102 protein-coding genes, 3 tRNA genes and 11 pseudogenes (2 of these 116 running past the window's edge) are annotated in these 113,280 nt (G+C 69.1%); 47 read left to right on the forward strand and 69 right to left on the reverse strand.

Features of this window, described 5'->3' with window-relative positions; genetic code table 11:
• Window positions 1-566, forward strand: partial view of an SGNH/GDSL hydrolase family protein gene (locus tag D5R93_RS00265; protein ID WP_162933731.1) — the 3' portion only. It extends 430 nt beyond the left edge of the window; only the last 566 of its 996 coding nucleotides appear in the window; its start codon lies off the left edge, out of view; it ends in the stop codon at window positions 564-566.
• Between the two features lie 184 nt (window positions 567-750).
• Here D5R93_RS00265 and D5R93_RS00270 read toward each other — a convergent pair whose 3' ends face one another.
• From D5R93_RS00270 to D5R93_RS00345, 16 genes are all read right to left on the reverse strand, one after another.
• A complete protein-coding gene (locus D5R93_RS00270; RefSeq protein ID WP_119835332.1) occupies window positions 751-1,686 on the reverse strand; it encodes an ACP S-malonyltransferase in 936 nt (311 codons plus the stop codon).
• Window positions 1,687-1,724: 38 nt separating this feature from the next.
• Complete coding sequence (locus D5R93_RS00275) at window positions 1,725-2,180, reverse strand: hotdog family protein (protein WP_119835331.1); 456 nt, start codon at window positions 2,178-2,180, stop codon at window positions 1,725-1,727.
• Complete coding sequence (locus D5R93_RS00280; RefSeq protein ID WP_243107101.1) at window positions 2,177-2,611, reverse strand: ApeI family dehydratase; 435 nt, start codon at window positions 2,609-2,611, stop codon at window positions 2,177-2,179. Before D5R93_RS00280 ends, D5R93_RS00275 begins: the two co-directional genes overlap by 4 nt.
• 2 nt (window positions 2,612-2,613) lie before the next feature.
• Window positions 2,614-3,345, reverse strand: a complete 732-nt coding sequence (locus D5R93_RS00285) for an SDR family oxidoreductase (protein WP_119835329.1) — start codon at window positions 3,343-3,345, stop codon at window positions 2,614-2,616.
• Complete coding sequence (locus D5R93_RS00290; protein WP_120203074.1) at window positions 3,342-4,010, reverse strand: HAD-IA family hydrolase; 669 nt, start codon at window positions 4,008-4,010, stop codon at window positions 3,342-3,344. Before D5R93_RS00290 ends, D5R93_RS00285 begins: the two co-directional genes overlap by 4 nt.
• Window positions 4,007-4,936, reverse strand: a complete 930-nt coding sequence (locus D5R93_RS00295) for an AfsA-related hotdog domain-containing protein (RefSeq protein WP_119835327.1) — start codon at window positions 4,934-4,936, stop codon at window positions 4,007-4,009. Before D5R93_RS00295 ends, D5R93_RS00290 begins: the two co-directional genes overlap by 4 nt.
• Before the next feature lie 86 nt (window positions 4,937-5,022).
• A complete protein-coding gene (locus tag D5R93_RS00300) occupies window positions 5,023-6,099 on the reverse strand; it encodes a beta-ketoacyl synthase N-terminal-like domain-containing protein (protein ID WP_120203076.1) in 1,077 nt (358 codons plus the stop codon).
• A 3-nt stretch (window positions 6,100-6,102) separates the two neighbouring features.
• A complete protein-coding gene (locus tag D5R93_RS00305) occupies window positions 6,103-7,344 on the reverse strand; it encodes a beta-ketoacyl-[acyl-carrier-protein] synthase family protein (protein ID WP_120203079.1) in 1,242 nt (413 codons plus the stop codon).
• Window positions 7,341-7,616, reverse strand: a complete 276-nt coding sequence (locus D5R93_RS00310; protein WP_119835324.1) for an acyl carrier protein — start codon at window positions 7,614-7,616, stop codon at window positions 7,341-7,343. Before D5R93_RS00310 ends, D5R93_RS00305 begins: the two co-directional genes overlap by 4 nt.
• A 96-nt stretch (window positions 7,617-7,712) precedes the next feature.
• Window positions 7,713-8,876 (reverse strand): FAD-dependent oxidoreductase, encoded by a 1,164-nt coding sequence (locus D5R93_RS00315; RefSeq protein WP_162933732.1) that lies wholly within the window; start codon window positions 8,874-8,876, stop codon window positions 7,713-7,715.
• Window positions 8,877-9,473: 597 nt separating this feature from the next.
• Window positions 9,474-10,892, reverse strand: a complete 1,419-nt coding sequence (locus tag D5R93_RS00320) for an MFS transporter (protein ID WP_119835322.1) — start codon at window positions 10,890-10,892, stop codon at window positions 9,474-9,476.
• 120 nt (window positions 10,893-11,012) lie between these two features.
• The gene (locus tag D5R93_RS00325) at window positions 11,013-11,444 is read right to left on the reverse strand and encodes an acyl-CoA thioesterase (protein WP_119835321.1); all 432 of its coding nucleotides are present in this window, start codon (window positions 11,442-11,444) and stop codon (window positions 11,013-11,015) included.
• A 655-nt stretch (window positions 11,445-12,099) separates the two neighbouring features.
• Window positions 12,100-12,801, reverse strand: a complete 702-nt coding sequence (locus D5R93_RS00330; RefSeq protein ID WP_119835320.1) for a response regulator transcription factor — start codon at window positions 12,799-12,801, stop codon at window positions 12,100-12,102.
• The gene (locus D5R93_RS00335) at window positions 12,801-13,610 is read right to left on the reverse strand and encodes a sensor histidine kinase (protein ID WP_162933733.1); all 810 of its coding nucleotides are present in this window, start codon (window positions 13,608-13,610) and stop codon (window positions 12,801-12,803) included. The genes D5R93_RS00330 and D5R93_RS00335 overlap by 1 nt, the downstream gene beginning before the upstream one ends.
• A gap of 968 nt (window positions 13,611-14,578) precedes the next feature.
• Window positions 14,579-15,304, reverse strand: a complete 726-nt coding sequence (locus D5R93_RS00340; protein WP_120203087.1) for a response regulator — start codon at window positions 15,302-15,304, stop codon at window positions 14,579-14,581.
• Entirely contained in the window at window positions 15,301-16,494 is a 1,194-nt protein-coding gene (locus tag D5R93_RS00345) for a sensor histidine kinase (protein WP_243106834.1), read from the reverse strand. Before D5R93_RS00345 ends, D5R93_RS00340 begins: the two co-directional genes overlap by 4 nt.
• Before the next feature lie 794 nt (window positions 16,495-17,288).
• Between D5R93_RS00345 and D5R93_RS00350 the strand changes: the two genes are divergently transcribed.
• Both D5R93_RS00350 and D5R93_RS12970 read left to right on the forward strand, forming a co-directional pair.
• Window positions 17,289-17,474 (forward strand): hypothetical protein, encoded by a 186-nt coding sequence (locus tag D5R93_RS00350; RefSeq protein WP_120203090.1) that lies wholly within the window; start codon window positions 17,289-17,291, stop codon window positions 17,472-17,474.
• 266 nt (window positions 17,475-17,740) lie between these two features.
• Complete coding sequence (locus tag D5R93_RS12970) at window positions 17,741-17,938, forward strand: hypothetical protein (protein ID WP_162933734.1); 198 nt, start codon at window positions 17,741-17,743, stop codon at window positions 17,936-17,938.
• Window positions 17,939-18,054: 116 nt separating this feature from the next.
• On the opposite strand, the gene D5R93_RS00355 is transcribed toward D5R93_RS12970, so the two are convergent.
• The 7 genes from D5R93_RS00355 to D5R93_RS13685 form a co-directional block, all read right to left on the reverse strand.
• Window positions 18,055-18,945: an ABC transporter permease gene (locus D5R93_RS00355; RefSeq protein ID WP_120203092.1), complete on the reverse strand. Its 891-nt coding sequence runs from the start codon at window positions 18,943-18,945 to the stop codon at window positions 18,055-18,057.
• Between the two features lie 44 nt (window positions 18,946-18,989).
• Entirely contained in the window at window positions 18,990-19,751 is a 762-nt protein-coding gene (locus tag D5R93_RS00360) for an ABC transporter permease (protein WP_162933735.1), read from the reverse strand.
• A gap of 10 nt (window positions 19,752-19,761) precedes the next feature.
• Entirely contained in the window at window positions 19,762-20,871 is a 1,110-nt protein-coding gene (locus D5R93_RS00365; protein WP_243106835.1) for an ATP-binding cassette domain-containing protein, read from the reverse strand.
• Between the two features lie 526 nt (window positions 20,872-21,397).
• The gene (locus D5R93_RS13670; protein WP_243106836.1) at window positions 21,398-21,580 is read right to left on the reverse strand and encodes a Fic family protein; all 183 of its coding nucleotides are present in this window, start codon (window positions 21,578-21,580) and stop codon (window positions 21,398-21,400) included.
• 251 nt (window positions 21,581-21,831) lie between these two features.
• A complete protein-coding gene (locus tag D5R93_RS13675; protein ID WP_243106837.1) occupies window positions 21,832-22,170 on the reverse strand; it encodes an ATP-binding protein in 339 nt (112 codons plus the stop codon).
• 306 nt (window positions 22,171-22,476) lie between these two features.
• Entirely contained in the window at window positions 22,477-24,072 is a 1,596-nt protein-coding gene (locus D5R93_RS13680) for a lysylphosphatidylglycerol synthase transmembrane domain-containing protein (RefSeq protein WP_243106838.1), read from the reverse strand.
• Window positions 24,036-25,244 (reverse strand): hypothetical protein, encoded by a 1,209-nt coding sequence (locus tag D5R93_RS13685; RefSeq protein ID WP_243106839.1) that lies wholly within the window; start codon window positions 25,242-25,244, stop codon window positions 24,036-24,038. The genes D5R93_RS13680 and D5R93_RS13685 overlap by 37 nt, the downstream gene beginning before the upstream one ends.
• 346 nt (window positions 25,245-25,590) lie before the next feature.
• On the opposite strand from D5R93_RS13685, the gene D5R93_RS00380 reads away from it, so the two are divergent.
• Both D5R93_RS00380 and D5R93_RS00385 read left to right on the forward strand, forming a co-directional pair.
• Window positions 25,591-26,361 (forward strand): hypothetical protein, encoded by a 771-nt coding sequence (locus D5R93_RS00380; protein WP_243106840.1) that lies wholly within the window; start codon window positions 25,591-25,593, stop codon window positions 26,359-26,361.
• Window positions 26,348-26,653, forward strand: coding sequence for a winged helix-turn-helix domain-containing protein (locus tag D5R93_RS00385; RefSeq protein ID WP_120203098.1), 306 nt, complete (start codon window positions 26,348-26,350; stop codon window positions 26,651-26,653). Before D5R93_RS00380 ends, D5R93_RS00385 begins: the two co-directional genes overlap by 14 nt.
• Window positions 26,654-26,701: 48 nt before the next feature.
• Here the strand turns inward: D5R93_RS00385 and D5R93_RS00390 are convergent, their stop codons facing one another.
• From D5R93_RS00390 to D5R93_RS00400, 3 genes are all read right to left on the reverse strand, one after another.
• Complete coding sequence (locus tag D5R93_RS00390; protein ID WP_120203100.1) at window positions 26,702-29,251, reverse strand: heavy metal translocating P-type ATPase; 2,550 nt, start codon at window positions 29,249-29,251, stop codon at window positions 26,702-26,704.
• Entirely contained in the window at window positions 29,248-29,517 is a 270-nt protein-coding gene (locus D5R93_RS00395; protein ID WP_119835299.1) for a heavy-metal-associated domain-containing protein, read from the reverse strand. Before D5R93_RS00395 ends, D5R93_RS00390 begins: the two co-directional genes overlap by 4 nt.
• A 200-nt stretch (window positions 29,518-29,717) precedes the next feature.
• Window positions 29,718-29,999: a metal-sensitive transcriptional regulator gene (locus D5R93_RS00400; RefSeq protein WP_119835298.1), complete on the reverse strand. Its 282-nt coding sequence runs from the start codon at window positions 29,997-29,999 to the stop codon at window positions 29,718-29,720.
• A gap of 263 nt (window positions 30,000-30,262) precedes the next feature.
• Between D5R93_RS00400 and D5R93_RS15100 the strand changes: the two are divergent.
• A pseudogene (locus D5R93_RS15100) lies at window positions 30,263-30,394 on the forward strand (variant leucine-rich repeat-containing protein); the annotation flags it as partial.
• Window positions 30,395-30,547: 153 nt separating this feature from the next.
• On the forward strand, window positions 30,548-30,733 hold the full coding sequence (locus D5R93_RS00405) for a hypothetical protein (protein ID WP_120203103.1): 186 nt from the start codon (window positions 30,548-30,550) through the stop codon (window positions 30,731-30,733).
• A 13-nt stretch (window positions 30,734-30,746) separates the two neighbouring features.
• Here D5R93_RS00405 and D5R93_RS14650 read toward each other — a convergent pair whose 3' ends face one another.
• The 8 genes from D5R93_RS14650 to D5R93_RS00440 all read right to left on the reverse strand — a co-directional run bounded on the left by D5R93_RS14650 (window position 30,747) and on the right by D5R93_RS00440 (window position 38,262).
• Window positions 30,747-31,016: a response regulator transcription factor gene (locus D5R93_RS14650; RefSeq protein ID WP_341466834.1), complete on the reverse strand. Its 270-nt coding sequence runs from the start codon at window positions 31,014-31,016 to the stop codon at window positions 30,747-30,749.
• Window positions 31,000-31,434 carry a response regulator transcription factor gene (locus D5R93_RS14655; protein WP_341466835.1) on the reverse strand — a complete coding sequence of 145 codons (435 nt, stop codon included), beginning with the start codon at window positions 31,432-31,434 and terminating at the stop codon, window positions 31,000-31,002. Before D5R93_RS14655 ends, D5R93_RS14650 begins: the two co-directional genes overlap by 17 nt.
• 330 nt (window positions 31,435-31,764) lie before the next feature.
• Window positions 31,765-32,094: a hypothetical protein gene (locus D5R93_RS00415; RefSeq protein WP_162933736.1), complete on the reverse strand. Its 330-nt coding sequence runs from the start codon at window positions 32,092-32,094 to the stop codon at window positions 31,765-31,767.
• Between the two features lie 307 nt (window positions 32,095-32,401).
• Window positions 32,402-33,916: an adenylosuccinate lyase gene (purB, locus tag D5R93_RS00420; protein WP_120203109.1), complete on the reverse strand. Its 1,515-nt coding sequence runs from the start codon at window positions 33,914-33,916 to the stop codon at window positions 32,402-32,404.
• A 105-nt stretch (window positions 33,917-34,021) separates the two neighbouring features.
• Window positions 34,022-35,767 (reverse strand): ATP-binding protein, encoded by a 1,746-nt coding sequence (locus D5R93_RS00425; protein ID WP_120203112.1) that lies wholly within the window; start codon window positions 35,765-35,767, stop codon window positions 34,022-34,024.
• Between the two features lie 205 nt (window positions 35,768-35,972).
• A complete protein-coding gene (locus tag D5R93_RS00430) occupies window positions 35,973-36,407 on the reverse strand; it encodes a MerR family transcriptional regulator (protein ID WP_243106841.1) in 435 nt (144 codons plus the stop codon).
• A 260-nt stretch (window positions 36,408-36,667) separates the two neighbouring features.
• A complete protein-coding gene (locus D5R93_RS00435; RefSeq protein ID WP_120203114.1) occupies window positions 36,668-37,129 on the reverse strand; it encodes a DUF4411 family protein in 462 nt (153 codons plus the stop codon).
• A complete protein-coding gene (locus D5R93_RS00440; protein WP_120203117.1) occupies window positions 37,126-38,262 on the reverse strand; it encodes a helix-turn-helix domain-containing protein in 1,137 nt (378 codons plus the stop codon). The genes D5R93_RS00435 and D5R93_RS00440 overlap by 4 nt, the downstream gene beginning before the upstream one ends.
• Before the next feature lie 280 nt (window positions 38,263-38,542).
• Here D5R93_RS00440 and D5R93_RS00445 point away from each other — a divergent pair, with 280 nt between their 5' ends.
• The 4 genes from D5R93_RS00445 to D5R93_RS00460 all read left to right on the forward strand — a co-directional run bounded on the left by D5R93_RS00445 (window position 38,543) and on the right by D5R93_RS00460 (window position 42,469).
• Window positions 38,543-39,001, forward strand: coding sequence for a GNAT family N-acetyltransferase (locus D5R93_RS00445; protein ID WP_119835290.1), 459 nt, complete (start codon window positions 38,543-38,545; stop codon window positions 38,999-39,001).
• 9 nt (window positions 39,002-39,010) lie between these two features.
• A complete protein-coding gene (locus D5R93_RS00450) occupies window positions 39,011-39,736 on the forward strand; it encodes a hypothetical protein (RefSeq protein WP_120203119.1) in 726 nt (241 codons plus the stop codon).
• Window positions 39,737-40,343: 607 nt separating this feature from the next.
• Window positions 40,344-40,607 (forward strand): hypothetical protein, encoded by a 264-nt coding sequence (locus D5R93_RS00455; protein WP_119835288.1) that lies wholly within the window; start codon window positions 40,344-40,346, stop codon window positions 40,605-40,607.
• Between the two features lie 86 nt (window positions 40,608-40,693).
• Entirely contained in the window at window positions 40,694-42,469 is a 1,776-nt protein-coding gene (locus tag D5R93_RS00460) for a hypothetical protein (RefSeq protein WP_162933737.1), read from the forward strand.
• A gap of 48 nt (window positions 42,470-42,517) precedes the next feature.
• Here D5R93_RS00460 and D5R93_RS00465 read toward each other — a convergent pair whose 3' ends face one another.
• Window positions 42,518-42,925, reverse strand: coding sequence for a phage holin family protein (locus D5R93_RS00465; RefSeq protein WP_119835286.1), 408 nt, complete (start codon window positions 42,923-42,925; stop codon window positions 42,518-42,520).
• A gap of 46 nt (window positions 42,926-42,971) precedes the next feature.
• Here D5R93_RS00465 and hisC point away from each other — a divergent pair, with 46 nt between their 5' ends.
• From hisC to D5R93_RS00480, 3 genes and pseudogenes are all read left to right on the forward strand, one after another.
• Window positions 42,972-44,054, forward strand: coding sequence for a histidinol-phosphate transaminase (gene hisC / locus D5R93_RS00470; RefSeq protein WP_243106842.1), 1,083 nt, complete (start codon window positions 42,972-42,974; stop codon window positions 44,052-44,054).
• Window positions 44,039-44,224: pseudogene (locus tag D5R93_RS14880) on the forward strand (alpha-amylase family glycosyl hydrolase); the annotation flags it as partial. The gene hisC and the pseudogene D5R93_RS14880, both read left to right, overlap by 16 nt.
• 567 nt (window positions 44,225-44,791) lie before the next feature.
• Entirely contained in the window at window positions 44,792-46,708 is a 1,917-nt protein-coding gene (locus D5R93_RS00480; protein WP_243106843.1) for a proteasome accessory factor PafA2 family protein, read from the forward strand.
• Window positions 46,709-46,924: 216 nt separating this feature from the next.
• On the opposite strand, the gene D5R93_RS00485 is transcribed toward D5R93_RS00480, so the two are convergent.
• The 3 genes and pseudogenes from D5R93_RS00485 to D5R93_RS00495 form a co-directional block, all read right to left on the reverse strand.
• Window positions 46,925-48,838, reverse strand: coding sequence for a carbohydrate-binding domain-containing protein (locus D5R93_RS00485; RefSeq protein WP_243106844.1), 1,914 nt, complete (start codon window positions 48,836-48,838; stop codon window positions 46,925-46,927).
• Window positions 48,839-48,865: 27 nt separating this feature from the next.
• Window positions 48,866-49,909: a polyphosphate polymerase domain-containing protein gene (locus D5R93_RS00490; protein ID WP_423243303.1), complete on the reverse strand. Its 1,044-nt coding sequence runs from the start codon at window positions 49,907-49,909 to the stop codon at window positions 48,866-48,868.
• 241 nt (window positions 49,910-50,150) lie between these two features.
• Window positions 50,151-50,700 (reverse strand): annotated as a pseudogene (locus D5R93_RS00495) (DUF4956 domain-containing protein); the annotation flags it as partial.
• A gap of 233 nt (window positions 50,701-50,933) precedes the next feature.
• Between D5R93_RS00495 and D5R93_RS00500 the strand changes: the two are divergent.
• Window positions 50,934-51,844, forward strand: a pseudogene (locus tag D5R93_RS00500) (DUF5926 family protein).
• Window positions 51,845-51,990: 146 nt separating this feature from the next.
• Here D5R93_RS00500 and D5R93_RS00505 read toward each other — a convergent pair.
• The gene (locus D5R93_RS00505) at window positions 51,991-52,359 is read right to left on the reverse strand and encodes a VOC family protein (protein ID WP_120203129.1); all 369 of its coding nucleotides are present in this window, start codon (window positions 52,357-52,359) and stop codon (window positions 51,991-51,993) included.
• A gap of 132 nt (window positions 52,360-52,491) precedes the next feature.
• Between D5R93_RS00505 and D5R93_RS00510 the strand changes: the two genes are divergently transcribed.
• Window positions 52,492-52,965, forward strand: a complete 474-nt coding sequence (locus tag D5R93_RS00510) for a MarR family winged helix-turn-helix transcriptional regulator (protein WP_243106845.1) — start codon at window positions 52,492-52,494, stop codon at window positions 52,963-52,965.
• Window positions 52,966-53,270: 305 nt separating this feature from the next.
• Here the strand turns inward: D5R93_RS00510 and D5R93_RS00515 are convergent, their stop codons facing one another.
• From D5R93_RS00515 to D5R93_RS00535, 4 genes and pseudogenes are all read right to left on the reverse strand, one after another.
• Complete coding sequence (locus D5R93_RS00515; protein ID WP_119835281.1) at window positions 53,271-53,864, reverse strand: NAD(P)H-dependent oxidoreductase; 594 nt, start codon at window positions 53,862-53,864, stop codon at window positions 53,271-53,273.
• A complete protein-coding gene (locus D5R93_RS00520; protein WP_119835280.1) occupies window positions 53,861-54,430 on the reverse strand; it encodes a TetR/AcrR family transcriptional regulator in 570 nt (189 codons plus the stop codon). Before D5R93_RS00520 ends, D5R93_RS00515 begins: the two co-directional genes overlap by 4 nt.
• 63 nt (window positions 54,431-54,493) lie before the next feature.
• Window positions 54,494-56,001: pseudogene (locus D5R93_RS00530) on the reverse strand (MFS transporter).
• A gap of 102 nt (window positions 56,002-56,103) precedes the next feature.
• Window positions 56,104-59,531: pseudogene (locus D5R93_RS00535) on the reverse strand (glycoside hydrolase family 2 TIM barrel-domain containing protein).
• Between the two features lie 228 nt (window positions 59,532-59,759).
• Here D5R93_RS00535 and D5R93_RS00545 point away from each other — a divergent pair.
• Window positions 59,760-60,797 carry a LacI family DNA-binding transcriptional regulator gene (locus D5R93_RS00545; RefSeq protein ID WP_119835277.1) on the forward strand — a complete coding sequence of 346 codons (1,038 nt, stop codon included), beginning with the start codon at window positions 59,760-59,762 and terminating at the stop codon, window positions 60,795-60,797.
• Window positions 60,798-60,865: 68 nt separating this feature from the next.
• On the opposite strand, the gene D5R93_RS00550 is transcribed toward D5R93_RS00545, so the two are convergent.
• The 3 genes and pseudogenes from D5R93_RS00550 to D5R93_RS14885 form a co-directional block, all read right to left on the reverse strand.
• Window positions 60,866-61,342 (reverse strand): very short patch repair endonuclease, encoded by a 477-nt coding sequence (locus D5R93_RS00550; RefSeq protein ID WP_120203141.1) that lies wholly within the window; start codon window positions 61,340-61,342, stop codon window positions 60,866-60,868.
• 124 nt (window positions 61,343-61,466) lie between these two features.
• The gene (locus tag D5R93_RS00555) at window positions 61,467-62,450 is read right to left on the reverse strand and encodes a DNA cytosine methyltransferase (RefSeq protein ID WP_341466837.1); all 984 of its coding nucleotides are present in this window, start codon (window positions 62,448-62,450) and stop codon (window positions 61,467-61,469) included.
• A 128-nt stretch (window positions 62,451-62,578) separates the two neighbouring features.
• Window positions 62,579-62,823 (reverse strand): annotated as a pseudogene (locus D5R93_RS14885) (DNA cytosine methyltransferase); the annotation flags it as partial.
• Between the two features lie 561 nt (window positions 62,824-63,384).
• On the opposite strand from D5R93_RS14885, the gene D5R93_RS00560 reads away from it, so the two are divergent.
• From D5R93_RS00560 to D5R93_RS00575, 5 genes and pseudogenes are all read left to right on the forward strand, one after another.
• Entirely contained in the window at window positions 63,385-64,176 is a 792-nt protein-coding gene (locus D5R93_RS00560) for a sugar O-acetyltransferase (RefSeq protein ID WP_120203145.1), read from the forward strand.
• A 66-nt stretch (window positions 64,177-64,242) separates the two neighbouring features.
• Window positions 64,243-65,664: an amidohydrolase family protein gene (locus tag D5R93_RS00565; RefSeq protein WP_120203148.1), complete on the forward strand. Its 1,422-nt coding sequence runs from the start codon at window positions 64,243-64,245 to the stop codon at window positions 65,662-65,664.
• Window positions 65,665-65,913: 249 nt separating this feature from the next.
• Window positions 65,914-67,190, forward strand: a pseudogene (locus D5R93_RS00570) (DUF885 family protein).
• Window positions 67,187-67,441, forward strand: coding sequence for a DUF885 family protein (locus tag D5R93_RS14405; RefSeq protein ID WP_279221370.1), 255 nt, complete (start codon window positions 67,187-67,189; stop codon window positions 67,439-67,441). Before D5R93_RS00570 ends, D5R93_RS14405 begins: the two are co-directional and overlap by 4 nt.
• A 676-nt stretch (window positions 67,442-68,117) precedes the next feature.
• Window positions 68,118-69,005, forward strand: a complete 888-nt coding sequence (locus D5R93_RS00575) for a glycosyltransferase (protein ID WP_119835271.1) — start codon at window positions 68,118-68,120, stop codon at window positions 69,003-69,005.
• Window positions 69,006-69,130: 125 nt separating this feature from the next.
• Here D5R93_RS00575 and D5R93_RS00580 read toward each other — a convergent pair whose 3' ends face one another.
• A complete protein-coding gene (locus D5R93_RS00580) occupies window positions 69,131-71,617 on the reverse strand; it encodes a hypothetical protein (protein WP_243106846.1) in 2,487 nt (828 codons plus the stop codon).
• Between the two features lie 562 nt (window positions 71,618-72,179).
• Here D5R93_RS00580 and D5R93_RS00585 point away from each other — a divergent pair.
• Entirely contained in the window at window positions 72,180-72,719 is a 540-nt protein-coding gene (locus D5R93_RS00585) for a hypothetical protein (RefSeq protein WP_120203150.1), read from the forward strand.
• A gap of 67 nt (window positions 72,720-72,786) precedes the next feature.
• Here D5R93_RS00585 and D5R93_RS00590 read toward each other — a convergent pair whose 3' ends face one another.
• Both D5R93_RS00590 and D5R93_RS00595 read right to left on the reverse strand, forming a co-directional pair.
• Window positions 72,787-73,851, reverse strand: coding sequence for a C2 family cysteine protease (locus D5R93_RS00590; RefSeq protein WP_120203153.1), 1,065 nt, complete (start codon window positions 73,849-73,851; stop codon window positions 72,787-72,789).
• Window positions 73,852-73,908: 57 nt separating this feature from the next.
• A complete protein-coding gene (locus tag D5R93_RS00595; protein WP_119836802.1) occupies window positions 73,909-74,847 on the reverse strand; it encodes a fructosamine kinase family protein in 939 nt (312 codons plus the stop codon).
• 86 nt (window positions 74,848-74,933) lie between these two features.
• Between D5R93_RS00595 and pheA the strand changes: the two are divergent.
• A pseudogene (gene pheA, locus D5R93_RS00600) lies at window positions 74,934-75,878 on the forward strand (prephenate dehydratase).
• A gap of 123 nt (window positions 75,879-76,001) precedes the next feature.
• Here pheA and D5R93_RS00605 read toward each other — a convergent pair.
• The 4 genes from D5R93_RS00605 to D5R93_RS00615 form a co-directional block, all read right to left on the reverse strand.
• On the reverse strand, window positions 76,002-76,337 hold the full coding sequence (locus D5R93_RS00605; RefSeq protein ID WP_120203155.1) for a type II toxin-antitoxin system PemK/MazF family toxin: 336 nt from the start codon (window positions 76,335-76,337) through the stop codon (window positions 76,002-76,004).
• Window positions 76,337-76,561 (reverse strand): hypothetical protein, encoded by a 225-nt coding sequence (locus D5R93_RS00610; protein ID WP_243106847.1) that lies wholly within the window; start codon window positions 76,559-76,561, stop codon window positions 76,337-76,339. Before D5R93_RS00610 ends, D5R93_RS00605 begins: the two co-directional genes overlap by 1 nt.
• Window positions 76,562-76,770: 209 nt before the next feature.
• On the reverse strand, window positions 76,771-76,875 hold the full coding sequence (locus D5R93_RS14410; protein WP_162933738.1) for a DUF1839 family protein: 105 nt from the start codon (window positions 76,873-76,875) through the stop codon (window positions 76,771-76,773).
• Window positions 76,847-77,977 carry a diacylglycerol/lipid kinase family protein gene (locus tag D5R93_RS00615; RefSeq protein WP_243106848.1) on the reverse strand — a complete coding sequence of 377 codons (1,131 nt, stop codon included), beginning with the start codon at window positions 77,975-77,977 and terminating at the stop codon, window positions 76,847-76,849. The genes D5R93_RS14410 and D5R93_RS00615 overlap by 29 nt, the downstream gene beginning before the upstream one ends.
• Window positions 77,978-78,052: 75 nt before the next feature.
• Between D5R93_RS00615 and D5R93_RS00620 the strand changes: the two are divergent.
• Window positions 78,053-78,657 (forward strand): annotated as a pseudogene (locus tag D5R93_RS00620) (isochorismatase family protein).
• 83 nt (window positions 78,658-78,740) lie between these two features.
• Here the strand turns inward: D5R93_RS00620 and D5R93_RS00625 are convergent.
• Window positions 78,741-79,697, reverse strand: a complete 957-nt coding sequence (locus tag D5R93_RS00625; protein ID WP_119836798.1) for a LysR substrate-binding domain-containing protein — start codon at window positions 79,695-79,697, stop codon at window positions 78,741-78,743.
• Window positions 79,698-79,991: 294 nt separating this feature from the next.
• On the opposite strand from D5R93_RS00625, the gene serS reads away from it, so the two are divergent.
• From serS to D5R93_RS00660, 7 genes are all read left to right on the forward strand, one after another.
• Window positions 79,992-81,272, forward strand: coding sequence for a serine--tRNA ligase (serS, locus tag D5R93_RS00630; protein WP_120203158.1), 1,281 nt, complete (start codon window positions 79,992-79,994; stop codon window positions 81,270-81,272).
• A gap of 179 nt (window positions 81,273-81,451) precedes the next feature.
• A complete protein-coding gene (locus tag D5R93_RS00635) occupies window positions 81,452-82,324 on the forward strand; it encodes an HAD family hydrolase (protein ID WP_423243304.1) in 873 nt (290 codons plus the stop codon).
• Window positions 82,325-82,329: 5 nt separating this feature from the next.
• Window positions 82,330-83,874 carry an ABC transporter substrate-binding protein gene (locus D5R93_RS00640; RefSeq protein WP_119836795.1) on the forward strand — a complete coding sequence of 515 codons (1,545 nt, stop codon included), beginning with the start codon at window positions 82,330-82,332 and terminating at the stop codon, window positions 83,872-83,874.
• Window positions 83,875-84,041: 167 nt separating this feature from the next.
• Window positions 84,042-85,388 carry an AGE family epimerase/isomerase gene (locus D5R93_RS00645; protein WP_120203161.1) on the forward strand — a complete coding sequence of 449 codons (1,347 nt, stop codon included), beginning with the start codon at window positions 84,042-84,044 and terminating at the stop codon, window positions 85,386-85,388.
• A 108-nt stretch (window positions 85,389-85,496) separates the two neighbouring features.
• Window positions 85,497-85,582 (forward strand) — tRNA-Ser (locus D5R93_RS00650).
• A gap of 56 nt (window positions 85,583-85,638) precedes the next feature.
• Window positions 85,639-85,728 (forward strand) — tRNA-Ser (locus D5R93_RS00655).
• Window positions 85,729-85,930: 202 nt separating this feature from the next.
• Window positions 85,931-86,006: transfer RNA gene (locus D5R93_RS00660), tRNA-Arg, on the forward strand.
• A 995-nt stretch (window positions 86,007-87,001) separates the two neighbouring features.
• Here D5R93_RS00660 and D5R93_RS00665 read toward each other — a convergent pair.
• The 3 genes from D5R93_RS00665 to eccCa all read right to left on the reverse strand — a co-directional run bounded on the left by D5R93_RS00665 (window position 87,002) and on the right by eccCa (window position 93,165).
• Window positions 87,002-88,831: an alpha/beta fold hydrolase gene (locus tag D5R93_RS00665; RefSeq protein ID WP_120203163.1), complete on the reverse strand. Its 1,830-nt coding sequence runs from the start codon at window positions 88,829-88,831 to the stop codon at window positions 87,002-87,004.
• 209 nt (window positions 88,832-89,040) lie between these two features.
• Window positions 89,041-90,783 (reverse strand): type VII secretion protein EccCb, encoded by a 1,743-nt coding sequence (eccCb, locus tag D5R93_RS13690; protein ID WP_243106849.1) that lies wholly within the window; start codon window positions 90,781-90,783, stop codon window positions 89,041-89,043.
• A 27-nt stretch (window positions 90,784-90,810) separates the two neighbouring features.
• Window positions 90,811-93,165 (reverse strand): type VII secretion protein EccCa, encoded by a 2,355-nt coding sequence (eccCa, locus tag D5R93_RS13695; RefSeq protein ID WP_243106850.1) that lies wholly within the window; start codon window positions 93,163-93,165, stop codon window positions 90,811-90,813.
• Between the two features lie 190 nt (window positions 93,166-93,355).
• Here eccCa and D5R93_RS00675 point away from each other — a divergent pair, with 190 nt between their 5' ends.
• The 3 genes from D5R93_RS00675 to D5R93_RS00685 are packed head-to-tail and all read left to right on the forward strand — an operon-like array spanning window position 93,356 to window position 95,389.
• Window positions 93,356-93,922, forward strand: coding sequence for a hypothetical protein (locus tag D5R93_RS00675; RefSeq protein WP_162933739.1), 567 nt, complete (start codon window positions 93,356-93,358; stop codon window positions 93,920-93,922).
• A complete protein-coding gene (locus tag D5R93_RS00680) occupies window positions 93,916-94,740 on the forward strand; it encodes a hypothetical protein (RefSeq protein ID WP_120203168.1) in 825 nt (274 codons plus the stop codon). The genes D5R93_RS00675 and D5R93_RS00680 overlap by 7 nt, the downstream gene beginning before the upstream one ends.
• Before the next feature lie 7 nt (window positions 94,741-94,747).
• Entirely contained in the window at window positions 94,748-95,389 is a 642-nt protein-coding gene (locus tag D5R93_RS00685) for a hypothetical protein (protein WP_120203170.1), read from the forward strand.
• Window positions 95,390-95,618: 229 nt separating this feature from the next.
• Here D5R93_RS00685 and D5R93_RS00690 read toward each other — a convergent pair whose 3' ends face one another.
• Both D5R93_RS00690 and D5R93_RS00695 read right to left on the reverse strand, forming a co-directional pair.
• Window positions 95,619-95,909, reverse strand: a complete 291-nt coding sequence (locus D5R93_RS00690) for a WXG100 family type VII secretion target (RefSeq protein WP_119836790.1) — start codon at window positions 95,907-95,909, stop codon at window positions 95,619-95,621.
• Window positions 95,910-96,014: 105 nt separating this feature from the next.
• Complete coding sequence (locus D5R93_RS00695; RefSeq protein WP_162933740.1) at window positions 96,015-96,347, reverse strand: WXG100 family type VII secretion target; 333 nt, start codon at window positions 96,345-96,347, stop codon at window positions 96,015-96,017.
• A 448-nt stretch (window positions 96,348-96,795) separates the two neighbouring features.
• On the opposite strand from D5R93_RS00695, the gene D5R93_RS00700 reads away from it, so the two are divergent.
• The 11 genes from D5R93_RS00700 to D5R93_RS00750 all read left to right on the forward strand — a co-directional run bounded on the left by D5R93_RS00700 (window position 96,796) and on the right by D5R93_RS00750 (window position 106,411).
• Window positions 96,796-98,133: an EsaB/YukD family protein gene (locus D5R93_RS00700; RefSeq protein WP_243106851.1), complete on the forward strand. Its 1,338-nt coding sequence runs from the start codon at window positions 96,796-96,798 to the stop codon at window positions 98,131-98,133.
• On the forward strand, window positions 98,133-99,458 hold the full coding sequence (gene eccB, locus D5R93_RS00705; protein WP_119836787.1) for a type VII secretion protein EccB: 1,326 nt from the start codon (window positions 98,133-98,135) through the stop codon (window positions 99,456-99,458). The genes D5R93_RS00700 and eccB overlap by 1 nt, the downstream gene beginning before the upstream one ends.
• Window positions 99,455-101,185 carry a S8 family serine peptidase gene (locus D5R93_RS00710; protein ID WP_120203178.1) on the forward strand — a complete coding sequence of 577 codons (1,731 nt, stop codon included), beginning with the start codon at window positions 99,455-99,457 and terminating at the stop codon, window positions 101,183-101,185. Before eccB ends, D5R93_RS00710 begins: the two co-directional genes overlap by 4 nt.
• Window positions 101,186-101,368: 183 nt before the next feature.
• The gene (locus D5R93_RS00715; protein ID WP_162933741.1) at window positions 101,369-101,716 is read left to right on the forward strand and encodes a hypothetical protein; all 348 of its coding nucleotides are present in this window, start codon (window positions 101,369-101,371) and stop codon (window positions 101,714-101,716) included.
• A gap of 1 nt (window position 101,717) precedes the next feature.
• Entirely contained in the window at window positions 101,718-103,052 is a 1,335-nt protein-coding gene (locus D5R93_RS00720) for a hypothetical protein (RefSeq protein WP_120203183.1), read from the forward strand.
• A complete protein-coding gene (locus tag D5R93_RS00725; protein WP_147392899.1) occupies window positions 103,049-103,597 on the forward strand; it encodes a hypothetical protein in 549 nt (182 codons plus the stop codon). The genes D5R93_RS00720 and D5R93_RS00725 overlap by 4 nt, the downstream gene beginning before the upstream one ends.
• A 254-nt stretch (window positions 103,598-103,851) precedes the next feature.
• Complete coding sequence (locus D5R93_RS00730; protein WP_243106852.1) at window positions 103,852-104,157, forward strand: hypothetical protein; 306 nt, start codon at window positions 103,852-103,854, stop codon at window positions 104,155-104,157.
• Between the two features lie 358 nt (window positions 104,158-104,515).
• A complete protein-coding gene (locus D5R93_RS00735; RefSeq protein ID WP_120203185.1) occupies window positions 104,516-104,719 on the forward strand; it encodes a hypothetical protein in 204 nt (67 codons plus the stop codon).
• 17 nt (window positions 104,720-104,736) lie between these two features.
• Entirely contained in the window at window positions 104,737-105,282 is a 546-nt protein-coding gene (locus D5R93_RS00740) for a hypothetical protein (protein ID WP_243106853.1), read from the forward strand.
• 17 nt (window positions 105,283-105,299) lie between these two features.
• Window positions 105,300-105,836, forward strand: coding sequence for a hypothetical protein (locus D5R93_RS00745; protein ID WP_162933742.1), 537 nt, complete (start codon window positions 105,300-105,302; stop codon window positions 105,834-105,836).
• A gap of 284 nt (window positions 105,837-106,120) precedes the next feature.
• Window positions 106,121-106,411, forward strand: coding sequence for a hypothetical protein (locus D5R93_RS00750; protein ID WP_243106854.1), 291 nt, complete (start codon window positions 106,121-106,123; stop codon window positions 106,409-106,411).
• A 93-nt stretch (window positions 106,412-106,504) separates the two neighbouring features.
• On the opposite strand, the gene D5R93_RS12985 is transcribed toward D5R93_RS00750, so the two are convergent.
• The 9 genes and pseudogenes from D5R93_RS12985 to D5R93_RS14890 all read right to left on the reverse strand — a co-directional run bounded on the left by D5R93_RS12985 (window position 106,505) and on the right by D5R93_RS14890 (window position 112,033).
• Window positions 106,505-106,822: a hypothetical protein gene (locus D5R93_RS12985; protein WP_162933725.1), complete on the reverse strand. Its 318-nt coding sequence runs from the start codon at window positions 106,820-106,822 to the stop codon at window positions 106,505-106,507.
• Complete coding sequence (locus tag D5R93_RS00755) at window positions 106,779-107,360, reverse strand: hypothetical protein (protein ID WP_162933743.1); 582 nt, start codon at window positions 107,358-107,360, stop codon at window positions 106,779-106,781. Before D5R93_RS00755 ends, D5R93_RS12985 begins: the two co-directional genes overlap by 44 nt.
• A gap of 8 nt (window positions 107,361-107,368) precedes the next feature.
• Window positions 107,369-107,563, reverse strand: a complete 195-nt coding sequence (locus D5R93_RS12990; protein ID WP_162933744.1) for a hypothetical protein — start codon at window positions 107,561-107,563, stop codon at window positions 107,369-107,371.
• Window positions 107,564-107,573: 10 nt separating this feature from the next.
• Entirely contained in the window at window positions 107,574-108,554 is a 981-nt protein-coding gene (locus D5R93_RS00760) for a hypothetical protein (RefSeq protein ID WP_120203194.1), read from the reverse strand.
• A complete protein-coding gene (locus D5R93_RS00765; protein ID WP_120203195.1) occupies window positions 108,551-108,844 on the reverse strand; it encodes a hypothetical protein in 294 nt (97 codons plus the stop codon). Before D5R93_RS00765 ends, D5R93_RS00760 begins: the two co-directional genes overlap by 4 nt.
• On the reverse strand, window positions 108,841-109,032 hold the full coding sequence (locus D5R93_RS00770) for an SAV_915 family protein (RefSeq protein ID WP_243106855.1): 192 nt from the start codon (window positions 109,030-109,032) through the stop codon (window positions 108,841-108,843). Before D5R93_RS00770 ends, D5R93_RS00765 begins: the two co-directional genes overlap by 4 nt.
• 240 nt (window positions 109,033-109,272) lie before the next feature.
• Window positions 109,273-110,432: pseudogene (locus D5R93_RS00775) on the reverse strand (PLP-dependent transferase).
• A 204-nt stretch (window positions 110,433-110,636) separates the two neighbouring features.
• Complete coding sequence (locus D5R93_RS00780; protein WP_423243305.1) at window positions 110,637-111,479, reverse strand: MalY/PatB family protein; 843 nt, start codon at window positions 111,477-111,479, stop codon at window positions 110,637-110,639.
• On the reverse strand, window positions 111,455-112,033 hold the full coding sequence (locus D5R93_RS14890; protein WP_423243306.1) for a beta C-S lyase family protein: 579 nt from the start codon (window positions 112,031-112,033) through the stop codon (window positions 111,455-111,457). Before D5R93_RS14890 ends, D5R93_RS00780 begins: the two co-directional genes overlap by 25 nt.
• A gap of 307 nt (window positions 112,034-112,340) precedes the next feature.
• Between D5R93_RS14890 and D5R93_RS00785 the strand changes: the two genes are divergently transcribed.
• Window positions 112,341-112,595, forward strand: a complete 255-nt coding sequence (locus tag D5R93_RS00785) for a NaeI family type II restriction endonuclease (RefSeq protein WP_120203200.1) — start codon at window positions 112,341-112,343, stop codon at window positions 112,593-112,595.
• 54 nt (window positions 112,596-112,649) lie between these two features.
• Here D5R93_RS00785 and D5R93_RS00790 read toward each other — a convergent pair whose 3' ends face one another.
• Window positions 112,650-113,280 carry the 3' portion of a DNA cytosine methyltransferase gene (locus D5R93_RS00790; RefSeq protein ID WP_243106856.1) on the reverse strand. Its footprint extends 365 nt past the window's final position, so the window shows 631 of its 996 coding nt (coding positions 366-996); its start codon lies off the right edge, out of view; its stop codon occupies window positions 112,650-112,652.

Below are 113,280 nucleotides of genomic sequence, written 5' to 3' on the forward strand. Positions count from 1 at the left end.
TGGTGACCTTCTCCGTCGGCGGTAACGACGCGGGGTTTGCCGAGGTGCTGGGCGAGTGTCTCAGCCGGGCACAGCAAGGCGATCGTGGCCCGTGCAGCACCGATGAGCAGCTTGTCTCCAGGGTCGGCTCCGCCATTGACGCCCTGCGGGGCACGGGCGCGCGCGAGGGCACCTACAGCTATGACACGCTGTTGAGTGACGTCGCAGCCCGGGCACCCCGGGCACAGGTTGTCGTCGTCGGCTACCCGCACATGTTCCCTGCCCAGGGCGCCGAGGGCAGTGCGGGACGGTGCGAGGGCGTCCTCGCACCGGACCAGCGCTGGATAGTGGAGCGGACTGACGAGCTCAACGACGTCATCAGGCAGGCCGCACAGCGCCACGGCATGGTCTTTGTGGACCCGTCGCAGACCTTTGCCGGGCACGAGCTGTGCTCTTCGCAGCCGTGGTTCTACGGGGTCTCCTCCCAGGGCCAGTTCCACCCCACCGCTGAGGGCCACCAGGCGGTCGCAGACGACATCGTGGAGGCCCTGGAAGCCTTGGAGGCCGCACGTTTCCAGGCCGGGTGAGACCCCGTACGGGTCGTCGGGGCTCCCTCGCGTCCCGGACCTGCCGTCGGGACGTCCTGAGGGCAGACGACGGAAAACCGGAGAGGGGCCGACCAGCGCAGCTGGTCGGCCCCTCTCCGGCAGGCGGGCAGAAGGCCTGTGCAACGGAGTACCTTGTCCCCGCAGTGCTGTGCCGACTGCGCCCTCAGCCCAGCATGTTGAAGACGGCCAGGTCCTCCGGCCGACTGACGGGCACGCAGGTGGTGTCAGGGTAGGTCCCGCGATAGAGCCGGGTCAGGGGGCCACGGGGCGCCAGCTCGATGAAGGTGGCGTCCTTCGCCTGCTTGTTCAGCGTGCGCATGCACAGGTCCCAGCGTACCGGTGACGTCACCTGCGTCAGCAGGCGCGAGCGTACGTCGGCTGCCTTGGTGACGACCTCGCCGTCCCCGTTGCCGACCAGCGCCGTGCCAGCGTCACGGAACTCCGTGTCGCTCAGGGCCTTCTCGAACACGGTCACGACCGGCTCCATGGTGGAGGTGTGGAACGCTCCGGCCACCGGGAGAGTGACCACCCGGACTCCGTTGTGCTCCTGCTCCGCCAGGGCCTTGATCCGCTCGTAGCGGCCCGCGGCGACGTACTGGTGGCACCCGTTCCAGTTGGCGATCTCCAGTCCGGCATCGTGGATGGTCTGCTGGATCTCCTCGTCAGAGGCGGGGTCGCGGCGGGCCGGCATAACTGCCGCCATCCCGGTACGGGGCTCGGTGCACGCCGCTGACATGGCTGCTCCTCGCACGCAGGCCAGGAACACGGCGTCGGCGTCGGTGATGTACCCCGCCGCCGCAGCGGCTGCTAGCTCTCCTACCGAGTGGCCCGCAAAGAGGATGACCTCGGACGACGTCCCCAGGTACCGGACCGTCTGACGCACGGACAGCAGGGAGGCCGCGACGATCACAGGCTGGGCGAACGCGGTGTCCTTGAGCTTCTCGTCGTCCCGGCTGGCGTCGATGAGGTTGACGCCGCAGCGCGACGACCACTCCTCTACCTGCCGCCGTGCCGTGCGAGAGCGGTCCATCCACCCGTCGAGGACCCCCGGCTTCTGCGAGCCCTGCCCCGGCGCTGCTACTATGTAGTCGTATTTCACTGAATATCTCCAGTTCGTCTCATAGTATACCGATGTGCTTACTGACCCAGGCTTTCCGCCGGCTTCTGCAGCGCCGTCACCCGTGTGACGCTCATGAGCGGGCGCCCGTCCGAGGTGGCTGACGATCCGGTGAACTCGGCCACGTCGCCGTCGCGGTCCAGGCACTCAACCGTGTGGACGACAAGCTCGCCCGCACAGGGGAGGTCCTGCACCGTCATCTCGCGTGCCGCAGCGAACACCACCAGGGTCTCCTGGTCCCCCTGGGCCTCGTGCTTGAGCAGGATCCCGCAGGCTTGCAGAAACGACTCGATCAGGAGGCTTGCAGGCAGGTGCGCCGGACGTGAGGAGCCACCTGCCATCGCGTCCAGCTCGTGGGAGGAGACCGCCTTGACCGCTGTCAGCCTGCCCGCCTCGTAGCCGGTCACCCTGTCGACGTGCAGCGCGGGGTAGCCGTAGGGGAGGAGATGTCCGGGGTCGGGAACTGTCTGACTCACCGTCGCCTCCAGGAGGCTTTGATGCTGGCCGTGCGCCGCCCCTCGACCGTGCAGGAGGTCCTGGTGCGCACCAGGTCGCCGTCGTGGGTGACAGCAGTGTCAAAGTCGACTGTCTGCCCCGCGAAGGCGGGTCGGGAGATGCGTATGGACCGGACCTCGACGAGCTCGACCCCTCCCAGGACGCCGTCCAGGGCGGTCTCCAGTGTCTGCTGGACGCCCTCCAGCAGGAAGACGCCGGGGTAGACGGTCAGGGCGGGGAAGTGCCCTGCAAGGTAGGGGTCGTCGGCGCGGACCGTCTTTGTCGACCGTATCGACTCCCCATCCACCTCGCAGCGGTCCAGAGCGATAAGAGGGAGGCGCCGGGCGTCTGGGCGTACTGGCGGTGTCTGGGACGCGGGCGTCCCAGGGGCCAGCGTCTCAGGGGCGGCCATGCTCACAGCCCCATTCCGGCGCCGCCGCTGACGGGAATCGACGCTCCGGTGATGTAGCCGGCTCCCTCCGAGACCAGGTAGGACACCAGGGAGGTCACCTCCTCCGGCCTGCCAGGACGACGCATCGGCGTACCCGCCATCAGCTCCTTGTGGCGCTTGGCGGAGACGTTGGCCGCCATGCCCGTGTCGATCAGGCCTGGCAGGACGACGTTGACAGTGACGCCGAACCTCCCCAGCTCCCAGGCCAGCGACCTCGCGGCCCCTACCAGCCCGCCCTTCGAGGCGCCGTAGTTGACCTGTCCCGGGGACCCCCACATGGCGACCACGGAGCCCACGAACACTAGGCGCCCCCACTGGTTCATCATCATGTCGCCCAGAGTCTCTCGGGCTACGTTGACTGAGCCGAGCAGGTTGGTGGTGATGACGTCGTCCACGGCCTCCTGGGGGAGGGAGACGAGCGGACCGTCGTGCATGATTCCCGCACTGGTCACCACGATGTCTATCGTGCCCACGAGGTCGCGGGCCCGGGCGACCGCGCTGCGGATGGACTCGGGGTCCGTGACGTCGCAGGCCACGAACGAGACGCCGTCAACGACGTCCTCGGCGGGGTTTCGTGCGGTGCCGACCACGCGGTACCCCTGAGCGGCCAGGTCCTTGGCGATGGCGGCGCCAAGCCCTCGACTGGCGCCAGTGACGAACGCGGACCGTGCGGGCCCTGCTGACTCCTCCGTCATGAGTGCTGTCCTTCCTGCAGCCCGCTGCGCAGGCTGACGAGTTCTTCTATATACGCGATGCTGGCGTCGGTGGCGTCGCCTCCGCCGACGACGGCGTTCCAGCCAGCGTCCCTGGCTCCCTGGACATTGGCGGTGATGTCGTCGACGAGCACGCTGCTGCGTCCCGGGACCCGGCTGACACGCTCCGCCTCCCTGAAGATGTCGGACTCGGGCTTCCTGGCGCCCACCTCGCAGGACACGATCACCGCGTCAAAGAGGTCGTGCCAGGGCAGGAACTCCTCGAAGCGGCCCCGCCACTCGGGCGGGAGGTTGGACATGACTGCGACGAAGTCCCCGGCCTGCCTGCGTTCCTGAAGGAACTGAAGCCACTGGTGGTTGAGCCTCCTGTCAGACCACCACTCCTCAGCCATCCCGGAGAAGCTGCCGGTAATACCGAACTGCTGGGACAGCAGGCCGGAGATCTCGTCGAGCCACTCGCGCTCGGTCAGCACGCCTGAGTCCAGGACAGCCATCCCGTCCGGGCAGCCGTGCCTGTTGGCCAGAGCCGCTAGGCAGGCGCCCAGTTGCCGGGGTGTGAAGGGCTTGTCCTGGCAGTAGCGCGCGAGCCCCTCAGACAGGGGGACGGTGAGTACGCCCCGGAAGTCTGTCCATATGGCGAGAGTCATCGTAACCACTCCACGGCCATCTGCATGGAGGAGACGGCAGAGCCGTTCTGCTCCACGGACACCTCGAAGCGGCTGGCGCACTCCTGTGCTGAGACGGTCGTGACTGCGTCGAGCTCGGCGAACCCCGGGAACGTCGCACTCACCCGGGTGACGACAGGAAACCCGCTTCCTCCCGACGCGGAACCTACCGTCACCTGCCGACCGGCCTCGATGAGGACCATGGCGGGGTAGTGATCGTAGTCGTGGTCGAAGAGGCTGGTGTTGGCGAAGTCCGGCGACAGCCTTGCGTGCGAGCGTCCCGGGCCGCACTCCAGGTCGGAGACGACGACGTTGCTGCGGTCCTCCCGTCCCAGCAGCGGGCTCGGCAGAACGTGCGCACCGGGAGCGGCCTGGACCTCGACGGTGGACGTCTGGGGCGGCTGCGACCCGCCCCGCTGGTACCTGCGTATCTCCTCGTACTTGGCGGCCTGGAGGCCCTGGACCTCCATTTTGGTCCGGGCCAGGGGCACGTTGGCAGGGTCGATGATCTCCTGGGAGAAGACCAGCTGCCGGGGTGTGCCGTCCTTACGGGTGGCTAGGACCTCCTGACGGGTGCGGACCCGGGGCCTGTCCCTCAGGTCGTTGAGCCTGGGCAGGTCGAGGATCTCCACCATGACCGAGTTGAAGAAGAACGCGGTTCCCAGCGAGAGCCCTGCGTAGGCGTGGCCGGCGCTCATTCCCGCCTGCCTGCCGAGCTCGGCCAGGAACAGGACGTCCGCCCAGTACGAGTGCGGGTGGTCCTGGTAGTAGGGAGACGGCTCCCCCGGACCCGGTGCGCTCTCGTACAGCCCGTCCTCCAGCCTGGTGGGAGCTGAGACGAGCACCTCCTGCTCGTGCTGACGGTGGACCAGGTTCTGGGGGGCGACCGTTGCTGCCTGTGGTGCCATACGCTATATCCCTCCTTGTGCGTGCGGCAGTGTCGGTAACAGTGTCAGTAGCGGTGTCGATAGCGGTGTCTGGCTGGGACCCCGGCTCATGAGGGGCACATCTGGAGCATGGCGGCGGCCACCACCCCCGACTCGTCCATGCTGGTGAGCAGGACGTGGTCACCCGGCCCGGCGCACCCCAGGGCGGCGGCTACCTGGACGCCAGAGGTCCCGGCGCCGCAGTCGCCCACGGAGCGTCGCACGTCAAGGCGACGGCCGGTGACGTGCTCCAGCGAGCGCTCCTCGCTGAACTGCCAGACCGTGCCGGTGGCTCCGGGGACTACCAGGTCCACGTCCTCGGGCTGACTGCACACTCGGTCCACCACCCGCCGAAGGGCCTCAGACCGGGCCCCGTCGGCGGAGATGGGGCAGAAGGCCACCTCGCAACCGGTGACTGTCGCCACCGGGCTCGGTGACGCCCCCGCAGGCTCCAGGCTGAACAGGGTGGCCGACTCTCCGATAACCACCTCGCTGTCGATCCTGCCGCTCAGGCGTGTTCCCCAGGCTCGCTGGGGTGAGAGCTCCTCGACGCTGCCGACCAGCATCCGGGAGCAGTGCCCCAGGGACATGAGCCGCGAGGCGTACCGCAGGGCGGACAGGGCGCTGATGGTGCCGTTAGCCACCGTGGCGTTGGGTCCGTGGAAGTCGTTCCAGATCGCGACCTGGCTCGCGCAGCAGTTCATGGTGCTGTTCGGGAAGACCTTGGGGTTGATCAGGTCCGCCCCGTGCCCGCGGATCACGTCGAGGGTGAGGTCGACGTTGCTCCTCAGGCTGCCTGCACTCGTCCCCAGGGAGATTCCCGTCTCGTGCCAGGAGTCGGCAGTGATGTCACGCCGCTCCTCCATCTGGCGCCTCAGCAGGACACTGGCTGCGATGCCTAGCCGTGTCATGCGGTCAAGGCTCCTCGTGCCGCGCCGGGGGACGTAGTCCTCAATGCGGAAGTCCGGGACTGCGGCCACGCGTCCTGGGACCTCCTCATACACCTCCGGGTCGGGGATCGCGCCGAGCTCTAGCGGCGCACGGCTGCCCAGCGGCCGACCGATGGCCTCGGTGAGCGTGTCCATGCTGTTTCCGGCCGCCGTCAGGACCGCGCACTCGCTGATCTGCATCTCAGGGGCTGCCATGCGTCACACCTCCTTGTCCGTCGAGTCCTCGTGGAACTCTGAGAAGACGGTTATCGCGTTGTTTCCGCCGAAGGCGAATCCGTGGTTGAGCGCGGTCCGCACCCGTGCCGGGCGCGAGCTGCCAGCGACAAAGTCGATTCCCTCTCCGAGCTCAGGGTCAACCGTCTTCAGGTTGGTCGTGGGCGGCAGCTTCTGGATCTGGATGGCCTGGCAGCAGGCAATCGCACCGAACCCGCTGGCAGCACCCATGGTGTGCCCGAGCATGGACTTGATGGAGCTGACCGGGGGGTGGTTGTCTCCGTAGACCATGCGGGTGGCCGAGACTTCGGTGACGTCGTTGGTCGGAGTGCCTGTGCCGTGGGCGCAGATATAGTCGACGTCGTCCGGGGTGATGTCGGCCTGTGCGAGGGTGCGCCTGATGCACTCCGAGATGCTCGTGGCGTCAGGGTGCACGATGTGGTGGGCGTCGCAGTTGAGACCGTAGCCCAGCACCTCGGCATAGATCGGTGCTCCCCGCCGCAGGGCGTGGCTGAGCTCCTCCAGGACCAGCACCGCGCCGCCCTCAGCGGTCACGATGCCTGAGCGGTCAGCGTCAAAGGGCTGCGGCAGCTTCTTGGCGATAGCGCCCAGGCTCATGAACCCGGCGTGCGTCGTGCGGTTGACGGAGTCGGCACCCCCGGCCAGCATGACGTCCGCACTGCCGGTCGCAATACTGTCGGCGGCTGAGCCGATGGCGTAGTTGGCGGCCGAGCAGGCGGTCGGCAGGCACATGACGTCACCCTCGACCTGGAGCTCTGTGGCCACGGCGGCAGCAATGTTGCCAGCCGGGATCTGGCGCACGACGGTTGGTGCCATGCATCCCGGACCACGTTCGTGCCACTGGACGGTCAGTTCGTCCAGGGCCTGTGACTCGCCGTTGGTCGTCCCGATGACGACGCCTGTTCTCAGCCTTGTCTCCTGGTCGAGGTCGAGCCCTGCGTCGCGTGCCGCCAGCCTGGCGGCCGCTGCGGCCAGCTGTGCGGTACGTCCCCACCGACGGGGGTTGATGTTCTCGACGATGTCCGCTGGGTCGAAGTTCTTCACCTCGCCCGCCAGCGTCGCCTGGAAGACGCTGCTGTCGAAGGACTCCACGGGGGAGATGCCGCTCTCTCCCGCGAACAGCAGGGCGCGGAACTCCTCCGCCCCGATACCGATGCTGCTCACCGGGCCGAGCCCGGTGACGACGACTCGTCTGCTGCGACTCATTTGTCGGCGCCCTGCTCGGCCTGCAGCTGGACCGTCTTTGCCACGAGCAGGTCGAGCGTGCGCAGGTCGGCCGCCTCCTCCCGCGGCACGCGGATGCCGAGGGTCTTGTTGATCTGCGCCAGGACCTGGATCAGACCCAGGGAGTCGGCGCCGTACTCGTCGATGAGGTCCGCGTGCGGGTCCAGCTCGGCAACCTCGATATCAAGCTCGAGCTCCTCGACGACGATTTCGCTGATGGCGTCGCGGATCTCGCTGCTGGTACTACTTGTCATTTCTGGTTACTCCATTTCTTTTACATGGTTTGTGGGCATGGTGAGATAAGCGCCCACTGGCTGAGGGTCAGCCGTTGGAGACGGGCAGGGCCCGTCTCACGCCTCGATGTCGAGCTGAGACATACGGGTGAGCCGCGCCCGCGCCGCGTCCGTGTTCTCCAGGAGCGCGTACCTGGCGTCTCGCTCGGCAATGCTCTCGGGGGTCATGGCTGCGCCGTCCCTGGCGTGCCCGAGCGCGGTGTCGAACACCTTGTCGATGCTGGCGCGGCGCATCTTGTCGTAGAGCTGTGCCAGGGGAGTACCTGAGTCAACGGGCTCGATGTCGCCCATGATGAACCTGCTGGCGCACACGGCGTCCAGCATTCCGGCGTTCATGTTCTGGGCACCGGTAGGCGCCATGACGTGGGCGGCGTCTCCCGCCAAGTAGCAGCGCCCCTTGGCAAACTGGTCTACGACGGCGAACCGGGCGACAAAGTTTGCCGCTGTGATCAGCTGCGTGACGTGCCTGCCCGGGTTGGACGGACCTCGCTGGTCCAGCAGGGACTCCAGGTACTGCGTCGATACCGTGTCCGGTGCCGGAGTCCCCTTGACGGCAGGATAGGCCAGACGGAAGGTCGTCTTGTCGTGGGGAGCCACGGCCATGGCCCCGTGCCGAGACCACCAGTAGAAGGCCTCGTCGCGGGGGAGCCCTTCAGCCCTGACGTCCGCGATCTGGAACTCGACGGTGTCACGCAGGTCCTCCATACGCAGACCGAGCTTCTCCCGGCCTAGGCTCCTGGCACCGTCAGCGACCACGCAGTGCTCGGCTCGCTCCTGGCGCACGGTTCCGTCAAAGGAGCGGATAGTCAGGAGCACTGAGCCCTCGTCCTGCGTGAGGTCGGTGACTTCGGCGTCCTCAATGACTCCGCCTCGGGCCGTGAAGACCTCGGTCAGGGCTGTCTCGACGTTGTGCTGGGAGATACCCAGCGCATAGTTGAACCGCGTGCCTTCCAGCAGCCGGGTGCTGAGTGTGCCGATCTGACGGCCGTCGGAGTAGTAGGAGAGGCTGTTGATGACGTCTCCCAGGGGCCGGAGCTTGTCTACGATACCGAACGGATCCAGGACCTCCAGCGCCTTGGGCCACAGGACCGTGGCGCGGGACTGGCTGGTCAGCAGGGGGTGCTTTCGGATGATCCTGACGCTCTGCCCGCGCTCGGCCAGGCAGCACCCGGCTGTGAGTCCGGAGGGTCCTCCACCAATGATAAGTGTGTCTGAGCTCAATTTTCTTTCTCCCTTATAGTGTATTTGCGGATTTATGGCATATATACGACATATGTGGGTGCCTACTGTGTTGGCCGTACTTGGGAGTACAGTCGGATGGCTCCGACGATTCCGCTGGCCCTTTAACTATTATTAAAAATTTGTCCCGGAGTCTGGTGGTCTGGTGCCCTGGATTCTCGTTGCGGTGCGAGCAGCCCCAGCTCCCGCCGCTGTTAGGGGATCCCTGGGGACGGGGTGGCTGCTTTCCGAGCCAGGGGCTTGGTGCTGCTTATGGGAGGGAGGTGGTTGTCGGCTGCGCCCGGGCGGCGCGTACCGACGGAGGGGCCACAGAGAGGCCAGAGAGGCCTACAGAGAGGCCACGGAGAGACCGAGGCCTGGTGCCTGGGTGGGGAGAGGCCGGTGCTGGTGGGTGCGCGGGCCTGACCGGAGGGGGAGGGAGTGCTGTGCGTCTCTGCGGCAGGGCTTAGGGGCCTCCTGGTGCGGGCTGGTGTGGTTGATGGCGAGGGCTGACAGAGCGGTCGGGGTACGTCGGCACGACCAGGTGGCTGCGTGCAGGAAGGGGAGAGGACGCGCTCATGGGTGAATAGTGCTCGGAGTCTAGCGAGCCTGCTTGTTACCCGGGTTGGCGTCAATGCGTGCGCCAAACATAATGTAGAGGATGGCGACGGTGACGAAGATTCCCAGAACCCAGATAAATCCGGCTTGCATGGTGGTGGCGATGGAGAACACGGCCCCCAGGGCTGCTACTCCCATGGCAACGGTCGTCTGCTGGACCGTGGTAATCAGCCCGCTCCCGAGACCGACGCGCTGCGGCGGGATGGCTGCCAGCACGGTCCGGTAGATGACAGGGACAAAGAGGCCGTTTCCGAGCCCGATGAGGAACATTCCCAGAAGGAGATGATAGAAGTGCATGTGGGGCCAGTACAGGTAGGCGGGCAGGATGACGGCGGCGGCGCCGAGCCCCTGGGCCAGGCCTCCGACCTGGAGCGTGCGTACACCGATGCGGCCGATCAACTTTGGCGCCTGCATCGCTCCCCAGAACTGCCCCAGCGCCATGGGTGCCATGGACATTCCTGACTCTAGGGGGGTCATGCTGTTGCCGTCCTGCATGGAGAGGGCGAACACGAAGAGGTAGCCCCCGAACATCATGAACCCGCTTCCCAGCACCAGGAGGCCCCGGCGCATAGTGGTCACGCGCAGGAGCGAGGGCGGGATGAGCGCTGCGCGGTCGTTGCCCTCGATCCGCATCTCGTACCTCCATAGGGCGGCGAGGAGGACCAACGAGACGGCCCCTAGCACCCAGGTCCACGGGGCCCAGGAGACCTGGGTACCCAGGCTCAGGGGGATAAGCAGGGCCAGGACGGCGGCTCCGAACAGGATGGTACCGCCCAGGTCGTTGTCGTCGGGCTTGTCAGACATCGTCTCCGGTGCCCAGGCGCGGGCGCCGAAGAACACGAGAACTCCCAGGGGCAGGTTAATGAGGAAGATGAGTCTCCAGCTCAGCCCGCCTATGTTGGCCCATACCAGGACTCCTCCGAGGAGCTGCCCGATGGCTGCTGCGAGCCCGCCTATCGCTGCGTAGTAGCTGAGGACTCTGGTCTTGGCTGGCTCGACCAAGGCAGTCTGGATGGTGGACAGGATCTGTGGAAGTATCAGTGCCGCGAAGGCGCCCTGAACCACGCGGGCGGCGATGAGCACCTCAATGGACGGAGCCAGCCCGCAGACCAGGGAGGCTGCCGTGAATCCCACGGTTCCTATCTCCAGCATTCTGCGGCGGCCTCTGCGGTCTCCTGAGCGCCCGCCAAACACCAGTAAGAGCGCGTAGACAAGCGTGTATCCGCTGATCACGAACTGGGACCGTGAGGCGTCCGCGTTAAGAGAGGACTGGATGGAGGGAAGGGACACGTTGACGATGAAGGAGTCGATCGTCGTCATTGCCGCAGCCAGGAGAAGAACTGCCTGGCCTGCCGGGGGGAAGTGGTATCTGGTCTCCGTCGTGACTTGCTCTGCTGTCATCGGCTCATCCTATCCAGGAAGGGTGCGGCGTGAATATATGCTCTGCGGCGGCGCGTATTAAACTAATATAACACGCTGACGAATAGCTTGTGGGCGGCTACAGACGTTCTTGGTCAAGGCCTAGATCCTCGACCCAAGAAAACTGCTGAGCCCGTCTGGGAGCGACTGGGGACGCTGCGTCTCCAGGTCGATGAGCACAAGCCTTGTCGTGGCTCGGGCCACCTCTGACTCGCCTGCGTCCCGGATGACGTGGCGAAGGTCGAAGCTCCCCCGCCGCACCAGGATCGGCGCGACTGTCACCAGTGCAGGTTCCTCCGAGTAGTAGAGGGGCCGCAGGTATGTGACCTGGTGGCTTGCCACAACCGCCGCAATGTCCTTGAAGTAGCCGGACCTGTGTAGCCACCTTAGGCGTGCCTCCTCAAGGAGACGCATAATAGCGCAGTTATTTATGTGGCCGTACTGGTCTACGTCGGACCAGCGAAGAGCCACCTCAACGGGGTCTGGGTCGCCTGTTTTGGCTGCGCGCGTCTCCTCAGCGATACTATTGCTCACGAGAGTGCAAAAGTGGTGACAACCGCATCTACTCTAGGTGATTTATGATATCGCGCAACATTTATCGTCGGTGATGTCGCCGACATGTTAACTCCATTCTTTCGGGGACACACTCCTCCCGGTGCTCTGTTGCTTGTCGGGAATTGTGCGCAAATGGTGCGAGGCTGGCTGGGACACGTCTCGGCGGCACAGAACTCCAGGGGCGTGGAAATCCTGCACTTTTCAGCGCCTCGTTGATTTGATTGGGACAAAGGAGATTGTGCTCGAAACCCGAGGGAGGCACATCGGCCGTTTGGTGTAGCTGATAGAATGAATCGTGGTTTCGTTGCATGCGACGATCGTATGACTGTCGCGCCTGCGGCATATAAAACAACGGGATGTCGCCTTAGTGTACCTATTTTGTTTCGTAGCGTCTAGTTGTTGTCCCGCGCTGGATCTGTCTGCGCCGGGCGTGTGCCGACGGCTCGACTGGAGCTGGGCGGTGTACGCGGGACTGCGAGGCAGGGCTGGCGTCCTCGCCGGGAAGATCCGAATAGGGGGGCGTGGGTGTGCCCCAGGATCCGCCGACGCAGCCGACGCGCCCAGCATCCGAATAGGGGGGCGTGGACGTGCCAGGTCGGCACCGCAGGGCTTCTGCGCAGGAGGGCAGGGGGGCTCAGACGAGGTTGTGCCGCAGCGCGTAGACAGCGGCACCCACCCGGTCCGGGACGCCCAGTTTGGCGATGATCGTGGACACGTGGGTCTTGACCGTCGCCTCGCTGAGCGTGAGCTGGCTGGCGATCTGCTTGTTGCTCAGGGCGTCCACAAGGAGTGCCAGCACCTCCTGCTCACGCTCAGAGAGCCTGACCTCAGGGAAGGCCTCGGAGGAGGGCTGGGGGGTGGTGCCGGGTGATGGGGTGGTGTCAGGCTGGTCAGCCTGGTCAGGCTGGTCGGCCTGGTAGCGCCTGGTGACGAAGGTCGACGACGTCGGCGACAAGACGAGGTTGCCGTCAACAACCTGCCGGATGGTGCGTGCTAAGGAGGTGATGCCGTCCTCCTTGGCCACGAAGCCACGTACCCCTGCGGCCATAGCCCGCTCAATAATGGAGTCGTTGACAAAGGTGGTGAGTATGAGGACGGCCAGGTCAGGGGCCTCGTCCTGGAGGGTGGTGGCCAGGGTGAGGCCGTCTGGTTGAGGCATGTGGATGTCCAGGAGGACCGCCTGGACCGCGGGGACCTCTGGGGAGCGTATGTACCCGAGGGCCTCCTGGCCGTCTTTCGCGTTCCAGGTCACGGAGACGTCCTCGTTCCTGGCGAGGAGATCAGCCAGGGTGCGGCGTACCAGGGCGTCGTCGTCCGCAATGCCGATACTGATCATCAGGGTGTCTCCGGGAAGGTCGAGGACGACGGGGAGAGAGGGACAGTGGCTGAGGCCATCCAGGTGTCCCCCTCCTTGAGCGTCGCCAGAGTGCCGTCGATAGCAGCCAGTCTCTCCCTCATTCCTTGAATGCCGGTGCCGGAGGCGGGGAGGTTGTGGGAGGTCGCCACTGAGACACCGTTGGTCATCACTAGGCGCACCTGCTCAGGCCGCCGGGCGAGGGTGATCGTGACCGGCTGGTAGGTCGTGCCGTGCCGCAGGATGTTGGCACCCATCTCCCGAGCAACTCTGGAGAGGGTAGCAGCCTGGAGGCGGCTGCACTGACTGTCTCCGGTGCTGTGGAAGGTGACGCTGAAGCCGGAGGCAGCCAGGTCGTCGCTGATGGCCTGCACGGCTGTCTCCAGGTCGACTCCTAGGGCGTCCGGGTGAGTGAGCGAAGAGTTTGGCCAGAACCTCTGGCCGCGGCGCAGCGGTCCCAGGACAAGTCGAAGTTCGTGCAGGGCGTCGACTGCGGCGGCTGCGATGGCGCTGAACTCCTTCTGGGCCTCAGCTGGGTAGGTGCTGTCGGCTGCCGCGCGCTGAGCGCGTAGCGCGGCCTGGGACATGGAGTAGGCCACCAGGTCGTGCATCTCTCTGGCCACCGCCCGGGTGTAGGCCAGGTGGTCGGCGGCGCTGGAGATCTCCCGCTGAAGGGCGAGGTCGCGGTGACGCAGGAGCATTCCCGGGATGAGCGAGCAGCTGAGGAGAAACAACTGGTGGACGGCGGTCTGGTAGAGGCCGAGGGGGACGACGGCGGCCACTGGGAGCACCGAGGCCAGGGCGAGCGCAGACCACGGGGGAGGAAGCGCCCCAGGAGGAAGAGGAAGACGGCCGTGGGGCTAGGACGTCATTGGGGAATGCGGCGGGAGTGTGGAGGAGGGCGGTCCACAGCAGCAGGTAGGCCAGGGCACCTGGCAGCGGGCGCAGCGCGACGAGGGGCAGCATCGGTAGCGTCAGGAGAGGGAAGGCAAGACGCTGTGGGCTGAGGGCGTCACCGTAGACCAGGACGAACGCCATGTTGGCCAGGCCCAGGAGGAGCCCGGCCACGGCGTACGGCCAGTGGTCCGCCGACCTTAGCGGGCGGCGGAGGATCTGCCTGGGTCCGGTAGATACCCCCACAACACTGTGATATATCGTGTATCACAGATCTGTCAAGGTCAACGGCGTCGCAACCTCATCTCACATCTGGAGGCAGGTGGGGAGAGAGGCTGGTGGTGGTCTGAGGCTGTCGTGGTGGTGGGTGGGTGAGGTGGTCGCGGGCTGGAGCCGCGGCTAGCTGGTGCCCGGTCTGTGGCTCCCGTGTGGGTGCACAGGTGGCGCGGCGGGTACCCGGTGTCGGTGATCCGGTAGTGCTGGGGGCGGCAGTGGCGGGTTCGGGAAGGCTGGAGTCGGCCTCCTGTTCTAGGACCTGCCGGACACCGGTGCCCTGCTGCTCAGCGTTTACGGCTGCTTACGGCCAGAACAGCTTGTCGAGCCAGGCGCATGTTCCGTCGCGGGTGATGGTGTGGATGAGGCGTAGGAAGAGCACTGGTACTCCTTCCGGGTGCTGGTGGCTTCTAGCAGGGCCATCCTCCTCCGGCTGCAGTGTCCTGGCATCGGCCGTGCGGCCCGGTCGGTTGGCTGGTAGCCAGGTCGTGCTTCTGGCTGCAGGTGGTGGCCCGGGCTGGGGTCGGCTCTGGAGGAGGTCGTCGTCAACCACCGGGTCGGCTTCCCGCACACGTGGGTGCCAGGCTCGGGTCTAGAGGAGGTGGTTGTTGAGGGCGTAGACGACGGCGCCGACCCGGTCCCGCACGCCGAGCTTGGCGATAATGGCGGAGACGTGAGCCTTGACCGTGGCCTGGCTGAGGGTAAGACGGCGGGCGATCTGCTTATTGGTCAGGGACTCAGCGAGGAGGGCCAGGATCTCCTGCTCCCGGGCGGTCAGTGTGACGCCGCTGGGGAGTGCCGCAGAGGCGTGCTGCTGCGACTTCCCAGGTGAGGAGGGCGATGAGTGGGAGGTACTGTGGGCACCGTCTGGCCGGAGGTGCTCCGCGACGACGGCTGAGCACGTCGGGGACATGACAAAGTTGCCTGCGACAGCCTGCTGGATGGCTCCTACCAAGGAGCCGATGTCGTCGTCCTTGGCGACGACCCCGCGCACCCCTGCGGCCATGGCCTTCTCCATGACGGAGTCGGTGGCAAAGGCGGTCAGGATGAGGACAGCCAGGTCGGGGACCTCTTTGTGGAGGATCTGGGTAAGGACGAGCCCGTCCGTGCGGGGCATCTGGACATCGAGAAGGAGCGCCTGGACGGGTGGGGTGTCCGGGGAGCGGATGAGCTCGAGGGCCTCCTGGCCGTCCTTGGCGGTCCAGGCGACGTGAACCTGCCCGGTGCCGGACAGCAGGCCAGTGAGGGTGCGGCGTACCAGGGGGTCGTCGTCGGCGATCCCGATGCTGATCGTGGCGGTGGTCTCGGTGCTGGTCATGGCGGTATCTCCGGCGAGAGGGCGGGTGGTGGCTCCAGTGGCACAACTGCAGAGGCGGTCCAGCTGCCGTCCTCTTCCCGGGTGGACAGGGAACCGTCGACGGCGGCGAGCCTCTCCCGCATGCCCAGGAGTCCTGTGCCCGAGGTAGGCAGGTCGTGGGCGGGGTTGGGAGAGGTCCCGTTGGTCATGACCAGGCACACCTGGTTGGTCTCCTTGGCCAGGGTGATCGTCACCGACTGGTCGGTGGTGCCGTGGCGCATGATGTTGGAGCCCATCTCCCGGGCAACCCGGGACAGGGTGACGGCCTGGAGCCGGGGGCACTCGCCCTCGTCTGTGCTGCGCAGCGTCACGCTGAACCCAGAAGCGGACAGGTCGTCGGCAACGGCCTGGAGCGCCGCGTCCAGGCCGACGACCACGGTCTGCGAAGTGGCTGAAGGGTCCTCCAGCGTGGAGCCTGCCTGGGTGCGCCGCAGCACCCGCAGCACCAGGCGCAGCTCGTGGAGCGCGTCAGCAGCGGTAGCGCTGATCGCGTGGAGCTCCTGGCGTACGTCCTCCGGGTAGGAGGGGTCGGCGGCCGCGCTGCGGGCACGCAGCACGGTCTGGGACATGGAGTAGGCCACCAGGTCATGCATCTCCCGTGCCACCTCGGCGCGCACGGCCTCCAGCCGTTCTTCCCCGGCGCTGATCTCCTGACGCAGGGTGGACTCCCTGCGTCGCAGGAGCGCACCCGGTGGAAGGGTGCAGGCAAGAAGGAACAGGTAAAGTACCACTGTGGGCGGGGTAGCGAGCACGACAGTGGCCAGTGGGACTGCCGCTCCCAGGCACAGTGCGGCCCGCAGAGGCAGGAAGCGCCCCAGGAAGAAGAAAAGAGCTGCGTGGGTGATGGCGACGTCGTCGGCGTAGGGTCCTGGGAACCTGAGAAGGACCACCCACAGCACCAGGTAGGCCACGGCACCGGTCAGCGGGCGCATCGGCACTGCTGTCAGGGTGAGAAGCGCCAGGAGGAGGAAGGTCAGGCGTGCCAGGCTTGCAGGCTCGAGGAGAGTCATCATGAGCACCAGGTTGACCAGCCCGATGAGGAACCCGGCGGCAGCGTAACGCCTGCGCTCGTCACGAGGCACTAGCGGTGCCGAGGCTGTTGCGCCTGGTTGGCCGGTCTCGGTCCGCTCGCGCCCGCTCGACACGTCCATGCAAATTTTCTACAGTATGTGTCACAGATTTGTCAAGAGTCAGTGGTGTTCGCATGCCGGGGTAGGTCGTGCTGTACATAAGGTGCGCGGAGAGGCGGGTGACGAACCATCGTTATTGTGAGCAACTTAGTTTTTATGCGAAGGTGCGTGGACTTGTGAGGTCGGTGGTGGGTGACGTGGTGCACCTTCCGCGCATCGGTTGCATCGACGGCCTCGGTGACTGCTGACGTGCCCGTACCCGAGGGGGCTGTTCCACAAGCCCAGGTGTCCCGTCACGACACCGGGTCCCGTCGCGTAGGTGCCCCACGGTGCCTCGGGCTGAGACAGGTGGAGGGAGACTAAGTGGAGGCACTGCAGGTGGGGCCTTGGCGGGCTTCCCCGCTCGGCTGCACCAGGGCTGGTTGTGCCTGGTGCTGTCCATCGACAGCATCACGGGGTGGTCTGCTGTCCGGCAGCCTCACCGGTCTGGCCGGGTTCGGCTCCGGGTGACCGGTGTCTGCCCGGGAAGCTTCGGCCGACTGGCTAGCCCAGTTGGCTGGTTCGCACGCCCCTCACCCGTGGTGTCATGGTACCCGCTGCCCCGCAAAGTGCCTCTCCTCATCCGGGCTGCTCTGCTTCGAGGGTCTACACGCCTGTGCCGTCCTCGCCCTCTGCCGAATCTGTCTTTGGGGGGCGGTGTTGGTGTCGCGGCGATGCGATTGCTACCTGATTCTGTCCGAGCCCACCCGGTCCGCGTGAGGACGGAAGTCCTCACGCGGACCGGATACATTTCCATCCCAATTTAAGGAGACACAGTGTTTGACAAGTCTATGAGAACATCTGGAGTTATAGCGGCCCTGATTGTTACCCTCGGGGCTCTCGTCGCACTGGGTGCCGTGTTTATTAATGCGCCCCATCTTCAGTTCATCAATGTTGCGGTTATGCTTGCCCTTGTTGGGGTTCTCGCTGCGATCGTCATGAGGGCGAGGGGGAAGAAGTAGGGAAGTTTCCGCCAACAAGTAGATATCCGCCCCTCGGGGTGCTGCACCTTGTGGGGATGAGAGGCGTCCCGGTCCCGCTGTCTCCTTTAGGGGTGGGTGCGGGCCTATGACCAGTGTCCTGGAGTGGGTTACATCTGCGGCAGACTGTCCTCATGGTGGACCGCAGGAAGAGTTCCCGGGGTGCTCATGGCTGCTCTATACCTAGGGCGCTATCCGTGGTGCTGCCGCAGTTGAGTCAGACGTGTTTGCAGAAGTAGGGGGCTGACGTGCTTGACTTTTCCTCTACTAGGGCAAGAATACTGGCAACCGCCTGGTCGGGCTGGCTGGTATCGATTGCCATGCTGGTGTTGCTTTTTGCCGACGGCCTTATGAGGGCGGTGGTTATATCCGTCCTCGTCGTGATGGAGATGCTGCTGCTTGGAGTGCTGCTTGCCAGCATACGGAGGACGGGTGACCGTGAATGATCCGGTGATACCCGGGTAGTCTTGCGTGCGAGTACGGTAGGTAACTCATGCTATGACAGCATATGCTTGCCTGCCCCTCAGGCCCGTCAACGCGTACTCGCTAGATTTCCGTGGCATCAGTGCTGCTTTTTTCTGAGTGCCCGCCTGCTGAGGAGGACGGTGGCGGTGATGAGGATGCCGTTCCAGATGAGGAACCAGGCGAGGCCTGCGGGTGAGGGTGTGGACAGCGTGCGGGCCTGCATGCCGAGGGTGGCCTGGGAGTAGGGGTAGATGCTGGTCAGCGGTGGAACGACGAGTGTGATGGCCAGACTGAGGAAGGAGGCTCCCAGGCCAGTCAGGACGGTGGTGGCCAGGCTGGGCACGTAGATGCCGATGAGCAGTTGGGCGGTGGCGATGGTGACAGCTCCCAGTGTGCCCAGGAGAACCCAGGTAATCATGGTGGCGAGGTCGGTGAAGGTGAGGTGGAAGCCCAGAGCGGTGCTGGCGGCCAGCACGAGCAGGAGGAAGGCCGTCTGGCAGTAGAGGGCGAACAGAGCGACCAGGGCGAGCTTGCCGGTGTAGGTAGTGGTGGCGGCACCGTAGGTCGCCATACGACGCCAGTTGTCGTGCTCGTGCTCCATGCGGGTCAGGCCGGCGGCACGGAAGGTGATCAGCATGGGCAGGAAGAAGACGCTCCATAGCAGCCCACCCTGGCCCCACACGACCTGCCAGGTGATTCCCTGGGCCTGGAAGCTCTCGGTGTAGGACAAGTACCTGCCAGTTCCGTTGGCGACGTTGAGGGCGGCCAGAGCCAGGGCCAGGGTGGCCAGGATCCAGAGGCGCTTGGACTTGGCGTGTTCAATAGCCAGAGGTAGCAGGAGCCGTTCGCGCAGCCAGCCGCCAGTCTCGCTGTGCGGGCTAGGGCGAGTGGGTACGGGTGCGCTCTCGGGCCGCAGTACCGGGCTCGTTGTCGTAGTGGGGTGGCTTGGTGTGCCGGGTATGGAGGTAGTCATGGTGACGCTGGTCATGGGGTGGTCTCCTGGTTGTCTCCGGCCTGGTGGCGGAAGGCAGGTCAGCGCGTGACCTGTCGGCTGAAGGTGGTCTGGGCAACAGCGGTGGCGACCAGGCTGACGATGACGACAATGGCGACGTAGGTGCCCAGGTGGTCTACGGGGACGAAGCCGGTGATCGTGCCCTCGATCTGCTGCATGCGCACGGGCACGAGCAGGGCAGGGTACTGCCAGGGTAGGACGGTGGCCACGGAGTCAGGCACGACAAAGCCGACGAGGCTTGCGCTCAGGGCACCCAGGGCGCCGACAGTTAGGGTCAGGGCCTGGCGGCGCACGAGCAGCGCCAGGGCCAGGTGGATAGCAGTCATGGCGATGTTGGCCACCATCAGTCCGGCCAGCCAGGTAGCGGTCAGACCAGGGTCAGCGGGCACCCCGCCGACAGCGCCTACCAGGGTGGTGGTGGGCACGAGGGCGAGGGCGGGCACCGAGCAGGCGGCTACGGCAGTGGTGAGCTTGGCCAGGAAAAAAGGGGCGCGCGGCTGGCCGTCGGCGAGGAGCTGGGACAGCATGGTGCTGTCGTGCTCGGTGGCGGCCAGGCGTGAGGCGACTACTGCAGAGATGATGGGGGTGACCACGGCATGCACGCTTGATGTCTCTCCGATCGCGTAGCCGGCGTCCACAGCGATCCCGGTAGTGCCAGAGCGCGTGATGACAATGCTCAGGACTGCTGTGGCCCAGGCCAGCTCGATACCAGTGGCCAGGACCAAGGTCAGCCACAGACGAGACCTTTTGAGCTTGGAGATCTCCAGTCCCAATGTCCTCATTCTCCTACTCCTACTTCCCGTGTACTCCCTGTGGCTCCGGGTAAGCGACCTGGTGGGGCGGCGCTTGGGTAGCCGATGCCGGGTGGGTAGCCTGGCCCATGGCATGGTGCGCGGGTGCCTGCTGCGCTCGGTGCTGGACACCCTGTGGTAAAGGCGGCTGGTGAGCCTGTCGTGGCACGCCGGGCTGGGTAGGGTTGGACTGGTTTTGTGGCGGTGCCTGTTCGGTGATGTCGAGGAAGATCTGCTCCAGGGAGCGGCGGCGCAGCTCGACGCGGTAGATGCTGGTGCCCGCGCTGACCAAGGTGGCGACGAGGCGGGCGACGTGGTCGTCGTTGTAGGCGGGCAGGGTGATCTCACCGTCCTCCACGGAGCGGACCTGCCACCCCTGGGCGGCCAGTTCTCGGGCAGTGGGCACGGCCTGAGAGGTGTCCACCCGGACCACAAGGCGGCCTGCCTCCCTCAGGGCGGACAGGGGGCCCTGGTAGACCAGGTGGCCCTGGGTGATAATGCCGATGGTGTCGGCCATCTGCTCGATCTCGCTGAGCAGGTGGCTGGAGACCACCACGGTGATGCCCCGGGTGCGCGGCAGGTTAGTGATGAGGTCGCGGATCTCGTGAATGCCGGAGGGATCTAGCCCGTTGGTGGGCTCGTCCAGGACCAGCAGCTCGGGGTCTCCCAGCAGGGCCATGGCTAGGCCCAGGCGCTGCTTCATGCCCAGGGAGTAGGTCCGCGCCAGCTTGTCGCCGGCGTGGGACAGTCCCACGGTGTCCAGGGCCGGGCCTACGCTGGAGGCGGGCAGGTGCTTGACCCGGCGCACGATGTCGAGGTTCTCCCGCCCGGTGAGGTGGCCGTAGAAGGAAGGCTGTTCGATCAAGGACCCCACCCGCGCCAGCGTGCGCCGGGGCGAGAACGGCTCACCAAAGACCTCTACGCTGCCGGCGGAGGGGCGAGTCAGTCCCAGCAGCATCTTCATCGTCGTGGACTTACCGGCCCCGTTGGGACCCAGAAACCCGTAGACCTGCCTCGCAGGTACCTCCAGGCCCACACCACTGACCACCTCAGCAGTCCCGTATCGCTTGGTTAGTCCGGTACTGCGCACCACCAGGTGCTGACTACTCACCGCTGAGCTCCTTTCCGGCTCCACCCCCGTCAGGAGCTGAGGCGCTGACTGCGTGACAAGTGTTATGCAGCATAACACCGGCAAGAATATGGTGGCCGTGGTAGCCCGGGATTCTCCTGCGACGACCGACCTAGTCCGATCGTCGCACTGACGTCCTGGAGGGGGACGCTCACGTGCTGCTGAGTCTTGGTCGACGGTAGCGCTGACGTCGTCCGACTATTGTGTTGACGTCAAGAGCCAGTGGTGCTGCCGTGCGCGGTAAAGATTAGTGTCAGGAAGAGGTGTTGACCCATTTGGAGTCTCCTTTTCCCGCACTTGACGTCGTGGCGGGGACGTGCCTAGCTACGTGACCGTGTACGCCTGGGCACCTCTGGGCGGTGAGCGGGCTGCTGGGCGTCCTGCACGCCGTGCGCCCTGGAACGTACGAGCAGGCGGTACAAGAGGTTCGTCACCAGCGCGAACCTGCTTGCCGCGTAGGCGGGTCTACCTGGCAGGCACCCTCTCCAGGAGGGGCGGGAAGTGCCGCTTAGCCAGGGGCTCTCGCAAGGCCTGCCAGCCAGGTGCGTCCGGTGTCGGTGATCCGGTAGCGCTGGTGGCGGCTCGTGGGCTTGTCCGGGATGGTCCGCTCCACAAGTCCGGCCTCGATCAGCGGTTCGAGATGGCGGCGCGCGTTGCGCGTCTCGTTGCTCAGTCCTATCTGGGACAGCACCTGCGCGCGAGTCCTGTCTGCGGTGCTGAGCAGGGAGAGGATCGCAACTCGATAGTCCTCCGACTCCGTGCCTTCGTGACGTGGTGCTCCGACTTGGTGACTCGACTTGGTGACTTGGCGCTCTGACTTGGTGACTCGACTTAGTGACTTGGTGCTCTGACTTGGTGCCCCGACTTGGTGACTCGACTTGTTCACTGGGATCACTGTCATGCTCGTCCGACTTGCTCACCTGCTCCCCGGTCGTGCTCGGGTCATGGCTGGGCGCGTAGATGGTCACCCGGACCCGGTCCTGGACCTCCTTGATGACGGGGTCGGAGGCCGACCTCGGCGACCTGCTCGAGGACGCGCTGGACACCGGTGCCCCACTGCTCCATGATCCCCGCCTCGCGGAAGACGCGCGCGAGGGCGGGGTTACGCAGGCGGGATACAGGCGGAGGGGAGGAAGCGTGTGGGATCAGGGCAGGCGGCGAGGATCCCGGCGTAGGTGGGGACGATCTGCCTGCAGCGGCTCCCTGTCGGGTGACGTAGTGGGAGCGCCGGGTGCTCAGCGGCGCGCCGACGACGAGTACCGTCTTGTCTCCCAGCGTCACCAGGTCGATCGCCGGGACCAGCTGCAGGGCTTGTCTGGCACGGTCATGGTGAGCCGCCTGTGGCCCAGCAGCGGGACCACGCGCCGCACACAGTTCTGCGACACCGGCCTGAGGATGACGGCATGCAGGATCGTGTCCTGGTGAACCGGGCAGTCCGTCGCTGCTCGCATCATGACCACTTCGTACCTAGTGTCCTGCCTACCGTCATACCTGCGCACCATACCTACGCGTGTAGGTATGTTTCTCCGGCTTCAGTTTCCTGGTCTCCGGCGGATGCTCCAGGCCTCGCGTAGCCCAGCCCACCCCTCACAGCTCCCCCGCTCTCTGGAGCCGCTGGAGGCTGAGCCAGCCCACGGGGATGGGGACCCAGAAGGTGACCAGCCGGTAGACGATCGCGGTGGACAGGGCGACCCCGGAGGGGATGCCGGCGGCGACCAGGCCTGCGGTCAGCGCCAGCTCGACCGGCCCGATCCCGCCGGGGGAGGGCACTACTGAGCCCACCGTGTTGGAGGCCAGGTAGGTGATGGCCAGGACCGAGAAGGACAGGGTGTAGCCGAAGGCCCACAGGCTGGCCGCGAAGGCCAGGATGTAGCTGAGGCTGAGTAGCACCGCCCCGCCGATCCCCAGTGACAGGCGCACGGGGTTGGACATGACCCACACCAGGCGTGGCCGTACCTGGCGGTAGGTGGGCTCGATCTTGGCCCACAGCCAGGTACGCGCCTGGGGGACGAGCAGCGCGCAGGCCACCACGACCACAAGGAGGCCGGCGGCGACCAGCACCCACCCAGACGGCAGGGTCAGCCCCGTGGACTGCCCGGTCAGGGCCGCCAGGATCACCAGCAGCACCACCGTGACCACGAACTGCACCACCTGCACCAGTGCCACCGTGGCGACACCGATAGCGGTGGGTACGCCCTTGCGGTGGAGGAAGCGCAGGTTGATAGCGGCCCCGCCCACGCCCGCCGGGGCGACGAGCGCCACCACCGAGCTGGCCAGGTGGACCTCGGTGGATCGCCACAGGGACAGCCTCTGGGGGCTGAAGGCCACCAGGGTCAGGCCGGCTCCCACGTAGGTGGCCAGGGAGAACACTAGCGCCCCCAGGATCCACCAGACGTTGGCGGCGGCCACGGCCTGGGAGACCTGCTCGAAGTTCATCCGGGCCAGCAGGGTCCACAGCGCCACCATGCCGATGACTGCCATGATGACGGTGCGTGCTGAGAACCGGCTCAGCCGGGCGGGCTCGGCCTGGGCCGTGGGTGTCAGGGCCACCAGGGCGTCGCGCAGCTCCTGGAGCACCTGGCGGCTCTCTCCCCGTCGCCCCATGGCCTCGCGGGTGTCACGCGGTAGGACGACTCGCTGGAGCATCGGGGCGATCGAGGCCAGCTGCTGGGTGCTCAGCGACCGGGACGCGGCGGCAATAGCCCGGTCCACCCCCGTGGTCAGCGCGGTCAGCGCCAGCGCCTGGGCCAGGTCCACCCGGCGGGACAGCTCGGAGGAGATGGTCTCGCCTGAGCCCCAGTCGAGCAGCCACACCCGCGACTTGGCGTCCACGACGACGCTAGTCGCGTCAATGGCCAGGTGGGCCAGGCCCGCGGCGTGGGCGTGGCGCAGCTGCTCCCACAGCTGGAGCAGGACGCGGTCGGGAACGTCCTCGCCCAGGTCGCGGATGGAGCGGGCTCCTGCGACGTGCTCGGTCACCAGCAGCACAGACTCGTCGGCCTCGGCGATCCCTAGGAGGCCGGGGGTGCGGACCAGGGCGCGCCGCGCCTCCAGGGTCATGAGGGCGGCGTGCTCAGCGGCCGGGCGCACCGACAGGTCCCGGCTGGGAGACAGGCCCTTGACGCGGATCCGGTCCCATATGGTGCTCAGGAGGCCGACCACCTGGCGGTCGGCGTCCAGCACGGTAACGTCGCGGCGCTGACCTGAGGTGTCCCACGTCGCGTAGGTGCGGTGGGCGGAGGTGCGCCCTGGCGACAGGGCTGAGCCGGAGGCCTCCAGCAGGAAGGCGTCCAGGGCGGTGCCCAGCTCGGCGTCGTCGACGGCGGTGATCGTGCTGGCAGGTCCTGCGGTCCCCTCGGCCTGGCGGGCTGCGGCAGGATCCGGTGGGGCGTCGGGGGACGGCAGGGGTTCTCACGCACCTGCTCGGTGTAGCCCAGGGGCGCGTCGGTGGTGACCTTCCAGGCCCGGGCGGGCAGGTGGGTGCTGGTAGGGCTGTAGTCAGTGCGCACCAGGTGGGTGGCGTCCACCCCGGCCCGGCGCAGGGCGCGCACCAGGGTGACCCCCTGCGCCCTGCGGTCGTTGACCCCGACGGCGTAGCGCATGACCAGGCCGACGACCCGTCCCAGGAGGACGGACAGGACCGCCCCGGGCAGGGTCAGGGCACTGCGCAGCACTGCCAGGCCGGTGATGGTCCACAGGGCGGCCCAGCCGGTGCGCACCACCGGGGAGCCTCGGCGGTCGCCGGCTCCGGTGAGCAGGCCCGCCAGGGTGGCAAAGACGGTGGAGATGCCGAGCTGGGCGGTGCCGGAGGCGGTCACGGTCAGCCCGGAGACCAGGGAGTCAGGCCCCCAGGTACCAAGGGTCGCCAGGAAGGCCAGCGCGACGAGGTTCCCCGCGGCCCCGGCCAGGGCCGCCTCCCCGGCGCCGCGCCAGGAGCCGCGCAGCAGGTGGTCCAGCAGGACGGCCAGGGGGATGGCGAAGGTCACCAGCCCCTCGACGGCCTGGAGGGGGAGGATGAGGATCTGGCGCAGCACCACGGCCAGGGCGTTCTGGACGTCCTGGGTGACGCCTGTCGTGGTCTGGTGGGCGTAGATCGCCAGGATGAGGACGGCGCCGACGCTGAGGATGGTGGCGGCCAGGTCCAGCAGGTCCTCGGTACGTCTGAGGCGGTGCGGGGGCGAGTCCACCAGGATGGTGGTGGAGCGTGGGGACGTCGGCCTGGGAGCCGTGGGGGCCTCCAGGGCGGGAGCGACGCCGATCGTAGGGATGCCCACCGGTGAGGTCGCCGGGGTGCTGGCAACGGCGGAGGTGCTGTGCTCGTCCGAACCGGGCGGGACGGCGTCCACGTCGTTCATGCGGGCGAGTCTAGGCGGCGGGTGGGGAAGTTCCTCTTTCTCGGGGACGACGCGCCCGCAGCGGGCCTGCCCGGGCGGGAGGCGGGAGACGGCGAGCGGGAGGAGGCTGCCGCCGGGCTCCGGCGGAACGTTCGGGTGAGGGTGGGAGACGGGGGAGCAGAGAGCGGGGCGCCCGGCGCTCAGGGGCCAGGACGGGGCGGCGCGCAGGTGAGGGTGGCACACCAGCGGGGGCAGGCGGCATGGACCTCCACTATGCAAAGAAGTTTGCAAAGCAAACTAGAGTGTGACATGGTTGTCTCGCAAAGTTTGTACAGCAAACTACTTGGAAGACAAGAGAGGATCTGCTATGAGTCATGACGGCGCCGCGCTCACCGAAGGAGCGGCAGCACAGGCAGAAGCACAGGCAGGGCAGGCCGGATCGATCGGACCTGCCGACCAGGCCGAGGTCCGCCCGCCCACACCCATGGAGGCGGAGGCCCTCATCGTCGCCCAGCGCAGGGACTACGCCCGGCGCAACACCATCCGGTCAGCGCCGCTGCTCCTCGCCTGGGGCCTGGCGTGGCTGCTGGGCTACACCACACTGGCCCTGGCTGGCGACGGGGGCGGCATCCGCGAGGGCACCAGCGCGGCTGTTGACGCCAGGGCAGCCTACACGGTCTTTGTCGCCTGCCTGGTGGCGGCCGGGATCTTCACTGCGGTCTACATTGCGCTGCGCAGCCGTGGGGTGCGTGGCACGAGTGGCCGCCAGGGAGTCCTCTACAGCGGGGCCTGGATAGGTGGTATGGCCCTGACCGGGGTCATCCTAGGCAGGCTCAACAGCTTCCTGGCCACGGTGGGCACCCCCGAGGCCGGTGCTGTGGGGGCGCTGGTGAGCAGCGCCGTCCCCTGCCTCGTGGTCGGGGTCATCTTCCTTGTCGGCGCCGCCCTGTGGGGGGACAACGTCATGGGGGCGCTGGGAGGCTGGATCCTGGCAGCTGCGGCCGTGGCGACCGTGGCTGGGCTCCCCTGGGCTTGGTGGGTCATGGCCGTCGGCGGAGGCGGGGGGATGCTGCTGGCCGCGGCCCGGGACTCCCTGGCCAGCCGCAGGATCGGGAGCCTGGACCGTGACCGCTGCTGAGGTCCACCTCGACCCTGTCATCCACGCTCAGGCCCGTCTGCGCATCGTGGCGACCCTGGCGGAGCTGCAGGAGGGCGACGAGCTCCACTTCCCCCGCCTGCGTGAGCTGCTGGGGATGACGGCGGGTAACCTGTCCGTCCACCTGTCCAGGCTGGAGGAGGCAGGCTACGTCCGCCAGTCCAAGTCCTTCTCCGGGCGCACCCCAGTCACCTACATCAGCCTCACCTCGGATGGCAGGGCAGCCTTTGAGCGCTACGTGCGTGACCTGCGCAGGCTGCTGGGCCAGGACTGAGGCCGACCGGTTGGTGGGGCACGTGTTCGGCCCGGTCGGCCCGAGGCTCTAGGCCCGGCGTAGGCGTAGGGAGTTGGTCACCACCATGACGCTGGAGGCGGCCATGGCTGCGCCGGCCACCATCGGGTTGAGCAGCCCCGCGACAGCCAGCGGGATCGCCGCCACGTTGTAGGCGAAGGCCCAGAACAGGTTCTGCCGGATGACCCGCAGTGTCGCCCGGGAGACCCGCACCGCAGCGACCACCGCGTCCAGGTCCGGGCGTACCAGGATGATGTCGGCCGCCTCGATGGCCACGTCCGTGCCCGAGCCCATCGCCATCCCCAGGCCGCGCGTACCGGCCTGGGCCAGGGCCGCCGCATCGTTGACGCCGTCGCCCACCATGCCCACGACCGCCCCCCGTGCCTGGAGGTCGGCAACAACGTCGTGCTTGTCGGCGGGCAGGACCTCGCTGACCACGTCGTCCTGGGCAATCCCGACCTGGGCCGCGACGTGGGTGGCAGCACGAGCGTTGTCGCCGGTCAGCAGGACCGGACGGAGACCCAGGTCACGCAGGCTGGCGACGGCGCCGGGGGAGGAGGGCCGGAGCGTGTCGCGGACCGCCAGGACCGCCACCGCCTCCAGTCCCGTCCCGTGGGGGTGCTCGACGGCCAGGGCCACCACCGTGGCGCCGGTCTCCTCGGCCTCGACCACCGCCTGCCTCAGGGCCTCGGGCAGGGGCGCGCCCAGCTGGGCCAGCCAGCCGGGGCGGCCTGCGGCGGCGTAACGCTCTGCGACCCGCCCGGTCACTCCCTGGCCCTCGTGGCTGCGGAAGTCTTCCACCGCAGGCAGGGCGTCCGTGCAGCCCCGGGCCGCCGAGGTGACGGCTGCCGCCACCGGGTGCTCGGAGGCCGACTCCAGGGCACCGACCAGGACCAGCGTCTCAGGAGACAGGGGCTGACGCGGCTGCGGGGGGCGGAGCTGCCAGGAGGCCTCCAGGTCCAGTGTCATACGCCCCTGCGTAACGGTCCCGGTCTTGTCCAGGACCACTGTGTCCAGGGTGCGCGTGGACTCCAGGACCTCCGGCCCCTTGATGACCACACCGAGCCGGGCGGCTCTGCCGGTGCCCACCAGCAGGGCCGTCGGTGTGGCCAGACCCAGCGCGCAGGGGCAGGCGATGACCAGGACCGCGACGGCGGAGGTCAGGCCGACCTGCGCCGTGTGCCCGGTGACCAGCCACCCCACCAGGGTGAGGGCGGCCAGGGCCAGGACCACCGGTACGAAAACAGCCGAGACCCGGTCGGCCAGACGCTGTACCGGCGCCTTCCCTGCCTGCGCCGCAGTGACCATAGCCCCGATCTGTGCCAGGGTGGTTCCCGTCCCCACCGCTGTGGCACGCACCAGCAGGGTTCCAGAGGTGCTGACGGTGGCGCCGATGACAACGTCGCCCCGGTCAACCTCCACCGGGACGGACTCCCCGGTCAGCATGGAGGCGTCTACGGCTGAGCGCCCCTCGACTACCACGCCGTCGGTGGCGACCTTCTCCCCGGGGCGCACGGTGAACAGGTCCCCGACAGCCAGCGCCTCCACGGGGACCCTCTCCTCGCTGCGCCGGGCCTGAGGAAGCGGGGCGCCGTCCTCGTCAAGGACGTCGATGCTGCTGGTAGAGCCCTCCGGGGAGGTAAGTATCACCCGGGTGACCTCCTTGGCGCCCAGCTCCAGAAGCGCGCGCAGGGCGTCCCCGGAACGGTACCTGGCGCGGGCTTCCGCGTAGCGGCCTGCCAGAAGGAAGGTCGTGACCCAGGCGGCGGACTCGAAGTACAGGTGCGGGTGGTCGGTCTGCTGCCGTGGCAGGAGCTCCATGGGCATGCGCATGCCCAGCTCCCCCGCCCCGCCCAGCAGGAGCGCCCACAGGCTCCAGGCGGTCGCGGCCAGCACACCTGTGGACACCAGGGTGTCCATGGTGAAGGTGCCGTGGCGCGCGGCGCTGAGGGCGGAGCGGTGGAAGGGCCAGGCCCCCCAGGTCGCCACCGGCAGGGCCAGGGTGGCGACGCCCCACTGCCACCCGGTCACCTGGAGCGCCGGGAGCATCGAGACCGCCATGACGGGAACCGACAGGAGCAGGCAGACCTGTAGCCGACTGCGCAGGTGCTCCGCCCGAGCCCGCTGGGACTCCCCGATGCGTGCCGTGCCTGCGCCTGTACCGCTTGTGCTGGTGGTGGGCGTCTGTGTGGCTGGGGCGGCTGCCTCGGGGCGCGACTGGTATGACGGCGCCGACGAGCCTGCCTGCTCCTGAGGCTGCTTCTGAGGCTCCTTGGCGGCCTCCTGGCCCGTCTGCGTGGGCAGGTCGGCGGTGACAGGTGCGTTGGTGGTACCAGTAACCTCAGCGGTGTAACCCGCTGCGGCGACGGTGGCCAGGAGCGTCTCGTCGCTGACAGGCTCGGTCAGGACCACGTGGGCGGACTCGGTGGCCAGGTTGACCGTCGCGGTGACGCCGTCCAGCCGGGAGAGCTTCTTCTCTACCCGTGCCACGCAGGCGGCGCAGGTCATGCCGCCTACCACCAGGTCCACAGTGCGTTGCGCAGCCCCGGGAGGCAGCGGCGGGCTGTCTGTCGTGCTCATGCCTGCCAGGTGTCGCGCTCGACGGCGTCCAGGGTGTAGTCCCCGGCCTCGTCGATTGCGGCTGCCAGGGCGTCGTCGTCGAGCCGGGTGTCTGAGACGACCGTGGCCACGGACTGGCCGCCCTTGTTGAGGATGACCGAGACGTTCTTGACGCCGTTGATGGCTTCCAGCTCCTCGGTGACGTGGGCGACGCAGTGGTCGCAGGTCAGTCCCGACACCCTGAGGGTGGTGGTGCGGTCGGTGCCGTCGGGCGTGAACTCTGTCATGGGGTTCTCCTTGGGTCTGTGTGTTCCGGTCTCTTGGCGTCTCTTGGTCTCTCGCAGGTCCCGTGCGGCCTGCTGCGCGGTGCCCCTGAGGGGGTGCCCTGGCGGGCTGCCGCGTGCGGGTGCCGTGGTACCGGGCGGGTGGGCTACTCAGCGGGCTGCTGGTCGCCTGCGGGTCTGATACGCAGCTGCGGGGGAGAGGGTCAGGAGCGGACCAGGCGGGTGACGGCCTCGCAGGCCTCGCGGATCTTCTCCCGTCCCTCCTCCTCGCTGGTCTGGGCCGCGGCCAGGACGCAGTGGCCCATGTGCTCCTCCAGGAGGGCGAGGCTGACGGCCTGGAGCGCCCTGGTGGCTGCGGAGACCTGGGTCAGGACGTCGACGCAGTAGATGTCCTCCTCGACCATGCGCGATATCCCGCGGACCTGGCCCTCGATCCGGCGCAGCCGCCTGAGGTGGTCCTCCTTGGTCTCGGTGTACCCGGCCATGCTGCCTCCCCGGCTGCCTCGCTGACTTCCTCTGCTCGCCCGGCTCGCGCCGCGCCGCAGGTGGTCCAAGTCTACCTCATATACCCCCAGGGGGTAAGGGGGCGGCCCCGGGTCTCGTCCTACCCCGCTGGAGCATCGGACTTCTTCCGCTGGAGCCCGGACGGGGAGCCACCAGCAGGGTAGTCATGCCATGCTCGTGCCATGACTAGCCCGACTCCCCTCCCCCGACCGCCCCGCCTGCTCCCACGGACGCCCAGCGAGCCGCCGCAGCCGACCCTGCTACTCCTGCGGGCACCCTCGCGGTCCTGGCGGGCAACCACCCCCAGCTGCGAGAGCTGATCGGACGCAACCCCGCCTGCCCGCCGGAGCTGCGCTCCTGGATCAGCCGTGCGCAGGCTGGTAGCGCGCAGTCTGGCGGTCCTGGCCGCGCGGGTGGGCTGTCACTGGAGGCCTCACATGGGGCGCACCAGCCCGACAGCGACGTACCGGACACCCTGGGCGCACCGCAGGAGGCGTCGTGGGCGCCCCACGGGTGGGAACCCTCCGACGTGGGCCTGGGGCCTGAGCCCTTCGGCTCCGTGCTGGGGGACCCGCTGACCGGCTCCCCGCTGGCTGACGTCAGCATGGATGACAGCGTGTACGACGAGGAGCAGCAGGCTGGTCCGAAGGGTGTCCCAGGAGGAGCGCCGTCACTCGACCGCCCCGCCCACGGCGTCCCAGGGAAGTACAGGTAGCAGGGAAGTACAGCTAGAAGGAGGCCCTTGTACCCGTGCGGGCGTAGCCGTGCCGGAAGGCCCAGGCCACGATCTCCAGGCGCGACCTCGCCCCTGTCTTGCCGAGCAGAGCGGAGACGTGCGTCTTGACTGTGGCCTCGGCGATCGCCAGACGCGAGGCGATCTGCCGGTTCGAGGCGCCCTCGCACAGCAGCCGCAGCACGTCGCGCTCCCGGTGGGACAAGACGGCGGCTGTGTCCACGTCGGGGACGGAGGCCAGCGCATAGTCAATGAGACGTGGCATGAGCGCCGGGGTGACGACCTTCCCCCGGAGTGCGCGACGCGGACCGCGGAGACGATCTCCTCTGTCGACGAGGTCTTGAGCAGGACGCTGCTGGCGCCCGCCTCCAGGCTCTGTAGCAGGGTGGCGTCGGTGTCCTGGGTAGCCAGGACGACGACGCGGGTCCGGGGGAGGCTCGCAGCACCTCCCGGATCATCGCGGTCCCCTCCACGGGGTCCTTGGCATCGCCGTGGAGGGAGGTGATGAGGACGTCAACGGTGTGCGCCCGCAGGAACGCCAGTGCCTGGTCCGCCGAGCGCGTCGTGGCCAGGACCTGGATGCCGACGTCAGCCAACAGGCAGGATCGCAGGTAGGTCAGTGCCATAGCGTCGTCGTCCACGACGGCGACCCTGATGGCCGAGGAGGAGGACTGGGAACTCATGTGTCTCCTTGTCGGGTACGCGGGCTCTCGCCGCCAGCTGCCGATCCACGTATCAAGCCCCGGGTTTAGCCGGGGGCGCGTCGCAGGGACGCGCACGTGCTGGCTGGCCGCTCAGGCCGTGCAAAAGAACGTTACAACAAAGTAATGAGCGGGGTCGGACAAACGGGGGACCGGCGATAGACCGACGGCTGATGTGCCGACCTCCTAGGGCGCAGCATGCTGTGTGCTGCCAGCACCGGTGCGCTACCCCGGCCAGCGGGCTGCCTCGGTAACGTCAGTAGGAGGGACCGCCCCATGAGCACGCGACACACCCCAGCATCCGGCGCCGTGTCACGACCGGTGACGGCCTACCTGTTCCAGGGGGAGTTCGGCCGTGGCGTGGTACGGCGCCTTGCCGACAGCCGTGACGTGGTCCTGTCTGCTGACGGCGGTCTGGACGCCTCCCAGGTCCCCGAGGCTGACCGCCTGGTCCTGGTAGCCGACTCCGGCCAGGAGGAGCTGCGGGAGGGCTTGGACCGCCTGTCCTTCGCTCGCGGCGTCCCCTCGGTGGCGCTGGAGCGGCACCGTGCTGAGCTGCGCTGCGGCCCCCTGGTAGTTCCCGGTAGCACTGCCTGCTACCGGTGCTACCGCTGCGGTAGGCGCCGTCACCTGCGTCCTCATCGCGTCGGGACTGGGGAGCCGGCCCTGCTGCCACGCGGGCGGGGCCAGCACGTCGTCCTCGCCATCGGGCTGATAGCGCTGGCCCTGGACGGTGTGGACAGCCGTGGCCCTTCGCTGACCTGCCTGGCGAGCCAACCGGGCAGGTGTGGAGCGCGGACCTTGTCGCCGGGACGACCTCCTGCTCCAGGATCGTCGGCGTGCAGCGGTGTGCTACCTGTTCCAGAGGACGAATGCCTCCGTCAGCACAGCCGCGGGCTACTTGGCGCAGTCGGTCCGTCACGCCCTGACAGACCTCGGGGTCAACACCTTAGGGGGTTGACCCGTCCAGGTGGTCTACCAGCTGTACGGCCAGGCCCGTGTAGGTGGCGGGGCTCAGGGCCAGCAGGCGTGCCTCGACGTCGTCGGGCAGGCCCAGGCTGCGGATAAGGTCACGCATGCCCTCGGGCGTGACCTTCCTGCCACGGGTCAGCTCCTTGAGACGCTCGTAGGGGTCGGCCATGCCGGTGGCCCCGGCCACCGACGCCGCGCGCATGGCCTGCTGGACGGGTTCACCCAGTACCTCCCAGGCGGCGTCGAGGTCCTCGGCCAGGCGGGAGGCGTCCACGTCCAGCCCGGCCAGGCCCCGGCGGAGGTTGTCAACAGCCAGCAGCGAGTGGCCCAGGGCCACCCCGATGTTGCGCTGGGTGGTGGAGTCGGTGAGGTCGCGCTGGAGGCGGGAGGTGACCAGGGTGGCGGCCAGGGTGTCCAGCAGGGAGCAGGAGAGCTCCAGGTTCGCCTCGGCGTTCTCGAAGCGGATCGGGTTGACCTTGTGCGGCATGGTCGAGGAGCCGGTGGAGCCCTGGGCGCTCAGGCGCTGGGTGAAGTAGCCCAGGGAGATGTAGGTCCACATGTCCGTGGCCAGGTTGTGGGCGATACGGTTGAAGCGGGCGACGTCGCTGTAGAGCTCGGCCTGCCAGTCGTGGGACTCGATCTGGGTGGTCAAGGGGTTCCAGGTCAGGCCCAGGGACTCCACGAAGGAGCGCGACACCGCCTGCCAGTCCGCCCCGGGCACGGCCACGACATGGGCACCGTAGGTGCCGGTGGCCCCGTTGAGCTTGCCCAGGTACTGCGTGGCCTCCACCCGGCGGACCTGGCGCGACAGGCGCCGGGCCAGCACGGCCACCTCCTTGCCCAGGGTGGTGGGCGTGGCGGGCTGGCCGTGGGTGCGGGCCAGCATGGGGGTCTCGGCGTGGCCGCGAGCCAGCGTGGCCAGGTCCTCCACCAGCCCCCGGGCGGCGGGCAGCCACACCTGGGTCACGGCGTCGTGCACGGTCAGGGCGTAGGAGAGGTTGTTGACGTCCTCGCTGGTGCACAAGATGTGGACGATCTCGCCCAGTCTCGGCAGCACGGTGTGCCCGCCGTCGGCGCTGGCCAGGTCTGGGGCGTCCGCGGCGGCCTCCAGCCTGCTCCTGAGCAGGTACTCCACGGCCTTGACGTCGTGGCGGGTCTGGGCCTCGATCTGGGCCAGCTCGGCGACCTGCGCCGCCGCGAAGGAGCCGACGACGCCGCGCAGGTAGGCCTTTTCGCTCTGCGACAGGACCGGGGCGCCGGGCAGCACCCGGTGGTCGGTGAGGTGGATGAGCCACTCGACCTCCACCCGCAGGCGCGCCCGGTTGAGTGCCGCCTCGGAGAGGTGGTTGGTCAGGGGGGCGGTTACGGCCCGGTAGCGCCCGTCCAGGGGGCCGAGCGCGACGGGTGGGGCCAGGGCGGACAGGTCCACCCCGGGGGCGGGCGTGGGATCGCTTGCAGAGGTGGGTGCGGGGTCGGTCGCAGGGGCGGTCATGGGGCGATTCTGCCAGGCGCTGGTGGGTGGGAGCGGGCGGGCAGCCTAGGTGGGAGCGGGCCTGGTGCGGCGTGCCTGCGGCAATGCCCGCAGCGCTGGCTGGCGTCAGGTGCGCTGGTAGGTGGTGGTCCTGCTCCCCTGGCCACCCTGGACGGAGACGAGTCCCGACCTCCTGAGCAGGTCCAGCGCGTACCCGACCTGACGCCTGGTCAGCCCAGTTGCCTCGGCGATCTGTGCGCGCGATCTGGCCCCGGTCTCCAGACTTGCCCAGACCGCGAGGGTGTTGCCAGACAGCCCGACCGGGTCACCAGGCGTCGTCGGAGTCTGCGGCTCTTCTGGTGTCCTCGTGCCAGGAGCCGTCTGGCCCGGACCCGCCGACTCCTTGACCAGGGACGCGGCGGGTGCGAGCGCGTATGACGTCGAGCCTTTTGTTCCCGAGATCATGGCTAGACCACGGTTACTGAGGTCCTGCAGCTGTCGTCGGGCCTGCTCCGAGTCCAGGCCGAAGCGGCGTCGGTAGGTTGAGTTCCTCCAGGACCGGCCGTGCCTCATGTCCACCAGGGCGTGACGCTGCTCGACGGTGAGACCCGTTGAGTCAAGGGCGGAGAGCCAGTTGAGGTCGGCTGGGGACAACAGGGCAGATCTGGGCAGCAGGGCGGTAAACCGCACGCCGGTGTCATGAAAGCGGACGGGCTCCATGTCTGCCTCGCGCAAAGCGTCGCGCACCGCGCGGATTCCGGTGCCGAGGCCCTCGATCACGCGCCGTTCCTCAGTGTCAGCAGCGAAGGTGCAGATGTCGTACAGGCGCTCGTTGACCGCTGACTTCCCATGCTGGGTTCCCAGCTGGTCCACGCTTACTCCCCACAGGCCGCCCGGGCTGGAGATGACAAGGCGGTCCTGCTTCAGGCGGATCTCGATCCCCTTGGACAGGGCCGGTTCCGACAGGTCACGGTGGACGAGGGCGTTGGCGATGAGCTCGCGGACGGCGACCAGGGGGTACTCGTGCGTGTTCCGGCCGTGCCCATCCTGGTCGAACGTGATGTCGGTCCGTGTGTGCTGGGACACCCAGTCGACGGCGGCGATGAGCATGCGGGGAACTGCACCGTCGATCCTGAGGCGCTCGGAGGCGCGTGGTCCGGTCTGCCCCCCAAGGACTGCAGCCGTGATGGCGAGGGTGGGGACATGCCTTTGCGGATACTGTCCCAGGGCGTACAGGCCAGCCAGTGTGACCTCGCCGTCGTCCGTCAGGACGTTGAGATTGAGCAGGATCTCCTTGTCAGGTTGCTCCCTCAAAGATGTCGAGCCAGCGCGTACGTTGCGCAGGAAGACCCTCACCAGGTTGTCATCGAGGCTGCTGATCGAGGTGCCCGGTACGGGGGCTGTGTCCTCGCGGGGACGCTGGTGGCGCATCAGCAGCTGCTGCTCCTCCTGGAGGGACATCTGGTAGTCGCCGTCGTACTGGCGCAGGTAGGCGGCATCGTTGCCTGCCCAGCGGACGGGCTTGGCATTGACTGGCGCCTCCTGCACGTTTGCGACGACGACGGTCCTGCCATCAAGCTCGATGCTGTGGGTGTCAACAGTAATCCTGCTGGAGAAGCCCTGGCGCGCTTGAGACACCACTGCCTGCATCTGCTGGTGGGGATTGGGGACCCCGACCACCTTGACCGGGTCCTCACTGACGCCCAGAAGGATCGTGCCCCCGCCGGGAAGGTTGGCGAAGGCCGACAGAGTCGGGCCGAGAGCCGACCGGGAGTACTCTGCGAAGGTCTTTGCCTCGATCTCCAGGCAGTCGCCTCCCTCAAGCTCGAGTCGGGCAAGTGCCTCGGTGAGATCCTCCTCATCGGCAACCACGACAGAAGTGTATATGAGGCGGGCGGGTGTGTACATGAGGTGTGCATGAGGCGGGCGGGTGTGTACATGAGGTGTGCATGAGGCGGGCGGGTGTGTACATGAGGTGTGCGGTAGCGCGGCTCCGTTTGCAGCCTCAGACGCCCGACGGGCAGCACCTGATTGAAGACACCGGCGGGCCGCAGCCGGTCGAGGCAGCCGTAGGGTGTCAGTTCCGGCTGGCCTGGAGGGCGCGCAGTGTCTGCGGGACAGGGCTGCCGGTGCAGTCCAGCCCCTGAGCGATGAGCTCCTCGTAGTGGGTGATCTTGGCGTGCAGGGCCTGCTCGGCGCGGTCCAGGCGGTCACGGTGCTCGCGCAGGCGCCCCAGTTGCTCCTGGAGGATCGTGATACGCCTGCCGTGGGTCGTCGCGCCCTCAGCCATCAGCTCGGCGAAGCGCCGCATCTGTGAGGTGGGCATCCCAGCCTCGCGCAGCGCCGTGAGGACCCAGACCGTTGACTGGTCAGTGGCGTGGTAACGACGTCGGCCGTCGGGGCCGCGGGGAACCGGGGAGACCAGTCCCTCCTTCTCATACCAGCGCAGGGTGTCCGGGCTCAGCCCGCACCGCCGGGACATCTCGGTAATGCTGATCCAGGTGCGATCCACGCTGGGCAGTCTAGAGGTCGGACTGTGCCGTGCGTGGGGTCAGGCTGCGGCACAGGTGGGTTGGCCCCTGGCAGGCCTGAAGATGTGCAGTCCCGGGGGCTGGTGAGGGGAGGACGGTGCCGGGGCCGGGTGCGAGAGCTGCGGCAGATCTGGACGGGGCGCTGGGGGAACGAGTTTCTTCGTCGGCTTTCTCCGTCAGCCTGCCGTTGACGGTGCGCTGCGGCGGGTGGCTGGATAAACTGGCCTCCTGGGAGGGCTTTTCAGAATTTCCATCCCTGGACGCGGAGCAGGTCGAAGAACGTGATGCACTCGATTCCGTACTCGTCAGCAATATTGGGGATCTTCTGATTTTTGTCGACCGTGTTCGGGCCTTTGCGTCCCTCTTCGGTCACGATGACCAGGCCGTCTCTCTTCGCGTGAGCAATGATGAATGGGTCTCCGTAGTTCTTCTGCCCTTGCACCCATCCAGGGTGGTCTCTGGATATGTTGGCAACTGTGGCCAGTTCATCATTTGTGGCAGTACAGATGAAATTGGGGATGCTCTTAGCCCACGAGGCCAGGTCGTCGCCTCCTCGCTCCAGCTCCTTGTAGGCTGTCTCGCACATGCACACCTCGCCCTGGCGAGCGGCGACCTCCAGGGTGTCCCAGAGGGAGGTAAATAAGTCCCGCGGGTACCGGCGCTCCATGTTGATGAGTATGTTGGTGTCCAAGGTGTAGCTCACGTGAGAGCCTCGGTCCTGTAGTACTCATCGATCATCCGCTGCACGTCTGGGACCCGTGCATATAGCAGGTGGCTGGCGTCGAGCAGGTCAACCCGCTCGTCCTCCAGGGCATGAGCAATGGTACCAACGTATCCCGGTCCTAGGTTCCTGTAGCGGATCTGCCAGCTCGGGGGGCCGCCCGGGCTCTTCTTCTGGGACTCTCGGGCCTGTGCCCACCTGCGATCACTGTCGCGGCGAACGGACTCCAGCTCTTCGTCAGTGATCAGGTCAAGCGTGCGGAGCCGGACGCCAGCAGCTAGGCTGCTTACCTTGAGGGCCTTGGCGATCTCCTCAGCCCGTTCGGTCGCGGTGCCACTGACAGTGGAGGCGAGTCTGCTGACCTGGGCGTCTGGCATCAGGAAGTTCGCGGCGAACATGTTGGCGACCGCCTCCTCGTTGACGTCGTCGTCCAGGGCGCACATGCCGCTGGTGCGGTTGGCCAGGTGGGCGACCTCATGGAACAGGGTGAAGACTTTCCCATTGTTGGAGTCCGCGCCGTTGAGCAGGATTATCGGCAGGACGTCGTGGTGGATCGAGAGCCCGCGGAAGACGCCCAGCTGAACTCTGGTGGTCTGAAACACGAGGTAGCCGTGCCGCTCCAGGAGCGTGCGCCAGAAGCCTAGGGTCTGAGTGTCCCCGTTTCCGGGAGGCGTGGAGGACTCACTCAGGTCAAGAAGACCGCGCAGCTCACGCGCTCGCGCGGTGGCATTATGTCGGTTAATTGGTTCGACGAGGGCGGGGCTTGGAGGTGTGCCCTCCAGGTCGATCACCGTCTCGCGATGCTGCTCGGCCCGGCGCATCTCCCTGGCGAGGTGGGAGGGGGGCGGCTCCCCGTTACCGGAACGAAAATCGACTGCCTCCGGGACGTCAGGCTCGGCGGGCGGTTCCGTGAAGAAGAAGGCGGGCGTTCGGTCGAGCTTCTTTGCTATCGCCTCGAGCTGCTTGAGGGTAGGGCGGGTGTCGCCGTTCTCGAACTCAGTAACGCGGTGCTCATTAATGCTGGCAGCCCGAGCAAGCTCGTCCTTGCCAACAAGGGCTACCTCACGCGCCCACCGAAGAGTGGCCCCGTTAATCGGTGCGCGAGCTGGCGGCATGGTTCTTACCTCCTTCCACCTTACTTGTGCTGTGGGTGGTTGTGCCATGGGTGACGCCGGTCGGTGGCTGGTACGCTGCCACTACATCGCAGTCTATCCTCGGAGGCTGACCCGTTGAGGCTGATCGCAGCCTTCCGGGCAGCTGTGGAGGCGGTTCTCTTGGACCGGCAGGCCCGGCAGCGGTCGGCCGCCAGGTAGCCTGCCAGGCAGCACGGCAGCAACCTGTCCCCGGAGGTGCGGGCACGGCTGGCGTACCGGATCTCTGGGGTACCGTGAAGGCATGTGCCAGACGGTGCGGGAGCTGACTCGGGCTGACATGACCAGTGAGATGATGCTCTCCCTGGTGCGTGAGGCCGTAGGCCAGCCGGAGACCCAGGTCCGGTGCATCATCACCGAGGAGCTGCCCACGATGGTCGTCCTGGGCGCCGGCCCACAGGGTCGCCCCACCTCCCTCGCCGCCTGCGCCGTGCACCCCGACCACGTGGGCCTGGAGTACCTCGCCGTGGCCGACGGCCTGCGTGGGCTGCGTGGGCTGCGTGGGAATGGTCTCGGCCGCCTCCTCCTGACCGCAGTGGCGCGCCTGGGCTTCTGTGTGATAGCAGAGACTGACGACGACGCCGTCGGCTTCTACCGCAGGCTCGGCTTCCGTGTCACGACGGCCCCCGAGGACCCGCGCTGGCCGGGCGCCACCCGCTACCGCTGCGTGCTCGACACCGCGGCGGCCTCCTGTGCCCTCTAGGCTCGACCCGTGGCAGCAGGGGAGAAGCCAGGCCTGTCCGGCACTGATAGGAGGCAGGGCGGAGGCGTTCCCAAGGATGACCTCGGGGAGGACGTTCCCGCCTGGGTGGGGGAGCTCGTGGTCCTGGCTGAGCACGCCCGTGGTCTTCTGCGGGCTGAGGTGCCTGTGGCGGCCGTGGGTGGTGCCGCCCTGGTGGTGGCGGCCTGGTTCGGGGTCCCGGCCCTGCCGTGGCTGGCCTGGGCCTGCGCGGTGGGATCGGGTGGGCTCGCCCTGCGGCATGCTCGGCCTCCCCGAGGCTCCTGCCTGCGTGCCGGGGCGTGGACGGGGATTGTCCTGCTGGTGCTGGACCTGGTGATGGCGCCCTGGACGGTGGCGCTCCTGGTAGGGCTCAGGCTCGGGAGCGCCCCGCACCCGCTGCTGGCCGCTGCAGGCTGCGCGGTGTCGGGGGCCATGGTGGGGACGCTGGTGCTCGCCCTGACCAGCCTGGCCTCCGCCGTGGGTGCCCGACGGCGCGCTCACCCGGCACCGCGGGCGGGGACGGGCGGGTCTGCCGAGCGTCTGGTCCTGCGTGTGGGGGCGGGCGTCGGCGTCGTGCTCCTGGCTGCTGCTGTCTCCTGGCTGGTGGGGGAGTACCTGAGGTGGTGGCTGGTCGGGGCGGTGGCGGTCGTGACCGAGGCGGGCGCCGCCCTGGTAGTGCGCTTAGGGGCGTGGGCTCAGCGCCAGACTGCTAAGTAGGACTTCCAGGTAAGACTGCCAGGTAGTGGGCGGCGGCTGCTCGGTGCGGTGCCTCGACACCGGATCAGGATTTTCTCAGGCTTTCACAGGTGGTTCATGGCTGCTATGGGGGTGTTTGTCCAGGAGCAGCGCGTTACATAGTGGGCACCGCTGGACAGGATCGGCCCTGAGGGGAGGGGAACCCGATGAGGGGCCGGGACTGAGTTCGGTGCGGGTTTAGGGACCCCGTTCCGGGCGCTCTGGCGAAGGAGGCCTGCCCCTCCTCGGCCTTATGGGAAGCCGGGTGGCAGGAGGGCCTCGTGAGGCTTGGGCCTGCGGTCCGGGGCAAAACCGCCCCGGACCGCAGGCCGGGTCCTCCTGACATACTGGGGCCGGTGTCCGTGGGCACGTTCCCAGACCTGCTACCTTCCCTGTTCTTTTGCTGCCTGACTTCCTTTCTTACCCATATGGGATAACTCTGGGCGCTGTTGGTGCGGCAAGTCCGGCACATGTGGACCGAAACGGTGACAGCACCCAGGTCACCACAAGTTGGTTGTCGAGTCCTACATCCACAGAATTCGATGGCTTACGGGGTGTACAAAAGGTGACATAGTCATAACATCGTGCCATGACTTCCTTCCCCTCCTCACTCCTGTCTCTTGCCGAGGACGACTACGACGCCGGACTCGCGCTCATTCCCTCTGACGTCCCGGGGTCCTGGGTCGGCAGCGTCGCGCAGGCCTGTCGACTGAGCCTGGAGGAGGCTGCCACCCTGGTCGAGGGACTGCGGGCGCTGCTGTCTGCGGCCCAGGAGGCCGCAGCGACCATGGATGCCCGCGCCGAGCTGGCCGACGTGGAGCCCGGTGCCAGTCAGGCAGGCGATGGCTTGTGACTCTCCAGGAGGATGCCGGGCGCCCACTGGTCGGCGTCCTTCCCGGGCAGGAGCCAGGTGACCTAGACTCAGGCCACCAGTGGCACATGACTACCCCGGGCAGCGGCGCGGTCATCATGGTCGTGGGCGGCACGATCTCGGTAGATACTGCTGACCTGGACGCTTTCGCCGCTGCCCTGCGTGCTGCGGCGGAGTCCCTGGAGCAGGCCCTGGAGCACATCGGTGTGGCCCTGGCCCGGATGTACCTTGGCGACTGGTTCTCCGGCATCGGTGTCGCCAGGTCTCTGCTCGCGAGTCAGGGTGACCCCTCCGACCAGGCCTACCAGGCCAGTCGGACGGAATGCGTCTCCTGCCTGGAGCGGCTGGCCAGCGGCCCCGGGTCCTTGTCGGAGACCGTTGCGACCCTGAGAGGCCTGGCAGCAGACGTCTCTGCCTGCTCTGAGACCTACCGGCTGGCGGAGACCGGGGCTGTTCCGGCGCTCAGCTCGATGGGGCCGGTGGACCTGGCCGCCTTTGACTGCGCGCTCGTTCGCACGGTGCTGGGCCCGGTGTCCTGGAGGGCGAGCCTCCTGGCCCGCCTGCTGACCGCAGTCGGCAGCCCCCTCTACAAGCTGGCCCAGGACGACGAGGACCTTCAGGCGGTGGTCCAGGGGCTGGGGGTGCTGCTCAGCGACCCTGCCACCGCACGGTGGGTCAAGGACGACGTCGTCAGGCTCGCCCTGCTGACCAGGTGGTTGTCACAGGCGCGGACCGGGCGCGAGGCAATCACCATCCAGGTCTACCTGGAGGAGGTAGTCCAGCGCCTGGACCCGTGGGTGAGCGAGCAGCTGCCGGACCGGGTGCGGCAGGGGACGCAGGTGGTGGACACCTCGACCCTGACGCCCCTGCGGCGCGCCGCCCTTCATCTCGGGGCTGTGGCCGCGGCAAGCGGGTCGTGGCTGTTCGGCTCTCAGACGGGGATCAGCGTGACCCCTGTCGGCGGCCGGGGCTCCACCAGGGTGTCCCCGCCGCAGGAGGACCCCTACGGCCTGGGTAGCCAGGTGGGGGAGGGCCTGGTGGGCCAGGGTGAGCGCTGCACCGCGCCGGGCAGTATCGCCGAGGTCATCCGCCACGGGCAAGAGGTCCAGGGCAGACGGCACGACCTGGGGCAGGAGCACGAGGAGGCGGGTGTCATCTCGATCCAGCGGGTGGAACGTGCTGACGGCTCCCGCTCCTGGATGGTCTATGTTCCTGGCACGACAGGCTGGACCAGCGGCAACGGCGGTCCCCAGGACCTGCTGACCAACCTGGAGGCGGTCGGCGGGGCGCCGACCGCCATGGACTCCGCGGTTGTCACCGCGATGCGGCAGGCGGGGATCCGCGACGACGAGGAGGTCGCTCTCTACGGGCACTCCCAGGGTGGTATTACGGTGTCCAACGTCGCTGCCGACCCCGCTGTCCAGGAGCGCTTCCGCGTCACCGCAGTCTTGACGGCAGGCAGTCCCGCCGCCGGCGCGGATGTTCCGGAGTGCGTGCGCGTCCTGCACCTGGAGAACGTCGGGGACGCCGTTCCCGGTCTGGATGCCACCCCCAACCCTGTGACGCAGCACCGTCAGACGGTTGTCATTGACTCGCGTGAGCAGGACGACGGAAGGTACCCTCACCGTGCAGGCAGCTACGCCCAGGCAGTCGAGGGGATCGAGGACAACGAGCCTGCCCTGCGGGAGTGGAACGAGGAGCTTGCCCGGGTCACAGGTGCCGGGGAGGAGGGGGTGCGGGTCGTGGAGTACACCTTCGCCGTCGAGCGCCTGACAACGGGCGGTTTCGACGGCCTGGAGCCGACCCCTCGGCCACAGGCCGCCCCGGTGGACCCCAACGGGTAGGGGGCGGACGGTGTCCCGGCCTTGGCTGCCTGGTGCTAGTCCCTGGTGCTAGTCCTCTGAGCGGACGAACATCGCCACGACCGCCGCTGAGATCACTGAGACGACTACCGACCCGGCCACGGCCCATCCGAAGGAGGCGACCTCAAGGCCCAGCGGCACCGAGCCCGCGGCCCCCAGGGTACCCAGGTGGTCGGTGAGCCACCCCGCCAGGCTGAGCATCGCCCCGTTGACCACGAGGGCGAACAGGCCGAAGGTCACGATGTAGAGCGGGAAGGCCAGCACCCTTGCCACCGGCTTGATCACGGAGTTCACCAGTGCCAGGACGAGGCCGACAACCACCAGGTTCAGCCACATCTGCGCCGCCCCACCCGACCGGGGCACGTCAAGTCCAGGCAGCAGCGCCGCAGCCAGCCACAGGCCGACCGCGTTGCCGAGGGTCCGCACGATCATCTCCATGGGCACATCCTCCCAGAGTCCCCTGTGGGGTGCCAGGATAGGGGGTATGACCGAGGTAAGGACGAGCGTGCGCATCCGCCAGGCGGTGACCAGCCTGCCCTCCTACGTGCCCGGGGCGCGCCCCGGGCACGGCGACGTCGCCAAGCTGTCCTCCAACGAGCTGCCCTTCCCGCCCCAGGAGGCCGTGGTGGCCGCCATGACCCGGGTGGCCGCCGAGGCCAACCGCTACCCGGAGATGACCGGTGAGGGGCTGGTGTCCGCGCTCGCGCACCGGTGGGGGGTAGAGGCCAGCCAGGTGGTGGTGGGCAACGGCTCGGTGGCTCTCATCCAGCACCTCCTGGACACGGTGTGCGACCAGGGCGACGAGGTCGTCATGCCGTGGCGCTCCTTCGAGGCCTACCCGATCTGCGTGGCCGTGGCCGGGGCCCACGCCGTCACGGTGCCGCTGACGTCCCAGGGGAGGCACGACGTCCCCGCCATGTTGGCTGCCCTCACCCCCCGCACCCGCGTGGTCATGGCCTGCACCCCCAACAACCCCACCGGGGCCGCCCTGAGCGCCGAGGAGCTGACCGCGCTGGTGGAGGGGGTGCCCCGCGATGTCGTCGTGCTCGTGGACGAGGCCTACCTGGACTTCGTCACCGACCCCTCCGTGGGCGACGCTCTGGACCTGCTGCCCCACCACCCCAACCTGGTGGTCTCGCGCACCTTCTCCAAGGCCCACGCCCTGGCTGGGCTGCGGGTGGGCTACCTGATAGCTGAGCCGGGGCTGGCCAGCGCGGTGCGCAGCGTGGCCACGCCCTTCGGGGTGAGCCTGCCCGCCCAGGCTGCCGCTGTGGCGGCCCTCGGTGAGGAGGTCCGGGCGGAGACCGCCCGACGTGCCAGACTCGTCGTCGCTGAGCGGGAGCGGGTAGTGGCTGCCCTGCGTGGGCAGGGCTGGGAGGTTCCCACCACCCAGGGCAACTTCTTCTGGCTGGGGGTGGGGGACCAGGCTGCGGCGCTGGCCGGGCACTTCGCCCAGGCAGGTGTGCTGGTGCGCCCCTTTGCCGGGGAGGGCGTGCGGGTCAGCATCGGCACCCCGGAGGAGAACGATCGGGTCCTGGAGGCGGCGGCAGCGTGGTCAGCCCGCTGAGGCCTGGGTGGGCCGTGCACCCTTGGTGGCACGGCGCCGTCGTCTACCAGGTCTACCCCCGCTCCTTTGCCGACACCGACGGGGACGGCGTGGGTGACCTGCGCGGTGTCGCCTCACGCGTGCCCTACCTGGCCGCTCTGGGCGTGGACGCCGTGTGGCTGTCCCCCTTGCTATCCCTCCGCCCTGGATGCAGGCCCCGGCTCGCCGCAGCGCGAGCGCTACCAGTTTCGTCCCGGCACCGGGCCGGACGGCTCCCAGCCACCCAGTGACTGGCGCTCTATGTTCGGCGGATCCGCCTGGCAGCGGGTGGAGTACCACACTGCTGGTGGTGCTGGCGGACTGTCTGGCTGGAGGCTCCAGCGCACGTGCTGGCCTTTGAGCGGGGCGGGGTGCAGTGCTGGACGGCTTTGGGCGCGCCAGCGAAGCTGCCTGCCGGGGGAGGTGCTCCTGCCCAGCGAGCCGGTGCTGCCAGCAGGAGTGCCCCGGCAACAGAAACTTCATAGGACAACATGGCTCCGTGTTGTCCTATGAAGTTTCTGTTGCATGAGCGGGGTGGGCCGCAGCCTGGGCCCGCGCCGGAAGGGGCTGGACGCGCAGCCCTCGGTGTGGTACAGGTGTACCAACGAGGGCTTCGGGCTCTCTCACGGTGACCAGACCCAGGCGTGCGGCTGACGGGGCTGGATTCAGCACGACGGCGTGCGCCGGGCCGTCACGGGCTCCCGGCTCCGGCTGGCCTGGTGGCCGCAGCTGCCAGCCCTGACGCCTTCGTCGGCTGGTCCCTGGGGCTGGCCCCGTGGCTGGTCGGCCCCAGGCCCCGACCACCACTGCCTGAGGCGACCAGCCCCCGGAAAGGACGAACGATGATCACGGTACGCAGGATCATGGGTGTGGAGACCGAGTACGCCCTGGTCGACCGCGACGACCCCACCGCCGACCCCGACGACCTTGCTCGTCACCTCCTGTTCGCCTACGCGCGCGACGCCGCGACCCGGGGGCAGCCCTCCTCCCCGCACGTGCCCGCGGGTACCGGGCGGACCCTGCTGGATGGTGCGGGCTGCCGCTTCGACTACTCCGGGGAGCTTCCCGCCCGCGACGCCAGGGACGGGACCGACCACGAGCTGCCTGCCGAGGCCCGCACCCACGAGGAGACGGGCGCCGTTCTCACCGGGTCCGCCACCCGCTGGATCAGGAGGGTCAACGCCTTCGAGTCCCACTACTACCGGGGCTCAGCCACCCACGCGGTCAACGGGGCCCGGCTCTACGTGGACCATACCCACCCGGAGTACGCCTCGCCGGAGGTTCTCGGCCCCCGCCAGGCGGCCCGCTACGACATGGTCGGTGACCTCATCATGCACCGTGCCGAGGTTGCGCTGGGCCGCCAGCGCGGCACGCGGGTCCAGGTCCTCAAGAACAACACCGACGGACGCGGCGCCGCCTGGGGCGCCCACGAGAGCTACGCCGTGGACCGGGAGGTGGACTGGGACCTGCTGACTGCCGTCCTGCTGCCCTTCCTGGCCACCAGGCAGGTGGTCGGCGGCTCGGGGCGCCTTGGCATCGGGGCGCAGAGCCAGGCCCCGGGCTTCCAGATCTTTCAGCGCGCCGACTATGTGGAGCAGGAGGTGTCGCTGTACACCACCCGGGAGCGCCCTATTATCAACACCCGCGACGAGGCCCACGCGGACCCGGTGCGCTGGCGGCGCCTGCACGTCATCACCTCCGACTCCTCGGTCCTGGCCGTCACCACGCTGCTGCGCACGGGCTCGACGGCGGCCCTGCTGTCCCTGGTGGAGGGCTACCCGCAGCGGGCCCAGGCCCTGGCCCAGCGCCTGGCCCTGGCCGACCCGGTGGGGGCCCTGCACGCCTTCTCCCACGACCCCAGCCTCCAGGTGCGTTGTGACCTGGCCGCAGGAGGCAGCATCTCCGCCCTGGAGGTCCAGCGTGCCTTCCTCGACGAGATCCGTGACGTAGCCGGGACGGGCGCTGACGAGGAGACTCAGGAGATCCTGGACCTGTGGGATGAGGCCCTCGACGCCCTGGAGCGTGGGTACCAGCACGCGGCCCACCTGGTGGAGTGGTGCGCCAAGCTGGTGGTGCTGGAGCGTCTGCGCTCCCGCTACGGGTGCGGCTGGGACGACCCGCGCCTGCGCGCGGCCGACCTGCGGTTCAGCGCCGTCGACCCCACCGTCTCGCTGGCTGCTGCGCTGGAGCGGGGTGGAATGGTGCGGCGCGTCGTGGAGGAGGACGCCGTGCTCCGCGGGGTGGAGACCGCCCCGGCGCAGACCCGTGCCGGCGGACGGGCCGCGCTTGTCCGGGCGTTCCCCGACCGCGTGTGGGCGGCGGGATGGACCTCCCTGGTGGTGGACACCGGCGCCAGGAACCTGCTGCGCGTCAGCCTGCCCGACCCGGCCCGACCCACAGCCGCCGAGGTTGAGCGGGCGCTCGCGGCGGGCTGCGTCACCGACCAGGGCACCCAGCCTGACCCCCACCGGACCGTTAGCCCCGGGGCCGGCTCTGGCACTGGCCGCGACGTCGGCCCTGCCGTGGGTCACGGCACCAGGCCCGGTATCGAGACCGTCCTGGGCGCTCTGGGGGTTGAGGTGCCCGACGAGCCCGCCATCTACGGCTGGGACGAGGGATACTACGAGACCCACTAGAAGGACTGCGCCACCACGGGCTGGCCACAGGGTGCCTGCCATCAGGGGGTGCGTGCACACACCCGGGGCGACTGAATCCTCGTAGATGACCCGTGTACGCGTCATCTAGGAGGATTCAGCCGCTCGGCGAGGGCTCGGTCTCCCCAGGGCGGCTCGCACCACTCAGCCCTGCGAGGCACCGCCCTGCGCAGATGCTCCGTCCTGAGGCTCCCTTCCTCAGCCCTGGGGCGCCGTCCCGTCCGGCTGGGCGCCGCCGGCACCACCACCCTGGGGGGCCTGACCGTCCTGAGGGTCACCACCACCAGGGCCGCCCATCCCCGACGACAGCGCGGCCGCAGTCCCTGTGGCCGAGCCGCCGGAGGTGGAGGCCACCGTGTACTCCTGGCCCTCGGTCAGGCCGATGACCGTGACCGCCTCGGCGGTGAAGGTCACTTCCAGGGAGGCGACTTCCTCCCCGGCGGAGTCAGCGGCGGCTTCAGTGACGGTCAGTGTGTCCCCGCTGGTTACGGAGGGTGACCCGGTCAGGCCTACCAGCTGGCTGGCGCCGTTGACGTCGATGGCACCGTCCATGGCCCCGGCCTGCCCGGAGACCAGGACGATCCCGCCGGTGACGTAGGCCGACCCGTTGGAGTCGATGCCGTCGGAGGAGGCGTAGGAGACCTGCACCTCGCCCCCGGAGACCGTCAGCACGGATCCGTCGTCGGCCTCGGTGTCGGTCTCGGCGGCCTCGTAGCCCTCAATGACAACGTCGCCGCTGGAGGCGTTGATGCCGTCGTCACCGGAGGCGATGTGGAGCCTCCCGTCACCTACGTTGATGAAGGCCGCCTCGACGCCCTCGTGGGCCGCGTCCACTGTCACCGTCCCGGAGTCCTGGGTGTAGCTCACCCCTGCGGTAATCCCCTTGGGGGAGGACGAGGAGTCGTCAGTGTCCTCAGCCGACTCCTCGGTGGACTGCTCAGAGGGGTCGGTCTGATCCTGGCCGGGCGCCACCTCCTCGATGACGGCGTTGGCCTGCCCGCCACCAGCGGTGATGGTCACGGTGGTCCCCGCGACGGTGACGTCAGTGTGTGCGGTGATCCCGTCGTCCCCGGCGGTCAGGGTGACGTCTGCCTGCCCCAGCGCGACAAACCCCTTGGTCTCGTCGTCGTCCTCGCTGGACTTCAGGCCGTCGTCGCCTGCGGTGACGGTTAGCGTCCCGGACTCCACCACCAGGTAGTCCTTACCACGCACTCCGTCGTCGGCGGCGGTGACGGTGATGGTGGTGTCCCCGGTGACCACCAGGCCGTTCTTGGAGGAGATGCCGTCGTTGTAGGAGCCGGTCACGTCCAGGGAGCCGGTCCCGGTGATGGTGAGCGTGTCGGAGGAGAAGAGGGCCGCGGTAGGGGCGTCCTCGGAGGTGTCGGCGTAGGTCTGTGCGTCAGCCAGGGTGTTGGTTGAGCCCTGAGCCAGGACGATGACCGCCTCGCCAGCGTCCTGGACGTTGACAGCGGCCCCGGTGGTGCTGGTGACGTTCGCTCCGTCCAGGACTAGGCGGACCTCGGCGTCAGGGGCGTTGACCACGAGCTGGCCGTCGGTGGCCTCCCCGGAGACCACGTAGGTGCCGCCAGCGGTAATGGTGACGGTGGAGCCCTCCGTGCTCGCGCCCTCACCGTCGACCGTGGCGGAGGTCCCGGCCAGGCTGATAGTGGTGGCAGAGGAGGCGTCATAGGTGCCCGCGTCGTCCTGCTCGGTGGTCACGTCGGCCACCTCGGCGTTGGCGGCCAGGATGTCGGCGGTAGTGGCGCCCGTGGAGGCCTGGGCGACGGCGGAGCCGATCGTGGTCCAGGCCGTTGTCGAGGACTCCTCCTGGGAGCTGGTAGCGGAGTCGCTGGAGTCCTGGGAGCTGTCCTGGGACTCAGAATCCTGGGAGTCAGAACCCTGGGGGTCAGAGTCCTGAGAGTCGGAGTCCTGAGAGTCGGTTCCGGAGGACTCCGTGCCGTCTGAGGAGGCGCTGGCGCCGGAGGAGGCGGGGCTGCTTGACACGGAGCCCGAGCCTGCCAGGTTCCAGCACCCGGCGGTCAGTGCAGTAGAGGCGAGGAGGGCGAGGGCGGCGCAGGCTCGTCGGCCGGTGCGGTAGCGGGGTGTCTTCACTGGTGTTCTCCTGGTTGAGGGGCGGTCTCAGGCGGCGGGCGTGACGTCGGCCGTGACACCGCAGGTGGACGTGGCGTGGGCGAGCTCGCGGGTCAGGGTGCGGTGCCACTTGTGGGACGGCAGCTCGGGGTGGAGGACGGCCATGGCTGTGGCGTACTTGGAGATGCCCACGGGGCGGTACCCCCTGGCCCACAGGAGCCGGTCCGCCGGGGAGGAGGCCGCAGAGGTCTTGGTCTCGACGACGGCGAGCCCGTTGACGCGCACCGTGTGTCCTGTGCGGTCGGTCCGCGCCCTCCAGGCCAGGGAGGTGTCGATAGTGAGGCGGGCCTCCTCGGCGGGCAGGTGCAGGGTGGTTCGCTCGTAGGTGCTGTCCAGGACGGGGGACAGCTGGGCCGTGGTACGCCGCGCGTCGTCCTGGTTGCCGATCCCGGCCTCGCGCAGGCAGGTGGCCACGTAGTCACGCCCGGCTCTGGTGATCCGGCTGGCGTCGCGGGAGCGGTAGTCCAGGCGCTCCTTGACCGTGGTCTCGCGCGAGCCCTGCGTCTTGACCTCCAGGAAGCACAGGTCGGAGTCCAGGTAGGTGCGGGTGCGGACCTTGAAGCGACGGCGCCGCTTGCGGGCTGCCAGGTAGTAGGACTCCAGGCTGGGGGTGTCGAAGTAGGTGGAGGCATAGCGGAAGCGGCGCAGCCCGTCGATCTGAAGGACGTGGGCCTGCCCGGCCAGCGCACCAAGAAGGTCCTGGGCGACTGCCAGGGGCACCAGGTACTTGCGGTCGACCCGGGTCAGCAGCCCCGCTGCGGCGTTGAGCTCGGCCAGGGTGATGGCGGGCAGGTGGTCAGTGCTGAGTCCGTCATCCCGACGGATGGATGGTGGTTCCGGGTAGGCCGGGGACGGCGCGACTGGTGCGGTGGCCGGTGCCAGGGGCGCGAGCGGTGCTGCCACCGGGGAGGCAGGGGCGGGTGCTACAGAGGTGGTTGCACCAGGAGCCATAAGGCGCAGGGAGCTTCTGCGCCGCGCGACGCGTGACGACGTCGTGGGCGCGGGTGCCAGGGTCAGGGGTGCTGTACTCATGGATCCTTGTCCTTCTTCCGTCCTGTCTCTGCTGTTCTTTGCTGTTCTTTCGTAGTTCTTGGCTCGACGGTGCCGTGTCCTGCTCGGGGTGTGCTCTGCGCTGTGGACGGCAGGCAGCCTCGCTAGCCCGGCGGTCCGGGTCAGCCGACGGGCACGGTGCGCCCGGCCACGTGGCCGCGTGCGGGGTCGGCGGGGTGCGAGACAGGCTGGCGACGGGTGGCTGCGCTGACAGCGCCCTGCCTGCGGGGAAGCAGGAAGCGCACGTCCACCTGGGTAGTGTCGTTGACCAGGTCCACGCGCTCGACCTCGACGGAGCGCACGGTTGCGCCCAGGAGGTGCTCCAGGTGGCTCACAAGGGCGGCCTCGTCGGTGAAGGCGCGGTCGACCACAATGACCTGGTGGCGACTGCGGCGCATGAGGGCAGGGTGGTCGGCGACCCACAGGGAGGCCACCACCAGGGCCATGAGAGCGACCACCATGAGGAGCGGAGCCGTCTGGATGCCGCCGAGCAGACCCAGTGCCAGGGCGGCGAAGAAGTAGGCGACCTCGTGCTGGGACAGCGCGGTGGAGCGCAGACGGATGATCGACAGGACGCCGAAGAGCCCCAGGCCCAGGCCCGCGGCGACATCAGCCGTGGACAGTAGGAGGGTGACGGCCAGGACGCCGACGTTGACGCCGATGTAGGCGGCGGCGAGGTCCTTGCGGCTGTGTCGCGGCGCGTAGAGCGCGCCAACCAGCAGCACCAGGGCGGCCAGGTCGGCGGCGATGTAGGCCAGAGAGGCGAGGGTCATGAAGGCTCCTGTCAGTCGGTGGGGCTGCAGCGGGTCAGGGGCGACCCGTCGGCTGAGCAGAAGTAAAGGGAGGGAGTCTATGCGGAGCCTGTGGGGGGCACATGGGGCAGGCATGAATTTTGACGGGAACGTGGCTGGTGTGGGGATGCGCACAGGGTTGGTGGTGGCGCTGCTGTAGGCGTCCCCGTCGGAGGTGCGTCCTAAGACGGCACCCTGCCGGTAGGCTGGCAGGTATGTCGAGGAAGAAGCGTCAGAACCGCCGGGTGGGTGCCCGCTCCGGCCCTAAGGCCCGGGTCGGCGGCTCCGGTCCCGGCAGGCCGGACAGGCCCGCCAGGGTTGAGTTCGTCGCCAGGCCCTTCGCCGGGATTCCGGGGAGGAGGAGCTGGTGGCAATGATGCAGATCATTCCTGCCGCGACCGCGAGGGTCCGCCTCGGCGAGGACCACGGTGGCAAGGACGTCCTGCTGGCCACTATCCTGCCCGACCTGGCTCAGGGGATGCGGCGCTCAGACGGTGAGGTGCTGGTGGCTCTACAGACTTCCATGCACTCCGGTGACGCCTCCCGCGACGTGGCAGCCGCCCTGCTGGAGGCTCTCGACCTGGAGCCCGGGGCTACCCTGCCGCGTCGTGGACTGCCGGGGCCGGGACCGCGCCTCCAGGACGTGCTGGACCTGGCGGTGGTCCCCGAGGTGGACCTGCGGGAGTCCTTTGACTACTGGCTTGACGCGGAGGCAGCCGCTGAGCCGCAGGCAGCCAGGGCCATTGAGGAGGCCAAGGCCGACATCGCCCCGACGCGGGCCGTACCCGGTGTCGAGCACGCCTACTGGTGCCGCATGAACGGCAAGGAGTTTGTGCGCTGGGTGCGCGGTGAGGACGAGGACGACTTCTTCAACGCCTTCGCCCGGGTGTACGCCCGGCGTGAGTCCGACCTGGAGGAGGGCGCCCGGTTCATCGGGGCCTTTCGGGCCTGCGGCTTGGCAATCCCCGTGTGGGAGCTCAACCCCGGCACCGAGGCCGAGGAGCTGAGCGCGCCCCTGCGTGCCATGGGGGAGCGGCTTGACGCCGCCCTGGCTGAGGAGGGGCCTCTAGACGCTGCGGCGCGCCGGGCCAAGGCCGGCATCATCTCCCGGCAGGTCAACCTCTAGTCGGCCAGGGCCCGCTCCCCGGCAGCCGCACATCTTCGGTGGTGGGGTACGGGCGGCCCCACCACTGGGTGGGACGCCGCAGACGCGAGTGCTTCTTGGTGCCGGGCTCCCTGCTGACGATGTGCGGCGGCGGGTGGAACCAGAGCTCAGGCCTGGTCGTGGACCGTGACGGCGTACCCGTCAGGGTCGGCGAAGGTGAAGAACAGGCCGAACGGGCCTGTCTCAGGCTCGCGGAGGATCGGCGTGCCGGACTCACGCAGCGAGTCGTGCAGGGCCTGTGCGTCGTCGCAGTGCAGCCACAGGGCTACGCCGGTTCCTGGACGGTCCACGCTGCCCAGGTCGGTCTCGGGCAGCGGTGTACGCACGGCGAAGGGAATCGGCGTAGTGGCGAAGACAACTGCTCCCGGAGGGGACGCCGATGCACGACGCAGGCCGAGGTGTTCCTCGTAGAAGGTGGCGGCGCGCTCGACGTCGCTGACTTGCAGCGCGATGAAGTCGGGGCCGGTGACAGTCATTGGTGCTCCTCATTTCTGACCTCTGTGGGCTTTCTCAGAGTCCTGACCGGCCTGGCCTTCCCGGCCGACGGCCTCATGTCAAGATACTGACAATCCATTCTGCGTCAAGATACTGACATGCACAATGGTGCCATGGGAGACGTGCAACACAGTGGTGCCTATCAGGCCAAGGCCGTGGGCCGTGAGGGGGTGGTGGGTCAGGTCGGTGACGGGGGCGGTCTGGGTGTCTTGGTGGGCTACCGGCTCAAGCAGGTGCAGGCCGCTCTACGTTCTCGCATTGACTCCGTACTGCGCCCGCTGGGCCTGACGACGCCGCAGTACGCCTGCTTAGAGCTCCTGAGCAGGACGCCCGGGGCCTCTGGCGCGGAGCTGGCCCGGGGCGCTTTCGTGTCGCGTCAGACCATGAACGTGGTGCTGCGCAGTCTTCAGGACCGGGACCTCGTCACACGGTCATCAAGGGCTGCCGGGGGCCGGGCGCTGCCCCTGGTGCTGACGGCGCAGGGCGAGGAACTGTGTCAGCGTGCCGCGCAGCGTGTGGCCGAGGTCGAGGAGCTGATGGTCAGTGGGCTCAGTGACAGGCAGGGCGTGACCTTCACAGGGCACTGACCGCCTGCGCCGAGGCGCTAGGAGGGGAACGGGCCTCTCTCCAGGTAGTAGGTGCCAGCTAGCGGCCCAGGCGGGGGCGGGCTGCTTGGGTGCTGGGCTCGCAGTCCTGGCTGTGCCTAGCGCGCCTACCGCGAGGTGCGCCGAGCCCTTATGAGTGACTGACGCGTGCCAGTCATCCTGTGAGGGCTCGGCGCACCTTGTCGCGAAGGGGCGGGGCGGAGGCGCCAGTCGGGCTGTGTTGCTTGACCTGTGTTGCTTGACGCCGTGGCGCCGGACCGCGTTCCGCCTGGCAGCCTAGTGGCAGCCTAGGACTTCACTGCCAGCCGGGCCACCTTCTCCAGGTGCTTGGCCCGCCGGGCGTGCCCGCCCTTGGCGACCTGCCCGTAGTTGACCCACTTCCGCCCCTTCATGCCGAGCTGGCGCACGATCGTGCCCAGGAAGACGGAGCCGACGGAGTTGCCGGCCATGCGCTTGAGGAACCAGGTGGGGGCTGTCGACGTGGTGAGGACCAGCACCTGCTTGATGTGGGTGAGACGGCCCCTGACCCCGATATTGGTGGAGTCGTAAGCCCAGTTCTGCTTCATGACCTTGTCCATGAAGCCCTTGACGACTCCGGGAAGCTCGGACCACCAGATGGGTGCGATGATGATGAGCCGGGTGGCCTTGTCCAGCAGTCCCTGGTACTTCTCCACGAGGGGGTCTGTGGTGCCGCCCTCGCTGAATAGGGCTAGTTCCTCGGCGGTGTAGCGGGGGTCGAACTCGTCGGCGTACAGGTCGATGACGTCGTAGCTGCGCTTCTTCCGCTCCAGGGCGGAGGTGACGGACTCCAGGACCGCGTGGTTGAAGGAGCCGCTGTAGGGGTGGGCGTAGATGACGAGGGTGTGGTTGCGGCGGGTCATGACTTGTCTCCTATCGTTATGACGGCGCGCAGCACGGCGCGCATGAAATCGGGGTCCGCAGCCGCGGCCCCTGCCGCGACGAGCCGGGCGTAGCCCTGGAGGCAGGACCAGATGGCCAGCTGCAGGTACTCGGGGTCCGCTCCTTCCTGCGTGGCCAGGCGGGAGACCTCGTTGTGGATGGTGGACACAAGCGGGTGCTGAGAGGCGGGCTCGGTGTGCACCTCGACCGCCATCGGGCTGAGCTGGCTGAACTCGAAGAGGTGGGGGTGCCCGGTAGCGAGGTCGACCAGGATGGTGCCGATCCCGAGCAGGGACTCGACGGGATCGTCACCGACGATCGTCGTGGCTCGTTCCTCCAGGTCGCGTGACAGCTGGTGGAGGGCAGCGGAGAAGAGGCTGGACTTGGACGGGAAGTACTTGTAGCAGGCAGGCGTGGTGACGTCGCAGGCGTGCGCCACGTCGGTCAGCGTGACCTCGGTCCAGCCGTGGGCGTCGATCAGTGACAGGGCGGCGTCGATGAGACACTGCCTGGTCCCTGTGGCGTGCTGCTGCCTGGCCGGGGTCACGCCTTGAGGTTAACAGCATTTACCTAGGTGTCAACCCACAGTGAGGCTGTGGCTGCGCGGGTCTCAGGCGGCCTGCGCCCGTGCCTGCTTGTTGGCCTTCTCCACGTCGAGCCGAGTGAGCAGGAGCAGGATAAGGCAGTTGGCGATGACCGGGAACCACAGGTACATGACGTAGAGCATCTGGATCGCTGACTCCGGCTGCTGGGCGGCGTCACCCACGTACCCGCTGGCCGCCAGCAGCCACCCAGCCAGCGCGGTGCCCAGACCGCTGCCGACCTTGACCCCCAGGGAGGTGCAGGAGAACATGAGGCCGTCGATGCGCTTACCGGTGCGCAGGTAGGTGTGCTCCGAGGCCTCGGCGATGAGCGCGTTGAGGGTCCCCTGGAGCGGGCTCATGCCGATGGAGGCGACACCGGAGAACACCAGCATGAGCGGGATGCTGCCTGCGTAGGCGGAAGCCGCCACGGCCAGCCGCCCCAGTACGGCGATGACGTATCCCGCGATGTTGACCCGGTACATCTGCCCGAACCGTGCCACCGCTACCGGGGTGAGCAGGAGCCCGGCGATGAGGGGGACGTTGATGGCCCAGGCGAAGGGACCCAGGAGCCTGGCGTCCCCAGGATGTAGGTCATGAAGTAGATTCCCATGTTGAGGGTCGCGGTGAACATCTGGGCCAGGAGGAACACGGTCAGGATAATGAGGTAGTACCTGTTGGTCAGGAGCAGTCCCACCGACTCCCTCAGGGAGGTCTTCTGCCCGGCTCCGCCCCGTGCCGACGTCGGCTCCTCACGGTTCTCGGCCCCGTCACCCTCGGCCCCCTTGTGGTCCTCTCCGCCGTCCGCCGCTGACCCCTCTGGGTCCTCTGCCTTCTCAGGCGCGGCGTCCAGGTCCTCGAGCTCCTCAGGCGGCAGCTCTCTGACGGACATGACGGACAGCGTGTTGACCGCCAGCCCGATAAGCGCGTAGATGATAGCGATTGCGCGCCACCCCTGGGCGCCCCCGCCAAGCGCCTCGACGGCACCGACGGTCACGCTCTGGATGAGCAGGTTGGTGCCGAAGGCGAACACGAAGCGTATGGAGCCCATCTGGACCCGCTCGTCACTGTTCTTGGTGATCAATGCCGTCAGGGCGGAGTAGGCGATGTTGTTGGCCGTGTAGAACCCGGCGTTGAGCAGTGTGTAGGCAATGAAGAACCACGCGTACTTGGCGGTGTCCCCCAGGGACGGGGGGATCGCGAAGATTGCGACGATCAGGGCTGCGCAGCCGAAGAACGCCCACAGCATCCAGGGGCGCGCCCGACCCATCCGGGTTCGGGTCCGGTCCAGCAGGGAGCCGAAGATGATGTCGGAGAACCCGTCAAAGAGGCGGGAGACCATCATCAGGGTGCCGATAATGCCGGGGTTGAGCCCGGCGGTGTCGGTCAGGTAGATCATGACGAATGCCGACAGGAGCGCGTAGACCACGTTTCCAGCGACGTCCCCCGAGCCGTAGCCGATCTTGTTGGGCCAGGTGAGGTACTGCTTCTGCGTCGCCGTGTCTTGTGTCTGTGGTGTCTCCGTGTTCAGTGTCATCACGTCACCTCGTTGTGAGCGGGTTTGATCTGGTCGGTTTTCTGGGCGTGCTGGTCCACACGCACGTCGTGGACGTGCGCTGGTGGCCCGGTCCGGGCTGTGTCAGGACAGTGAGGCGCGAGGGGCGCGCTGTGATACCGCCGGGAGGTCGGAACCGGGGGCTGTGTCCGTGGTGGTGGCCGTGGTGGTAGGCAGGAGGGTCAGGTGCAGCCCCACCTCCGCCTCGTCGACGCGGTACTTCCGCGACAGGGCCGGTCCGCAGCTGTGGGAGCCGATGCCGGCCATCGCGGCGTCCAGGCACAGGACGGTGTGCCCGCTGGGCACCAGGTCGGTGTTGTGGCCGCGCCTGGTCAGCTCCTCCTGGGTGAAGGGGGAGGCGTTGAAGGACAGCGGCGTGGCAGCCACGGCGGTCAGGCTCCCCCTGTCCCCGTAGACGGTGACGTAGTCGCAGTCGGCGTGGCTGCCGTTCTCCTGGGGGCGGATGTAGTCCTCGTGGAGCGAGGCGATATCGGTGGTGAACTCCCCGTGGAAGCTGGCGCGGCACTTGTCCGGGTAGCTCTCCACAGGCCCTAGGCCGTGGTAGGTGACCTGACGCATCTGCTCCGGCAGGAACAGGCGTAGGCCGAAACGTGGCAGGGGGGGCATCTGCGGGTCCCGGACCCCCTGGACGCTCAGGCGGAGCGCGCCCGAGGGGCTGATCGTCCAGGAGACGACCAGGCGCAGGACCGGCTGGACAGAGGGGGCCACCACGGCGACGGTGGAGGTTACCGAGACCTGGTCGCGGCTGTCCTGCACGGTTGTGCCGTAGGCGCGGCTCACAGCCTGGTGATAGTGGGCGCGTTCCCACTCCTTGCGCACGTGGCGGTCGTTGTCGGTAGGGGCGCGCCATATGTTGAGCTCTGCGGGTCGCGCCAGCAGCTCGGTCCCGCCTACGCAGAGCTGGCAGAGGAGCCCGGTGCGGGTGTCGAGCTGGTAGCAGAAGCCTTCCCCGCTCACCGTCACCCGGTTGCGGCTGCGTTCGGCATGCACAGCGGCAGGCTGGCTGCCGACCGACTTCGAGGTCCTGGCTGACCGTGAGGTCCCGGAGGCCCCGGCTGGGTTCAGGGTCCTGGCTGGGGTCGTGTCCGGGCCGGCAGCGGGAGGCTCGGCGGGTGCCGGCTCCCGGGCAGGCCCGTAGACGGAGGCCACCATGTGGTGGCGTGGGTCGGCGTTGTCCAGCGGGATCTCGTCGAAGCCCAGCTCGTGGCCGCGCTCCAGCGCGTACTGGTCCTGCGCAAGGTGGTACCGCACCACCAGGAAGCAGCGCCCCGAGGCTGGCACGGTGGGGCGGCAGGTGAGGTCTGTTGTCGCTCCCGGGGCAACGGGTCCGGTCAGTGGGAGGGCGCCCTGGTCGACGACGACGCCGTCGCACCGCACCTCGTAGGAGACCTCGACATAGTCCGACAGGTCGGTGAAGCCCAGGTTGTTGCGCAGGGTAAGCCTGCCCAGGTCCTGGTGGAAGCGGACCACCCGGACTGGGCGCTGGACGTTCTTGAGCTCAAGGAGCCCGGTGTGGGGCCTGCGGTCGGGCTGACAAGGCCGTCGACGCAGAAGTTGCCGTCGTGGAGGTCCTCGCCGTGGTCCCGCCGTAGAGGTAGACGGGGCGTCCGTCGGCGCTGGTGCCGGAGCGCACGGCGTGGTCGCACCACTCCCACACGAATCCACCGCACATGCGGGGTCGGCGAGGATCATGCGCCAGTAGTCCTCCAGGTCCCGGGGCTGTTTCCCATGGCGTGGCAGTACTCCACGAGGAGGAAGGGCTTGGAGCCGTCGCTGTGCAGGTAGTCGGTGATCTCCTCCAGGGAGGGGTACATCCGGCTGTACAGGTCGATGCAGGAGTAGTCGTAGCGGCGCTTGGAGTCGCGGTAGTAGGCGCCCTCGTAGTGGGTGAGCCGGGTGGGGTCGGTGCGCTTGACCCAGGCCAGCGCCGTCTCCAGGGTGCATCCGTAGGCGCACTCGTTGCCCACCGACCAGGATATGACGCAGGGACGGTTCTTCTCCCGGTGGACGCACAGCCTGACCCGGTCCACCGTGGCCCGGGTCCACTCCGGGTTGTCAGCGATCAGCTCGTTCCAGTGCTCCACCTGGTTGTCCCAGCCGGGGTCCTCCAGGAACCGGGCCTGGGTGCCGTGGCTCTCCAGGTCGGCCTCGGACATGACGTAGAACCCGTAGCGGTCGCACAGCTGGTAGAAGCGCGGGTCACTGGGGTAGTGAGAGGTGCGCACGGCGTTGATGTTGTGCTGCTTCATCAGCACCAGGTCGCGCCTCATGTGCTCTAGGTCCACGGCTGGCCCCGTCGTGGGGTCCGAGTCGTGACGGTTGACTCCCCGCAGGGTCACGGGCTGGCCGTTGAGGTGGACGACGGCGTCGTGGACCGTGACCTCGCGCAGGCCGACCCGGTCGGTGATGACCTCCTGGTCGGTGGTGATGACCAGGGTGTAGAGATAGGGGTCCTCCGGGTTCCACAGATGGGGTGAGGCGACCTCCAGCACGGCGCGGTGGGTGTAGGGGCTGGCTCCTCCGCTGGGTCGGGGTCAGTAGCGCTGGCGGTGTCGCCAGCCCTGCGCCGCCTGCCGCCGCGGGGCCGACCGTGCCATCCATCTCGTTGGCAGTGCTGGCAGTGCTGGCAGTATCGGCGGTGTTGGCGGCTGCGGAGTCTGTCGGGGCCGGGCGGTACCCAGGGGCACGATCCGGGCCAGGGGCGCGGAGGAGACGAGGGCGCCGGAGGCGTCGAGCAGCTCCAGTGTGGTGGGTACGGGGCCACCGTGGAAGCGTCCCCGCACCTCTACTGTGGCGGTCTGCGAACCGAGCCTGGTCGTGGTCGCGTAGTCAAAGAGGACCGACTGCGGGCGCGAGAGCAGGTAGACGTCCCGGAAGATGCCGGAGGTGCGGAACTTGTCCTGGTCCTCCAGGTAGGTGCCGTCGCACCACTTGAGGACCAGGACCGCCAGCCGGTTGGCGCCGGGTTCGATAACCTCGGTGAGGTCGAACTCGCTGGTGGCGTGGGAGACCTGGCTGTAGCCGATGTAGCGGCCGTTGAGCCAGACGTAGAAGCAGGAGTCCACGCCCTCGAAGCACAGGTAGGTCCTGGGGGCCTGTGGTGTTGGTACGTGCTCGATGTCGCGCAGGTAGATCGCGCACGGGTTGTCCTGAGGGACGAAGGGCGGGTCCAGCGGGATGGGGTAGCGCACGTTGGTGTACTGGTGGGAGTCGTAGCCCTGGTGCTGCCACGTGCTGGGCACGGGGACCTGAGTGAGTCCGTGCAGCGGAAAGTCCCTGGAGGCGAAGCCCTCGATCGCGCCCTGGAGGTCGTGGATAGTGGGCAGGTAGTGGAAGAACCAGTGCCCGTTGAGGAGGTGGAAGCGGTCTGAGGCCTCGCGCTCCTCCGCGGCGTCCAGCAGCGGGCCGGAGGCCGGGACGTAGTAGGCACGTGGGGGCAGGGTGTTCTCGTGGAGGACGGACAGGTCCTCGTGGTGACTGGGAACAGGCATCGTTGGCGCCTCCGTCGAGGTGGTCGAGCACAGGACTGCGGAGGCCGGAGCCGCACGAAGTCCACTGATGGTAACGTTACCATAGTCAGGAGGGCGGGTGGGAGGGCTTTGTCTGAACTGAAATCACAGTTGTCAACTGACCCCAAGTCACCTGGCTGACTTAGTCAATGATAACGTCATCATCATGGTGACGTCAGGGTCATTGCCACGCCTGATAGCCTTCGAGGCATGGGCCAGGCACGTAGGGACCGCACAGGGTCGCCGTCACTGGCCGACGTGGCCCGCCTGGCCGGGGTGTCGGTCCCGACGGTCTCGCGGGTCTCTACCGGTGCACCCAATGTGCGCGCCCAGACGCGTGAGAAGGTGCAGCAGGCCATGACCCAGCTGGGATACTCCCCTAACCGGGTGGCGCAGGCCCTGCGCCGGGGGTCTTTCCGGGCTATCGGTGTGCTGACCCAGAGCGTCCAGCGCACCGGTGAGGCCCTCACGACGGCGGGTGTCCTGGAGGCAGCCACCGCTGCTGACTACACGGTCTCCCTCGCCCAGGTCGAGGACCCCACCTCCCAGGCGCTGAGGAGCGCCGTCTACCGGCTGTCCAACCAGGCGGTAGACGGTCTGGTGCTGGTCCAGGTGGGCCGCGCCCAGCCGCAGCACCTGTCCCTGCCTCCCGGGCTGCCGCTGGCCGTGTCCGACTCCGCCCTGGTCGGCTACTACCCCTCCGCCTCTGCCGACCAGGTCCAGGGGGTGCGCGACGCCGTGAACCACCTCCTCGGGCTTGGCCACCGCACCGTCCACCACATCACCGGGCCGCAGGACTCGCACTCGACGGTGATCCGGGAGGCGACCTGGTCCAAGTGCCTCCAGGAGGCGGGTCTGAGGCCCCCGGAGGCGGTACCGGGGGACTGGGACGCGGCCTCGGGCTATGCGGCTGGGCAGCGTCTGGCAGCCGACCCTGAGGTGACAGCGGTCTTCTGCGGCAACGACGAGATCGCCCTGGGGCTGGTCCGGGCCCTGCACGAGCACGGCAGGCGCGTGCCCCAGGACGTCTCCGTGGTGGGCTTTGACGGGATCGCGCTGGGAGAGTACAGCTTCCCCCCGCTGACGACGGTGCGCCAGGACTTCCGCAGGCACGGGACAGAGATGGTGCGCCTGGTCCTGGAGCAGGTGGATTCCGGGGTGTCGGGGGAGGTGCTGCGAGAGGAGCACCGGGTGGTTGTCCCTACCGAGCTCGTGGTGCGCGGCAGCACCGCTCCGCCGCCGACGTAGCCGACGGAAGATGACTGGCAGACGACCGGCAGACAGGCTGGGACACAGTCTCGTGGCCCGTGCGCCGGTCAGGGGTGGCTCTGGGTGGCCTGACGCTCCTGCAGGGCGGCGGCGACCCGTGCGCACGCCTCGGCAGTGTCCTCGTGCTCCCAGACGTGGACGACCTGCCAGCCCAGCTCGGCCAGGCGGGTGTCGGTGTCGGCGTCGCGGGCCTGGTTACGGGCGATCTTCCACCTCCACCACTCGCTGTTGCGGCGCGGACTGCTCCCGTGGGCAGGGCAGCCGTGCCAGAAGCAGCCGTCTACCTGGACCGCCACCTTCCAGCGGGTGAACGCGATGTCCACCTTGCGCCGGGGCAGGCCGGGCACGGCGTACTGGACCCGGAAGCGCAGCCCTGTGGCGTGCAGCGCCCGGCGCAGGGCTGTCTCCGGAGCCGTGGCCGAGCGGGGCAGGGCCGCGTAGCGGGCACTGACCGCCGCCTCCTGCGGCGCGGTGCGGTCCGGCTCGGGTGCGTGGAGGGCGTCCGCTGTGTCCGCAGGGTCCATGGCACGAGGCTAGTCTTCCGCTGCCTCGTGTGGTGCCCGTGTGGTGGCTGTCTTGGGCGGTGAGACCTCACCGGGCTGTCAGGCTGCTGCGCGGTCTCGGCTGCACGGGCTCGGCTGCACGGGCTCAGGCGGCTGCGGGTGCCCCCAGAAGGCTGGCGACGGCGTCGTCGGGGCTGGGCGGGGCCGCCTCGACGGCGGCCAGGACCCGGCGGCCCGCGTCCGTGCCGACCAGCACCTCCCGGTCGCGCTGGCAGTGCAGCCTCAGGGCGTTCCAGGCGGCGCCGACGTTGACCGCGTTGCCCAGCTGACGGTAGGTGACGGCCTGGGGCTGGTCCCCGAAGGAGAAGGCGTCCGGCAGCCCTTGGAGGCGGGCGGTCTCTCGAGGGGCCAGGCGTCGCCGTCGGGGGCCGACGATGCTGGTCTGGGTGATGGCCACCAGCGCGGGCACATAGGTGGGGGCCTTGGCGCGCAGGCCGGAGGGACGCAGGTGGACGAGGCAGTCCCACAGGCAGCCTGTGTCCTGGGCCTGCCACTCCAGCTTGCGGCGGGTGGGCGGGAACTGCTGCACGCCGAGGTCGCGCAGCCACTGGCGGCACCACTGCTCGTTGGCCGTGTAGAGGTCGGCGTTCTTGCGCAGGAAGGTCATCTTCCAGCGGGGGGTGGCGTCGTGCTCACCCGCGTCGATCCGGGCCTCGAGTTCCTCGCTGGTGACCCAGGCGTCCACCCAGATCGGGAAGCCTGGGAGCCGGGTGCCAGGGTGGCGGTGCCGGTACTCCTGGACCCAGGCGTCCCAGGCGTCGATCCACTGAGCCTCCTCGGCGCTCAGTGCGGTCCCGGCCAGGCGCGGGTCGCCCTCCTCCAGGAGGATGTCCTCGATGCGCCACCGCGAGGGGGAGAAGGTGCCTGCCCCGGTCTCCTGGCTGGCCGCTGAGGTGGTGGCGCCCAGGCGGGTGCCTGAGGCGACGTCAGGCGGGGCCGGGTGGCTGGCTGGGTCTGGGAAGGGCTCTGGGAAGGGCGTTGGGAAGACGGTCCTGGGCGTGGCGATGGGCTCGATGAGGTCGTCGGCGGTGGGGTCGCGGTGGGGGTCGTAGGTGGCGGTGATGAACACGCGCTCGCGCACCTGGGGGCGCCCGCCCAGGCGGGGCGGGATCTGGTGGGGGAGAGGACCGCCGGGGTGGCTGAGACCCGGTAGCCCTCCTCGCGCAGCATGCGGATAATGACCTCCCACTCGTGGCGGTGGCGCGGGCCGGCAAGGTTGCGGACGTTCTCCAGGAGCAGCACCGCGGGTGGTGCGCCCGTACCACCTGCATGATGTTGAAGAAGAGCGTGCCGCGCACCTCCTCCATGCCCCGCTGGGCACCTGACTTGGAGAAGGGCTGGCAGGGGAACCCGGCGGCGAGCAGGTCGTGGGACGGGACTGCGGAGCTGACTTCCTGGCTGGCCCCTGGTCCCCCGTGTCCTCGGTGATGTCCCCCAGGGATCTAGGCCCCAGTTGCGCTGGTAGACGAGTGCCGCCTGGGGTCGATCTCCACGGCGTAGGCGCACCGCCCCCCATGGCGGACAGGGCGGCGTGGAAGCCGCCGATACCGGCGAACAGGTCGACGTAGGTAAAGGGCTGCGGCACGGGCACAAGCTAAACACATGTTCGAGCTCGAAGCGAACCCGGCAGGGCGTGGTCCGCGGTGAGCTGGGTCACCGGAGCGGCGTTCCGGCTGCAGGGGGAGGACCTTGTGGGACGAGCGTACAGCCGGTGAGCTGTCCGCCGACCACGGCTCCGTGCACGCCGAGTCTCGTGTCCGGTTGCGCTCCCGGGGCGAGGAGGTTCTGGGGAGGTTCTCTATGAGCGGGGGGGTTCGGAGGACCTGAGGAGAGCCGTGGTACAGCGACGGACCAGGCCAAGACGTCAACGGGGCGCGAGGCAGAGGGACCCGCCAGCCGAGGACGATCGTCGTCTTCTGTGTGGAAGGAAAGTCGGGAGAGGGACTCTGGATCGTGTGCGACACGGACCAGAACAGTCCTCACCGTGCTGCCACAATGTGCCCATGAGCACACCCACGAACCCTGCGAGCACGCCAGGGGCACCCGGCAGGAGCCCTGCACCTCCCGAGGCTCCTGGGACTGCCCCGGGCTCTTCCACCTTTGCGCCTGCTACGGACCCTACGCCCGCTACGACCTCCACTCCCGGCAGCCCCCACAACCCCTACGTCTTTGACGAGGCCGAGACCCGGCGCAGGCTCAGCACCGGTGAGCTTTACACGGACTTCGGCCCCGGCCTGGAGACACTGGAGGAGGAGCGTGACCGGGGCAAGGAGCTGGTCGAGCGCTACAACGCCACCTCGGTGCGTGACCCGCAGCGCCGGGTGGCCATCGCCACCGAGCTCTTCGCCTCCCTCGGCCAGGGAACCTGGCTGGAGGCCCCCATCTACTGTGCCTACGGCTCCCACACCTCGATCGGCGCGGGCTGCTGGTTCAACACCGGGACCACCCTCATCGACGACGCCGAGATCCGCATCGGTGACCGTGTGCTCTTCGGTCCTTATGTCACGATCACCACCGCGGGCCACCCCGTCGACCCGGGGCTACGCAGTACCGGGGCACAGTTCTCCGCAGTGGTCACGATCGAGGACGAGGCGTGGCTGGGCGCCAACGTCACCGTCCTGCCCGGTGTGACGGTCGGGCGGGGCAGCGTGGTGGCTGCAGGGGCCGTCGTCACCGCCAACGTGCCGCCCATGACGGTGGTGGCCGGTGTGCCTGCGCGGATCGTCCGCTCCATCACCGAGACCGACCGCGAGGTCGGCTTCCGGCCGCCCCCTACCCTGGGGGAGGAGGGCTGAGGGCGGTCCCGACGAGAGCCGAGACCGGGCTGGCGATGCGCAGGCGGACCTGACAGGCTGCGTGCTATGACGACATCCTCGACCTGGATCACCCCACCCACTGCCGGCTCAGAGCGTCTCGACGGGACCGAGGCCGCCATTGTCACTGCGGACCGCCTGCTCACGGGTCGTCGTGGGAGCACCGAGACTAGCCTGGAGGTCCTGACCGACCCCGGGCACCGGGTCGGCGTGCTGCTGGACGGGTCCCGTATCGCAGCGGTCGGTGCCCTGCCCGCGCTCCAGGCTGCGGCGGCGAGCCTGCCTGGCCGCACCCCGCCCCGGCACCTGGACCTGGAGGGTGCCACCCTCATGCCAGGCCTTATCGACACCCACGTGCACCTGGCGACCTCCGGGACGGACGTGGAGTACCCGGACTACGGTGACCTGGAGATCCAGCACCTGACTCTCAACGCCGCCCGCTCTGCCCGTGAGCTTCTCAGTGTCGGCGTCACTGCCGTGCAGAGTCTGGGGGCGCGCCACTACGTCGACGTCGCGCTGCGGGACGCGATCGCCGCAGGCAGCCTGCGCGGTCCTCAGGTGCGTGCTGCCGGCCCCCAGATCACGACCACCAGCGGCCACTCCTGGCAGGCGGGGTCGGAGGTGGACGGGCTCGACTCCATCCGCCACGCGGTGCGCTACCACCACAAGCGTGACGTGGACACGGTCAAGTTCATGGCGACCGGAGGCTTCACGACCGGGGGCTCAGCTCCCTGGAACGCCCAGTTCACCACCGAGGAGATGGCGCTCATCGTGTCAGAGAGCCACCGCCTGGGCCACCTCTGCGCCGCCCACGCCCACGGGACCCAGGGTATTGATCGGGCCACGGTGGCAGGGGTGGACTACCTCGCCCACGCCTCCTTCGTGTCTACCGCGGGACGCAGCGAGTTCGACCCGGGCCTGGCGGACCGCATGGCTGAGGCGGGCATCTACGTGGACTGCACCGTGACGGCGGAACTGCCTGCGCTAGTCGCCTACGACGACTCCTTCGCCCCTCCTGTCCGTCTCCTGTGGGAGCACGGTGTACGGGTGGTGACCGGGCATGACGCCGGTATCCCCGCTATCCCGCACCGTTCCTACGTCGGTGGCCTGGAGGCCCTGGAGCAGATGGGCCTGCCGCGCTCCGAGGTCATCCTAGCGGCGACCTCCCGTGCCGCGGCCGCGATCGGTCTAGCCGGGGTTACCGGGGTCCTCGCCGTCGGCTACGACGCCGACCTGATCGCTGTCGAGGGCGACCCGACGCAGGACCTGGCCGTTCTGCGCTGCCTGAAGCTGGTGGCCACCAAGGGGAGGGAGTTCGTTGCGGACCCGGTTCCAGGGCTGGCGCGGCGGGCAGAGCGTCGGGGGCAGCAGGAAGGTAGGGACAGCCAGGCGGCGCCTTTGTGGCCCGACGAGATCCTGGGCGCCTACCGTGACAGGGCACGCCGGGCTGCCGCTCACCCCCAGGTATAGCAGGAAGGGGCGGCCCAGGGGCGAGTGCTGTCCCGGGTGCAGGCGCGGCAGTCAGGGCCGTACGGATCTCCTGCCTCAGGGAATGAGGTTGCACGGTTCCTGGGCAGTCACGGCGACACGACGAGGAACCGCATGATTACGGAGGTTGAGTCGCAGGGGCGAGGTCACCGGGGGGTAGGTCGCCGTAAGTAATGTCCGGACGTGACAGGGTCGTTGCCTGGGGGTACCAGGGGCGGGCATGCTGACCCCATGCGTGACGTGCCGCCCCGTTTCGTACCTGGACGCCTGCCTGTCCCCCAGACGGCGGGTGCTGACCTACGGGACCTGGCTGAGCAGTACAGCCGGGTCCTTGCCGCCCACGACCCAGAGATCGCCGCTCGTACCGGCCTGCTCGGCCAGACCGCCCTACCCGACTACTCCCCGGATGCCTTGGCTGACCACGTCCGTGCTACTCGTTCCCTGAGGGCACGGGTGGAGAAGGTCTCCGGCGAGATGGCTGAGGTGGACAGTCGTCTGCGCGAGCACCTGCTGGAACGGATGGAGACCGACGCCGACCTGATCGACTCCGGCGAGGGCGGAGCGTACCTGGGCTTTCCCGAGTCCCCCTTCCAGCGGGTCCTGCGACTGCTCCGTTCTCCTGCGGGGGCGCGTGACCTCGGCCCTGCGGGGGATGAGGCTGACGCGGCGGAGGGGGACTCCCGCTGGGAGTCGGACTGGCAGCTGCTCAGCGCCCGCCTGGAGATGCTGCCGCAGACTCTGGCAGGCCTGAGGGCGTCCCTGGAGGACTCTGCGGCGCGAGGGGTCGTCTCCCCGGCCAGTCAGGTCGAGTTTGTTGTCGGCCAGGCGCGGGACTTTGCCGACCGGCCGCCCCTGGCCCCGGCCGGGGGGCTTCCCTCCTCCCTGACCGGTGAGGTGGAGCGGGCAGACCGGGTGGCGCGCCAGGCCTGCCTGGACTTCGCCGAGTACTTGATCTCTACCCTGGGGCCGCAGGCGCCGCTGGCGGAGGGGGTGGGACCGCAGCGCCACCAGCTATGGATGCGTCGCCACCTGGGTACGCGGGTAGACCCGGGCAGACCTTCGCGTGGGCACAGGAGGAGCTGCGCCTGGTAGCGGCCGAGCAGGACCGCCTCGCTGCCGAGGTGCTGGGACCAGGGGCGGACTATGCTGCGATGAACATCCACCTGCGCTCGGACCCGGCACTCGGTCTGAGTCCCCAGGAGTACCTGCCCTGGGCGCAGTCAGTGGTAGACCAGGCGTGGGACGTCGTGGTGGGCAAGGTCCTGGACCTGCCTCAGGGCCTGGGGCGTCCCAGGGTTGTCCTGGACCGGTTCGGCAGGCAGGGTCACGCCGGGGACCCGTGCCACTATGAGGAGCCCTATGGCACCGGCGGGGTGCACCCCGGCACTGTGGTCCGATCCCTGGCAAAGGGGGAGGAGGTGCTGTGGCCCTGGGTGGAGCGCACCACCATGCTGCACGAGTCTGTGCCCGGCCACCACGTGCACTCCGGGGGCACACCGCTGACATGAGGCTGACACTGTGGCAGCGCTACTTGGGCAGGGTGCCCGGGTGCAACGAGGGCTGGGCGCTGTATGCCGAGTCGCTGGGTGAGGAGCTGGGGCTGGTGGAGGAGCCGCAGGACCGTTTTGGGCTGCTGGCCGCGCGCCGGTGGCGCCTGGCCCGTGTCCTGGTCGACTTGGGGTGCATTCCCGGCTGCCGGTGCCGCCGGAGGTGCTGGCCCTGCCTGGGGCTGACACCGTGTGGAGCAGGGCGACTGTGATGGCCGTGCTGCGTGCACACACGATCTTCCCCGAGGAGTTCCTGCGCTTTGAGACCAGCAGACGTCTGGGGTGGCCCGCCCAGTCCCTGTCCCACGTGCTGGGGAGCGGGTGTGGCGTGCGGGTCGGCGTGCTGCTGAGGCGCGGGTGCGCTCCCAGGGAGGCAGATGGGGGCCTGGCCAGATGCGTTCCTTCCATAACAGGGCGATCAGCCTGGGATCGGTCGGGCTGGGACTACTGGAGCGTGAGCTGTCCTGAGCCAGGGCATGGCTGGGGGAGCCCGGCGCCGTTGACGGGCCCCTGGTCAGGATGCCACAATAAGGTCTTCTTGTGAATGGGGTAGGCAATGTATCTGGAGTCGTAGCGAGGTCTGTCGGCACCTGTTGTCCCTCTATTTATACGGGGACAGAGGTCCTGGTGGTGGACAGGGTGGCCGTGGGCCGGGCGACCTGCTTTGGGGAGGGTGCGCCTGGGTGGTCTCTGGGTACTCTGGTGTCGAGCCTGACGCGCGACGAGATGCCAGCCTGGCTAGGCGCAAGAGTGCCTGGAGGAAGGCTGGGTGGTTCAGGGCTGGTATGCTGGGAACTACCTGGCACCGCGAAAGTCACACAGCCGTGTTATATCACTGTCCGGTGGTTCTAGGAGGACGCGCCTCTTTTCTCTGGCTAGGCTGGGGCCGTGAGCTCGACTAAGTGTCCTGACCAGCGCGTCGCGGTCATCGTCCCTGCCAAGGACGAGGCGCAGCGCATCGCCGCCACTGTTCGTGCTTGCCGCTCCATCCCACGGGTTGACCTGGTCGTCGTCGTTGACGACGGCTCCGTGGACGGTACCCAGGACCACGCTCGGGCTGCAGGAGCCGTGACCGTGCGCCACTCGGTGACCCGGGGTAAGGCCTCCGCCCTGGAGACCGGTGCCAGTGTCGTCGGTATGCGTGACTACGTGCACGGCCCTGCCCGCCTCCTGCTGTTCATCGACGCTGACCTGGGGGACTCCGCAGCGGCCTGTGCCGATCTTGTGCCCCCTGTCGTTGACGGGGTCTGCGACATGTCCGTAGCCGTGCCGCCCAGGCAGCACGGGGCCGGCGGGCGGGGACGGGTGGTCCACGCTGCTCGCCGGGCCATTGCCCGAGCCACCGGGTGGGAGCCTGTCGCTCCCCTGTCGGGGCAGCGCTGTCTGAGCCGGAAGGCCTACGAGAAGGCTGCTCCCCTGGCTGAGGGGTGGGGAGTCGAGGTCGGGCTGACCATTGACGTCCTCGTCGCCGGGATGGCGGTGATCGAGGTGCCCTGCGACATCACCCACCGGGTCACCGGGAACGACCGTGCGGGGGTCCTTCACCGCGCCGCGCAGTACAAGGACGTGGTCAGGGCTGTGGCTGCCCGGACCCTGCGGCGTCACCGCGTGCCTGCGGCGCGTTATGAGAAGGCTGCGCAGGAGCAGAACGCCTTCCACGTCTACCGGGCACACAGCGTGAGGACGTCCGAGCCCGGTGCCGGGCAGGACGGGGGCCAGGGAGGCGGTGCCTCCACGGATGCCCCTGCGGGCTCGTCGCGCTCCGCAGGAGCCTGACCGGCGGTGCGGGTAGGCCGCGGCTGCCGGTGCCTGGTCGCTGGTGACATCATGCTGTGCGGCTGATGCTGTCGATGCCGCTGACGGCGTTGACGCTGCTGATCCTTGGCGGGGAGCCCGTGCCGCTAGGTGCTGTTGGCTTCTGGTGCGTCGCTGGTGGCCGCTTCCGCCACGTTGATGCTCCCCAGAGCAAGAGCCAGGAGAGCGGGGACGGAGCTAGCCAGGACAAAGCCCGCTATCGTGATACCCGAGTCGTTGACCACGACGGCGACTGCCGTCAGGACGGTGAGGGAGGTCAGTGCGGGGCGCAACCACTGGTTGCAGGAGACGCCGGGCTGTCCGACCTGAGGCTGTGTGCCTTGGTCGTGTGCTGACGGAGCCTGTGTGGTCTGGGTCGGCTCGGCTCGGGTCTGTGCGGTCCGGGGCTGTGCCAGCTGGATCTGGGCGAGCCAGGCGTAACGGCTACGACCTGCCAGCCAGCGACGCCGCTCGTGACGCGCCCAGGCCAGCAGCGCGGCAGCACCGACAGCGCCTGCGACCAGGGCTGCCAGGGCGGTGGTGCTCGTGGTGAAGGGGGTGACGAGCGCACCGAGCCTGCGCGCCAGGGCTGTCAGGGCGGTGCCGTCCAGGACCTGGGCGGCAAAGCGCCCCAGGTGGGTGCGCTGCTCCTGTGGACGCAGGTAGTCCGCCGCGGCGAGTGCGGCGACGAGGCACCCGGAGGCGACGGCGACACCCGCCCAGCGCAGGGCTCCCAGCCGGAGCTGGCATAGGCCCGCAGCCAGGGCGGCTAGCGCGGGCAGCAGCGCGAGGGCGCCGCCGACGTCGGCACCCAGCTGGGGTGCGGCATCGACGACCAGGGCTGCCCCGCCCAGGAGGCCTACGACCATGAAGGCTCTGCGACGTCCGCCGCCCAGGACCTGCCAGGTGACGGCAAGAGCGACTATTAGTGCGCCGGCTGTCAGGGCGAAGGCAGTGTTGGAGACGCCGTAGAACCGCCCGGCCACGACCGCGTTCATCCCCAGGGGGCTGTTGAAGGCCAGGCGGGCGCCCAGGGCGGCGTCAGTCAGCCATGCCGTCACCGTGGCGGTGGCCAGCAGGTAGGCGGTCGCACCGGGTGCGGACGCGGCGGGAGGAGGCAGGGCCGGACCCCGGGAGGTGTGGGCTACAGCAACCAGGCCGGAGAGGCAGCCAGCCAGCACGGCGGAGGTGGCCAGGACCAGGCCCAGGGTGGGGGCCGCCACCCACGGGGCGGGGATGCCGCCCTGCGAGCCCCAGCGCCACCAGGGGGCCGCGTTGGCCAGCAGCACGCCCAGCGGCCCGGCCGCAGCCACGGCGGCGACCTGGGAGAGCCTGCCGACCCGGCGTCGCGGCCGGCTCCCGGGGCGGTCCCGGGGAGCCCGCAGGGCGAGGGCGGCCCAGGCCAGCAGCAGGGCTGCGACTCCAACCAGCAGCAGGCTGGTGGGGATGACGGTGCGCTGGGAGGCGCGTGCGTGGAGGGCGTCGTCAGCCAGGGCGGACAGGCGGGGGTCGTCTGTGTCCCTGGTGGTGCCCTCGGCGGCGCTCCCGGCTGCGGCCCTGGCCGTGGTGGGCTCCTCCTGGACGTCAGTGAGGTGGGCGGTGGCGGGCAGGGTCAGGGCCTGGCCGTCGAAGTCGGGCGCCGTGGTGTCTGTGAGCGCCTGGGCCAGGGTCGGGGCCAGGTCGGTGAGCTGGATGAGGCCGGGCTGGTGGGTGGAGGCTCCCACCAGCAGGGAGCCGCTGGTCCCCCGGGGCGAGGTGGTACCTGCCGGGAGGACGCTGACTTGTGGCCCGGGGTCCTCGTTGTCAGCCAGGGAGGCGATGACGACCCGGGTGCCCGCAGGCGCGGTGGCCAGCGTGGTGGACAGGGCCTGGGCCAGGGAGCGCAGGCGGGCGGCGTCATCGGGAGCGTCGCCTCCGGTCGTGGCAGTGGTGTCGTCTGTGGTGTCGTGGGTGCTGCCGGGCGTCGTGGTGGCGGGCTGGGAGGCTGGTGAGCCGGGCTCCGCCGAGCCCTGCGGGGTGGCATCCACCAGGACCAGCCCGGTCGGGTCGGCGCCCGTGAGTCCTGCCAGGGCCTCCTCCAGCGTGGTTGTGGACTGCGCGCCCAGGGTGTGGCGCGCGCCCTGGCCGACGGCTGAGGTGCGGACTCCCTGGGTGCTGAGGTGGTCGGCCAGCTGGCGGGAGGTGGCGGTCCCGCTGCCGGAGGCGGTGGGCTCCCAGGTGCAGGCCCTGGAGCCCTCCACGGCGCGCACCCGTGTTCCTGCGGTCAGGGTGAGCCAGCCGTCGGCGGGGCAGGTGCGGTCGGCGGGGGTGCGCACGGCCAGGTTCAGCGGCTCATTGGAGGTCGCGAAGCCCAGGACGGTGCTGGCGGCCTCGGCGGTGGTGGCGTCCTGGGAGCCAGCCAGGCCGGTCAGGTCTGACCAGGTGAGGTTGTCGGTGCCCAGCACAACCAGCGGGGCCCTGGAGGCACCCGGTGCGGCCCGCTCGGTCGCGAAGGCGGTGCCGACGGCGGACAGCACCATGCCGACCACCACCAGCAGGATGAGAACGTAGACGACGACACGCACCCAGCGTTGCTGGCGGCTTCGTGGTCTCACGGTCCCAGCCTACGTGGGGCACGGACGGGATCGGCTGGTCCGACTCCCTGCTGTGTAGGGCGGGCGGCCTCAGCGTCCTGGCCCTGTGGGTACCCCACGGGCGCCCCGGGTCCTGAGTTCTCGCGATCCCGCAGTCTGATCAGCGGATGCCAGCCGGAACCAGTGGTAGCCTGCCAAGAGAGGACGTGAGGTAGGGCACCACAGGAGGGAGATGCCATGTCTGAGCACCGAGGCTACGGGGGACGTGACCCGCAGGAGGCGGCCCACGGGGCAGCCGCCCGGATCGACGCCATGGCGGGCGATGCTGAAAGGCGCAGGGTCATGAGGTGAGCTGGGATGGGCGGGACGCCCCTGGTGCCGGGAGGAGGCAGTTTGGGGCGCTCCACATCACGCCCGACGGTCCGGAGTACATCTAGGGCGGTGGTCTCAAGCAGCAGAACGCTCAGCGAGCCGCCAGGTGGCGGGGAGCCCCGTGGAGATGGGGCTGAGGAAGGAGCAGCGACGGCGCGTGTCTCAGGCGCAGCACCGGGCCCGTGGAGATGGGGCTGAGGAAGGAGCTGTCATGGCGGGCGAGGGAGCACCGGTGCCTGTGCCTGGTAGTGGGGTCTGGTGGCGTCGGGTGGTGCGCGCGGTGGTGGTGGCTGTTGTCCTGGTGCTGGTGGCGGCGGGTGCGCGTCTGTGGTGGGAGAACCCCTCGAGGCGCAGCGTGGAGCTGCCCGAGGGGATCGAGCAGGGGGTGGTGCTAGAGATGAGCAGCAGCATAGGACCGTTGTATGCCAACACAGGCTGCCTGCAGACGAAGGGGCTGCGCTCCCAGGGCCATGAGTGGGTGGGGACCATGGGCTGGTCACGGGCCGACCCTGAGACGGGCAGGCCCACCGGTGAGGAGGAGACCTTTGAGCTGCGCCTGGGGGAGAGCTTCTACGCCGAGGGCCTGGGCACGGTCACCCTCCTGGCCGTCAACCCTCCCCCGATAAGGACCCCGCTGAGTTCCGGTGACCTCCTGGGGGGCTGGACCCACCGGGTCAACATAGTCCCGGAACCCGGGGTCGTCCCCGAGGAGCCCTACTGGCGCCTCTGGCATGAGTTGCTGGAGGTGTGACTGGAGGTGTGAGCAGCGATCACACGGGCGCAGGGCACCGTGACGGGTGCGTGCAGACAGTGGTGGCCTACATGTCGCCGATGTAGGTCTTGTTGAAGTACTTCTCGTAGTCCTCCCGGGTGATGCGGATGGTCCCGCCCCCGACGCGCCCGTTGCCCGGCACGGGGTTGGTGTCCCAGGGATTGTAGAGGGTGACGTACTCGTCATTAATATCGACCACCGTGTAGGCGTGGCTGTCCCAGACCTGGAAGTCTCCCTCCTGGTCGCCCGTGTCGATGCGGCCGTTGCCGTTGGTGTCGACGGTGGCCTGGACCGTGCTGCCGTCGCTGAAGTCCCCGCGCGCGGTGCCACCGACCACGACCCTGCGCTCCTCCACGGCCTCCTCGATGGTGTCCCACTCCTCCTCGGTGTACTCGTGCTGGTTGTAGTGGCGGGGGTAGGGGAGGAAGCCCCACCTGCCCCACCCCCAGCCGTCGGTGCTGACCGTCTGCGTGCCCTCGCCCGAGAGGGCCTCCATGGGATCTGTGGGGTCGCCGCCCTTGACGTCCTCCGGGTCCCTGCCCTGCTGCTCCAGGTAGAGGGCGTAGGCGCGCTCGTAGATGTTGATGATGCTGGGGAAGCCCTTGTCGGTGCCCTGGTTGCCAAAGAGGTAGAAGTCGTCCACGGTGATCTCGACCTCCTGGTCGCCGTCGTGGAAGGTGACCACGAAGGCGTTCTGGGACTCCTCCCACCGCACCTGGTCGCGCAGGGCCTGGCGGCCCTCCTCGGTGTCGGAGTAGGCCTGCAGCACCGCCAGCAGGTAGCAGTCACCGATGTTCTCCTGCTCCACGCTGTCCCACTCGGCCGTGCCGTCGGCCTGCTGACGGATCCGCTCGATGTCGCTGTCCCGGAGCTCAAAGGTCGTCCACTTGTTGATGTCGGAGTCGTCGGTGTCCACAGTGGCTGTGCCCAGTGTGGTGGCGGCCTGGGTGGCGGCGTGGTGGACCTCGGCGCGCAGGGCCTGGTAGGTGGCGGCGAGGCTGGCCAGGCCTGCGGCTGCGGGCCCGGCGGCCAGGGGGTTGCCCAGGGCGCTGCCCACCAGGGACTCGGCCTGGGCGCGCAGCCCCACGCGTATTTCCCGCGGCTCTCTCACGCGTAGTGCCGCGCCTTATCCCGTTCCAGGTAGGGGGAGCCCTCCGGGGCAGCACCCTCACACGTACTGCCGCGCCACCCCCACGGCCTCGGCCCCGTAGCTCCCGCCAAAGAGGAAGGCGTGGATCATGAGCAGGTGCAGGGAGTGCAGGCCCACCCGCTCGCGCCACCCGGCCGCCAGCGGTGACACCTCGTGGTAGGCGGCGTAGATCCGCTCCAGGTGCCTCTGCCCGAACACCCCCAGTGCCGCCAGGTCCGTCTCCGCGTGCGCCCCCTGGGCCATCGGGTCAATGAGGACGCCGACGACGTCGGGCACCTCCCCGTCGGTGTCCCGCCGGGTGCTGGCCCGGCCGGTTCCCGCCCCCAGCGGCCCCACCCCGGCCTCTGGCGGCGCCCAGCCCAGGGTGTGGGACACCGGCACCCACAGCACGTTGCCGCACCACAGGTCCCCGTGGGTGCGCGCCACCGCCACCTCCTGGCTGCGCTGCTGCGCGCCAGCACGGACCAGGCCGGGCTGGTCGGCGTCGAAGTCGCCGTCCACCAGCCTGGCGCACAGCCTCTCGATGACGCGGGCGCCCTGGGTGCTGATTGACCCGTTGTCCCTGGAGGCCCCCAGGTAGGCGAGCACACGGTCCTCAGCGTAGAACTCCCCCCAGCGGCGCTGCGCACCGGGGTCCTCGAACCGTCGCAGCCGGATGTCGCTGCGCCCCATCTGAGCCACCCCGTCCCAGTCAGGTGGGGCCGCGCCGAAGGCGGGCGCTCCCGCCGCGTGCGTGACGGCCAGCGCCCGGCCAAAGGCCTCGGCCGCACTCGCCGTGACCCTGGTCGTGGCCAGGCGGGGCTCCTCCAGCCAGCCGGGGCCGGTGGTGGCCGGGACCACGTGGGCGCCGCCGTCGGCCATGGCCTGGGCCAGCCACCACAGCCCCTGCGCCTCCAGGAGTGTGGAGACGGGGCCGTCGTCGTGCTTGCGGAACGTGCTGGGGGAGGGCGCTGTCATAGGGCCAGCCTGCCAGGTACGGTGCGGCGCCGCGCGCTCCCGGCCTACCGTGCCACCATCCCGCCCGGCCCCGATACCCTGTGACCATGCCCGATGCTGACACTCCCACCTGGTCCTTCCTTGGCCCGGCGGGCACCTTCACCGAGATGGCCCTGCGCCAGGTGGCCCCCTCGGACGTGGTGCTCGACGCCTGCCAGGACGTGCCCACCGCCCTGGATCACGTCCGCTCCCGTGTGACTGAGGCCGCCGTCGTGCCTATCGAGAACTCGGTGGAGGGCGGGGTCAACGCCACCCTCGACAACCTCGTGGCCTCCACGCCCCTGGTCATCGCCGCCGAGGTGGCGGTGCCCGTCACCTTTGTCCTGGCGGGGCGGCCGGGCACGACCCTGGAGCAGGTGGCCGCCGTGGCCACCCACCCCCACGCCTGGGCCCAGTGCCGGGGATGGGTGCGCCGCAACCTGCCGGAGGTCGCCTACGTGGCGGCTACCTCCACCTCGGCGCCGGCCCGTGCCCTGGCCGACCCGGACCAGGACCCCGGCTTTCAAGCGGTCCTGTGCAACCCGCTGGCCGCCCAGGACTACGGCTTGGAGGTCATCGCCGCAGGTGTGGCAGACAACCCCGACGCTGTCACCCGGTTCGTCAAGGTCACCCGCCCCGGGCGCGTGGGCCAGGTCACCGGGCGGACAAGACCACCCTCATGGTCCAGCTCCCCCACGACCGCTCCGGCGCCCTGCTGGACATGCTGGAACAGTTCAGTGCCCGGGGCGTCAACCTCTCGCGCATCGAGTCCCGGCCCGTGGGGACTCCCTGGGCCGCTACCGCTTCTCTATCGACGTCGAGGGCACGTCCGCGAGGAGCGGGTCCAGGCCGCCCTCATCGGCCTGCACCGCACCTGTCCTGTGGTGCGTTTCCTGGGCTCCTACCCCCGCCTGGACGCCCGGCCGGTCGTGGTGCCCGCAGGCACCAGCGACAAGGACTTCATGGTGGCCCGCTCCTGGGTGGCTGACGTCCTGGAGGGCAGGGCGCTGTGACACACCGGTCCTGGCTGCCGGGCTAAGGCAGCGCCGGGACCTTGGCCGCCGGGTGTGCGGGGTCGTCCAGGTTGGTGGCAAGGCGGTGGCGGGAACCTAGGTGCGCGGTCAGGTGACGTGGCGCTAGGCGAGCCAGTCCCTCACCCAGCGAAGCGCCTCCTCCACGATGCTGCGCTCGACGATACCTATGCGTTCGACAAGCCTCTTGCGGGAGATCGTGCGCACCTGCTCAGTCATGGCGAAGGAGTCCTGCGGCAGTCTCCCACCACGAGGAATCCGCACGTGGTTCGGCCACCCTCGGTCGATGGAGGTCACCGGGACGGTCACGACAAGCGTTGTCACAGCCTCGTGGTAATGGGCACCGGAGATGACGAGCACGGGGCGTCGCCCAGCCTGCTCACGTCCGACCGACGAGTCCGGAGCCGCCCACCACAGCTCACCGGTGCGGGGTTGGGGCATCAGCTCCACGCGTCTGACTCCCAGTCCGCGAGCTCGGCGAGGTAGGCCTCGTCCGGCGGGTTGGCCTCCATGGCTGCCTTGAGGTCGGCAAAACGCAGCTCGCGCTCCGCAGCCTCAGTCATCGTACGGATGGCGACGTCCATGGTCACGCCCTGGCGCTTAGCGAGCGCGAGGACTGCGTCGCGGGTACTGGTCTCGACCTTGATCGTCGTCGCCCTAGTCATACTTCTAGTATGCCCGACAGGGATACTTTCCGCCATGGCTGTTGCAGCAGACCTCCTCTCCCCGGTTAACGAGCACGTGAGAGCGGCCGAGACGCGACATGACTACAGCCTGTGCCGAGCGTCCACCTGTGACACGTCCAGGGGGCGCCAGCACGCCGCCGGGCAGGAGCGCACAGAGGTCGAGAGACACGTCTGGGGGTGCCGACATCCTAGGGGCGTCGGATGAGCAGCGCGCCGTGGGTCAGCCTCACCCGCACGCCCCGGGTCGGCGGCAGGAGGTCCCCGTCAACCTCTACCAGCATCGGGGTGCTCACGCGCACGGCGACGTCCCTGCCCTGGCGCCGCACGACGCGCCCGGTGGCGCGCGTGGGGTTGGCGTAGGTGGCCGCGCGCGGTGGGAGGACCTGCCGGGCCAGCGAGCTCCAGCCCAGCACACCGCCGACCGTGTCGATGGCGGCCACGTCCAGCAGGCCGTCGTCGGGCGGGTGTCGCGCAGCAGCGTGATCCCTGCTGGCAGCATGCCGCCGTTGGCGATGAGCAGGGTGCGGGCGGTGAACCTCTCCACCGACCCCCGGCGCCGGGGCTGCCGAGGCTGAGGACCAGGTCCATGCGGGGGAAGCGCAGGTTCTCCACCGCGGCCAGGGCGTAGGCCCCCATCCGATCCGGGCCTTGAGGCCGGGGCGAGTGGAGGCGACCAGCCCGGCGTCGAAGCCGATCCCCGACACCACCATGCAGGCGTGCTCCCGTCCCAGGGAGGGGCGTGCCCATCCCCCGGGGGCTGGACAGGGACAACGGGGCGGCAGCTGCGTCGGTGCCGGGGGCTGCACCGCTGGCGCGGCGGCTACCACTGCGGCTGAAGGTGCTGGCCTGGTCCGGCGGCACGCCGTCATCCACCTCGGCCTGTGCAGGCTGCGTCTCACGCCGGGCGGTCAGCGCGCTCAGGGCGCCGCCCGAGCCCGCTGGGGCGGGCGAGTGGGTGCTGCTGCGCATACCGGGCAGGACCGGGCCGGTGAGAGCCGGGTGGCTACCCGGCTCATCGGCCGGGTCGGTGCGTACCCAGGCGAGGTCGGTGGGCCGTGACGTGCCGTGCGCAACCAGGCGGGCCGCCGCCGACAGGTCGCCGACCGGCAGGCGCAGGTTGCGGGCCGCGAGGTTGGCGGTGCCTGTGGGCAGGATCCCCATCTCGACGCCGGTGCCCGCCAGCCCGGCTGCCACTGAACGCACGGTCCCGTCCCCCCCGGCGGCAACCACGAGGGCGGCCCCCGACGCGACGGCCAGCCGCGCCTGGGTGGCCCCGGTCTCCGAGGTGGTCGTCTCCAGCCAGACCGGTCTGCGGTACCCCGCCTCGCACAAGGTGGTGTCCAGGAGGTCCCGGACCGCATCGGTGACCTTCTGCTTGGAGGGGTTGGCCACCACGCAGGCGAGGGGGCTGCGTGGGCTCCTGCGTCCATGGGGCAGGCTACACAGGAGTCCTGGGCTAGGGTGCGCCTCATGGCTGACACACCTGGTGCCCGGGCTCGTCGCGCCCTTGTCATCGTTGACGTCCAGCCCACCTTCTGCGAGGGCGGCGCCTTGGCCGTGCCCGGGGCGAGGCCGTGGCCCACCGCATCGCCGCCTACGTCGCTGCTGCAGGGGACGACTACGGCCTGGTGGTCACCACCCAGGACTGGCACATCGACCCCGGCGACCACTTCTCTGCCGACCCGGACTATGTCGACACCTGGCCCCCGCACGGGGTGGCCGGGACCCCGCAGGCCCGCCTGCACCCGGCGCTGTCGGGGCTGCGGGCCGACGCAGCGCTGCGCAAAGGGCACTACTCGGCTGCCTACTCCGGTTTTGAGGCGGTCGCTGACGACGGGGCTGACCTGGAGGCCCTGCTCAGGACATGCGGTACCGAGGTGATCGACGTGGTCGGCTTGGCGCAGTCGCACTGCGTGAAGGAGACTGCTCTGGACGGGGTCGCCCGTGGCTACCGGGTACGGGTCCTCACCGACCTGACCGAGCCGGTGAGCCCCGGACTGGGCCGGGCAGCCCGGGAGGTGATGGCTGCCGCAGGGGTTGAGCTGGTGAGGTCGGGCCTGGTGCCAGGCGCCTAGCCGCTCCCAGCCTGGGAGGGTGGGCAAGCCGGGCACACTAGGCGGGCTGGCGGCCAGGGGCTGGACGGCAGGTCTGTGCGGGCTTAGGCGGCCTGCGGTACCTGGACAGGCCGTACAGGCAGGCCCGCCTGGGTGGCCAGGGCGGAGATCAGCTCGGCCAGGCGTGCAAAGTCCGGACCTCGGGAGGAGGAGCTGCGGTATACCAGGCACAGCTGGCGTACCGGTACTGCTCCGGCCGCGTCAGGGGCGAACCGGGCCACGGCGTAGTCCTCCTGGGACCCCAGCATGCGTAGGGCGCCTTCGGGGACGACGGTGACACCCGTGCCGTGGGTGACCATACGGATGACGGTGGACAAGGTGGTTGCCACGGCGACCGGGGGCTGGGTCCCGTAGGACTGGCACAGCGCCAGGGCCTGGTCACGCAGGCAGTTGCGCTCGTCCAGCATGAGGAGGGGGTAGTTGTCGAGCTCGCGGGTGCTCAGGTCGGTGCGACCTGCCCAGGGGTGGTCCCTGGCCGTGAGTACCATCAGCGGCTCGTCGAACATCGGGATGGCCGTGGTGCGCTGGACCTCTGAGTCGAGGGTGATGATGGCGGCATCCAGGCGCCCCTGGTTGAGCAGCTCCAGGATGTCGCTGGTGACCATCTCACGCAGCTCGAGCTCCATCTGGGGCAGCTGGTCGGCCAGGCCGTCCATGAGCACCGGAGCCAGGTAGGGGGCAATCGTGGGGATGACACCCAGGCGCATGGAGCCGGTCAGGACTGCGCCCTGGCTGGCGACGGCCTCGCTGAAGGCCTCTGCCGCGAGCACGGCCTCCCGTGCGAAGGGCAGGAGGGCCTCGCCCAGTGACGTCACCAGCACGCGCCGGGTGGTGCGTTCCACGAGCTCGCCGCCGACCCGCTTCTCCAGCGCGGTGATGGCCTGGGAGAGGCTGGGCTGGCTGACGCTGAGGGCGGAGGCTGCCTCACCGAAGTGCTGGTGGTCGCACAGTGCGACGAAGGCTCTCAGCTGTGAGAAGGAGGGGAGAGCAGAGGTAGGCATTGGGTCACGTCCTGTTGTCGCGGTAGAGGTCTGGTGGAAGATGCCTGGTGGCCGGGGCGGAAGGCTGGTGACTTGGGTGGCGGGTGAGCGGGTGGTGAGTGAGAAGTGAAGCCGAAGGAGGTGGGAGGTTTTTCTTACAAGAGAGCACTATAGGGTACGCCTCACCAATAACGTTACTTTCACAGGTGATATGAGGCGCGTATTATCGTCTAGTCGTCGTCTGTGCCGTTCGCGCCGACCCCGGGCTGCGGGGACGGCGCGCGGACCAGGGTCGGCTCTGGCTACACTCGCTCTATGATCGACCTGCGTGCGCTTCGCGAGAACCCCGAGCCCTTCCGTGTCAGCCAGCGTGCTCGTGGCGCGGACGCCGGGCTCGTGGACCAGGTTCTGGCGGCAGATGAGGCGCGTCGGCAGGCCCTGGGGACCTTTGAGGGGCTGCGTGCGGAGCAGAAGGCCGTCTCTCGCTCCGTGGGCAAGGCCGCGCCGCAGGAGCGCCAGGAGGTCCTGGCCCGGGCCAAGGCGCTGGCGGAGCAGGTCAAGGAGGCTGAGGCGGCTTCCAGCCGGGCCGCCGCCGACCTGGAGGAGCTGGCCCTCCAGCTGCCCAACCTCATTGCCGGGGCCCCCAGTGGGGGGGAGGAGGACTTCGTCGTCCTGCGGCACGAGGGCGGACAGCCCCGTGACTTCGCCGCTGAGGGCTTCCAGCCTGTGGACCACCTGACCTTGGGCGAGGGGCTGGACATGATCGATACCCGTCGTGGGGCCAAGGTCTCCGGCTCGCGTTTCTACTTCCTTAAGGGGTGGGGCATGCGTCTGGAGCTGGCCCTGATGACGGCGGCCCTGGACCGGGCGCTGGCTCACGGCTTCACCCCCATGACTACCCCGACACTGGTGACCCCTCAGATCATGGGCGGCACGGGCTTCCTTGGCGCCCACAGCGACGAGATCTACTACCTTCCGGCTGACGACCTCTACCTCACCGGGACCTCGGAGGTGGCGCTGGCCGGCTACCACACTGACGAGATTCTGGACCTGGCCAGCGGCCCGCGGCGCTACATGGGCTGGTCTACCTGCTACCGGCGTGAGGCCGGGGCCGCGGGCAAGGACACCCGGGGCATCATCCGGGTCCACCAGTTCAACAAGGCGGAGATGTTCTCCTACTGCCGTCCTGAGGAGGCGGAGCAGGAGCACCAGCGGCTGCTGGCCATGGAGGAGGAGATGCTCGCTCTGGTCGGCCTGCCCTACCGGGTCATCGACACCGCTGCGGGCGACCTGGGCTCATCGGCGGCCCGCAAGTTCGACTGCGAGGCCTGGCTTCCCACCCAGGAGAGGTGGATGGAGGTCACCTCCACCTCCAACTGCACTACCTTCCAGGCCCGCCGCCTGGCCGTGCGCGAGCGCCGTGAGAGCGGCACCGCCCCCGTGGCCACGCTCAACGGGACGCTAGCGACCACCCGGTGGCTGGTCGCGATCCTGGAGAACCACCAGCAGGCGGACGGGTCCGTACGCGTGCCCGAGGGACTGCGCCCCTACCTGGGTGGCTGTGAGGTCATCGAGCCCGCCAGGGTCCGGGCCTGAGACGGCTGCTCACCGTGCCTGACACCTCACCTGCTGCGTCCTCTGCTGCATCATCTGCTGCGTTGCCTGCCGCGCCGTCTGTCACCCGGCCCTCCGGGCCGCCCTTGCGCCTGGGCGGCGGTGGTGAAGACGCCCCGGGGCGAGGCATGCACCGGCCCCTGAGCCACGAGGAGTACCACGTGCTGGTCCAGGAGAAGGTGCGGGACCTGGACCGCCTGCACCAGTCAGGCGGGACCAACCTCGTACCCGGCCCGCGCACTGTCGTCGCCCTGGATGTGGACGGCACCGTGCTGGACATGGACGGGAGGGTCTCCGAGCGGGTCATGGCCTCTGTCGCCCGCCTGCGCTCCTACGACGTCACGGTGGTGATCGCCACCGGGCGCGGGGTCCAGGCGGCCATGCCCGTGGCCCGTTACATGGGCCTGGTCAGTGGCTGGATGGTGTGCGCCAACGGTGCGCTCACCCTGCGCCTGGACCCCCACGCCCCCGGCGGCTACGAGGTCGTCAGCTCGTGGACCTTCGACCCCACCACCGCGATCTGCACTCTCCTGGAGGCTGTCCCGGACGGGATCGTCGCTGTGGAGGACCCCGGGGCGGGGTTCAAGGTCTCCCGCCCCTTCCCTGACGGAGAGCTGATCGAGGACTACGAGGTGGTCAGTGTCGCCGACCTGTGCTCCGCCCCGGTGACCCGGGTGGTCCTGCGTGCCCCGGGTATGCCTGTGGACCGCTTCTCCGCGCTGGTTCGTGGCTCCGGCCTGCACTCGGTGGAGTATGCCGTCGGCTGGACGGCCTGGCTGGACGTGGCGCCGCAGGGTGTGACCAAGGCGAGGGCGCTGGAGGACCTGGTGCAGCGGCTGGGTACTGACGCCTCCCACGCCCTGGCTGTGGGGGACGGCTCCAACGACGTGGAGATGCTCGAGTGGGCCGGGGCGGGTGTCGTCATGGCCAGTGCCCCGCAGTGGGTGCGCGACCGGGGCGACATCGTGACAGAGCCCGTGTGGTGGGACGGCTGCGCGGCCGTCCTGGACGCCCTGGTTGAGCGAGTGAGGTAGGACGTATGCGACGTTTTCCGGCCCGTGTCCCAGCCCGTCTCCTGGGGCTGATAGGTGCTCTTGCCCTGGCTGGCGCTAGCCTGGGGGCCTGCTCCTCCGCTGAGGACCCGGGTGGCTCGGGGGCTGCAGGCGGCTGTGACACTCTTGAGCACCTGGGCACCTTTGACGACACCGTCGTCACCGTGTCGTCTGCCCTGAGCGACAGCGAGGCCGAGCGCTTTGAGGCCTCCTTGGCGACCTTCGAGGAGTGCACGGGGATCGACGTCGTCCACACCGGCTCCAGCTCCATGGAGACCGAGCTGCTGGAGGGGACCACCGGCTCTGCCTCGGTGGCGGGACAGGAGGAGGGCCAGGAGCTGCCGGACCTGGCGATCGTGCCCCAGCCCGGGCTGGTGGCCGAGCTGGCGGAGGCGGGCGTGCTCGTGGCCCTGCCCGACCAGGTCAACGCCAACATCGAGATCGGCTGGAACCGTCAGTGGGCGCAGATAGGCACCTATGACGGTACTGCCTACGCGGCACCGCTCATGGCCTCGGTCAAGTCCTTCATCTGGTACTCGCCGGTGGCTTTTGCTGAGAGCGGCTACGAGGTGCCCCGGTCCTGGGCTGACCTGGAGGCCCTGACCGAGCAGGTGGTGGAGGACCACCCGGACGGGGTGGTCACTCCCTGGTGCCTGGGTCTGGCTGACGGGGAGTCGACCGGCTGGACTATGACGGACTGGCTGGAGGACACCATGCTGGCCACCCAGGGGCCGGGTCCCTATGACACCTGGGCCAGTCACCAGTCCGCGCTTGACGACCCCTCTGCGGTCAGGGCGCTCACGGCGGTGGACGACCTGGTCCTGGCTGACGGGCACGTGGACGGTGGGCGGCAAGCCGCTGCCGCCAGGAGCGTGGAGGAGGCGGGCAGCGCCCTGCTGGAGGGTCGCTGCCTCATGCTGCACGCCTCCTCCTCCTTTGAGACCATGCTGCCCGAGGGGACCATGGTCACCGACGCCGACGGGGACAGCCCGGTGGCCTACTCCACGCCGCGCGACACGGAGGACGTCGGCAGTACCGGGGATGCTGGGAGTGCGGAGGTTCCCTCCCAGGTGCCCAGCCCGGCCGCGAGCCCGACGGCGTCCTCGGCCTCCACGACGGTGCGCACCGGTGCCGCCGTCTCCGCCTTCCTCACGCCCTCTGCCGATCGTAGTGCCGCCCCGGTGCTCGTGGGCAGCGACTACCTGGTAGCCCTGGCGCAGGGAGAGGCCCAGGCCGCGCTTATGGACTACCTGACCTCGGCGCACTGGGCGCAGGAGAGGGCCTCCCTGGGGGGCGTGGCCACCGCGCACCAGGGCGTGGACGCCTCCCAGATCCCCAGCGACGTGGCCCAGCGTGCCACGACCCTGCTGCAGTCCCGGGAGACCACGGTCCGTATGGATGCCAGTGACTCCATGCCTGCCGTGGTCGGTGCCGGGGCTCTGTGGACGGACCTGACCCGGTGGACCACGGGCGAGCTCAGCCCCAAGGAGGCCCTGTCCAGCGCGGAGAAGAGCTGGCCCCGGGAGGGCTAGCCGAGCCGCCCCGGGACGGCTGGCGGGGAACAGGTGCCTTGGGACCTGCCGCTGGCTGGCTGTGGCCTGGTAGCCTGCGGGGTAGACGACGGCGGCGCGTCTGACCACCGCACCACCTCCGCGCCGCCGTCGTCCTCAACACCACGGCACCAGGTCGAGGAGGACTGATGGGACTGGGATGGTTCGGTGCTCCGGAGCACAACCGCTGGCTGGCTGAGGAGACGCACGCACTCCTGCGGTACGCGCGCGGTGCAGCCGTGCCAGCAGGATTCGGATGGATCGGCCAGGACGGGGCGGTGGACACCTCCCACCCAGTGGAGTTGTGGATCACCGGTCGCATGACCTTCGCGTTCTCCCTGGGTGCCCTCATGGGTATTCCCGGGTGCCGACGCTACGCCGACCACGGCGTTCGGGCGCTGCGGACGGTGCTGCGTGACCATGTCCACGGCGGCTGGCACTCTGCGGTCGGACACGAGCCAGACGGCCAGGGCCACGGTGTCCCGGTGGAGGCGCAGGCCCGCAAGGAGTGCTACCAGCACGCCTTCGTCCTGCTGGCGGCCGCCACGGCTACTGCCGCTGACCGCCCCGGTGCCCACGACCTTCTGCTGGAGGCCACGGCGGTCCAGGACCGCTACTGGTGGGACGAGCGCTACGGGCTGCCGGTGGAGTCCTACGCGGCGGACTTCACCGACCCGGAGGACTACCGGGGGATCAACGCCGCCATGCACACAGTGGAGGCCTACCTGGCTACCGCTGACGTTACCGGTGACGTCAAGTGGCTGGAACGAGCTGTGCAGGTCATTGACTTTGCCGTCAACGTCCAGGCGCGCGCCAACGAGTGGCGGCTGCCGGAGCACTACAACTCTGCCTGGCGTCCTGTGCGGGACTACAACCGCGATCAGCCCGCCCACCCCTTCCGCCCCTACGGGGTCACTCCCGGTCACGGCCTGGAGTGGGCACGGCTAACCGTTCAGGCTCGGGGCGCGCTGGTGGCGCGCTCGCTACCGGTGCCGGACTGGATGCTAGACGCTGCCGAGTCCCTCTTTGACCGTGCCCGCACTGACGCCTGGAGGGCGGACGGGGCTGCGGGCTTCGTCTACACCACCGACTTCGGCGGCAGCCCGGTGGTGCGTGAGCGCATGCACTGGGTGGTCTGTGAGGGTGTTAGTGCTGCAGCCGCCCTGCGGCGGGCGCTGCTGGACGACGGTCGCGGTGAGATCAACGTCGAGCTCTACGAGCACTGCTACCGCTCCTGGATCGACTACGCCGAGGAGTTCCTCATCACAGATCCGGGCGTGTGGACCCACGAGCTGGACCAGGACAACCAGCCCTCCACCCGGACCTGGGAGGGGCATCCGGACGTCTACCACGCGCTGCAGATGACCCTTGTTCCCCGCCTGCCTGTCTGGCCGTGCCTGGGGCAGGCCCTGGCGGAGGGGCGGCTGGACAAGCCGGAGTCTGCGGTACCGGTGCACGCCCAGCAGCCTCGGCGGCGAGGGTTCTTTGGGCGCTGAGGCCGGGGCGGCGTGGGCCGGGGTGGCTGTGCTGATCTTGAGTACTCTGCTGGTGCCGACCTGGGTGAGATGGTAGAGTGACGCCCGTTCCGCCTCAGGCGGGATGTCGGAGAGGTGACAGAGCGGCCGAATGTGGCGGTCTTGAAAACCGCTGTGCGCCTGGCGCACCGGGGGTTCGAATCCCTCCCTCTCCGCGGCGGTCCACCGGACAGCGGTTCTGCGTGGGCTGTCTGTTGCCCAAGCGGGTGATGGAGATGTCGCATAGTGGCCTAGTGCGCCTCCCTGCTAAGGAGGTTGGGGTGGAAGCCCCTCGGGAGTTCGAATCTCCCCATCTCCGCCATGGTCTGATCTTCGCCACGGTCTGTGGTGAGGCCCCGTCAGGACTCCTGGCGGGGCCTTGTGCTTCCCGGAGGAGTGTCTGGTCCGGTGAGACCAGGCCGCGAGGGTGCAGTAGGGCTGGATCTCTGTGCCAAGCCTCACGAGACCTGGATTTGTCCAGCAGCGGTGCTCCGAGTAGCCTTCATTCCTGTCGGCAACGACGTGCGCCTGTAGCTCAACGGATAGAGCATCTGACTACGGATCAGAAGGTTGGGGGTTCGAATCCCTTCGGGCGCGCCACACCTCGTCATCGGCTGAAGAGTCGGAGGCGAGGTGTTTTCCATGTTTGAGGTGCTGACTTCCCGGTGCTGCGGGCACTGCCTGCTTGGTGCCCTCGCTGGCTGTCCGGTGTCCTGCTGCCCGGTGCCCTGGCGGTGACTCGGCTCCGGCTCGGGGTGGTATACGAGGTTCCAGCCTGCGGTGGTTTACGAGGTCGGGGTACGTCGTGCGACTCCCCTGCACTCCGTTGGCGCACCCTGGAGTCGTAAACCGGTACCGGGGAGTTGGCTCGTGCCCGGTAGTGGGACCTAATCCATGTCTCGACTGTCTTGGCTGACCCCGACTGTCTTGGCTGTCCCCGATCGAGCGTCCGACCGGGGACAGGAGCCTGTGTTGTCTTTTTGGCTGTGTCGGCTGGGATGGAACTGCGCAAGGATATGTGGCGCGATTTGCGGGTGACTCGATTTTGTCGTGTTGTGGTGGCGCAGGATGAACTGGGCTCGCATGCGGAGGTCAAGGCAGGCTGGCGCGGTTCTCGTTCTAGCTGACGTTTTCCGCCTCAGCATGACCTGCGTGAGCCCACCTTGCACGCTTCACGCCGGGCTGACATCGCGCAAACAACTACTCCGCCCGTGCTCCTGTCCTCCCCTAATCCTGGCTCGCCTTGCCGGTGGGGCACACCACCCCAACATCACTGGTAGGGCGGAGGCGGTGGGGCCGCCCGTTCTTACTGGTGAGGCCTGGCTGTTTTCCTCTCGGCCGATGCTGATCGAACAAGCCCTCGCCTGCACCACAGGTTTCCTGGGTGGGTCGCGTGGGGCTGGGTTCCTGGGTGGGTAGCGTTGGGGCTGGGTTCCTGGGTGGGTTGCGTTGGGGGCTGGGTTCCTGGGTGGGCGACGTGGGAGTTAACTCTCCGGATGGATTGTGTGTGAGCGGATGCATGTGACCCGGCTCAGGGGACCGCACGCTGCGGCGCCCCCTGAGCCGGGCCAGTACTTTCTCAGGCCACTACCGCCTCAGGCGGCCTGGTCCTCAGGCATGGCCAGGGGGTCCGTGGGGCAGACCTGCCCTTCCTGCGGCAGCGTCCCCTCCGTGAGGAAGGTGTTGATGGCCTGGGTGGAGCACGTGTTGCGACCGACCGAGCCGTGCAGCGCCTCGTTGACGGACAGCAGGTGCCCGGCCTCGAGCTGGTCCGCCAGGGCCACCGACCACGGGTAGGGGGTCTGGGAGTCGTCGTAGACACCGACCACCAGGATCGGGTCCGATCCCGAGGCGCTCAGGGGTGCGGGGTCCCGGGCGTCCTCCGCGTGCCCCCAGCCGTGGCAGAAGGCGTCGATGTAGGCGCGCGTGTCGTTGTAGAAGAACGGGTAGGACTCCTTGAGGTCGGCGGCGTGCGCGTCCCACGTGGCCTCGTCCCCGGTGTCGGGGTAGTCCGAGCAGTGCACACCGTAGAAGGCGAAGTTGCTGTTCCAGTCCTGGGCGACCTGCTCGGGGGTCGGCAGCTGCTCCTGGACCCCGCTGTCCCCGCCGACCAGCGAGGAGACCGTCATGACGTTATCCACGAGGGTCGTCCCGTTGCGCTCGTTCATGGCCTGGGCCAGGCCCTCGGTCAGGTAGGGCCAGTAGCCTTGGTTCTGCGTGGTGATGCGCAGGATAAGGTTGAGCATCTGCTCCCTGTCGAGCCCGAACGGCTGGTCGTCAACAGGTAGGGGGTCGGCATCCAGACCAGTGAGGAAGGTGTCGAGCTGGTCGAGCGCCTCCTGTGTGGTGCCGCTCAGCGGGCACCCCTGCTCCCCCAGGCAGGACTCTACGTAGGTGCGCAGCGTGTACTCGTAGTGGGCGACGTTGTCGGCGTGGACCTGGGAGCGTGTGATGGAGGGGTCCATGGCGCTGTCCAGCACCGTGCGCCCCACTCGGTCCGGGAAGAGGTCGGCGTAGAATGCGCCCAGGTAGGTGCCGTAGGAGATCCCCAGGTAGTTGAGCTTCTGGTCACCCACCACCTGCCGCATGACGTCCATGTCCCGGGTCACCGTGACGGTGTCCATGTGGTCCAGGATCTCAGGCACCTCCGAGTAGGTCTCGCAGGCTGAGGCGTATTCCTGCCCAACGGCCACCATAGCCTCTGCACTGTCGGCCTGGGACCGCATGGTCATGAGCTCCATAGGGCCAGCCGGGCTGCTTGCCTCCAGGTCCTCCTCGCTGCTGAGGCCGAGGAGGGCGGCGGCCACGGCAGGGTCGTTGCCCTCTTGCTCCCGGGCACGCAGGTCCTCAAGATAGGCGGCCACATCCTCCTGGCTCCAGCAGGTCAGCGGTGTCGAGCTGCCCACGCCCCGGGGGTCGAAGCCGATGACGTCGTAGGTGGACAGGGTCTCCGGGGTGAAGAACGTGGAGGCTGCGGGGACGAGGTCAACGCCGCTGCCGCCGGGGCCGCCGGGGTTGAGGAACAGGGAGCCGCCCTCGGCGTCGCCGTCGGAGGCGGGCAGCCTCTTGAGGGCCAGGGTGATGGTCTGCTCGTCGGGCTGGTCGTAGTCCAGCGGCACCGTGAGGGTGGCGCACTCGTACCCCTCGCTGCCGTCCTCGCAGCCGACCCAGGCCAGGCCCTGGTCGTAGAAGCGCTGGAGGCCTGGGCTCGCGGCGCCAGGGGTGGCGGGAGAGGGCGCCGAGTCGGAACCCGACGATGACGTGCCTGGCGCGGCCGAGTCGGTAGCGCTGCTGCCCGGGTCCGGGGCAGGGTCCCCGGCGGCCGATGCCGAGGACAGGGGAAGGAAGGTAGCCAGAGGCAGCGCCAGACCCAGGGCCAGGGCACCCGAGGCCAGGCGTGACAGGCGGGAGTGTCTGTGTCTCATGGCGTCATCATTGCGTGACCAGCGGGAGACTCTCTCATCCTTTCGGATGAGATCACGATACGGTCTCGTCCTCCCTCGGAGGGGGTTGGAAGGCGGCCGGTCCTGGCGACCCCGGCGACAGTCGCATCTTCCCCCGGGGCCTAGAGACAGAGCGCACCTGGCCAGCGTCCGTAGGAAGTCCCCTCCGGGCGGCTTGGACCCTGACCCGGTTAGCGGCCGTACAGGCTCGGTGGTGCCCACGCGAGCTGGAGCACTCGCACGCCTTCGTCGCGGGTGATGAGGCGTGCCCGCCCGGGGGGCCCGGGCACAGGCTTCTGCCGACCCAGCAGCGGCCCCTCCTCCGGGTTGCCCGGGAGCATGATCCCGGGCGTGGACAGGTCGGTGAGCGTCTGCATGACCGGCTCGAACATGCCACGGGTGGCCCCACCGATACGCCGGGTCAGCACCAGGTGCAGGCCGATGTCCTGAGCCTGGGCCAGCAGGGGCTGGAGGACGAGCAGCGGGTTGGTCTGGCCTGTGACGACCAGGTCGTAGTCGTCCACGAGCAGGTAGATCTCCGGCCCCTCCCACCACGATCGGTTACGTAGTTGCTCGGGAGTCACCTGTGGCCCGGGCAGCCGTCGCTGGAGGTAGTCGTACAGGCTGCGGAGCTCCCCGGTGGCGGCATCACGGGTCGTGAGGTAGGCCAGCATGTGCTCTTCTGAGACCTCACCCAGCAGGGAGCGCCTCAGGTCGAGGACTAGAAGCCGCGCCTGGTCGGGCTGGTGGCACCGGCTCAACTCAGCCGCCAGGGCGCGCAGGAAGGAGGACTTGCCGGTCTTGGCGTCGCCGAGCACGATAAGACTGGGGTCCTTGCGCATATCAAGTTCCACCGGTGCCAGGCGGGCCTCGTCGAGGCCGATCACAGGCCCGGAGCGGGCGGGCACCCGCTCTCGCAGCGCGGCCAGTTCCACACGGGTGGGCAGAAGGCGGAGCTTAGGTCCGGGTGCGCCCTTCCACGCGCTGGCCACTGCGCGGCAGGCCTGCTCCACGCCCTGGGCCAGGGAGGCCGGGGCATGGTCGCCGTCGATGCGCGGCAGGGCCAGGAGCATGTGGTGGCCCTGGGCGTCAAGGCCACGCCCTGGTCTGCCCTGAGGTACGGTCTGGGCCACCTTGCGGCCGTGCTCGGAGTCAGCAGCGTCACCCATGCGCAGCTCGATCCTGGTGCCAATCAGGTCGCGGATCTGGGGGCGCACGTCCATCCACCGCACCGAGGACAGGACGAAGTGGACACCCAGGGCTAGTGCCCGTGAAGCCAGATTCATCATCTGCGCCGCGACATCCTCGAAGTCCGCGCGCAGGGTGCCCCAGCCGTCCACGACCAGGAAGATGTCCCCGTACCCGTCGTCGAGGTTCCCGGCGGAACGCTGGTGGCGGTAGGTCTGGATGGAGTCCACCCGGTTGGCCCGGAAGTAGCGCTCCCGGTCGTCAAGCAGGGAGGAGATCTCAGCCATGATCCGGTTCACCACGTCAGGGTCGTCGCGGGTGGCCATGCCCGCCAGGTGGGGCAGGTCCTGCATGGTGGCAAAGGTCCCGCCACCCAGGTCAATGACGTAGACCTGCACCTCGGCCGGGGTACGGGTGAGGGCCAGTCCCATCAGGAGCGAGCGCAGGGCGGTGGACTTGCCTGACAGGGGAGCACCGACCACCGCCACGTGCCCGCCCGCCCCGGACAGGTCCACGGTGAAGTGCTCCCGACGCTGCTCCAGGGGGATGTCGGTGACCCCCAGGGGCACCACCAGGTCACCGCGTGACCTCCAAGAGGGGGAGACCAGCCCCAGGGCGTCGTCAGTCACCAGGTCGCCCGTCAGGGAGTCGAGCGTCTCACTGACCTCCAGGGGCGGCAGCCAGATCTGGTGGGCAGGAGTGCCGTGCCCCGCCATCCGGCTCACGGCGATGTCCAGCATGGACATGTCTGCGTAGGGTCGTCGTGGGAGTCGTTACCGTCCGCGGCGCCGGTGTCCGCAGTCAATGGCGCAGCGGGTGGCGTGACGGGCGGCGGGGCGGTGGCGGGGGAGGTGGGGCTGCTGCTCCAGGGCCAGCGGGCACCGCGCCAACAGCCGCCTCGACAGCCCTGACAGTCTCAGCGGCCGTGAAGGGGACCACCTCGACCGGGCCGGTGGGCTGAGGGGCAGCAAGGACCTCCTCGCCCCAGTGCGGCTGCGGGGAGGGGCGTGTGGGTGGCGGCCTGCCACGTAGGCGGCCCGGAAGCGGGTCATAGTCTGGTTGTCGCTCTTGAGGAAGCCCGATCCAGGCAGGGAGGGTAGCTCGTAGGCGTCGGTGACCCCCAGGACCACACGGGACTCCATGGCGGAGAAGGTGCGCAGGCCGATCCGGTAGGACAGGTGGGAGTCCAGGCCGCGCAGCCGCCCCTCGTCCAGGCGCTGGGAGGACATGAGCAGGTGGACTTGCAGGGAGCGGCCCAGGCGGCCGATAGCCACGAAGGAGTCGATGAGCTCGGGCCTGGCGGACAGCAGCTCGGAGAACTCGTCGAGGATGACCAGCAGGGCGGGCAGGACAGGGCCGTTGTGGCGTCCCGCGCGCCGGGCCTCCTCGTAGTCGGAGACGTTGGCGTAGTTCCCGGTGTCGCGCAGGATCTCCTGGCGTCTCACCATCTCTCCACGCAGGGCCTCCTCCATGCGGTCAACCAGGTCCAACTCGCTCTCCAGGTTGGAGATCATGGCGGACACGTGGGGGAGCTCGGACATGCCGGCGAAGGTGGCTCCGCCCTTGAAGTCAACCAGGACAAAGTTGAGCTGCTCGGGTGAGTGGGTCAGTGAGAGTGCCAGGACCAGCGTACGCAGGACCTCTGACTTGCCCGAGCCTGTCGCCCCCACCAGCAGCCCGTGGGGACCCATCCCGCCCTCGGCCGACTCCTTGATATCCAGGCTCACTGCCTCTCCCTCCGGGGTGACTCCGAAGGGGACGCTGAGGCGCTGGTCGCCGCTGCGCCGCACCCACTGGCGCTGCGGGTCGAAGTCCCGTACGTCGCCCAGCCCGAGCAGTTCCATGAGGTCGGCCGAGCGACTAGGGTCGGAGGTGCCCACCGGTGCGGAGACCACCTCCTCCCCAGCCGTGGTGAAACGCGCGGCCAGACGGCGGGCCACCGCCTCGGCTTCCTCCGTGCTGAGCAGGTCGACCACGACTGGGACGGGGTCCTGACCCGCAGCCAGGAGCTGCGCCTCCGGCTCGCCTGCTCCAGCGGCACCAGGAGACAGAACCAGGCGCATCCTGGTCTGTGACACTGTGTGCGACGGGGCCTCTACCAGTTCGACCACCGTGACGCCGGGCAGGTCTGCCTGCGCGGCCAGCGGTGAGGACGGGGAGATGCGAGAACCGTCAACCACGACGAGGACATGAGGCTGTGGCCTGTCGGCCTCCTGGTTCTCCTGGAAGGAGAGGCCGTGCCCCTCCAGTGCCCCCGGCAGCCTGTCGGCCAGCTCCTCCAGCGAGGCGGCGATGAGACGGGCAGGACCGGCGGCATCCTCCACCCGCTCGGACCAGGCGTGGGGAGCCCATTTGACCCATTCCCATGCTGGAAGGCGTTCCTGGGCGGCCACCACGACCACGCGCAGCATGCTGGGCGGCGTCAGGGTCATGAGGTGGGCGAGCAGCGCCCTGGCCTGTGCCCGGGTGGACTCGCCCGCTCCCGCGATCTCGAGATGAGAGATACCGCTCAGGGAGGTGCTTAGCGGGAGGGCGTCCACATGGGTGTGGGTGTCCAGGAAGCGGCGCATCGCCGACTCGCACACCGGGTCCGGGCTGGCCAGCGCGCCCACTTCCTCCGCCTCCAGCCTGGCCGCCAGCGGCTGGGTGGAACGTCCCACCCGGACCCTCAGCGGGTCCGAGCCAGAGCGGGCGCGCTCCCACACGCGCACACCCTGGTGGGCCAGGAACGGCAGCGCCTCAGGGTCCGGCAGGAGGGAGAGGGCGCGACGGCGCTGGAGCGCGGCCGTGCTGCGCACAGTGTCACGGACCTCCGAGAGGTAGGCCAGGTACTCCCGCCGCTGGTTGGCGACGTTGTTCCTGTGCTGCCGGACCTGGCGGTAGATGTTGGCCGCCACCATGGACAGCATCGCGACCACCATGCCGCCACCCATGAACATCATCCGGGTGTTGCTGCTGTTAGACACCGCCATGAACACCATGACGCCCATCGAGCCCGTCAGCGGCAGCACCATGGCCAGCGTGCTGGTCGTGTCCTGGGGGATGATGGCGTTGGGAGGCGCCTTGACCTCGATCGTCTCGGTCGGGGCCTCCAGGGCCTCGGGTCCGCTGGCAGTGTCGTCGTTCAATCGGGGCCTTCCGTCGGGGGCCGGGACAGCCAGCAGATGACAGTCAGCGGATGAGACGTGCCATCCGCTTCTGCCACTGCGTGCTCGCTCGATAGAATCGTGACTACCCTACCCACAGTAGTGGCTGGCCCGGTGGCCTGTCCTGCGTCCTGCCGACCCTGCCCCGTCACCCTTGGAGCGTGTACCCGGAATGAGTACGACCAGCACGCACGTGACCCTCGTGCATGAGGGGGAGCGGCTCGACGTGGCCGTGCGCACCGGGACGACAGTTGCCGCGCTCCTGTTCTCCCAGACTGCCCGCCTAGGCTTCCAGGAGGTCAGCGTCACGACGGCGGACGGGGGCTACGTGGGCGGCAGTGCCGTCCTGGGCGCCGACGTGCCGGAAGGCTCCGTGCTCCTCCTTGGTGACGACGGACCCCGTCTGGGTGCAGGCAGAAGGGGTCGGCTGCTCCAGGCTGCTGGACAGGTCCTGCGGGGCACGTCGCTGGTTCTTCCTGCGACCCTCCTGGTGGCGCTGCTCGTGCTGCTACTGGGTGGGGTGCCCGCAGTGGTGGGGTGGCCCGTGCTGCTGCCCCCGGCAGCCAAGGCTGCGGGCGCAGCGCTCATCGTCCTCCTGGTCGCCTGCTCTGCCTGGCGCACGGGGGAGGAGGAGAGGACTCCCACGCATGAGGCTGCCGCGTGCCTGGGGCTGCCCCTGCTGGGGGCGGCCGGCGCGGTGCTGCTGGTTCCTGGGGACTGGTGGACCCGGGTGTGGTGACGGCGCTGGCAGCATCGTGGGGTGCCGCTGCGGCAGCCATGCTCCTGTGGCTGGCCCGCCGTGGTGTCGGGAGCGCGGTGTCGGTGTGGTCCTGGACGCTTCTCGCAGTCCTAGTCACCTGTGTCTACGCGCTGAGTCTGCCCCTGACGCCTGTTCTCCTGGTCGTCATGGCGCTCGGGGCGGTGGGCGGCCTGCTGGTCCCCGGCCTTGCCGTGACCTTCCCGGACACCCAGGTCCTGGACCTGGACGCGCGCAGGCTGGTGGGCAGGTCGGTGCGGGAGCGTAGGCCGTCCAGGGCAGCACGTGTCACCGGCTCCCGGGCCGCTCGCACGGTCCGGGACGCGCTGGTCGTCTCCGTTGAGCTGGAGGTGGTCCTGGCCGCGATGGTGGTGGCTGGCAGCCTCACGGCCCTGCGGGTTGCCGCCACGGATGGCGTGGCGGCATGGGGTGCGCGGGCTGAGGTCGCGTCTGTCCTGGCCCTGCTGCTGCTCAGGCCGCGGACGGCCCGGTCCCGGGCCCTGCGCCTGCTGCCACGGGTCGCGGTCGCAGTGGTGATGGTTGTAACGGTCCTCGCCGCCTGCCTGTCGGGCTCTGAGGACGTCCTGGCCGCCACGCTCTCTGGCGGCTCCGGCAGCATGGTCGCTGGCGGCCTCATGCTGGCCGGGGGCGGACTGATGACCGCTGGCGTGATGCTCAGTCTTCACCCCTCGGCGTGGTGGGGCCGGGCGGGTGACCTCGTGCAAGGGCTCGCGGCCCTGTGCGCGCTTCCATCGGCGGTGGTTGCCGCTGGACTGATCGACACGATGAGGCAGATATGAGGCAGGTATGAGGCAGGTTCGGCCCGGCACGGCTGTGCGGGGTGCCCACACCTCCTGGCGGGCGCTGACGGCCGGCGAGGCGGTGCTCGCTGTCCTCCTGGACGTCCTGGTGGTGGCGCTGCCCGCTGTGGCTGTCGGCGTGGGGCTGGGATCAGGCGTCCTCGCCTGGATGGTTGCTCTGGAGACCGTGGTGCTGCTGGTGCTGGTAGAGGCTCGCTCGGGGCGCACGCCGGGCCTGCTGGCGGTGTCGGCCGCCTCCTCTGCCCCGAGCCGGGGAAGCGCACCGGGCCTGGGCAGGGCCTCCGCTCGTGCCGTCCTGCGGCTGCTGCTGCCGTTGCAGCGACGCACCGGCGAGGCTGCGGGTCCCGGAGCCAGGCAGTCCGTGCTGGATCTCCTGACTGGTACGGTCACAGTCACCAGCCGTCCAGGTCCTGCTGCCGTCGTGGCGGGGCCTGCTGCGCCACCGCCGACATCTCCCGCTCCCCCGCCTCCACCTGGGGCTATTCCACCTGGGACCGTTGTCTCCAGCGGCCTGCTCACGCCTGACGCAGCCAGGCCAGAGCTAGCGGTGCAGCGACCAGTGCAGCCGTCGACACAGGGGCGGCGTGCTCCTCGGCACCGGGCGATGACGCCACCCGAGGCCCCGTAACGCGTTCAGGCGGCGGTCTTGCTACCGGGGATCATGCAGCGGCTGGCCTGGGACTTGTCCAGGTACCGTGAGTGCGTGTGACCAGGCAGGTCGGTGAGCCGCTGCCCCGGCACCTGGAACTGAGGGTGCCCCGGGACTTGCCCAGGGCACCCCCCGACAACACGCAGCCCTCCTCGGGCGGAGTCGGCTTGCTGCGACAGGCTCTCTGCCGCCCTGCGGCTCGGACGGCTCAGGCGCCGAACAGGCCTGCTGCGCTGGAGTCGGTCGAGTTGTAGTTCGCCGACGAGGTGGACACGTGGGCACCCAGGCGGCCGATCTGGGTCTGCATGTCGTTGAGCGCCGCCCGGCACTCGGCCATGGCGATCGTGTACTGCTGCTGCGCCTGGCCGCTCCAGTCAGACTGGGTGGGCCGCAGTTCAGCGTCCATGTTCTCCACGTTGGCTGCACTCTGCGCGGAGGCCTGCGTCATGGCCTCGGACAAGGCAGCCAAGGAACTGTAGTTCACAAGCATGTCGGTCATCTGTGCTCTCCTTCAGGGATGTTAAGGGCACTGCGTCGCTGAATGGTGTAGACGGGGCGGGCCTGGTGGCCCACAGGTACCTCATACCTCTGTGAGTTGCTGGAATCAGCCCGGCAGCCCGTGGTAGGTCCCCACGCTCGCTCCGATCTGCGCGGCAGCAGAGGCTGCCTCCTCCTCGGTTGCCTGGTAGCTCTTGTCGGTGCTACGCAGGGCCTCCTCCAGGGAGTTCAGTGCCCGGTCGATACGGTTGGCGGCCTCCATCCACTGAGTCACTACCTGGGTAACCGCAGTGGCGCCAACCCCCTTCCACCCGGCCTGGGACTGTGCTGAGGCGTCGGAGACGCGGCTGGCGATGGTCTTCTGCTCTGCCCGGTGCGTGGACACGGTGTTTGCTGCGTTGACGAGTGTCCCGCTACCAGCGGCAAGGTTCTCACTCACTGAGGCTCTTCCTTTCTCGGGGGTATTGAGCTCACGCGTGTGGGTCATCGGATTATGTGGTCCTGGCCAGCGCCCTCGCAGGGCCGGTCCTACCTGGTCGCCGCCACTGGTTGTCGTGGCGGCATTACCAGAGAGGCCTGTAAACGCAGGGCACATAAACATGACCGTAAGACCACACTAGTGCATGTCACGAAGTCGTCACACCCGGTTCGTAAAGTGATCCATGCCGCTTTTTCGCTGGGTGGGTCGCGGGCTCGGATCGTGGTGGCCGGGTCCGGGTCGTGAGAGAGCCGTTCCTGCCCCAAGCCAGCCGGTGGCGGAGGTGCCGTCAGGCGATGCGGACCTGTGAGACCGAGGTGCCGTGTCTGTCCCGTGACTTACGATGGAGGCTGTTCCGTGGCATCTGCGACGACGTCGTGGGTCGCTGTCCCCGTTCCAGGAGATCGCCGTGACTCCCCCGAGCACCTCTGTGCGTGAGCCCTCCCTTGTGCCGGTGACCGTCTGGCACGCCAGTATCCCGACGGACCTTGCCCTGTCCTCCACGGTCCCGCTGGTTGAGCTCCTCCCCGCCCTGGCACAGCGTCTCAGTGCGCTTGACCACCAGGCCTCCTCCTACGGCCTGCACCTGGTGACGCAGGACGGCACCGTGCTGGACAGCTCCCGCTCACTGGGCGACCAGCGGGTGCGACCGGGGGCGGTCCTGACCCTGGCACTGCGAGATACCAGGGCGGCGCCGCGTTACGACGACCTTGTCGAGGCGGTAGCTACTGCCGTGGAGGAGCAGCAGACCGCCTGGGAGCCGCGCGACTCCGTAGCGATGTCCCTGGCGGCCTCCTGCCTGCTGTTCCTCGTGGTGGGGGTTCTTCTCCTGCGCCAGGGGCCTGGGGACCCGCTGGTGCCCCTGAGTGCCGTCGTCGTCACGGGTCTGCTGGTCCTGGCTGCCTACGCGCTTGACCAGCTGCGGATCGCGGGCACCTGGGCAGTGGTCATGACGGCTGGCGCCCTGGCGGGCGTGGCTGGTCACACCGCGCTGGAGGGGTCGGCGACGGGCCTGAGGCTGGAGGCGGCCGGCGCTGCCGCTGCTGCGGCCGTCGCCCTGTGCGCGCCCACGCTGCGAGGCAGCAGACCGGTGCTGGCCGGGCCAGCCCTGGTGTGCGTTGCCTTGGTGGGCACTGGCCTGGGGACCCAGGGGCTGGGCTATCCGCTGCATCACGTGCTGGCGGTAGTCACGGCGTGTGCAGCTGTCATCTCCCTGATTGCGCCCTGGCTGGCCCTGGCCTCGGTTCCGGTCACGGTCAGCCTGCCGGACCAGGCTGGCAGGCCGCCGCTACGTGGTCCGCAGGACGAGGTGTCGCCTAGCCTGGTCGCCCGGGTCATGGACATGACCGGCCTGGTCCTGTCCGTGCGGGTCTCCTGCTCGATCACCGTCCTGACATGTGTGCCCGTACTGATGGAGACGGGATGGGAGGGGGCTGCCCTGGTGGCGGCCGTGGCTGCCGCCTTCATGCTCTCCACGCGGGCGGTCCGCTCCCGCAGTGATGTCCTTGCCGGTGTCGTGGGCGGGATGGCCGTGCTGGTGGTCGCCCTGGTCGTGACGGTCACCTCTCGCACGGACCTGCTCATGCCTGCGGTGGGAGCGGTCGGTGCCGTCGGGGTGGCGGTGCTCCTCCTCAATGTCCTGGGGCCGTCCTACCGGCCACGCCTGGCGCGGGCCGCCGACGCGGTCGAGGTCCTCGTGCTCATGACGATCCCGCCCCTGGCTGCCGTCGTCGGTGGGGTGCTGTGATGGCCTCCAACAGGGACATCCTCAATGCGCAGCGCTTCAACCGGCAGCGACTGGTCATGGCGTTCGTCGCCGGGACCCCGGGTGGACGGGAGGTGGAGCCGAGTGGCACAGTGCGGCCGCTTGTCGGCGGTGTCGCCGTCACACTGGTCATCCTCCTGGTGGCCTTCGTGGTGGGCCGGTTCACCTCCAGCCTGCCGGACGGGTGGGAGGACAGCACGCTGGTCGTCGTCAGGGACGAGGGGACCCGCTACGTCACCATCGACGGCAGGCTGCGCCCGATCACCAACCTCGCCAGCGCGCGTCTGCTGGCTGAGTCGGGATCCTTCCAGGAGGTCTCGGTCAGCGCGGACACCCTTGACGGTATCGAGCGGGGGAGCCGGGTGGGGCTTGAGGACGCCCCCGAGGAGCTGCCCGGCTCCGACTCCCTGGTCTCCCAGGGGTGGTCAGCCTGCTCCACCACCTCGACCGCGACCTCCGCCTTCCTGGGCACCTCACCGCAGGGACAGGCTGCCGCCGACCACGCGCTGGTGTCGGTGGAGGGGACCATCTACCTGGTCGCGGAAGGGAGGAGCCATGAGGTCCCGGCTGAGGTCAGCGGGGCGGTCCTGCTCGCGCTGGGGCTGGACTCGGAGCCGGTGGTGGAGGTGGACGCCACCTGGCTCAACCTCTTTGACCAGGGCTCCGTGATCGAGCCGTTCACGCTGCCCGAGGCCGGGACACCCGCAGACGCCCTGGCCAGCACGGTGGAGGACGCTGTCTCCGGCATGCTGCTGTCGGTCACGGACACCTCCGGGGAGCCGCGCTTCTACCTGGTCCAAGATGACGGGACCCTGGCCCGGCTCACCGAGGTGGAGGTAGACATGTACGAGCTGGGCAACCCGGAGGTGCAGGCTCGTGAGGTCAGCGCCGCTGACCTGGCCCAGGTGGCCACGGCGGAGGCGGGCTCGCCCAGGGACTGGCCCCCGGTCCTGGGGGCGGGCGTCGGTGAGGGGCAGAGCGTGTGCGCGGTCCTGCAGGTTGACGGCTCCGGCGGGTTCACGACGGGCCTGGGTACTGCCGACCAGCTCGGTGACGGGGGCGTTAGCGTCGAGGGCGGGACGGGCGCCCTGGTCCGCGCAACCTCCGGCGGCTCGGCCGGGACGGTCTTCCTGGTCACTGACGCTGGCCGCGCCTGGGCGCTGGGAGGGGACCCGGTGGACACGCTACAGCGACTGGGCTACTCGGAGGAGGACGTCGCCTCCGTCCCCTCCCCCTGGCTGGCGCTGTTCCCCACCGGCCCGGAGCTGTCCTCGCAGGCCGTGTGGGAGGGGGTGGCCCAGCAGTGAGGGGCAGGACTCCGGAGGGGCACAGGCCGGATGCGGAAAGCAGGGGCTCGTGGGCGGTCCGTCGGTGTGGTCTGCTCCACCTGCCGTGGCGGCTGCTGGTTGTCGCTGCTGTCGGGGTCTGGCTGGCTGCGCTGGCCGCAGCAGGGCCGACGGCTGCGGCCCCTGTTGAGCCCGACGACCCCGCACAGGAGGAGACCCAGCAGGCTCAGGAGGAGCCCTCGCCCCAGGAGGAGGCCACCGACTCGCAGGCGGAGGAGACTCCCTCCCCTGAGCCTGAGCCGACACAGGAGCCTGACGAGGCTGAGCCGACGGACGAGCCGACGCAGGAGACTGATGAGGTCGAGCCGCAGGAGGAGCCGGCCCCTGTGGCGCCCGCGCCGGTGCAGACCGCACCGCCTGCGGTGAACCAGGAGCTTTCCGGCTGCGGCGAGCTCGCGGAGGAGGGGGCTCTGGACGAGGAGGCCCAGGACGAGGAGACGCCGGTCCCCCTTATTGAGGACGCCCCGGCCGTCTTCTCCCAGGTCGGCGTGGAGGCGGCCTGGGAGGTCTCCCGGGGCACGGACGTGGTGGTAGCGGTCGTCAGCTCCGGCGTGGACGCCTCCAACCCGCACCTGGAGGGTGCTGTCGTCCCGGGGGCGGACCTGATGAGTGGAGGGGACGGGACGGTGGACGAGGACGGCCAGGGGACTGCTGTCGCCGGCCTGATCGCCTCCAGGCCGGTGGAGGACTCCGGGCTGGTGGGTGTCGCCCGGGAGTCGCTCATCATGCCTGTCCGGGTCTTCTCCGGCACCTCGGAGGCGGTTGTGGAGGAGGGCCGGGGGCCGCAGGCCTGGAGGACGGCCCAGGGCATCAGGTGGGCGGCTGACAACGGCGCCCAGGTTGTCGTGGTGCCTCAGGCGCTGGAGGACGACGCCCCCGAGCTGGCCGAGGCCGTCGCCTACGCCGCGCAGGAAGGGGCGCTGGTCGTAGCCAGCGGGGGCCAGGCTGAGCAGGGTGAGCCGGACAGCGGCCAGGGCGGTGCGCAGGGCTCTTCCGCGACGTCCACCCCTGCGGGGACCGGGGGAGCCTCCCCGGGGGCTGGGGATGGTGACCAGGACACTGACACGACGGAGGAGCCGCGGTACCCCGCAGCCTATGAGGAGGCGCTGGGGGTGACGGCGCTGGACGCCGACGCCGCAGTATCTGACGCCGTGGTCCACGGCTCCCACCTTGACCTGGCGGTGCCCGCGCAGTCCGTGCTGACGACCTTCCTGGGCCAGGGTGACTGCCTGGTTGCCCGCAACGCCCCGTCCGCCTCCCTCGCCACCGGCTACGCCGCAGGGGTCGCAGCGCTCGTGGTGGCTGCCTACCCGCAGGAGGACCCCGCCGAGTGGGGGTACCGGCTGACGGTGACCGCCTTGCGCGCTATCCCGGAGCAGGCCTCTCCGACCGTGGGGTGGGGTGTGATCGCGCCCTATGCCGCGCTGGACTTTGTCAACGACGGCACGGCCCTGGGGCCGGACAACCCGCGTGGCGCCAGGCAGGCTGCGACCCCGGCGCAGGCCTGGGCGACTCCGCCGGTGAGCGACCCCGGTCCGGCCCGCAGGGCGAGCCTGGCCCGCAGGGCGGGGACAGCCGGGGCTGTGGTGCTGGCGCTGGGCCTGGTGGGCTCCCGCATCCGGTCCGGGAACGCTTCCGGGAGCAGGTCCGCCCTGGGTGGTGGGGGCGGCAGCGCCCCGAGGCTGTGAGGGCGGGGCCGGTTACGCAGAGGTACTCTTAGTGATCCTAATCACAGCTGTGACGAAGAAGGGTCGAGGCTGCGTATTTAACGTAGGGTTATCTGCGTGTGACCGCCGGGGGCTCCTGGCGGACTGCTTCTCGTGTCCGTGTTCTCAACGTTCCCAACGTTCTCGATGCTGTGGAGGCCTGTGGTGGCAGGAGCGGATATTCATATTGTCGCAGGCGATCTGGAGACGCTGGCCGCGTCTCTGGACGGTGTGCGTGGCAGGATCGCTGCCCTGGACGTGTCCGCTCCCCTGGAGCCGGTGGGTGCAGCCATGCCCGGTTCGCTGAGCTCAGGAAGAGCCGGGAGCGCGGTGAGCCGCCTGGAGAGCCAGGGCCGGGTGGTGGGAGGCCGCTACGGGGCCGTGGGTGAGGGCGCCCGGGCCCTGGTGTCCGCTCACCAGGCCAACGACGAGTCCGTGGCGCAGGGCGCGGAGTCAGTGGGAGCCTCGGCTGCTTCGGTGGGCCAGTGGGCGCGTTCCAGGGGACTGATGTGACATGGTGGCGTGGAGTGACGTCTGTGCGTGGCGGCCTGACCCTCTGGCGGAGGCCGGTGACGGGCTGAGGAGCCTGGAGGTGTCGTTGAGGGGCCTGGCGGATGAGGCGCAGGTGGCGGGCTCGCGGGTGGTCTCACTGGGTGCCGGCGTGGAGGCGGCGCGTGCGGCGCTGCACCGGTGCGGGGCGTGCCACGACGAGCTGGTAGAGGAGGTGGGAGCGCTGGCGCGTGCCACGGCTGAGGCGTGTGAGGGCGTGGTGGAGGTGCGGCGCAGGGTACTGGACTGCCAGGACTTTGCTGAGGCGCGGCCCTACCTGGCGCTGGGTGGTGACGGGTCGGTGTCGGTGTCGCTGGTGTCTGCTGCTACGGCTGGTGGTTCTGGCGGCCTGGCTGCGGGGGCTGCGGCTTCTGGGCAGGCGGTGGCCGTGGGGCTGGGTGGTGCCGTGGTGGAGGCGGCCCGGGCCCAGGCTGAGGCGCTTGAGCTGGAGGCGATGGTGGCCTCGGCTCTGGCCCTGGCCACCGAGGTGGATGAGGACTACGCCAGTGCTTTGGCCGGAGGGCAGGCGGCGGCCTCCGGGGCTGCTCACGCCTCTGGTGGTCGCGGTGGTCGCGGCGGTCAGGAGGACCAGGGCGGCCCCACGGTGGGTACCGGGCTGGGTGAGCCGGTTCCTGGTGAGGAGGCGGAGATGCCTGGTGTGGACCCCTGGGTCTACCCCGGGGACTCTGAGTTGGAAGGCTCGGGGGAGCACGGGCAGCGGTGGCCGAATCCCATGGACGTCTTGGTCCATGAGGCGGCCAAGAGCGCGGCGGTGGCGTTGTCGACGACGTGGCCGGACGCGGCTATGAACCTCCTGCACTACCTGAACAACAGCGGGGCACCCAAGCACGTCAACGTGGACAAGATGCTGGAGGACACGACGAGCCTGGGCGCGGAGGCGGAGAAGGTGGTTACGAGGACGGTGGGTGAGGCGGTGGAGGACGCCCGGGCTAGCGGGGTGGACGGGCCGGTGACCTACCCCTTCACCACCGAGTGGGAGGGGTACTACATCCACTCCTGGGAGGACCAGAACTGGTTCTACGCCACGGCCGGGGGCCGCTATGCCACGGAGGGCACGGTCACGGTCTACCCGCCTACGCAGGACGACCCGGAGTGGACCTACTCCTACGACTACCGTGTCCACGTAGCGGACCGCTACAACTGGGACGGGCAGAAGTCGACCCAGATCCTCGGTATGAGGATCAGTGACGAGCAGCTTCAGGAGCTGCACCAGGCGGGGATTGCCCAGGAGTATGACCTGGTGGGGCAGTCGTCGGTGATGAGTGGGAGTGGGCCGTGAGTCGGGGGGCTGTGGTGCGTCATGTGGTGGTGGCGGTGTGTCTGGTGGTGTGTGTGGTCCTGTGCGGGTGGGGGTTCCTGGTGCGTGAGGACGCGCGGGCCAGGAGGATGATCGCCCAGGCCTCGGCGTCGGCTAGTGCTGCGGGTGTGCAGGTGGGGGCTCCCTACCCGGCGGACGTGGACCACCTGGAGGAGATCCTGTCCATTGAGCCGGGGTACTCGCTGCCTGAGGGGGCGCGGGTGGTCTCGGTGGGGCCTGCGGTGCGGTTCGAGGAGGGGTTCCCGGGCGGGTGGGGGTATGTCATCGCCTTCACCGCCGAGGAGCAGGCCATCCGTGACTACGTGGACGCCGAGACGGTGTACTCCGGTGCCAATATCGAGAACCACCCGGTGGTGGACTCGACGCCGATGCGCGTGCAGCTGGCGGACCTGGACCTGGACAGTATCTCCCGGCCCTGGGATGAGGGGCTGGCCGGGGGAGGCAGTCTGGTTCTGGAGCGTCCGCTGGGGCGTGGGTGGCTGGTCATCCACAAGGGCGGGCGGTGACCGGTGGTGAGCGGGTCGTGAGTCGGGGTGTGGTGCGTCATGTGGTGGTGGCGGTGTGCCTGGTGGTGTGTGTGGTCCTGTGCGGGTGGGGTTCCTGGTGCGTGAGGACGCTCGGGTCGGGAGGATGATCGCGCAGGCCTCGGCGTCGGCTAGTGCTGCGGGTGTGCAGGTGGGGCTCCCTACCCGGCGGACACCGACCACCTGGGGGAGATCCTGTCCATCGAGCCGGGGTACTCGCTGCCTGAGGGGCGCGGGTGGTCTCGGTGGGGCCTGCGGTGCGGTTCGAGGAGCGCTTCCCGGGCGGGTGGGGGTATGTCATCGCCTTCACTGCCGAGGAGCAGGCCATCCGTGACTACGTGGACGCCGAGACGGACCTGTCGGGTGACATTATCGAGGAGTACTCGGTGGTGGACTGGACGCCGGGGCCTGTGGAGCTGGCGGACCTGGACCTGGGCAGTATCTCCCGGCCCTGGCGGACGGGGCTGGCCGGGGGAGGCAGTCTGGTTCTGGAGCGTCCGTTGGGGCGTGGGTGGCTGGTCATCCACAAGGGCGGGCGGTGACCGGTGGTGAGCGGGTCGTGAGTCGGGGGGCTGTGGTGCGTCATGTGGTGGTGGCGGTGTGCCTGGTGGTGTGCGCGGTCTGTATGGTGGCCTACCAGCTTCGTGTGGGTGCTGAGTTCCGGAGGGCTGCTGCTGAGGCCTCGGCGTCGGCTAGTGCTGCGGGTGTGCAGGTGGGGGCTCCCTACCCGGCGGACACCGACCACCTGGGGGAGATCCTGTCCATTGAGCCGGGGTACTCGCTGCCTGAGGGGGCGCGGGTGGTCTCGGTGGGGCCTGCGGTGCGGTTCGAGGAGGGGTTCCCGGCGGGTGGGGGTATGTCATCGCCTTTACTGCCGAGGAGCAGGCCATCCGTGACTACGTGGACGCCGAGACGGTGTACTCCGGTGCCGATATCGAGGACCACCCGGTGGTGGACTGGACGCCGGGGCCTGTGGAGCTGGCGGACCTGGACCTGGACAGTATCTCCCGGCCCTGGGATGAGGGGCTGGCCGGGGGAGGCAGTCTGGTTCTGGAGCGTCCGCTGGGGCGTGGGTGGCTGGTCATCCACAAGGGCGGGCGGTGACCGGTGGTGAGCGGGTCGTGAGTCGGGGTGTGGTGCGTCATGTGGTGGTGGCGGTGTGCCTGGTGGTGTGTGTGGTCCTGTGTGGGTGGGGGTTCCTGGTGCGTGAGGACGCTCGGGTCGGGAGGATGATCGCGCAGGCCTCGGCGTCGGCTAGTGCTGCGGGTGTGCAGGTGGGGGCTCCCTACCCGGCGGACACCGACCACCTGGAGGAGATCCTGTCCATCGGGGAGGGCAACAGCCTGCCTGAGGGGGCGCGGGTGGTCTCGGTGGGGCCTGCGGTGCGGTTCGAGGAGGGGTTCCCGGGCGGGTGGGGGTATGTCATCGCCTTCACCGCCGAGGAGCAGGCCATCCGTGACTACGTGGACGCCGAGACGGCGCGCTTCGGTGCCAATATCGAGGACTACCCGGTGGTGGACTCGACGCCGATGCGCGTGGAGCTGGCGGACCTGGACCTGGGCAGTATCTCCCGGCCCTGGGATGAGGGGCTGGCCGGGGGAGGCAGTCTGGTTCTGGAGCGTCCGCTGGGGCGTGGGTGGCTGGTCATCCACAAGGGCGGGCGGTGACCGGTGGTGAGCGGGTCGTGAGTCGGGGTGTGGTGCGTCATGTGGTGGTGGCGGTGTGCCTGGTGGTGTGCGCGGTCTTGTGTATGGTGGCCTACCAGCTTCGTGTGGGTGCTGAGTTCCGGAGGGCTGCTGCTGAGGCCTCGGCGTCGGCTAGTGCTGCGGGTGTGCAGGTGGGGGCTCCCTACCCGGCGGACGTGGACCACCTGGAGGAGATCCTGTCCATTGAGCCGGGGTACTCGCTGCCTGAGGGGGCGCGGGTGGTCTCGGTGGGGCCTGCGGTGCGGTTCGAGGAGGGGTTCCCGGGCGGGTGGGGGTATGTCATCGCCTTCACCGCCGAGGAGCAGGCCATCCGTGACTACGCGGAGACGCGTGCCGGGATCGTTGATCGTACTCTTGAGAGGAGTCCGGAGGTGACGCAGTACACGGACGGTGTGGAGGACGTGGACCTGCGGGACGTGTCGAACCCGATGAGTACCCGTTTTGGCCGTGCTGTTTTGGTTCTGGAGCGTCCGCTGGGGCGTGGGTGGCTGGTCATCCGCAGGGGCGGGCGGTGACCGGTGGTGAGCAGGGAGCGGGCCGTGAGTGGTGGGAGGGGGCTGGTTCGTGAGGTGGTGGCGGCGGTTGCTGCCTTGGTGGTGTGCGTGGTGGTGCTCCTGGGGGTCTATGTTGCGGGGCACCTGCTCCTGGGTGGTGCCCGGGCTGAGAGGGCTGCTGCTGAGGCCTCGGCGTCGGCTAGTGCTGCGGGTGTGCAGGTGGGGGCTCCCTATCCGGCTGATGTGGAGCACCTGGAGGAGATCCTGTCCATCGAGCCGGGGTACTCGCTGCCGGAGGGGCGCGGGTGGTCTCGGTGGAGCCCGCTGTCAACTTTGCAGAGGGCTTCCCGGGCGGGTGGGGCTATGTCATCGCCTTCACCGCCGAGGAGCAGGCCATCCGTGACTACGTCACGGATCGTGTTGGCTATAAGTACATTGAGAGCCACCCGACGGCGGACCCGAGTGATGATGGTGTGGAGGATGTGGATCTTAGTGATGTGACGGCTCCGTGGGTGGGCGGGTTCGATAATGCCACGCTGGTTCTGGAGCGTCCGCTGGGGCGTGGGTGGCTGGTCATCCGCGGGGGCGGGCGGTGACCGGTCGCCGTGTGGCGGGGTCGCACGCTCCTGCCGGGGGTGCGGCACCGTGGGAGGACCGGACCGGCCAGGTGCCGCCTTTGAGACGAGCCTCTACGGCGTAGGCGCGGGGCTGTCCGGGTCCTGCTGGTGGTTGGTGGGTGTTTCCTCGGTTTGGTCGGGGGTGGCTGGGTGAGGGTGGCGATGCGTTGGGGGCCGTGGGGGTGGCGAGCTCGTGGCGGTGGTGGGGTGGGTGGAGTAGTGGTGGAGGACGTGGTGGAGGTGGGTGTGGCTCAGGGGGAGGCAGTACATGGGGAAGCGCAGGGTCAGGCCGGTGCTGGTGGTGACCAGGGCCTCGTTGTTCACGACGGCGCTGGTGAGCTCGGGGCTAGTTCCCAGGGGATCCAGGTCTCGTGGCGTCCGCCGGGCCACAGCCACACGCCCTCGGGATGAGGGACAGTGCGGGTCTGCCTCGTCGGGTCATGGGGGTCTTGGACCAGTAGTAGGAGGCCATGCCGATGTGGACGGCGATCCATGTCTGAGTGAGGCCGTTGCCGTTGTAGTAGGGGCCCTGCGGGGTGAGCAGGAGGATGCCTGCGGCCAGGGCGATGCCCACTAGCATGCAGGCGGGTGGGACCTGCTCCCACATCAGCAGCCCCCAGTGGGTGGGGAAGACGGTGGCGCGGTGTGCCTGGTACCAGCGCTGGTGGCAGGAGCGCCGTCGGCGCAGCAGCCACCACCGGCCCGTGGCCTGGACGATGATGGCTGCCCCGCTGGTGGTCAGGATGACGACCGTGGGCAGCGCCCACATGGACAGCATGATCAGCACCAGCACGATGAGCATGGCCAGTAGTATGACTAATTCCCCGATCTCCTTGGCAACTGTCGCGTCAGCCTGGTCGTAGGGCACGACCCGCTGCGACCGCCTTCCCTGACGCCGGGAACGCCCCGACAGCTCCTGCTGACTCACGCCGCCCCCTAGTTGTAGCGCCCGCCAGGCTGGCTCACGGCCTCGGCCAGCGAGTTCCAGGCGTCCTTGGCGGCGTCAGCAACAGAGCCAGCGGCATCCTTAAGACCCTCGTCAATCCTCTCACGAATATGAAGAGGAACAGCCTGCTCGTAGGCATAGCCCACGCCTGTAGCGACAATAGCGGAAGCAACTACCGGTGCCAAGAACGAGGTGCTAGCGGTGAAGAGCGCTGCGGCCCCTGCCCCGCACCCGCCGCGACGAGCACCTGGGAGGGCGAGCCGCCCTGGGCGAGCTCGGTGCCGATGAAGCCGACCGCGATGAGGACGTTGGCACGTCTGGCGAGCTGGTTGCCTGTCTGCTGCAGGTCCCCGCCTTGTTCATCCAGCGCGTCAGTAGCCGGGAGTTGTCGATGACCCGGTCGATCTCCGCCTGGGTCGGGGACAGGGGGCTCTTGAAGTGCAGGCTCCTGGACTGGTTCGCCCCCTTCATCAGCGCCTTGCTGTGCGCCTTGTTCCTCAGGGCGGCCGCCTTGTCCCCGTAGTGGTTCTTGATCTCGGTCTCTGTGCCCTTGGCGGCGATGTCGCCGACCGTGCTGCGGACGCCGCTGAGCACGGTGTCGCTGAGGACCTCGGCCTCGGCGAGGACCAGGTTGTCGGTGATCCAGGTCTCCAACTCGTCGCGGGTGTGGGTCACGTCCTCACGCAGCTCGTCAAAGACCTCCTTCCTGGCCAGGTAGTCCTCATAGGAGTCGTGAGCAGCCTGCCACTGCTCGGCCTGCTTGGTGGTGGCGTCCTTCGGCCGGCTGCCCGGGTCCTCTACAGGGGTGGGCGCGTGGATAAGGTAGCCGCTCACTGTCAGGCCGCCATCGCGTGCCCGGCCCCGGTGGCCGGTCATGTCGTCCTGGCGCCAGCCCAGCTGGTCGGCGAAGGCCCGCACCACATCTGCGGCCTTTCGTGCCCGCTCGAAGGTGTCGGTGCACGCTAGCTCGACGTTGTGGGAGTAGTCCTCCACGGCCTCCGCCGTCTTCCCGGCAAGGTCCTGCGCGGCGGTCGTGGTGCAGTGTGTCAGGTGACAGTAGCCGTCGTAGACGTCCTCCTTGAGGTCGTAGAGCCAGTCCGCAGCCGAGTGCACGGAGGCGGGGCTTCCGGGGATCTCGGTGTCGATGGTCTCGGTTCCTGTGGCTGCCTCGGTCATGACATCTCCTCCGCCATGCTCCGGAACGTCTGGGCGACCTCCTCGTCGTAGCCGGAGATGAGGTCTACCGCGTCCCTCATGTGGGTGGCGCCCAGCTCGGCGGCCTGGGCCAGGGTGCCCGCGTCCTCACCCAGCTTAGCCAGCATGCTCATGACGAAGTCGGCCCCGTCCCCACCGTCCACCGACTCCGGCATGGTCGGTGCCTGCTCCTCCAGGGTGTCCTGCGCGTCACTGAAGGTGGAGGTGATACGTGCCGCGTAGTCGACGTCGATCTCCAGGTCCCGGCTCACCGTGCTGCCTCCTGCTGGCCGGGCTGGCGCCACAGCTCGCGCGGCACCTCGGGGTCCAGGTAGATCACCTGGTAGGGCTGCACCGAGTCCAGGTCCCCCAGCCGCTCAGTGGGGTAGAGGACCCAGGGCTGGTGGGGACCCATGCCCCGCACCAGGCGGTCCAGGGCCGTGTAGGCCAGCAGCGCCACGCGCCCGTCCTGGGTCTGGCGCAGCTCGATCTCTGCCCCGTAGGCGCTGCTGCCCCGGTGGAGGGAAGGTAGACCACCGGTGGGACCACCGGCTTGGAGGGCGGCTGGTGACCAGGCCCGCCTGCCGGGACTGGGGGACCTGTTCGTGCGCCGGGGTATACCCCTGGCTCAGTCCGGTGTATATCCACACCGTGATGCTACGTGACTGGATCGTGACTGTCTAGTGGCGCACGGTTTTTGTCACTCCTGCGCCGCCTCCAGGGCCTGCTCCAGGTCCGCCACCAGGTCCGCGGCGTGCTCCACGCCCACGCTCAGGCGCACCAGTCGGTCCGTCAGCCCGTAGGCGGCGCGCACCTCCTCGGGCACGTCCATGTGGGTCTGCGCCACCGGGCAGGTCACCAGGGACTCCACCCCGCCCAGGGACTCCGTGAAGGTGAACACCCGCACCGCCCCCAGGAAGGCCGCCACGTCCACCGACTCCGCCAGCTCGACGCTGACCATCCCCGAACGCCCCGGGTAGAGCACCCGGGCCACCGCCGGGCTGGCCTCCAGGGCCGCCACCACGGCGCGGGCGTTGGCCTCGTGACGCTCCAGGCGCAGCGCCAGCGTCTTGAGCCCACGCAGCAGCAGGAAGCAGTCGAAGGGCCCAGCGTGGCTCCGGTAGTATTCAGTCGATAGCTCAGGCGCTCCGCCAGGTCGTTGTCGCCGACCACCACCACCCCGGCCATGACGTCGTTGTGGCCGCCCAGGTACTTGGTGGCCGAGTGCACCACCAGGTCCGCCCCCTCCTCCAGGGGCCGCTGGCGCAGCGGGGTGAGGAAGGTGTTGTCCACCACCAGCCTGGCCCCGGCGGCGTGGGCCAGCTGCGCCGCCTCACGGATGTCGATCTCCGTCATCATCGGGTTGGTGGGCGACTCGATGACCACCAGGGAGGCAGGCGTGGCCAGGGCGGCACGCAGCCCCTCGATACCCACCACGAAGTCCACCGTGTAGGAGCCCTCCTCGTCCAGGACCTCCAGGTAGCGGAAGGACCCCCCGTAGAGGTCCTGGAGGGCCACGACCCGGCTGCCGTGGGGCGCCAGAGTCAGCACCGCCAGCTCCAGGGCCGCCATGCCTGAGGACAGGGCGAAGCCCGCCGTCCCGCCCTCCAGCTGCGCCAGGGCGTCCTGGAGGACGTCGCGGGTGGGGTTGGCCGTGCGCGTGTAGTCGTAGCCGGTGGACTGCTGCAGCCCTGGGTGCCCGTAGGCGGTGGACAGGTGGATCGGGGTGGTGACCGCCCCGGTGGCCGGGTCCGTGCCGGTGCCCGCCTGGACCAGCAGCGTCTCCAGGTGCAGCCTGGCGGTGTGCGGGTCGTCGGCGGGCGGGGTGGTCGGGTGGTGGTGGACGGGAAGGTGCGGCAGGCGGGCTGCTGGCTAGCCAGTGGCTCAGGCAGTGGCTTGCTCAGGGGCTCGGTCATGGCTGTGCTCTCCTGTGTGGTGGTCGCTGTGGTGGCGGGGCGTCGCATGAGGGCGGTAGGGGTCATGCCTGCGGGCTGGCGATGTCGGCCCGGGGCCGCCCCAGGTCGGGCACAAGGCGGCTGGCGACGGAAGGGATGGCAGGGAGGGCTAGGCGGACAGCCGTCTGCCGTGGTTGGCCTCGGCCAGCAGAGCGGACACCGCCGCCTCCAGGCGGTCCAGGGCGTCGTCGAGGGTGACGCGCGGGCAGGCCACGTTGAGCCGGGTGAACCCCTCCCCGCCGGCGCCGAACATGCGGCCGTCGTCGAGCCACAGCCCGGCCTGGTAGGTCATGATTGGGTCCAGGTCGTTGGCACCCAGCCCTGTGCGCTCCAGCAGGTCGCGGCAGTCCAGCCACAGCAGGTAGGTGCCCTCCGCCGGGCACAGGCTCACCCCGGGCACGGTCTCCAGGCGCTGCGCCACGTGCTCGCGTGCCGACTGGACATGGTCTCGCAGGGAGTCCAGCCAGGCCTCCCCCGACTCGTAGGCGGCCCGGCAGGCCACCAGTCCCAGGGTGTTGGGCTGGGAGTAGCCGGTCGCGGCCAGCTCGCGCCGGAAGGCGGCCCGCAGCAGGGGGCTGCTCACCAGGATGTTGGCCACCTGCAGCCCGGCCAGGTTGAAGGACTTCGACGGGGAGGTGCAGGTCAGTGTCCTGGCCGAGGTCTCCTCGTCCAGGGAGGCGAAGGGGGTGGTGGCGTGGCCTGGCAGGGCCAGGTCGGCGTGCACCTCGTCGGAGACGACGGTGACGTCGTAGCGGTGGGCCAGGGCCGCTAGGGCCTCTAGCTCGGGGCGGGTCCACACCCGGCCCACCGGGTTGTGCGGGTTGCACAGGATCAGCAGGCGGGCGCCCGAGGTGCGCAGTGTGGCCTCCAGGGCGGCCAGGTCCCGCTGGTAGCGGCCCCGGGTGTCCTGGACCAGCGGCGCGCTGGCTACCACGCGGCCGTTGGCCTCCACCACCTCCCGGAAGGGGTAGTAGACGGGCTCCTCGATGACGACCGCCTCACCGGGGCGGTGCAGGCCCGCACCGCCAGGGCCAGGGCGGGAACCACTCCGGGTGTCACTGTGTTCCAGGAGGGGTCCACCTTCCAGCCGTAGCGGCGGGCCATCCAGCCGACCAGGGCGGTGTGGTAGGCGGCGTCAGGCTCGGAGTAGCCAAAGACGCCGTGGCGGGTGCGCCACAGCAGCGCGCTGACGACCGAGGGCGCGGTAGCATGGTCCATGTCAGCCACCCACAGGGGCAGGGCGTCCTCGGGGCGTCCGCGCTGGGAGGCGAAGTCCCACTTCAGGCTGGCCGTCCCGCGGCGGTCGCGGACCAGGTCGAAGTCGGCGGGCGGCGTGGTCGTCGCAGGGGGGTAGTGGCCGAGCCCGGGCGCGTGCTGGCTGGGGCCTCCCCGCCCTGGCCTGAGACCGAGAGGTGAGATGGTCGGGGCGGCGGGCTGCGTGACGGTGTGGGTAACAGGGTGAGTAACGGGCTGGGTGGCGGTGGTCGGTGGTGTGGTCAGTGGCATGCGTGCGTCCTGGGTCGAGCCACCTTTGTTGGCGTACGCGGCTGCGCGAGTCCGCGGACGGCGGGTGGCTGGCGTGAGGGGCGGGCAGGAGATAAACACGGAGCGCACCGGGGCTCCTCCGCGGAGTACGACGGGCGGGGGCAGGGCTCCGCCCGGACTCTGGCCGTTACGTGGACGGACAGCGACGGCTGGCGCTGTCAGCGCATGCGCATTCGACCCGCGCTGAGGGGACGCACTGTCATCGTGCGGGCCTGAGGCGTCGAGGTCGTCATGGTGCGCAGTGTAGCGCGGGCGTCGGCCTGCCGTCATCCCGGGCTGGGCGGGGCGGTGTCGGCACAGGGACGGCGGCCGTGCTGCTGACCGCAGAGCGGCGTGGAGTATTGGGGTGGTGCGGGCCACGGAGGAGAACCGGCGCATGAGCGTGAACCGGGACCGTAAGACGAGCCTGAGTGCTCACGGCCGTTCACAGGTCACCTGGCTGTTTCGGGACGCGCCGATGCAGCCCAACGTCCTGCTACAGCTGCCGCCAACGGTCGTCTCGCTGCACCGGGTGAGGCGGTAGTGTCCCCTGCACCGCTGCTGCCTCGCCAGTAGGTCAGCAGTGTGCGGCAGGGGTCTAGCTGACTGCCCGCAACCGCCCGCCTGTACCTGTGCCCCAGCTGGGCACAGCCCCCAGCGCCTCGGCAACTGACCTGCCTATCGCCTCGGCGGCCGGTGGCGGGAAGGCGTTGCCGATCTGCCGGTAGACTGAGGTCTTACGTCCGGCGAACTCCCATGCCGGGTCAAAGCCCTGGAGCCGGGCCGTCATCTGGTTGGTGAGCCTGGGGATGTGGTCCACCGGTGTGTCTGCTGCGGGTGCGGCGTCGGCGATCCCCTTCCCGTCGACACCAAGCGCTAGCCAGGCCTGCTTTGCTCGTGTGGGTCCAAGGTCGGCCCCGCCGTGCTTCTTGGAGCCGCCGACCAGCGTGGGTGCAATGCTGTTGGCTCTCCTGGCCCAGGCCTCAGCTCCCCGCCACCCGCGGGAGCCCATGAGCGGGCCGAGTACCTCACCGACCGTGGGTGGGGTGCCACACGCGCGCGGCCACTCGAACCGGCGGCGGCTGCGACGTCGCATCGCCACGAGGATGAACCGGGGCCGCAACTGGGGGACGCCAAACTCGCTGGAGTTTAGCAGCTGCCAGTCGGCGTCGTAGCCCATGGTGTCGAGGGCGGCAAGGATCGATTGCCGGTAGGGGGCAAAGCGTGCG

It is taken from the genome of Actinomyces lilanjuaniae, assembly GCF_003606385.1.
In the GTDB taxonomy this organism is placed as follows: Bacteria; Actinomycetota; Actinomycetes; order Actinomycetales; family Actinomycetaceae; genus Actinomyces; species Actinomyces lilanjuaniae.

Excerpts from the sequence above, each read along its gene's own strand:
- D5R93_RS00280 (WP_243107101.1), bottom strand. The coding sequence starts at position 2,611 with ATGGCCGCCCCTGAGACGCTGGCCCCTGGGACGCCCGCGTCCCAGACA.
- D5R93_RS00285 (WP_119835329.1), bottom strand. The coding sequence starts at position 3,345 with ATGACGGAGGAGTCAGCAGGGCCCGCACGGTCCGCGTTCGTCACTGGC.
- D5R93_RS00290 (WP_120203074.1), bottom strand. The coding sequence starts at position 4,010 with ATGACTCTCGCCATATGGACAGACTTCCGGGGCGTACTCACCGTCCCC.
- D5R93_RS00295 (WP_119835327.1), bottom strand. The coding sequence starts at position 4,936 with ATGGCACCACAGGCAGCAACGGTCGCCCCCCAGAACCTGGTCCACCGT.
- D5R93_RS00300 (WP_120203076.1), bottom strand. The coding sequence starts at position 6,099 with ATGGCAGCCCCTGAGATGCAGATCAGCGAGTGCGCGGTCCTGACGGCG.
- D5R93_RS00305 (WP_120203079.1), bottom strand. The coding sequence starts at position 7,344 with ATGAGTCGCAGCAGACGAGTCGTCGTCACCGGGCTCGGCCCGGTGAGC.
- D5R93_RS00310 (WP_119835324.1), bottom strand. The coding sequence starts at position 7,616 with ATGACAAGTAGTACCAGCAGCGAGATCCGCGACGCCATCAGCGAAATC.
- D5R93_RS00320 (WP_119835322.1), bottom strand. The coding sequence starts at position 10,892 with ATGACAGCAGAGCAAGTCACGACGGAGACCAGATACCACTTCCCCCCG.
- D5R93_RS00330 (WP_119835320.1), bottom strand. The coding sequence starts at position 12,801 with ATGATCAGTATCGGCATTGCGGACGACGACGCCCTGGTACGCCGCACC.
- D5R93_RS00340 (WP_120203087.1), bottom strand. The coding sequence starts at position 15,304 with ATGACCAGCACCGAGACCACCGCCACGATCAGCATCGGGATCGCCGAC.
- D5R93_RS00345 (WP_243106834.1), bottom strand. The coding sequence starts at position 16,494 with ATGGACGTGTCGAGCGGGCGCGAGCGGACCGAGACCGGCCAACCAGGC.
- D5R93_RS00355 (WP_120203092.1), bottom strand. The coding sequence starts at position 18,945 with ATGACCAGCGTCACCATGACTACCTCCATACCCGGCACACCAAGCCAC.
- D5R93_RS00360 (WP_162933735.1), bottom strand. The coding sequence starts at position 19,751 with ATGAGGACATTGGGACTGGAGATCTCCAAGCTCAAAAGGTCTCGTCTG.
- D5R93_RS13685 (WP_243106839.1), bottom strand. The coding sequence starts at position 25,244 with ATGAACGACGTGGACGCCGTCCCGCCCGGTTCGGACGAGCACAGCACC.
- D5R93_RS00380 (WP_243106840.1), top strand. The coding sequence starts at position 25,591 with ATGAGTCATGACGGCGCCGCGCTCACCGAAGGAGCGGCAGCACAGGCA.
- D5R93_RS00390 (WP_120203100.1), bottom strand. The coding sequence starts at position 29,251 with ATGAGCACGACAGACAGCCCGCCGCTGCCTCCCGGGGCTGCGCAACGC.
- D5R93_RS00395 (WP_119835299.1), bottom strand. The coding sequence starts at position 29,517 with ATGACAGAGTTCACGCCCGACGGCACCGACCGCACCACCACCCTCAGG.
- D5R93_RS00400 (WP_119835298.1), bottom strand. The coding sequence starts at position 29,999 with ATGGCCGGGTACACCGAGACCAAGGAGGACCACCTCAGGCGGCTGCGC.
- D5R93_RS14650 (WP_341466834.1), bottom strand. The coding sequence starts at position 31,016 with ATGCCACGTCTCATTGACTATGCGCTGGCCTCCGTCCCCGACGTGGAC.
- D5R93_RS14655 (WP_341466835.1), bottom strand. The coding sequence starts at position 31,434 with ATGAGTTCCCAGTCCTCCTCCTCGGCCATCAGGGTCGCCGTCGTGGAC.
- D5R93_RS00415 (WP_162933736.1), bottom strand. The coding sequence starts at position 32,094 with ATGAGGACGCAGGTGACGGCGCCTACCGCAGCGGTAGCACCGGTAGCA.
- purB (WP_120203109.1), bottom strand. The coding sequence starts at position 33,916 with ATGACCGCCCCTGCGACCGACCCCGCACCCACCTCTGCAAGCGATCCC.
- D5R93_RS00440 (WP_120203117.1), bottom strand. The coding sequence starts at position 38,262 with ATGCCGCCAGCTCGCGCACCGATTAACGGGGCCACTCTTCGGTGGGCG.
- D5R93_RS00445 (WP_119835290.1), top strand. The coding sequence starts at position 38,543 with ATGTGCCAGACGGTGCGGGAGCTGACTCGGGCTGACATGACCAGTGAG.
- D5R93_RS00455 (WP_119835288.1), top strand. The coding sequence starts at position 40,344 with ATGACTTCCTTCCCCTCCTCACTCCTGTCTCTTGCCGAGGACGACTAC.
- D5R93_RS00460 (WP_162933737.1), top strand. The coding sequence starts at position 40,694 with ATGACTACCCCGGGCAGCGGCGCGGTCATCATGGTCGTGGGCGGCACG.
- D5R93_RS00465 (WP_119835286.1), bottom strand. The coding sequence starts at position 42,925 with ATGGAGATGATCGTGCGGACCCTCGGCAACGCGGTCGGCCTGTGGCTG.
- hisC (WP_243106842.1), top strand. The coding sequence starts at position 42,972 with ATGACCGAGGTAAGGACGAGCGTGCGCATCCGCCAGGCGGTGACCAGC.
- D5R93_RS00490 (WP_423243303.1), bottom strand. The coding sequence starts at position 49,909 with ATGAGTACAGCACCCCTGACCCTGGCACCCGCGCCCACGACGTCGTCA.
- D5R93_RS00505 (WP_120203129.1), bottom strand. The coding sequence starts at position 52,359 with ATGACTGTCACCGGCCCCGACTTCATCGCGCTGCAAGTCAGCGACGTC.
- D5R93_RS00510 (WP_243106845.1), top strand. The coding sequence starts at position 52,492 with ATGGGAGACGTGCAACACAGTGGTGCCTATCAGGCCAAGGCCGTGGGC.
- D5R93_RS00515 (WP_119835281.1), bottom strand. The coding sequence starts at position 53,864 with ATGACCCGCCGCAACCACACCCTCGTCATCTACGCCCACCCCTACAGC.
- D5R93_RS00545 (WP_119835277.1), top strand. The coding sequence starts at position 59,760 with ATGGGCCAGGCACGTAGGGACCGCACAGGGTCGCCGTCACTGGCCGAC.
- D5R93_RS00550 (WP_120203141.1), bottom strand. The coding sequence starts at position 61,342 with ATGGACCCTGCGGACACAGCGGACGCCCTCCACGCACCCGAGCCGGAC.
- D5R93_RS00560 (WP_120203145.1), top strand. The coding sequence starts at position 63,385 with ATGAGCACACCCACGAACCCTGCGAGCACGCCAGGGGCACCCGGCAGG.
- D5R93_RS00565 (WP_120203148.1), top strand. The coding sequence starts at position 64,243 with ATGACGACATCCTCGACCTGGATCACCCCACCCACTGCCGGCTCAGAG.
- D5R93_RS14405 (WP_279221370.1), top strand. The coding sequence starts at position 67,187 with ATGAGGCTGACACTGTGGCAGCGCTACTTGGGCAGGGTGCCCGGGTGC.
- D5R93_RS00585 (WP_120203150.1), top strand. The coding sequence starts at position 72,180 with ATGGCGGGCGAGGGAGCACCGGTGCCTGTGCCTGGTAGTGGGGTCTGG.
- D5R93_RS00595 (WP_119836802.1), bottom strand. The coding sequence starts at position 74,847 with ATGACAGCGCCCTCCCCCAGCACGTTCCGCAAGCACGACGACGGCCCC.
- D5R93_RS00605 (WP_120203155.1), bottom strand. The coding sequence starts at position 76,337 with ATGCCCCAACCCCGCACCGGTGAGCTGTGGTGGGCGGCTCCGGACTCG.
- D5R93_RS00610 (WP_243106847.1), bottom strand. The coding sequence starts at position 76,561 with ATGACTAGGGCGACGACGATCAAGGTCGAGACCAGTACCCGCGACGCA.
- D5R93_RS00625 (WP_119836798.1), bottom strand. The coding sequence starts at position 79,697 with ATGCCTACCTCTGCTCTCCCCTCCTTCTCACAGCTGAGAGCCTTCGTC.
- serS (WP_120203158.1), top strand. The coding sequence starts at position 79,992 with ATGATCGACCTGCGTGCGCTTCGCGAGAACCCCGAGCCCTTCCGTGTC.
- D5R93_RS00640 (WP_119836795.1), top strand. The coding sequence starts at position 82,330 with ATGCGACGTTTTCCGGCCCGTGTCCCAGCCCGTCTCCTGGGGCTGATA.
- D5R93_RS00645 (WP_120203161.1), top strand. The coding sequence starts at position 84,042 with ATGGGACTGGGATGGTTCGGTGCTCCGGAGCACAACCGCTGGCTGGCT.
- D5R93_RS00665 (WP_120203163.1), bottom strand. The coding sequence starts at position 88,831 with ATGAGACACAGACACTCCCGCCTGTCACGCCTGGCCTCGGGTGCCCTG.
- eccCb (WP_243106849.1), bottom strand. The coding sequence starts at position 90,783 with ATGTCCATGCTGGACATCGCCGTGAGCCGGATGGCGGGGCACGGCACT.
- D5R93_RS00675 (WP_162933739.1), top strand. The coding sequence starts at position 93,356 with ATGAGTACGACCAGCACGCACGTGACCCTCGTGCATGAGGGGGAGCGG.
- D5R93_RS00685 (WP_120203170.1), top strand. The coding sequence starts at position 94,748 with ATGAGGCAGGTTCGGCCCGGCACGGCTGTGCGGGGTGCCCACACCTCC.
- D5R93_RS00690 (WP_119836790.1), bottom strand. The coding sequence starts at position 95,909 with ATGACCGACATGCTTGTGAACTACAGTTCCTTGGCTGCCTTGTCCGAG.
- eccB (WP_119836787.1), top strand. The coding sequence starts at position 98,133 with ATGGCCTCCAACAGGGACATCCTCAATGCGCAGCGCTTCAACCGGCAG.
- D5R93_RS00720 (WP_120203183.1), top strand. The coding sequence starts at position 101,718 with ATGGTGGCGTGGAGTGACGTCTGTGCGTGGCGGCCTGACCCTCTGGCG.
- D5R93_RS00760 (WP_120203194.1), bottom strand. The coding sequence starts at position 108,554 with ATGACCGAGGCAGCCACAGGAACCGAGACCATCGACACCGAGATCCCC.
- D5R93_RS14890 (WP_423243306.1), bottom strand. The coding sequence starts at position 112,033 with ATGCCACTGACCACACCACCGACCACCGCCACCCAGCCCGTTACTCAC.